Annotated in this window: 121 protein-coding genes, 3 tRNA genes and 1 riboswitch (2 of these 125 running past the window's edge); of the genes, 74 read left to right on the forward strand and 50 right to left on the reverse strand. The window is 56.5% G+C overall.

Features of this window, described 5'->3' with window-relative positions; translation table 11 throughout:
• The 3 genes in view from yidC to rpmH are tightly spaced (at most 30 nt apart) and all read right to left on the reverse strand, a layout consistent with a single transcriptional unit that may run on beyond the window.
• Positions 1–89: the start of a membrane protein insertase YidC gene (gene yidC / locus CPJ18_RS01450; protein WP_103656931.1), read on the reverse strand. 1717 nt of this gene lie to the left of the window's left edge; the window shows 89 of its 1806 coding nt (coding positions 1–89); its start codon is at positions 87–89; the stop codon falls past the left edge of the window.
• Complete coding sequence (rnpA, locus tag CPJ18_RS01455; RefSeq protein ID WP_077105346.1) at positions 89–472, reverse strand: ribonuclease P protein component; 384 nt, start codon at positions 470–472, stop codon at positions 89–91. The genes yidC and rnpA overlap by 1 nt, the downstream gene beginning before the upstream one ends.
• A 30-nt stretch (positions 473–502) precedes the next feature.
• The gene (gene rpmH, locus CPJ18_RS01460; protein WP_042616368.1) at positions 503–640 is read right to left on the reverse strand and encodes a 50S ribosomal protein L34; all 138 of its coding nucleotides are present in this window, start codon (positions 638–640) and stop codon (positions 503–505) included.
• 370 nt (positions 641–1010) lie between these two features.
• Here rpmH and CPJ18_RS01465 point away from each other — a divergent pair, with 370 nt between their 5' ends.
• On the forward strand, positions 1011–3029 hold the full coding sequence (locus tag CPJ18_RS01465; RefSeq protein ID WP_103656932.1) for a methyl-accepting chemotaxis protein: 2019 nt from the start codon (positions 1011–1013) through the stop codon (positions 3027–3029).
• Positions 3030–3124: 95 nt separating this feature from the next.
• On the opposite strand, the gene CPJ18_RS01470 is transcribed toward CPJ18_RS01465, so the two are convergent.
• Positions 3125–4477 (reverse strand): dicarboxylate/amino acid:cation symporter, encoded by a 1353-nt coding sequence (locus CPJ18_RS01470; RefSeq protein ID WP_103656707.1) that lies wholly within the window; start codon positions 4475–4477, stop codon positions 3125–3127.
• A 272-nt stretch (positions 4478–4749) separates the two neighbouring features.
• Here CPJ18_RS01470 and CPJ18_RS01475 point away from each other — a divergent pair, with 272 nt between their 5' ends.
• The gene (locus tag CPJ18_RS01475; RefSeq protein ID WP_103656708.1) at positions 4750–5385 is read left to right on the forward strand and encodes a CatB-related O-acetyltransferase; all 636 of its coding nucleotides are present in this window, start codon (positions 4750–4752) and stop codon (positions 5383–5385) included.
• Positions 5386–5425: 40 nt separating this feature from the next.
• On the opposite strand, the gene CPJ18_RS01480 is transcribed toward CPJ18_RS01475, so the two are convergent.
• The 13 genes from CPJ18_RS01480 to CPJ18_RS01545 all read right to left on the reverse strand — a co-directional run bounded on the left by CPJ18_RS01480 (position 5426) and on the right by CPJ18_RS01545 (position 20241).
• Positions 5426–5665: a hypothetical protein gene (locus CPJ18_RS01480; RefSeq protein WP_146258627.1), complete on the reverse strand. Its 240-nt coding sequence runs from the start codon at positions 5663–5665 to the stop codon at positions 5426–5428.
• A gap of 142 nt (positions 5666–5807) precedes the next feature.
• Positions 5808–6215, reverse strand: coding sequence for a hypothetical protein (locus CPJ18_RS01485; RefSeq protein ID WP_146258628.1), 408 nt, complete (start codon positions 6213–6215; stop codon positions 5808–5810).
• 17 nt (positions 6216–6232) lie between these two features.
• Entirely contained in the window at positions 6233–7183 is a 951-nt protein-coding gene (locus CPJ18_RS01490) for a carbohydrate kinase family protein (RefSeq protein WP_103656711.1), read from the reverse strand.
• Between the two features lie 95 nt (positions 7184–7278).
• A complete protein-coding gene (locus CPJ18_RS01495; protein WP_103656933.1) occupies positions 7279–7977 on the reverse strand; it encodes an orotate phosphoribosyltransferase in 699 nt (232 codons plus the stop codon).
• Positions 7978–8047: 70 nt separating this feature from the next.
• Positions 8048–9085, reverse strand: coding sequence for a dihydroorotase (gene pyrC / locus CPJ18_RS01500; protein ID WP_103656934.1), 1038 nt, complete (start codon positions 9083–9085; stop codon positions 8048–8050).
• 97 nt (positions 9086–9182) lie between these two features.
• A complete protein-coding gene (locus tag CPJ18_RS01505; RefSeq protein ID WP_103656712.1) occupies positions 9183–10220 on the reverse strand; it encodes a 4-hydroxyproline epimerase in 1038 nt (345 codons plus the stop codon).
• A gap of 71 nt (positions 10221–10291) precedes the next feature.
• Complete coding sequence (locus tag CPJ18_RS01510) at positions 10292–11623, reverse strand: alpha/beta hydrolase (protein WP_103585119.1); 1332 nt, start codon at positions 11621–11623, stop codon at positions 10292–10294.
• A gap of 348 nt (positions 11624–11971) precedes the next feature.
• The gene (locus CPJ18_RS01520; RefSeq protein ID WP_103656714.1) at positions 11972–12751 is read right to left on the reverse strand and encodes a class I SAM-dependent methyltransferase; all 780 of its coding nucleotides are present in this window, start codon (positions 12749–12751) and stop codon (positions 11972–11974) included.
• Between the two features lie 42 nt (positions 12752–12793).
• Entirely contained in the window at positions 12794–14557 is a 1764-nt protein-coding gene (locus CPJ18_RS01525) for a hypothetical protein (RefSeq protein ID WP_103656715.1), read from the reverse strand.
• 323 nt (positions 14558–14880) lie between these two features.
• A tRNA-Arg gene (locus CPJ18_RS01530) sits at positions 14881–14957 on the reverse strand.
• 169 nt (positions 14958–15126) lie between these two features.
• A complete protein-coding gene (locus tag CPJ18_RS01535) occupies positions 15127–16491 on the reverse strand; it encodes a sensor histidine kinase (RefSeq protein ID WP_245445299.1) in 1365 nt (454 codons plus the stop codon).
• A gap of 308 nt (positions 16492–16799) precedes the next feature.
• Positions 16800–18431, reverse strand: a complete 1632-nt coding sequence (gene pgi / locus CPJ18_RS01540) for a glucose-6-phosphate isomerase (RefSeq protein WP_103656717.1) — start codon at positions 18429–18431, stop codon at positions 16800–16802.
• A 106-nt stretch (positions 18432–18537) separates the two neighbouring features.
• Positions 18538–20241 (reverse strand): long-chain-fatty-acid--CoA ligase, encoded by a 1704-nt coding sequence (locus tag CPJ18_RS01545; RefSeq protein WP_421423567.1) that lies wholly within the window; start codon positions 20239–20241, stop codon positions 18538–18540.
• 290 nt (positions 20242–20531) lie between these two features.
• Here CPJ18_RS01545 and CPJ18_RS01550 point away from each other — a divergent pair, with 290 nt between their 5' ends.
• The 5 genes from CPJ18_RS01550 (at position 20532) to CPJ18_RS01570 (ending at position 25569) form a co-directional block, all read left to right on the forward strand.
• Positions 20532–21584 (forward strand): ABC transporter ATP-binding protein, encoded by a 1053-nt coding sequence (locus CPJ18_RS01550; RefSeq protein WP_103656719.1) that lies wholly within the window; start codon positions 20532–20534, stop codon positions 21582–21584.
• 149 nt (positions 21585–21733) lie between these two features.
• Entirely contained in the window at positions 21734–22741 is a 1008-nt protein-coding gene (locus CPJ18_RS01555; RefSeq protein ID WP_103656720.1) for a Fe(3+) ABC transporter substrate-binding protein, read from the forward strand.
• Positions 22742–22998: 257 nt separating this feature from the next.
• Positions 22999–24675 carry an ABC transporter permease gene (locus CPJ18_RS01560; RefSeq protein ID WP_103656935.1) on the forward strand — a complete coding sequence of 559 codons (1677 nt, stop codon included), beginning with the start codon at positions 22999–23001 and terminating at the stop codon, positions 24673–24675.
• Between the two features lie 96 nt (positions 24676–24771).
• Positions 24772–25053, forward strand: coding sequence for a DUF2218 domain-containing protein (locus tag CPJ18_RS01565; protein ID WP_103656936.1), 282 nt, complete (start codon positions 24772–24774; stop codon positions 25051–25053).
• Between the two features lie 123 nt (positions 25054–25176).
• The gene (locus tag CPJ18_RS01570; RefSeq protein ID WP_103656721.1) at positions 25177–25569 is read left to right on the forward strand and encodes a PRC-barrel domain-containing protein; all 393 of its coding nucleotides are present in this window, start codon (positions 25177–25179) and stop codon (positions 25567–25569) included.
• Between the two features lie 162 nt (positions 25570–25731).
• Here the strand turns inward: CPJ18_RS01570 and CPJ18_RS01575 are convergent, their stop codons facing one another.
• From CPJ18_RS01575 to CPJ18_RS01590, 5 genes are all read right to left on the reverse strand, one after another.
• Positions 25732–25977 carry a DUF982 domain-containing protein gene (locus CPJ18_RS01575; RefSeq protein WP_077105326.1) on the reverse strand — a complete coding sequence of 82 codons (246 nt, stop codon included), beginning with the start codon at positions 25975–25977 and terminating at the stop codon, positions 25732–25734.
• Positions 25978–26079: 102 nt separating this feature from the next.
• Complete coding sequence (locus CPJ18_RS26525; protein WP_077119475.1) at positions 26080–26262, reverse strand: hypothetical protein; 183 nt, start codon at positions 26260–26262, stop codon at positions 26080–26082.
• 58 nt (positions 26263–26320) lie between these two features.
• Entirely contained in the window at positions 26321–27538 is a 1218-nt protein-coding gene (locus tag CPJ18_RS01580) for an SAM-dependent methyltransferase (RefSeq protein WP_103656722.1), read from the reverse strand.
• Positions 27525–28343 carry a DUF1365 domain-containing protein gene (locus tag CPJ18_RS01585; RefSeq protein WP_103656723.1) on the reverse strand — a complete coding sequence of 273 codons (819 nt, stop codon included), beginning with the start codon at positions 28341–28343 and terminating at the stop codon, positions 27525–27527. Before CPJ18_RS01585 ends, CPJ18_RS01580 begins: the two co-directional genes overlap by 14 nt.
• Positions 28340–29701 carry an NAD(P)/FAD-dependent oxidoreductase gene (locus CPJ18_RS01590; protein WP_103656724.1) on the reverse strand — a complete coding sequence of 454 codons (1362 nt, stop codon included), beginning with the start codon at positions 29699–29701 and terminating at the stop codon, positions 28340–28342. The genes CPJ18_RS01585 and CPJ18_RS01590 overlap by 4 nt, the downstream gene beginning before the upstream one ends.
• A 119-nt stretch (positions 29702–29820) precedes the next feature.
• Between CPJ18_RS01590 and CPJ18_RS01595 the strand changes: the two genes are divergently transcribed.
• From CPJ18_RS01595 to CPJ18_RS01605, 3 genes are read left to right on the forward strand one after another with little or no spacing between them, the layout of a single operon-like run.
• A complete protein-coding gene (locus tag CPJ18_RS01595) occupies positions 29821–30498 on the forward strand; it encodes a sigma-70 family RNA polymerase sigma factor (protein WP_083716450.1) in 678 nt (225 codons plus the stop codon).
• Positions 30495–31154: a ChrR family anti-sigma-E factor gene (locus CPJ18_RS01600; protein ID WP_103656725.1), complete on the forward strand. Its 660-nt coding sequence runs from the start codon at positions 30495–30497 to the stop codon at positions 31152–31154. Before CPJ18_RS01595 ends, CPJ18_RS01600 begins: the two co-directional genes overlap by 4 nt.
• 13 nt (positions 31155–31167) lie before the next feature.
• Positions 31168–31563 carry a DUF2177 family protein gene (locus tag CPJ18_RS01605; protein WP_103656726.1) on the forward strand — a complete coding sequence of 132 codons (396 nt, stop codon included), beginning with the start codon at positions 31168–31170 and terminating at the stop codon, positions 31561–31563.
• Here CPJ18_RS01605 and CPJ18_RS01610 read toward each other — a convergent pair.
• From CPJ18_RS01610 to CPJ18_RS01645, 7 genes are all read right to left on the reverse strand, one after another.
• Entirely contained in the window at positions 31548–32933 is a 1386-nt protein-coding gene (locus CPJ18_RS01610) for an FGGY-family carbohydrate kinase (RefSeq protein WP_153366843.1), read from the reverse strand. The genes CPJ18_RS01605 and CPJ18_RS01610 overlap by 16 nt on opposite strands.
• A complete protein-coding gene (gene rhaM / locus CPJ18_RS01615) occupies positions 32930–33253 on the reverse strand; it encodes an L-rhamnose mutarotase (RefSeq protein ID WP_103656727.1) in 324 nt (107 codons plus the stop codon). Before rhaM ends, CPJ18_RS01610 begins: the two co-directional genes overlap by 4 nt.
• 3 nt (positions 33254–33256) lie before the next feature.
• The gene (locus CPJ18_RS01620) at positions 33257–34264 is read right to left on the reverse strand and encodes an ABC transporter permease (protein WP_103656728.1); all 1008 of its coding nucleotides are present in this window, start codon (positions 34262–34264) and stop codon (positions 33257–33259) included.
• Entirely contained in the window at positions 34261–35262 is a 1002-nt protein-coding gene (locus CPJ18_RS01625) for an ABC transporter permease (protein WP_103656939.1), read from the reverse strand. The genes CPJ18_RS01620 and CPJ18_RS01625 overlap by 4 nt, the downstream gene beginning before the upstream one ends.
• A 13-nt stretch (positions 35263–35275) precedes the next feature.
• Positions 35276–36811, reverse strand: a complete 1536-nt coding sequence (locus tag CPJ18_RS01630) for a sugar ABC transporter ATP-binding protein (RefSeq protein WP_167397806.1) — start codon at positions 36809–36811, stop codon at positions 35276–35278.
• Between the two features lie 210 nt (positions 36812–37021).
• Positions 37022–38032 (reverse strand): rhamnose ABC transporter substrate-binding protein, encoded by a 1011-nt coding sequence (rhaS, locus tag CPJ18_RS01640; protein WP_103656729.1) that lies wholly within the window; start codon positions 38030–38032, stop codon positions 37022–37024.
• A gap of 45 nt (positions 38033–38077) precedes the next feature.
• On the reverse strand, positions 38078–38908 hold the full coding sequence (locus CPJ18_RS01645) for a DeoR/GlpR family DNA-binding transcription regulator (RefSeq protein WP_103656730.1): 831 nt from the start codon (positions 38906–38908) through the stop codon (positions 38078–38080).
• Positions 38909–39111: 203 nt separating this feature from the next.
• Between CPJ18_RS01645 and CPJ18_RS01650 the strand changes: the two genes are divergently transcribed.
• Complete coding sequence (locus CPJ18_RS01650; RefSeq protein WP_103656731.1) at positions 39112–41205, forward strand: bifunctional rhamnulose-1-phosphate aldolase/short-chain dehydrogenase; 2094 nt, start codon at positions 39112–39114, stop codon at positions 41203–41205.
• A gap of 18 nt (positions 41206–41223) precedes the next feature.
• Here the strand turns inward: CPJ18_RS01650 and CPJ18_RS01655 are convergent, their stop codons facing one another.
• Positions 41224–41382, reverse strand: a complete 159-nt coding sequence (locus CPJ18_RS01655; protein WP_082453484.1) for a YqaE/Pmp3 family membrane protein — start codon at positions 41380–41382, stop codon at positions 41224–41226.
• Positions 41383–41473: 91 nt separating this feature from the next.
• On the opposite strand from CPJ18_RS01655, the gene rhaI reads away from it, so the two are divergent.
• On the forward strand, positions 41474–42766 hold the full coding sequence (gene rhaI / locus CPJ18_RS01660) for an L-rhamnose catabolism isomerase (RefSeq protein WP_103656732.1): 1293 nt from the start codon (positions 41474–41476) through the stop codon (positions 42764–42766).
• A gap of 144 nt (positions 42767–42910) precedes the next feature.
• Positions 42911–43075, forward strand: coding sequence for a hypothetical protein (locus CPJ18_RS26715; RefSeq protein ID WP_167397807.1), 165 nt, complete (start codon positions 42911–42913; stop codon positions 43073–43075).
• Between the two features lie 396 nt (positions 43076–43471).
• Here the strand turns inward: CPJ18_RS26715 and CPJ18_RS01665 are convergent, their stop codons facing one another.
• The 3 genes from CPJ18_RS01665 to CPJ18_RS01675 form a co-directional block, all read right to left on the reverse strand.
• On the reverse strand, positions 43472–43753 hold the full coding sequence (locus tag CPJ18_RS01665; RefSeq protein WP_103656733.1) for a hypothetical protein: 282 nt from the start codon (positions 43751–43753) through the stop codon (positions 43472–43474).
• Positions 43754–43970: 217 nt separating this feature from the next.
• Positions 43971–44046, reverse strand: a tRNA-Thr gene (locus CPJ18_RS01670).
• A gap of 119 nt (positions 44047–44165) precedes the next feature.
• Positions 44166–45122: an NAD(P)H-dependent flavin oxidoreductase gene (locus CPJ18_RS01675; RefSeq protein ID WP_103656734.1), complete on the reverse strand. Its 957-nt coding sequence runs from the start codon at positions 45120–45122 to the stop codon at positions 44166–44168.
• A gap of 289 nt (positions 45123–45411) precedes the next feature.
• Between CPJ18_RS01675 and CPJ18_RS01680 the strand changes: the two genes are divergently transcribed.
• Positions 45412–46575, forward strand: a complete 1164-nt coding sequence (locus tag CPJ18_RS01680) for a hypothetical protein (protein WP_103656940.1) — start codon at positions 45412–45414, stop codon at positions 46573–46575.
• A gap of 106 nt (positions 46576–46681) precedes the next feature.
• Here CPJ18_RS01680 and ppk2 read toward each other — a convergent pair whose 3' ends face one another.
• Positions 46682–47563 (reverse strand): polyphosphate kinase 2, encoded by an 882-nt coding sequence (gene ppk2 / locus CPJ18_RS01685; RefSeq protein ID WP_103656941.1) that lies wholly within the window; start codon positions 47561–47563, stop codon positions 46682–46684.
• A gap of 151 nt (positions 47564–47714) precedes the next feature.
• Here ppk2 and phoR point away from each other — a divergent pair, with 151 nt between their 5' ends.
• From phoR to CPJ18_RS01735, 10 genes are all read left to right on the forward strand, one after another.
• Positions 47715–48986, forward strand: a complete 1272-nt coding sequence (gene phoR / locus CPJ18_RS01690; RefSeq protein WP_103656735.1) for a phosphate regulon sensor histidine kinase PhoR — start codon at positions 47715–47717, stop codon at positions 48984–48986.
• A gap of 212 nt (positions 48987–49198) precedes the next feature.
• Positions 49199–50233 (forward strand): substrate-binding domain-containing protein, encoded by a 1035-nt coding sequence (locus CPJ18_RS01695; protein WP_077119438.1) that lies wholly within the window; start codon positions 49199–49201, stop codon positions 50231–50233.
• A 271-nt stretch (positions 50234–50504) separates the two neighbouring features.
• Positions 50505–51989 (forward strand): phosphate ABC transporter permease subunit PstC, encoded by a 1485-nt coding sequence (gene pstC / locus CPJ18_RS01700; protein WP_103585094.1) that lies wholly within the window; start codon positions 50505–50507, stop codon positions 51987–51989.
• Positions 51986–53308, forward strand: coding sequence for a phosphate ABC transporter permease PstA (gene pstA / locus CPJ18_RS01705; RefSeq protein ID WP_103585093.1), 1323 nt, complete (start codon positions 51986–51988; stop codon positions 53306–53308). Before pstC ends, pstA begins: the two co-directional genes overlap by 4 nt.
• Before the next feature lie 14 nt (positions 53309–53322).
• Complete coding sequence (pstB, locus tag CPJ18_RS01710; RefSeq protein WP_077105303.1) at positions 53323–54138, forward strand: phosphate ABC transporter ATP-binding protein PstB; 816 nt, start codon at positions 53323–53325, stop codon at positions 54136–54138.
• Between the two features lie 94 nt (positions 54139–54232).
• Positions 54233–54949, forward strand: coding sequence for a phosphate signaling complex protein PhoU (gene phoU, locus CPJ18_RS01715; RefSeq protein WP_077105302.1), 717 nt, complete (start codon positions 54233–54235; stop codon positions 54947–54949).
• Positions 54950–54980: 31 nt separating this feature from the next.
• Positions 54981–55664 carry a phosphate regulon transcriptional regulator PhoB gene (phoB, locus tag CPJ18_RS01720; RefSeq protein ID WP_045229896.1) on the forward strand — a complete coding sequence of 228 codons (684 nt, stop codon included), beginning with the start codon at positions 54981–54983 and terminating at the stop codon, positions 55662–55664.
• 380 nt (positions 55665–56044) lie between these two features.
• A complete protein-coding gene (locus CPJ18_RS01725; RefSeq protein ID WP_067648892.1) occupies positions 56045–56254 on the forward strand; it encodes a cold-shock protein in 210 nt (69 codons plus the stop codon).
• Between the two features lie 230 nt (positions 56255–56484).
• Positions 56485–56706: a hypothetical protein gene (locus CPJ18_RS01730; RefSeq protein ID WP_077105301.1), complete on the forward strand. Its 222-nt coding sequence runs from the start codon at positions 56485–56487 to the stop codon at positions 56704–56706.
• Between the two features lie 37 nt (positions 56707–56743).
• Positions 56744–57133 (forward strand): DUF6481 family protein, encoded by a 390-nt coding sequence (locus CPJ18_RS01735; protein ID WP_077119434.1) that lies wholly within the window; start codon positions 56744–56746, stop codon positions 57131–57133.
• 27 nt (positions 57134–57160) lie between these two features.
• On the opposite strand, the gene CPJ18_RS26720 is transcribed toward CPJ18_RS01735, so the two are convergent.
• Positions 57161–57316 carry a hypothetical protein gene (locus CPJ18_RS26720; RefSeq protein ID WP_153366839.1) on the reverse strand — a complete coding sequence of 52 codons (156 nt, stop codon included), beginning with the start codon at positions 57314–57316 and terminating at the stop codon, positions 57161–57163.
• Positions 57317–57373: 57 nt separating this feature from the next.
• Here CPJ18_RS26720 and CPJ18_RS01740 point away from each other — a divergent pair, with 57 nt between their 5' ends.
• Positions 57374–57772, forward strand: coding sequence for a DUF7674 family protein (locus tag CPJ18_RS01740; RefSeq protein ID WP_103656736.1), 399 nt, complete (start codon positions 57374–57376; stop codon positions 57770–57772).
• A 45-nt stretch (positions 57773–57817) separates the two neighbouring features.
• Here the strand turns inward: CPJ18_RS01740 and CPJ18_RS01745 are convergent, their stop codons facing one another.
• The gene (locus CPJ18_RS01745) at positions 57818–58351 is read right to left on the reverse strand and encodes a GcrA family cell cycle regulator (RefSeq protein WP_077119430.1); all 534 of its coding nucleotides are present in this window, start codon (positions 58349–58351) and stop codon (positions 57818–57820) included.
• Between the two features lie 433 nt (positions 58352–58784).
• On the opposite strand from CPJ18_RS01745, the gene CPJ18_RS01755 reads away from it, so the two are divergent.
• The 3 genes from CPJ18_RS01755 to CPJ18_RS01765 all read left to right on the forward strand — a co-directional run bounded on the left by CPJ18_RS01755 (position 58785) and on the right by CPJ18_RS01765 (position 62222).
• Entirely contained in the window at positions 58785–59981 is a 1197-nt protein-coding gene (locus CPJ18_RS01755) for an aspartate aminotransferase family protein (RefSeq protein WP_103656737.1), read from the forward strand.
• 58 nt (positions 59982–60039) lie between these two features.
• A complete protein-coding gene (argF, locus tag CPJ18_RS01760; protein WP_077105296.1) occupies positions 60040–60957 on the forward strand; it encodes an ornithine carbamoyltransferase in 918 nt (305 codons plus the stop codon).
• A 272-nt stretch (positions 60958–61229) separates the two neighbouring features.
• A complete protein-coding gene (locus CPJ18_RS01765; protein WP_103656942.1) occupies positions 61230–62222 on the forward strand; it encodes an Hsp33 family molecular chaperone in 993 nt (330 codons plus the stop codon).
• 30 nt (positions 62223–62252) lie between these two features.
• Here CPJ18_RS01765 and apaG read toward each other — a convergent pair whose 3' ends face one another.
• Complete coding sequence (gene apaG / locus CPJ18_RS01770) at positions 62253–62645, reverse strand: Co2+/Mg2+ efflux protein ApaG (protein ID WP_077119424.1); 393 nt, start codon at positions 62643–62645, stop codon at positions 62253–62255.
• A gap of 207 nt (positions 62646–62852) precedes the next feature.
• Positions 62853–64037: an O-succinylhomoserine sulfhydrylase gene (locus CPJ18_RS01775; protein WP_077105294.1), complete on the reverse strand. Its 1185-nt coding sequence runs from the start codon at positions 64035–64037 to the stop codon at positions 62853–62855.
• A 45-nt stretch (positions 64038–64082) separates the two neighbouring features.
• Positions 64083–64161: riboswitch (SAM riboswitch) on the reverse strand.
• A 75-nt stretch (positions 64162–64236) separates the two neighbouring features.
• Between CPJ18_RS01775 and CPJ18_RS01780 the strand changes: the two genes are divergently transcribed.
• The 3 genes from CPJ18_RS01780 (at position 64237) to CPJ18_RS01790 (ending at position 67328) form a co-directional block, all read left to right on the forward strand.
• Positions 64237–65334: a 2'-deoxycytidine 5'-triphosphate deaminase gene (locus CPJ18_RS01780; protein WP_103656943.1), complete on the forward strand. Its 1098-nt coding sequence runs from the start codon at positions 64237–64239 to the stop codon at positions 65332–65334.
• Positions 65335–65387: 53 nt separating this feature from the next.
• Positions 65388–65458 (forward strand) — tRNA-Gly (locus CPJ18_RS01785).
• A 148-nt stretch (positions 65459–65606) separates the two neighbouring features.
• Positions 65607–67328: a hypothetical protein gene (locus tag CPJ18_RS01790; RefSeq protein ID WP_146258629.1), complete on the forward strand. Its 1722-nt coding sequence runs from the start codon at positions 65607–65609 to the stop codon at positions 67326–67328.
• A 4-nt stretch (positions 67329–67332) separates the two neighbouring features.
• Here CPJ18_RS01790 and CPJ18_RS01795 read toward each other — a convergent pair whose 3' ends face one another.
• The 6 genes from CPJ18_RS01795 to CPJ18_RS01820 form a co-directional block, all read right to left on the reverse strand.
• Positions 67333–68352 carry a tyrosine-type recombinase/integrase gene (locus tag CPJ18_RS01795; protein WP_103656739.1) on the reverse strand — a complete coding sequence of 340 codons (1020 nt, stop codon included), beginning with the start codon at positions 68350–68352 and terminating at the stop codon, positions 67333–67335.
• Positions 68339–68566 carry a hypothetical protein gene (locus CPJ18_RS01800; RefSeq protein WP_103656740.1) on the reverse strand — a complete coding sequence of 76 codons (228 nt, stop codon included), beginning with the start codon at positions 68564–68566 and terminating at the stop codon, positions 68339–68341. The genes CPJ18_RS01795 and CPJ18_RS01800 overlap by 14 nt, the downstream gene beginning before the upstream one ends.
• Complete coding sequence (locus CPJ18_RS01805) at positions 68563–68868, reverse strand: HNH endonuclease signature motif containing protein (protein ID WP_103656741.1); 306 nt, start codon at positions 68866–68868, stop codon at positions 68563–68565. Before CPJ18_RS01805 ends, CPJ18_RS01800 begins: the two co-directional genes overlap by 4 nt.
• A 436-nt stretch (positions 68869–69304) precedes the next feature.
• Complete coding sequence (locus CPJ18_RS01815) at positions 69305–69586, reverse strand: hypothetical protein (protein WP_146258630.1); 282 nt, start codon at positions 69584–69586, stop codon at positions 69305–69307.
• A complete protein-coding gene (locus tag CPJ18_RS27420) occupies positions 69586–69711 on the reverse strand; it encodes a hypothetical protein (RefSeq protein WP_281063032.1) in 126 nt (41 codons plus the stop codon). Before CPJ18_RS27420 ends, CPJ18_RS01815 begins: the two co-directional genes overlap by 1 nt.
• Positions 69712–69778: 67 nt before the next feature.
• Positions 69779–69961: a hypothetical protein gene (locus tag CPJ18_RS01820; RefSeq protein ID WP_245445278.1), complete on the reverse strand. Its 183-nt coding sequence runs from the start codon at positions 69959–69961 to the stop codon at positions 69779–69781.
• Between the two features lie 437 nt (positions 69962–70398).
• Between CPJ18_RS01820 and CPJ18_RS01830 the strand changes: the two genes are divergently transcribed.
• Positions 70399–70704 carry a hypothetical protein gene (locus CPJ18_RS01830; RefSeq protein WP_103656745.1) on the forward strand — a complete coding sequence of 102 codons (306 nt, stop codon included), beginning with the start codon at positions 70399–70401 and terminating at the stop codon, positions 70702–70704.
• On the opposite strand, the gene CPJ18_RS01835 is transcribed toward CPJ18_RS01830, so the two are convergent.
• Positions 70701–71408: a LexA family transcriptional regulator gene (locus CPJ18_RS01835; RefSeq protein WP_103656945.1), complete on the reverse strand. Its 708-nt coding sequence runs from the start codon at positions 71406–71408 to the stop codon at positions 70701–70703. The genes CPJ18_RS01830 and CPJ18_RS01835 overlap by 4 nt on opposite strands.
• Positions 71409–71494: 86 nt before the next feature.
• Between CPJ18_RS01835 and CPJ18_RS01840 the strand changes: the two genes are divergently transcribed.
• The 27 genes from CPJ18_RS01840 (at position 71495) to CPJ18_RS01970 (ending at position 95246) form a co-directional block, all read left to right on the forward strand.
• The gene (locus tag CPJ18_RS01840; RefSeq protein ID WP_103656946.1) at positions 71495–71755 is read left to right on the forward strand and encodes a carph-isopro domain-containing protein; all 261 of its coding nucleotides are present in this window, start codon (positions 71495–71497) and stop codon (positions 71753–71755) included.
• 213 nt (positions 71756–71968) lie between these two features.
• Positions 71969–72445 (forward strand): phage regulatory CII family protein, encoded by a 477-nt coding sequence (locus CPJ18_RS01845; RefSeq protein WP_103656746.1) that lies wholly within the window; start codon positions 71969–71971, stop codon positions 72443–72445.
• Positions 72442–72663, forward strand: coding sequence for a hypothetical protein (locus CPJ18_RS01850; protein ID WP_103656747.1), 222 nt, complete (start codon positions 72442–72444; stop codon positions 72661–72663). Before CPJ18_RS01845 ends, CPJ18_RS01850 begins: the two co-directional genes overlap by 4 nt.
• On the forward strand, positions 72660–74246 hold the full coding sequence (locus CPJ18_RS01855) for an MT-A70 family methyltransferase (protein ID WP_103656748.1): 1587 nt from the start codon (positions 72660–72662) through the stop codon (positions 74244–74246). Before CPJ18_RS01850 ends, CPJ18_RS01855 begins: the two co-directional genes overlap by 4 nt.
• The gene (locus CPJ18_RS01860; protein ID WP_103656749.1) at positions 74243–75307 is read left to right on the forward strand and encodes a phosphoadenosine phosphosulfate reductase domain-containing protein; all 1065 of its coding nucleotides are present in this window, start codon (positions 74243–74245) and stop codon (positions 75305–75307) included. Before CPJ18_RS01855 ends, CPJ18_RS01860 begins: the two co-directional genes overlap by 4 nt.
• The gene (locus CPJ18_RS01865; protein ID WP_103656750.1) at positions 75304–75858 is read left to right on the forward strand and encodes a hypothetical protein; all 555 of its coding nucleotides are present in this window, start codon (positions 75304–75306) and stop codon (positions 75856–75858) included. Before CPJ18_RS01860 ends, CPJ18_RS01865 begins: the two co-directional genes overlap by 4 nt.
• Entirely contained in the window at positions 75855–76148 is a 294-nt protein-coding gene (locus CPJ18_RS01870; RefSeq protein ID WP_103656947.1) for a hypothetical protein, read from the forward strand. Before CPJ18_RS01865 ends, CPJ18_RS01870 begins: the two co-directional genes overlap by 4 nt.
• A complete protein-coding gene (locus CPJ18_RS01875) occupies positions 76145–77362 on the forward strand; it encodes a helix-turn-helix domain-containing protein (RefSeq protein ID WP_103656751.1) in 1218 nt (405 codons plus the stop codon). The genes CPJ18_RS01870 and CPJ18_RS01875 overlap by 4 nt, the downstream gene beginning before the upstream one ends.
• The gene (nusG, locus tag CPJ18_RS01880; RefSeq protein WP_103656752.1) at positions 77349–78002 is read left to right on the forward strand and encodes a transcription termination/antitermination protein NusG; all 654 of its coding nucleotides are present in this window, start codon (positions 77349–77351) and stop codon (positions 78000–78002) included. The genes CPJ18_RS01875 and nusG overlap by 14 nt, the downstream gene beginning before the upstream one ends.
• Positions 78003–78190: 188 nt before the next feature.
• Positions 78191–78763, forward strand: coding sequence for a hypothetical protein (locus tag CPJ18_RS01885; protein WP_103656753.1), 573 nt, complete (start codon positions 78191–78193; stop codon positions 78761–78763).
• Between the two features lie 262 nt (positions 78764–79025).
• Positions 79026–79730, forward strand: a complete 705-nt coding sequence (locus tag CPJ18_RS01890; protein WP_245445280.1) for a MerR family transcriptional regulator — start codon at positions 79026–79028, stop codon at positions 79728–79730.
• Positions 79645–81423, forward strand: a complete 1779-nt coding sequence (locus tag CPJ18_RS01895; protein ID WP_103656754.1) for a phage terminase large subunit family protein — start codon at positions 79645–79647, stop codon at positions 81421–81423. The genes CPJ18_RS01890 and CPJ18_RS01895 overlap by 86 nt, the downstream gene beginning before the upstream one ends.
• A 2-nt stretch (positions 81424–81425) precedes the next feature.
• A complete protein-coding gene (locus tag CPJ18_RS01900) occupies positions 81426–81620 on the forward strand; it encodes a phage head-tail joining protein (RefSeq protein WP_103656755.1) in 195 nt (64 codons plus the stop codon).
• On the forward strand, positions 81620–83152 hold the full coding sequence (locus tag CPJ18_RS01905) for a phage portal protein (RefSeq protein WP_103656756.1): 1533 nt from the start codon (positions 81620–81622) through the stop codon (positions 83150–83152). The genes CPJ18_RS01900 and CPJ18_RS01905 overlap by 1 nt, the downstream gene beginning before the upstream one ends.
• Complete coding sequence (locus CPJ18_RS01910) at positions 83139–83789, forward strand: HK97 family phage prohead protease (protein ID WP_103656757.1); 651 nt, start codon at positions 83139–83141, stop codon at positions 83787–83789. Before CPJ18_RS01905 ends, CPJ18_RS01910 begins: the two co-directional genes overlap by 14 nt.
• Positions 83790–83891: 102 nt before the next feature.
• Positions 83892–85553 carry a phage major capsid protein gene (locus CPJ18_RS01915; protein WP_103656758.1) on the forward strand — a complete coding sequence of 554 codons (1662 nt, stop codon included), beginning with the start codon at positions 83892–83894 and terminating at the stop codon, positions 85551–85553.
• 69 nt (positions 85554–85622) lie between these two features.
• Positions 85623–85943, forward strand: coding sequence for a DUF2190 family protein (locus CPJ18_RS01920; protein WP_103656759.1), 321 nt, complete (start codon positions 85623–85625; stop codon positions 85941–85943).
• A 1-nt stretch (position 85944) separates the two neighbouring features.
• The gene (locus tag CPJ18_RS01925) at positions 85945–86322 is read left to right on the forward strand and encodes a hypothetical protein (protein ID WP_103656760.1); all 378 of its coding nucleotides are present in this window, start codon (positions 85945–85947) and stop codon (positions 86320–86322) included.
• A gap of 2 nt (positions 86323–86324) precedes the next feature.
• The gene (locus tag CPJ18_RS01930) at positions 86325–87077 is read left to right on the forward strand and encodes a hypothetical protein (RefSeq protein ID WP_103656761.1); all 753 of its coding nucleotides are present in this window, start codon (positions 86325–86327) and stop codon (positions 87075–87077) included.
• Positions 87074–87646, forward strand: coding sequence for a phage baseplate assembly protein V (locus tag CPJ18_RS01935; protein WP_103656762.1), 573 nt, complete (start codon positions 87074–87076; stop codon positions 87644–87646). The genes CPJ18_RS01930 and CPJ18_RS01935 overlap by 4 nt, the downstream gene beginning before the upstream one ends.
• A gap of 8 nt (positions 87647–87654) precedes the next feature.
• Complete coding sequence (locus tag CPJ18_RS01940) at positions 87655–87855, forward strand: hypothetical protein (protein ID WP_103656763.1); 201 nt, start codon at positions 87655–87657, stop codon at positions 87853–87855.
• A complete protein-coding gene (locus CPJ18_RS01945) occupies positions 87806–88180 on the forward strand; it encodes a GPW/gp25 family protein (RefSeq protein ID WP_103656764.1) in 375 nt (124 codons plus the stop codon). Before CPJ18_RS01940 ends, CPJ18_RS01945 begins: the two co-directional genes overlap by 50 nt.
• 12 nt (positions 88181–88192) lie before the next feature.
• The gene (locus CPJ18_RS01950) at positions 88193–89077 is read left to right on the forward strand and encodes a baseplate J/gp47 family protein (RefSeq protein ID WP_146258631.1); all 885 of its coding nucleotides are present in this window, start codon (positions 88193–88195) and stop codon (positions 89075–89077) included.
• The gene (locus tag CPJ18_RS01955; RefSeq protein WP_103656766.1) at positions 89077–90192 is read left to right on the forward strand and encodes a phage tail protein; all 1116 of its coding nucleotides are present in this window, start codon (positions 89077–89079) and stop codon (positions 90190–90192) included. The genes CPJ18_RS01950 and CPJ18_RS01955 overlap by 1 nt, the downstream gene beginning before the upstream one ends.
• Positions 90193–93405 carry a DUF4815 domain-containing protein gene (locus CPJ18_RS01960; protein ID WP_103656767.1) on the forward strand — a complete coding sequence of 1071 codons (3213 nt, stop codon included), beginning with the start codon at positions 90193–90195 and terminating at the stop codon, positions 93403–93405. It begins immediately after the preceding gene.
• A 9-nt stretch (positions 93406–93414) separates the two neighbouring features.
• Positions 93415–94719, forward strand: coding sequence for a phage tail fiber repeat family protein (locus CPJ18_RS01965; RefSeq protein WP_103656768.1), 1305 nt, complete (start codon positions 93415–93417; stop codon positions 94717–94719).
• Entirely contained in the window at positions 94716–95246 is a 531-nt protein-coding gene (locus CPJ18_RS01970; protein ID WP_103656769.1) for a hypothetical protein, read from the forward strand. The genes CPJ18_RS01965 and CPJ18_RS01970 overlap by 4 nt, the downstream gene beginning before the upstream one ends.
• Before the next feature lie 3 nt (positions 95247–95249).
• Here the strand turns inward: CPJ18_RS01970 and CPJ18_RS01975 are convergent, their stop codons facing one another.
• On the reverse strand, positions 95250–96128 hold the full coding sequence (locus CPJ18_RS01975; protein WP_103656770.1) for a DUF1796 family putative cysteine peptidase: 879 nt from the start codon (positions 96126–96128) through the stop codon (positions 95250–95252).
• Positions 96129–96224: 96 nt separating this feature from the next.
• Between CPJ18_RS01975 and CPJ18_RS01980 the strand changes: the two genes are divergently transcribed.
• The 12 genes from CPJ18_RS01980 (at position 96225) to CPJ18_RS02035 (ending at position 105011) form a co-directional block, all read left to right on the forward strand.
• Complete coding sequence (locus tag CPJ18_RS01980; RefSeq protein WP_103656771.1) at positions 96225–97688, forward strand: phage tail sheath C-terminal domain-containing protein; 1464 nt, start codon at positions 96225–96227, stop codon at positions 97686–97688.
• 13 nt (positions 97689–97701) lie between these two features.
• Entirely contained in the window at positions 97702–98214 is a 513-nt protein-coding gene (locus tag CPJ18_RS01985; protein WP_103656772.1) for a phage major tail tube protein, read from the forward strand.
• 223 nt (positions 98215–98437) lie between these two features.
• Entirely contained in the window at positions 98438–98719 is a 282-nt protein-coding gene (locus tag CPJ18_RS01990; RefSeq protein WP_103656773.1) for a phage tail assembly protein, read from the forward strand.
• Positions 98716–98841: a hypothetical protein gene (locus tag CPJ18_RS27425; RefSeq protein WP_281063033.1), complete on the forward strand. Its 126-nt coding sequence runs from the start codon at positions 98716–98718 to the stop codon at positions 98839–98841. Before CPJ18_RS01990 ends, CPJ18_RS27425 begins: the two co-directional genes overlap by 4 nt.
• Positions 98842–100983, forward strand: coding sequence for a phage tail tape measure protein (locus tag CPJ18_RS01995; protein WP_103656774.1), 2142 nt, complete (start codon positions 98842–98844; stop codon positions 100981–100983).
• An 8-nt stretch (positions 100984–100991) separates the two neighbouring features.
• Positions 100992–101456 carry a phage tail protein gene (locus CPJ18_RS02000; protein ID WP_103656775.1) on the forward strand — a complete coding sequence of 155 codons (465 nt, stop codon included), beginning with the start codon at positions 100992–100994 and terminating at the stop codon, positions 101454–101456.
• Between the two features lie 5 nt (positions 101457–101461).
• The gene (locus tag CPJ18_RS02005) at positions 101462–101674 is read left to right on the forward strand and encodes a tail protein X (protein WP_103656949.1); all 213 of its coding nucleotides are present in this window, start codon (positions 101462–101464) and stop codon (positions 101672–101674) included.
• 2 nt (positions 101675–101676) lie between these two features.
• On the forward strand, positions 101677–102852 hold the full coding sequence (locus CPJ18_RS02010; protein ID WP_103656776.1) for a phage late control D family protein: 1176 nt from the start codon (positions 101677–101679) through the stop codon (positions 102850–102852).
• A 32-nt stretch (positions 102853–102884) separates the two neighbouring features.
• Positions 102885–103121 (forward strand): DUF7940 domain-containing protein, encoded by a 237-nt coding sequence (locus CPJ18_RS27070; protein WP_103656951.1) that lies wholly within the window; start codon positions 102885–102887, stop codon positions 103119–103121.
• Positions 103093–103680, forward strand: coding sequence for a lysozyme (locus CPJ18_RS02020; protein WP_245445282.1), 588 nt, complete (start codon positions 103093–103095; stop codon positions 103678–103680). Before CPJ18_RS27070 ends, CPJ18_RS02020 begins: the two co-directional genes overlap by 29 nt.
• Positions 103677–104060, forward strand: coding sequence for a hypothetical protein (locus CPJ18_RS02025; protein WP_103656777.1), 384 nt, complete (start codon positions 103677–103679; stop codon positions 104058–104060). Before CPJ18_RS02020 ends, CPJ18_RS02025 begins: the two co-directional genes overlap by 4 nt.
• Positions 104061–104279: 219 nt before the next feature.
• The gene (locus CPJ18_RS02035; RefSeq protein ID WP_146258632.1) at positions 104280–105011 is read left to right on the forward strand and encodes an AcaB family transcriptional regulator; all 732 of its coding nucleotides are present in this window, start codon (positions 104280–104282) and stop codon (positions 105009–105011) included.
• 109 nt (positions 105012–105120) lie between these two features.
• Here CPJ18_RS02035 and CPJ18_RS02040 read toward each other — a convergent pair whose 3' ends face one another.
• The 3 genes from CPJ18_RS02040 to CPJ18_RS02050 are packed head-to-tail and all read right to left on the reverse strand — an operon-like array spanning position 105121 to position 107493.
• Complete coding sequence (locus CPJ18_RS02040) at positions 105121–105705, reverse strand: hypothetical protein (protein ID WP_146258633.1); 585 nt, start codon at positions 105703–105705, stop codon at positions 105121–105123.
• A 31-nt stretch (positions 105706–105736) separates the two neighbouring features.
• Positions 105737–106399: a DUF3226 domain-containing protein gene (locus tag CPJ18_RS02045; RefSeq protein ID WP_103656779.1), complete on the reverse strand. Its 663-nt coding sequence runs from the start codon at positions 106397–106399 to the stop codon at positions 105737–105739.
• The gene (locus tag CPJ18_RS02050) at positions 106399–107493 is read right to left on the reverse strand and encodes an AAA family ATPase (RefSeq protein ID WP_103656780.1); all 1095 of its coding nucleotides are present in this window, start codon (positions 107491–107493) and stop codon (positions 106399–106401) included. The genes CPJ18_RS02045 and CPJ18_RS02050 overlap by 1 nt, the downstream gene beginning before the upstream one ends.
• A 497-nt stretch (positions 107494–107990) precedes the next feature.
• On the opposite strand from CPJ18_RS02050, the gene CPJ18_RS27570 reads away from it, so the two are divergent.
• Positions 107991–108140, forward strand: a complete 150-nt coding sequence (locus CPJ18_RS27570; RefSeq protein WP_425353143.1) for a helix-turn-helix domain-containing protein — start codon at positions 107991–107993, stop codon at positions 108138–108140.
• An 80-nt stretch (positions 108141–108220) separates the two neighbouring features.
• On the opposite strand, the gene CPJ18_RS02065 is transcribed toward CPJ18_RS27570, so the two are convergent.
• Complete coding sequence (locus tag CPJ18_RS02065) at positions 108221–108568, reverse strand: helix-turn-helix domain-containing protein (protein ID WP_245445283.1); 348 nt, start codon at positions 108566–108568, stop codon at positions 108221–108223.
• Positions 108569–109018: 450 nt separating this feature from the next.
• Between CPJ18_RS02065 and CPJ18_RS02070 the strand changes: the two genes are divergently transcribed.
• On the forward strand, positions 109019–109345 hold the full coding sequence (locus CPJ18_RS02070; protein WP_103656783.1) for a DUF6634 family protein: 327 nt from the start codon (positions 109019–109021) through the stop codon (positions 109343–109345).
• Positions 109346–109599: 254 nt separating this feature from the next.
• Positions 109600–110704, forward strand: partial view of an AAA family ATPase gene (locus tag CPJ18_RS02075; protein WP_167397809.1) — the 5' portion only. Its footprint extends 668 nt past the window's final position; the window shows 1105 of its 1773 coding nt (coding positions 1–1105); the start codon lies at positions 109600–109602; its stop codon lies off the right edge, out of view.

Raw genomic sequence — 110704 nt, forward strand, 5'->3', positions numbered from 1 at the left:
ATGCGCGGATTCATGTAGAGGAACTGCCAGGCAAGCACGATGACAACCGAAAGGCCTATCGCGATAAAGTAGTTGCGGTTTTTTTCCATCATTCTTTCCTGGAGCGGGTCTCCCGGGAGCGTCCGGATTTCGCTCGTCCCTTGATCCGCTCTATGAGCAAGTGTTCCAGTACGGCAAATTCGGTATTCAGTACGTCCCTACGGGCGACAATCACATAGTCATGTCCGGGTTTCATTGCCAACCCTGCCGAAAGCCTGACGGCCTCCTTCAGACGGCGGCGCATTCGGTTGCGTTCAACCGCATTTCCTTGGCGTTTGGTAACCGTGAAGCCGACCCTTGGTTCGGTTTCAGGTTTTTGACGATCCAGGACTTCCATCAGGAAAGTACTGCCTCGCCTTTTTTCTCCTGCCTGGACAGCAAGAAACTCCGGTCGGTTTTTCAACCGACCGGGTATTTTCTTCTCATGCGTCATGTGCCACGACTTTCATCGGGCTATGGCCAATTAGGCCGAGAGACGGGCGCGGCCGCGTGTGCGGCGAGCGGCCAGAACCTTGCGACCGCCGGCAGTCGCCATGCGGGAGCGGAAACCATGACGACGCTTGCGAACAAGCTTAGATGGCTGGAAAGTACGCTTAGACATTTATTTAATACCGCGGGGTGCGGCCCTTCTTGACTTTGCCCCTTTTGGGACAAGAGCGTTTCGTTTTGGCGTTCAGGCGCATGCGCGAGCACAAGTGCGCGAACGTGCGGGCTTATAAGGGCTTCCGGCCTGCAAAGTCAATCGCTGCCGCTCAATCCCCTCGCACACACTTAAGAGTGGATGCAGACGCCCGCGCAGGCTGCCGACGTACAAGCAACCCGTAAGTTCTTCATTTAAGAAGCAAAGTATCGAGTCGCTAAAATCCGAAATTCTTTATTAAGAGTGCGTATATAAAGTTATGCCCACGAACGATTATTTCGATTTCGGTCTCACATACGTGTGGGAGGAGCGTTTTGAGGGGAATACGCAGTTGAGAATACGGGGCAGGATAAATCTTCTGGTGGGGCTCTTAAGCCTTGTGGCATGTACCATCGGCGGCTTGTCGATTTTCGCCGTCAATGAATACCACAAACAGACACTGACACTGGATGCAGTGGCAGACCGCGCACGCCGCGGCGAAACACTGAACCGCCTCGTTACCGCTGTGGTGATGGAAGCGCGCGGTATCTATGCGGCCAAGGACACCGCTGCTGCGTCCAAATTCGGCGACGGCTTGATGAAGAACCTGGCGGATATGGACACCCTGCTCAAGCAGTGGAAACCGCAGGTTCCCGCCAGCCAGACAGCACAATTCGCCAATCTCGAAAAGCGCTTTGAAGAGTTTCGCACGTTCCGCACAGAGACCGCGCGCCTTGGACGCGACGTAAGCCCGCAGGACGCCAATGCGCAGGGCAATAACGAAGCGAACCGCGAAAACCGCAAGGCCTATCAGGGCGAAATCGATGCCGTGGTCAAATCCGACCTTGCGGAACTCGAGGCGATCAAGACCGACATCGAAAGCTTCGGCCAAATGATCTTCCTCGTCGTGGCCCTCGTGACTGTGGGTGGCGTCGTTGTCGGTGCCGCGTTCGGTCTTTATGTCGGATCCAAGCAGCTCAGCGGTCCTATTCTGAAAGTATCCGAAGCCATGAATTCCGTGGCTGAGGGTAACCTAGAAACGGACGTTCCATGCCTCGACCGCAAGGACGAAATCGGCGAGATGGCCGCAGCCGTCGAGGTTTTCAAGCGCAACGGTCTGGAAGTCCGACGCATGAATGCTCAGGAAGCTTCCATGCGCGCCAGGAGCGACGACTTGCAGGCCGGCATGGCAGACGTTGTCAGCGCCGCTGCTGCTGGTGATTTCAGCCACCGTATCACCAAGGATTACGGTGATGAGAACCTCAACCGCTTTGCCCAGAACATCAACGCCCTGCTGGTCAGCGTCGATAGCGGCGTGACGGAGACGGGTCGCGTTATCGAAAGCCTCGCCCATGGCGACCTGACGCAGACGATGAACGGCAATTTCCACGGCGTTTTCGCCCAGCTTCAATCTGATGTGAACGAGACATTTGCCAAGCTCAAAGGCACCATGAGCGAAGTTCGTGGCAGCACGGAAAGCATCAACGGCAATGCCAATGAGCTGCGCTCTGCCGCAGATGACCTGTCCAAGCGTACCGAGCAGCAGGCTGCGGCGCTGGAAGAAACCTCTGCCGCTTTGGACGAGATCACGGCTGTTGTGCGCAATTCCACAGAACGGGCGCAGGAAGCCAGCACGATGGTGTCAGAAACCAAGGAAAAGACTGCGCAGTCTGCCAAGGTGGTGCGTGACGCCGTATCGGCCATGGGCCGGATCGAGCAAGCTTCGCGTGAGATCAGCCAGATCATCAACGTCATCGATGAAATTGCCTTCCAGACGAACCTGCTGGCGCTGAATGCCGGTGTGGAAGCGGCGCGTGCCGGTGAAGCCGGCAAGGGCTTTGCCGTGGTGGCACAGGAAGTGCGCGAGCTTGCTCAGCGCTCCGCCAATGCGGCCAAGGACATCAAGGCGCTGATCACCAAATCCGGCGATGAAGTTGGCAACGGCGTGAAGCTGGTGCAGCGCACCGGTGAAGCTTTGGATGAGATCGAGACCCGCGTTCTCGGCATCAACGACCACATCCACTCCATCGCAACCGCTGCAAAGGAACAGTCGACCGGTCTGCAGGAAGTCAACACCGCCATCAACCAGATGGATCAGGTCACGCAGCGCAATGCGGCCATGGTGGAGGAAACCTCTGCCGCAACCCATAAGCTGAGCGCCGAAGCCGAAAATCTGGTCTCGCTCGTGGGCCGGTTCCGGTTGGGCAACGACAAGAGTGCTTACGCCTCTGCCTCAGTCAGACCTGCCGCCGCATCATCGCGCTCGGCTCCCGTCGCATCACCTGCACGCAAGATGATGGGCAACGTGGCCCGTGCCTTCAACGGTAACGCCGCCGTCGCCCAGACCCGTGACGAATGGCAGGAGTTCTGAGGCCTGGACCTCCAAGCCTGAGTTTGAAGATGTCGAAACTGAAAACCCCTCGCCACTGCGAGGGGTTTTCTTTTGGTGAGGAAGGTCTCGCCAGCTTATTCGGCCGGAGCCATCGCGGGGTCGAGAGCATCGATGCCCTCCTGGCGGTCATAGGCGGCCTGATCGAGAATACCCTGACGTTTTGCGACGATGGTGGGGATCAGCGCCTGTCCGGCGACGTTAACCGCCGTGCGGCCCATATCGAGGATCGGATCGACCGCCAGCAACAGGCCGACGCCTTGTAGCGGAAGACCGAGCGTGGACAGTGTCAGGGTGAGCATGACTGTCGCCCCCGTCAGACCCGCGGTTGCCGCCGAGCCCAGAACCGAGACGAAGGCGATCAGCACATATTCCTGAATGCCGAGCGGCAGGCCGTAAAACTGCGCAACGAAGATGGCGGAGATCGCGGGATAGATGGCCGCACATCCGTCCATCTTGGTGGTGGCACCCAGCGGCACGGCGAAGGCAGCGTACTCACGCGGCACACCGAGATTGCGCTCCGTGACCTGTTCTGTCACCGGCAGCGTGCCTATGGAGGAACGGGAGACGAAAGCCAACTGAATGGCTGGCCATGCTCCGGAAAAGAAGCGGATCGGGTTCAAGCCGTTGGCTGCAAGGATGATGGGGTAAACGACGAAAAGCACGATGGCGAGGCCGATATAGATCGCAGCCGAATACCAGCCAAGCGACGCCAGCGCCTCCCACCCATAAACGGCAACGGCATTGCCCAGAAGACCAATCGTGCCGATCGGCGTCAGGCGGATGACCCACCACAAAATCTTACGCGTAATAGCCAGCAGCGAGCGGTTGAAGGCAAGAAACGGCTCTGCCTTCTCACCCACCTGCAAAGCGGCAATGCCAACAGCAATCGAAATCACCAATATCTGCAAGACGTTGAAGTTGAGCGCGGTCGTCGCACCACCCGGTGTAACCTTGGTCGACGCCTGAAGACCGAGCAGGTTTGCGGGGATCAGCCCTTTGAGAAAATCAAGCCACGAACCTGTGCTGGAGGGTGCAGCCGCAGCCGTCGCCGCAACGCCGGAATTGATACCAGGCTGGATCAGCAAACCCAGCGCGATGCCGATGAGAACGGCAATCAGAGCCGTGATCGCAAACCACAACAGCGTCTGCCACACCAGCCGCGCCGCATTGTTCAGCTCCCGCAGATTGGCGATGGAAGCCACGATGGCGGTGAAGATCAGCAGCGGCACCAGTGCGCGCAACAACTGGACGAAGATCGAGCCGATGGTCGACAGCGCCTGAACCAACCAATTCGGCCCTGCCTCGGACGCTCCCATCTGCCGGGCGACATAGCCAAGCACGAGGCCAACAACCATGGCGGCGAAGACCTGGAAACCGAAGGACGCATAAAAGGGCTTTGACGCCCGTGTGGTGGATGAAGCAGACATTTTGTATTCCGTGAGAACGAGAAGAAGGCGTGTACCATCTAACGTGAAAATGAGGAGATGGTTCTATTCTCTGCGTCTTGTCCACAATATCAACGAACAGAATTGCCCACCCGCCTGATTCATTAGAAATTTCGTTTATCAAATCCAGCAGCTTGGACCGGTCTTCTCATGGATCAAAACAATTCATGAGACCAATCCATCTCGGCAGATGGATAAGGCGGATAGAAGCGCATAGCCTTGGCAAACTCTCTCTCCATCAAGGCTTTTGCCAAATGCCGCTTCTCGATGCGACCGCCATTCACCCCATTACCCTGCCCGATGGGCGGGTCTATGAGGAAACCGTCTATCTCAGGAATGTCATCGATCATCCCCGCATGGATGTCGGTGATTTCAGCTATTACACGCATTCTGGGAAGCCGGAGGACACGGCCGCCATTCTGGCGCCCTTCCTTGGCCACGAAGTCCGCGAAAGGTTGGTCATCGGCAAATTCGTGCAGATAGCCAGAGGCAGCTATTTCATCACAAGCTCGGCCAACCACCCGATGACTGGCTTCTCTACCTATCCGTTTCGCATCTTCAAGCCGGAAACATTCGGCTACAAGGATCTGCCTGTCAAAGACACGATTGTGGATCACGATGTGTGGATCGGCCAGAACGCAGCCATCATGCCCGGGGTCTATATCGGCAGCGGTGCCATCGTCGCGGCAGCGTCGGTCGTGACGCGCAATGTTCCACCTTATGCGGTTGTCGGAGGTAATCCCGCAAGGCTTATCCGTATGCGTTATTCTGAAGATGTGATCGAACAGCTACTGCGTCTCGCTTGGTGGGACTGGCCTCTCGAAAAGATCGAAGCGAAGCTTGAAGCACTCAACAGCGGAGACATCGTTGATCTGAAGACCGATTTCTAGACGTGCTTTGGTTGTTCTTTCGCTTAAGCGGTCACAGGCTTTACCAGCGTTGCTGGTCTCCGTTGGCAACACCACCATCGTGCCACTGTTCGTAATAGCGCGCGGCGGTATCTTGCGCATGCAGCAGCATTGCAGGATTTTGCCAGACCATAAGCCCGCCAATGATCACAGCCGCCACCAGCGCAATCCCGATCAGCTTGCGCACCACAAACATCACCAGCCAGATTCCGATGACCGCAAAAATGGCCATCATCAGAATCGAACCGATACCTTCAGGCATATAGGTCTCAAGGGTTTCCATGTGAGCTTATAGAGCGAGCGTTTTGGCCGAAGAAAGGCAGATCCAAGTTTTTGTCACGTCGTTTTTACGCGAACGAAATGCATGAGCATTCATTGGCTTGCGAAAATGAGTCCTCTTGGGTTCAAAACATTTGCCCACAATAGTCGAAGTCGTAGCTTCCTATCCGCTGGTTGGAATCGTCGTATGTGTGAATGGTAATGTGACCGGTATCGTAGACCTTGAAAGAAAGCATGTCGGGTAAGCGAATGCCATGATATTCAAATCTTTCAAGAACAACTTTTTCCATAGCCAGACTGACGGGATAAACAACTGAAGAGAAATTTGATCGCAAAAATCGTGTGCTGGGCTGGCTGGTACCGTCCCCATCAGAAGCTTTCCTGAGTTCTGCAAAACGCGCGTCACAAGTCTCGGAAGTCATCCTCTTTAGCAGGATGGGGTCGCTGATTAAGGCCCAAGCGCTCATCATAGAAAATGATGCGAGCAAGATTAAGAAGGTCGTGCCTAGATTTCGCCCGATGAATTCACTCACCGCTTGTACCAGTATGCCTAGTATCGGAGAACTTTCTCTATATAAAGCCCGATCTCATTCGCCCAAGGTGGGTTCGCCCCAGCGCGCGACACGGTGATCGCCGCAGCCTTTGCGCCCAGTGCCAGTGCCTTGGCGATCTGCTCCTCCGTCAGCGACGCAACCTGTGGCTTGGTCAGCAGGCCCTGAAGTTTCAGCGAGGCGAGGATGCCGGCGTCGAAGGTGTCACCGGCACCGACTGTGTCGACCACCTCAACCCGTTCACTGGGCACTTCCACGCGAAGGTTCGACGTATAGCCAACTGCGCCTTCGGCACCGCGGGTGACGACGACGAGTTTGGCACCGTGGTGCAGCCAGTGGCGAGCGAGCGTGTCTTCGTCGCCTTCCAGACCGAACCAAGCCAGATCCTCATCCGAGAATTTGACGATATCCGACTTGGCGGCCATGCGGTTGATGCGTTCCAGATGCTTCTGCTTGTCCTTGATGAAGCCGGGGCGAATGTTGGGGTCGAGCGAGATGACGCGTTTTTCATGTTCGCGCATCAGAAGCGCTTCGTAAGTGCCGCCGCAGGGTTCAGGGATGAGGCTGATCGCACCGAAATGCATGGCTTCGCAATCGGCACCAATGTTGGGAAGATCGGCTTCGGACAGCATACGCAACGCTGTGCCTTCATCGTAAAAGGCATAGGTGGCGTGGCCATCTACCAGCTTCACGAAAGCGATGGTCGAAGGGCGATGCGAGAAGGCGCAGAGGCTGTAATCGACATTGCTAGCCTTCAGCGTGTCTTTCAGGATTTCGCCCATCATGTCATCGGCGATGCCGGAGAAGAAGGCGGAGGGAACGCCCAGACGCCCCAGCGCAATGGCCGTGTTGAAGACCGCCCCGCCTGCATAGGGCGCAAAACCCGGCTCGCCTTTCGTGGTTTCACGCGGCAGCATGTCGATCAGGGCTTCACCACAACACAGGATCATCCGGTCCTCCTCCGTATCAAAAACTAAATCGATTTAAACAACTTCACCCGAAATGGCCAGATGTCTGCCAATCGAAACATCCAAACCAAACAAGATCAGGATTGCGGCAATTCGCTGACCCCGCCCTGGGCGGCAGACCATGGCAGCGGATTGTCAAGGAAGGCTTCGACTTCCGACAAGGTCTTGTCATCGAAGAGCTTTTCAGCGCGGGCGACGGCCAAAACATTGCGCCATGTGCTGAGGTGATGCAGCTTCACGTTTCTGTTAGCAAAGCGTGCTTCAGCCTCCGGGAAGATGCCGTAATAGAACAAAGCAATGCCGTGATCGACAATGCCGCCAGCGGCGCGGATGGCATCGATGAAGGTGAACATGGAGCCGCCAGCGGTCGTCAGATCCTCGATAACCAGCACGCGCGCACCATCGGGCATATGGCCTTCGATCTGCGCATTGCGGCCATGGCCCTTGGGCTTCTTGCGGCAATAGATCATTGGCAAGCCCAAACGTTCCGCCAGAAAGGCGGCGAAGGGAATGCCGGCCGTTTCGCCACCGGCCACGCAATCGAACTCTTCAAAGCCCGCGTCGGCAACGATCTTTGCTGCTGCAAAATCCATAACGGCGGAGCGGATGCGCGGGTAGGAAATCAGCTTGCGCATGTCGATATAGACAGGGCTCTTCATGCCGGATGCGAAAGTGTATGGGCTTTCCGAGTTGAAATGCACCGCCTTGATTTCCCATAACATCTTCGCAACAAGTTCAGCCACAAGGGCGCGATCCGTGAATGTGAACTGGGACATCGGCATTTTCCTCTTTTGATCATCGAGTGCATAAAAAAACTGCCGGATAAACCGGCAGCGATTGAAAAATTCAGTCAACGTCCCAATGCAGCGGGAACATCGGGTCGAACACCGTGACCGGGCCTGCGCCGGTATCGATCTTGGCGGGGAAGCTCACCGGCTCACCGCGCTTGACCATCGTGATCGTGTCTTCGTTGGGTGCCAGACCATACCACGCCGGGCCGTTGAGCGAAGCGAAGGCTTCGAGCTTGTCCAGCGCATTGTCCTGCTCGAAGACATGGGCAAGGCAGCTCATGGTGTTGATGGAGGTGTAGACGCCCGCGCAACCGCAGGCGCATTCCTTCAGCGGGTCCACATGCGGGGCGGAATCCGTGCCGAGGAAGAAGCGCTTGTCGCCGGAGGTTGCGGCAGCGCGCAGCGCCAGACGATGCTCTTCGCGCTTGGCAACCGGCAGGCAGTAATAATGCGGCTTGATACCGCCGACCAGAATGGCGTTGCGGTTGATGATGAGGTGGTGCGTGGTAATCGAGCCAGCGAGATTGGCCTTGGATGCCTTGATGTAATCGACACCGTCCTGCGTCGTCACATGCTCCATCGTGATCTTCAGTTCCGGCAGGCGCTGGCGCAGCGGGTCCAGAACCGTATCGATGAAGACTTTTTCGCGGTCGAAAATATCGACTTCTGGCGTCGTTACTTCGCCATGGACGCAGAGCGGCAGGCCGATCTTCGCCATGCGCTCCAGCACCGGCATCGCCTTGTCCATATCCCGCACACCGCCGTGAGAATTGGTGGTAGCACCGGCGGGATAGAGCTTGACGGCGGTGATGAGGCCGCTGGTCTTGCCCTCTTCCACGTCGTCGGGGCTTGTGTGTTCGGTGAGGTACAGCGTCATCAGCGGTTCGAAACGATCACCCGCTGGAATGGCTTTAACGATGCGGTCCTTATAAGCAATCGCATCTGCGGTCGTCACGACAGGCGGCACGAGGTTGGGCATGATGATGGCGCGCGCGAAATGGCGGCTGGTATCACCGATCACGCCTTCGAGCATCGCACCATCGCGCAGATGCAGGTGCCAGTCATCAGGGCGGCGAAGGGTGATCGACTTCATCGTGGGGCCTCGGAGCTTGCTGGAATTGCGCCCGTTTAACACCATTTTGCGCGAGAAGACAGCGCCAAAAACCATTTTTTCAGCGCAAAAGCTGGCGTTAAATCGCGCCTGCCTGCGGTCCCCAGACATCGGTCATGGCAAAACCATCTGCCAGCGGATCGTTCGGGTCGAGCCAGACCTGATGCAGGCCGAAGGTGAACCCGCGCCCGGTGATGGTGGGAATGACTGCCGCCTTACCCGCAACTTCCGTGACTGCCGAGAGGCCGACCTCGAACTGCGTGCCTATGATGGAGCGGGATGTATAGGTATCACCCACCTGCACCTTGCCGCGTGCATGCAGCGTGGCCAGATTGGCGGAATTGCCGGTGCCGCAAGGGGAGCGATCCGCCCGGCCCGGCCACATGGTGGTACAGGTGCGGATGGTGCCATCTGCTTCCGTATCGCGGAACATGACATAGGCCACGCCCGAGATCGCGGGGATTTCGGGGTGTACCACGGGTATCTCGCGGTTGACGATATCCTTCAGCACCATGCCCGCCGCCACCAGGTTGGCCGCATTGGCCTTGTCGATGGTGAGCCCGATTTGTGCGACATCCACCAGCGCATAAAAAATGCCGCCATAGGCAATGTCCATGCGGATGCGGCCCCAATCCGGCGTGTCGATTTCGACATCCAGTTCGTGAACGAAGGACGGCACCATGGTGAGCTTCACCTTCTCGCAGCGGCCATCGCGGCAGGTGGCGGTGGCTTTCACCAGACCGGCCGCGGTTTCCAGTATGACGATGGTTTCCGGCTCCTTCATCTCCACCACGCCGCTTTCCAGCAGCGCGGTCGTCGCGCAAATGGAGTTAGAACCGGAACTGGCATGCGCCTGATCCGGCTGGAGAATGACGAAAGCGGCATCCGCATCCGGGTGTTTGGGCGGCAGCAGCAAATTGACGGAGCCGATGGGCGCACCGCGCGGCTCCAGCGTTAGGAAGCGGCGAAGCTCTTCGCCTTTCGGATCGGTATTGAGCCAGTGAAGCTGTTCGGCGACCGTATCGCCCGGAATTTTCGGCACGCCACCGGTCGCCACACGCCCGATTTCACCTTCGCAATGAACATCGAGAAGCTGAATTGTGCGTCTGAAGCGCATGGGAACCACTCTGGTGTAAAATCAGGACAGGCAGGTCATAACGCATAAAATACTGTTTGTATATTACGCTTTTAGCGATCCCGGCATTCGGAATTTCCACGATTGACGGACAGGTTACAATCGCTAGACCGCCGCGTGCCGTTGTTCAACGCCTGTGGATCGACCACGCTGGTTGCCGTGTCTCCGACCGAACCGACCGTGTTGCCCACGGAGCGACCGAGACGCTCGACCTGCCGTCCGTAATTTTCACGCGTCCGTGGATCGAACACCGCAATGGGTGCGCTGACGACGACGCTTGCCGCCGTGCCAACCGTCTGCGCGGCACCAATGCCGACGGCACCGATGGCTTCGCCCAGACCCACATCGGAATCCGTTACAGTCTGCCCGTCGATCAACCGCCCGCCGATGAGACGCACGACCTCGGGGCTTTCGGCGAACTTTCCGTGGTTGAGGCTATCGCCGGATTTCAGCTTGGTGAGGTCTAGAACGGTAATGCCAGCACTTTCGAGTTGGCTGCGATAGGGCTCCGCGCCGGGGTCTATCTGGCCGAGGCGGTCGACATTGCCGGAAATGCGCCGGGAAAGGCTGAGCGCCCTGTCATCCTGCGACACGAACAGCGTAAATTTCGGCTTTTCCTTGCCCAGACTTGCATATTGGCGCGCAAACACATCCACATCGAGATCCGGTGCAGCCAGAATGACATTGTTGATCTTGGGATAGACACGCCCGTGTCGGATTGCCATCTGGCGCAGGGCTTCGACCGCAAGCCATGTCCCCATGGAATGCGCCATGACGGTGACATCACTGACCGCATTGTCCTTGGCCAGTCGCGTCAGCATCTCTTCCAGCGCATCGCGGGAATAATTGGTGCTTTCCTTGTCGTAGTTGTAATCGAACACGCTGGCGCGCGATGGCCAGGTAAACACCACCGGCAGCACATCGGACCCGGAATCGTGGACGATCTGCGCAAAGCGATAGACCGATTCCTCATAGCGGTTGTTGAAGCCGTGCACGAAGACCAGCACACGCTTGTTTTTCAGGCTGTTGCGTTTGATCCAGCTCTGGCTATCGGCGTCGCTTTTCAGCGATTCCACGGAAACGGTGGTGAAGCTCTTCAACGGGTCTGCCGGCAGCTTTTTCGGCCACTGTACCTGACCGACCTTACGATTGGCCTCGGGTGGAATGGAAACGGAGATGGCATCGACCTTCAGCCCCGTACCGCGCTCGCCCCCGAACAGAATGGCCTTGTCATCCGACGGTGCCCGCGTGGTGGCAACCAGAAGATTGACCGCAGACGTTCCCTGCACCCTTTGCCCGGTCGGCGTCATGACACCAATGGGCCGCCCGCCGCAGCTGGCAAGGACGGCAAGCAGGGTGACGAAAGCGACGAGCCTTGCGGCCATTCAAATACTCCGGGGACATGGCGGAGGCTTTTTCGTCAGAATGACGATCTGGAGCCTTTAGCTGTCAACGTCCCCGTTATTACAGAACAACTCGGCATAGACCAGCCACCGGGCGATCATCGGGAATTGCTTTTCGTGTAAGGTGTGGCGCAAGCGCCTCAAAAGTTGTCGTACAGGCCTTCGGAACCCAAAGCACAGATCGCAGGTACGCATCACTGAATACCTGACGATCATTTGCATCGATCGCCCGAGACCTGAAACAGGGCTTGGAAAACCCATCAGTTGACAATTACAGATCAGTGGTCTGACGCTGGCCCCCGAATGTGGAGCGTTGTGCCAATCGCGAGATTATAAATGGAATGTCAGTGGGGGAATTTGTGGAGCCTTTTCCACAAGCACTAGTCCACGGCCAAATTTTATGCTCGCAATAGATTTCGCCAGCGCGATGACTTCGTACTCATCTCGTGCACCTGGTAGATGGATAGCAAAATCGTTATACTTATAGTCTTCGAAAATGCTGTTTTGAACATCAATCAGCATCTTGAAAAACTCCACAGTCGTTACCGGGGCGTCACGGAAGGCATCGGTATGCCCCCAGTACATGCATTCCAAATCTTCAACAAAGTAAATTCCCGTGTCCTTAAGCCCGTTGCTAAATAGGCCGTTAAAGGATGCGATCTGATTCGATGCAACATGGCTTCCGTCATCAATGATGATGTCGAACGGGCCGTATTTTTCGACAATAGACTGTAGGAAGGCAGGGTCGCTCTGATCGCCGATCTCAACATGAACATTATGTTCAGGCGCGTTGAAAACAGAGCAGCCCTCATCTATATCAATGCCGACGATGACGGCACCATCGCCGAAGAAACGCCTCCATAGTTGCAGAGACGCTCCTCTGTAAACGCCGATTTCTAGTACGCGCGGACTTTTGCCGTGATATCGTCCGAACTCGCGGTCGTATGTCTGAAAATAACCAAGCCACTTATGACCACCAGGAATAGTGGACCATACCTGACCGGATACCGTGTTTTCGAGACTCGGAAAAGGAGGAACCTTGCTTCCTTCCCACGCAACTCTCTTACGCATTTCCTCGGGCAGCAGGTTATAAATACTTTTGGATGGCATGGTTTTCCTACGTTCTCGGTTGTTGTCCGGTAATCAGGGGCGTTAGGCGATTTTGACCGCGTTGAATGGATTGCCCAGCGACAGATTATCTTTCTGCTCTCGTTCCAAAGCAGTGAGTTTCCTACCCCATCCAGGGATTAGCTCCGCGATTTCATCCGCTGCATTCCTCAAGGCTTCGAGCGTGGGAATGTTCTGTGGGGGATTGAAGCGATCCAGCCCGGACATAAAGTGTCCGAACGTCTCGCGCATCGCGACAATGATGGTCCTGTTAAACTCGCTGAATTCGTTATCCTGCATCAAAATCTTTAGGCGATGGTTATCAAGAATTGTTAGAACGGCGGATCCGTCCAGAGCTGCGTTCAGGGCTTCGAAAAAAATCCGGTATTTGTGGAAGTCCTTCAAGATAAGTGTTTCGGGGGCGAATTCAGTGTGGGCGACTTTCGGTTCGCCGACGAGAACGCAAGGCGTTATGGCGTTTCTGCGTCCCATCCTGTCGACGATCAACCCAAGTGACTTCCCGGTTCCAACAAAATCGACAAGCAGAGTATTGCGACCAAGCTTGCTCTGCAGATACGCCTCGTATTCAGCCGATTCAATGTAGCAAACCGCTCTGGAAATTCGCAGATATTCCGAAGAGGGCATCCTTGTCATTGCGAAATGGCGTGACGACAGCATTTCATGCCAGAGGTTGCAGTCGCGGGCAGCCATGAGGATTTTGTCCGCACCATATTTCTCGGCGCACAACCTGATCCAAAAAGAACCGAGAATCATAAGTGGAATGTTGATCGAAGCCTGAGCATTCTGGGCATTGCGGACATGAATATTCGGGTGAAACGTGTGCAAGCGCGTTTCCCGTATGGCGTGAGCATAAGCCCCAAGACCAATAGCGTGAAGGATTTCCTCGCTCCGGTCCCACTTGGAAATCGTGACCAGATTGACGGCAATTCCGAAACTCGAAGGACTAATGATATCAGCCTGTATATTATCACCGAAATGGCTGCGCAGTTTGTATGTGCCTAGAATTTCGGGCCAAATTTTCCTGTGATGCTTGCCGTAATTACTCAGATAAAGCTTGTTTGTCAGTCCACATTTTTCTGTCAGTACGCGCTCGATAAACGCACGCGGCAAATACATGTCGGAAATGATAATGTCGTTCGAGTTGACTCGAGCGACCACATCACCAATCGGGAAAAGATGATCCCACTCTTCCTCCAGTTCCATCCACTTCAGCACATTTGCCTGCTTTTCTGTCAGAAAAGCTTCTGCCACCATAATGTTATAGATGTCATCGATCCCATAAGGCAGACGCCCGAATATGCTCATTTCTGTTTTATGACGCTTGTCTGCAAAATTTGCCAACCCCGCTTTGCGTTCAACAATGCGGAATATTTCCAAAGGGTTGTAGCAGCGCCGGGCAACCAGCGTATCGAAAAGATCGAAGCTCTGGACTTTGGTATGACTGTCTGAAGAGTTCTCTTCCAGTACGTGGAAATTGCGAGTTTGTTCGTATCCAGAAGCAGGATCGCGAAAATACCCACCAAGCCGAATGAGATCATCCGGTCCCTGCTGGCTGGAAAACTGGCACGTAATCCTTCCATTTTGGTCCAAAATATTCACACACTCACCATCGATCTCCCAAAACATTTCGTTTGGATGACTATAGCCGATCAGAAAACCATTTTTTTGGAATACAAAGTCTTCACTGAGGACTGTATTGGACGATTGGACCCTGAACGTAAATGTTCTTGACAGTAATTGTTCTGCAGTAATGAAAATCGAGCCTTTAGCTTCCGAAATATCGAGCATTTGTTGTTCCGCCTCTGGAATATAGAACAACCATTAGTGTCATAAGCTTGCCTCAACCTAACCAGACGATTGACTGACGGAAGTCTAAATCCGGCCGAGCGCAGTTGCGATGGCCGTGGAGGTGATTGCAAATACGATGGGATGGGCAACGACTTCGATGACGTAAGCAATTATGTAACAGCTGGAGACGACTAAGTGCGATCAAAATTACTGCCGATCAGCTTCCTACGCCAAATAGCAATACATGACATCATCATTCGGCGCATCGCGATTCAGCTGCTGCAAATGCTCGATAAAAGATAGAAATTTTAGGAAGAAAAAAATGGCGCACCCGAAGAGATTCGAACTCCTGACCCCCAGATTCGTAGTCTGGTGCTCTATCCAGCTGAGCTACGGGTGCGTGCCGCAGAAACATGTTCCATTGGCGTGGCGATCCTCTAAAACGTCCTCATGTTGAATGCAAGCGATTTCGCTGAGAATTTGTCATTTTCCTGCAATGAATTTTCTATGTGATTGAAATAATTGGGTTTTTGATGAGGTCGGAACATGCGCTCATATTTGAGCAATGTTCACGCGCCGTTTTGCTGACGAGGTTCGTTGGCTGGGCGGTCTGAGATTTCGATGCGGAATTGGGTCCCCTGGCCGGACTTTTCCACCAGCGCAATGGTGCCCTTGTGGGAAAGCACGAGTTCGCGCGCGATAACGAGGCCAAGGCCGGTGCCGCCGGAGCGTGCTGAGCCTTTGAAGGCTGAGAACAGGTTCTCTCTGGCCCGCTGGGGCATGCCGGGGCCGTTATCATCGATGACGATGCTGACGACGTCTGCATTTCGCTGTGCGGCGATCGTCAGCCGTTTGTGCACGTGGTCATCACCGCTGGCCTGCTGCAGTGCCTGCACGGCATTTCGACAGAGATTGTAGAGGACGCGAAACAGCTGTTCGCCGTCGGCATCGATGCGCAGATCGGTCGGGACGTTGTCAACGAATTCGATGCCGCTTACGGGATCGATCGCCAGCACGTCCTTGACGTCCTGCACAAGCTCGTCAAGATCGATCAAACGTCGCTTCGGTGCGCCTTCGGTTGCCTGGCCGTAGGCCAGAACCTCGCTGGTGTAGCCAACGGCACGATCTATTGTGCGAAGCAGTTTTGGCGCGAAACTGCGCACCATCGGGTCTTCGACATCCACAAGGCGGTCCGACATCAATTGTGCTGAAGACAGAATGTTGCGCATGTCATGGTTGATCTTGGAAACGGCCAGGCCCAGATCGGCGAGGTTCTTTTGCTGCTTCAACGTTTTTTGCAGTTGCGTCTGCATGTCGGCCAGATGGCGTCCGGCCACGGCGAGTTCGTCGCTACCCTCTTCCGGTTTGAACACGCGTGATGGGTCGTCCGGCTGTTCGGAAAAGCCCTGCATGCCCAGCGTCAGGCGGCGGATGGGGCGGATGAGGATGCGGTTGATCGATACGAAAATCAGGCTTGCGGTGATGAGCGACAGCGCCACCGAAATCATCAGGACATTGCCGGCATAGGCAATCATCGCTGCGCGGAGTTTGTGTTCTCCAATGACGATTTCGATGATCATGTTGCTGTCGCCGATGACATCGAACACGCGAATGACGCGGTTGCCGCCGAACAGAAGAACCGAAAAGGCATCGCGCACCGCGGCCAGTTGCGACACGTCCGACAGGTCATATTGCTCATCGACGCTGGGCGGCACTTCGGTGGCGGCGAGAAGGGTGGAGGTTCCGTCCTTCTTCAGGGCGATCAGCTTGGCACCTGTCGCCAGCAGCGTGTCGTTCTGTACGGTTCGGGGCAATTCGGTCTGCAGGCCATCGATCACGACGCCAGCGGCGGCAGCCGTGTTCAGCCTGTCACGCAGCCACGACAGGCGCATATTGGCGACGGAGGGCACGAAAATCAGAACTTCGGCGATCATGACGAAAATGACCGTTAGCAACAGCAGACGACCAGACAGGCCTTGTGTCAGGCCGGGCGCTTCGCTCTGCGCATCCGCATCCTGACGGTCTGTCCTGTTTATGACGGTCGAAAACACCAGGCCTGTTCCTGTCGATGCGAGGGCCTCTGATTCCATATCGGTGCGAAGCCGCAATTCCAAGCGATAATAGGGTTTTCCGCTCGATTTTCAAACGCAGGATCAATGAAACAATGGACCAAAACAAAACCCGCCGGAAAGATTGGCGGGTTTGTCTGGTGTCTCAAGCTGTCATCGTTGAATAAGGAAAGTCAGCCTTTTTTCGCCAGTCCGGCCAATGTTTTCACTAGGCCCTGCGTCGAGCTGTCGTGACCTTCAGCACTTTCCTTGCCTTCCACCACTGGCAGCAGGCCGGTTGCCAGTTCCTTACCCAGTTCCACGCCCCATTGGTCGAAGGAGTTGATGCGGAACAGAACGCCTTCGACGAACACACGATGTTCGTAAAGCGCGATCAGGCGGCCGAGCGCAAATGGCGTCAGCGTGTCGTAGACGAAGGTGATCGACGGGCGGTTGCCGGTGAAGACGCGGTGAGGGGCGATGAAATCGGCCTTCTTGTCGTCCATGCCCTTTGACGTCAGCTGTTCTTTTGCCTCGGCCAGCGTGCGGCCCTTCATCAGCGCTTCCGATTGCGCAAGGCAATTGGCGATGAGCAATTGGTGCTGGTGGCGCAGTTCCGGCTCGAAGCCATTGGCTGCAATCATGAATTCGGCGGGAATGACGCTCGTGCCCTGATGGATGAGCTGGTAGAAAGCGTGCTGACCGTTGGTGCCGGGCTCTCCCCACACGACCGGGCCGGACTGGCCTTCGACGGGCGTGCCGTCGATGGTGACGCCCTTGCCATTCGATTCCATGTCGAGCTGTTGCAAGTAGGCAGGAAAGCGCGACAGCCGCTGATCGTAAGGCAGAATGGCGCGGGTCGAATAATCCAGAACGTTGCGGTGATAAAAGCCGATCAGGCCGAGCAGCATCGGCAGGTTCTGGCGCACCGGTGCCTGACGGAAATGCGTGTCCATGGCATGGGCACCATCCAGGAACTTGCCGAAATTATCGGGGCCGATGGCGATCATCAGCGGCAGGCCGATGGCCGACCAGATGGAATAGCGACCACCCACCCAATCCCAGAAACCGAAGACGCGGTCGCTATCGATGCCGAAGTTGGCGACCTTGTCGAGGGCTGTGGAAACAGCGCAGAAGTGATGCTTGACGGCGTCTTCGCCCAGCGTGTCGGCGATGAATTTGCGGGCCGTCGCCGCATTGGTCATCGTCTCGATGGTGGTGAAGGTTTTCGATGCGATGATGAAAAGCGTTGTTTCCGCATCGACCAGCTTCAGCGTATCGGCAATATGTGCGCCATCGATGTTGGAAACGAAATGCGCGCGCGGACCATCATGAAACGGTGCCAGCGCCAGCGTTGCCATGACCGGGCCGAGGTCGGAGCCGCCGATACCGATATTGACGATATCGGTGATTCTTTTGCCCGTCGCACCCTTGAGCGCGCCGGAGCGGATGGCATCGGCAAATTTGCCCATGGCGGCAAGGACGCCGTTCACGTCAGGCATCACATCCTTGCCATCAACGAGGACAGGCGTGTTTGAACGATTGCGCAGCGCGGTGTGCAGAACGGCGCGGCCTTCGGTGAAGTTGATTTCTTCGCCCGAGAACATCTCGTCACGCTTCTTCTCGACGCCGCCTTCAATAGCTAGCTTTTCGAGAAGGGCCAGAACGTCGTCGTTCACGGCGCATTTGGAGAAGTCCATCAACAGATCGTCGAAGCGGGCGCTGAACCGTTCGAAACGTTTATCGTCGGCGGCGAAAGCGGCGCGAAGATCGGTGGCCTTGGTCTTCGCGGCGGTGGATTTCAAGTTTTCGACGATGGCCTGCATGGAATGCTCCTCATGCTCCGGGAAAGGATGAGGAAACTATTCTTTTTCATCGGGCTAAATCAAGGCGCGATCACCAAATCGATTGAAATATCGCAAAGCACACCAATCAGTTAGCCAGCTTTCGAAGTTCGCGGCGCAGAATCTTGCCGACATTGGTCTTGGGCAATTCCGCAATGAACTCGATATGCTTGGGGCGCTTGTAGTTGGTCAGGCTGATCGCGCAAAAGGCTTTAAGGTCTTCGGCGGTCAAAGCAGGGTCCTTTTTGACTACGTAAAGCTTCACCGCTTCGCCGGAGTGCTCATCGGTCACGCCAACGGCTGCACATTCCTGTACGCCGGGGTGGCCAGCCGCCACTTCTTCGATTTCATTGGGGTAGACGTTGAAACCGGACACCAAAATCATGTCCTTCTTGCGGTCCACGATCTTGGTGTAACCGGCTTCATCCATGAAGCCCATGTCGCCGGAGCGGAAGAAGCCATCCGGTGTCATGACCTTGGCGGTTTCATCCGGGCGCTGCCAGTAACCGGCCATGACCTGCGGGCCGCGAATGCAGATTTCGCCGACTTCGCCGAGCGCCAGGCTATTGCCGTCATCGTCGCGAATGTCGATGTCGGTCGATGGCACAGGCAAACCAATGGTGCCGCTGAAGTCGCTTCGGCCCAGAGGGTTGACCGTGGCGACGGGCGAGGTTTCAGAAAGACCGTAGCCTTCGCAGATATGGGTGCCTGTGACGGAGGCCCAACGTTCTGCGACAGGCCGCTGCACGGACATGCCGCCGCCCATGACCAGAACCAGCGAGGAGAGGTCGAGTTTGCGGAAATCCTCATTGTTCAACAGGGCGTTGAACAGCGTATTGATGGCTGGAAACACATGTGGCGTGTAGCCGGAAAGCTCCTTGACGAAGCCGGGAATGTCACGCGGGTTGGCGATGAGCAGATTGTGCCCGCCAAGTGCTACGCCCATCAGCGAATTCACGGTCAGCGCAAAGATGTGGTAGAGCGGCAGAGCGCAGATGAAATTCAGCACCTCGGGCCGTTTTTTGTGCAGGAAGACGGCGTCCATCCAGAGCGAGATTTGCTGCTTATTGGCCAACAGGTTGGCGTGGGTCAGAACCGCGCCTTTGGAGATGCCCGTCGTGCCGCCGGTATATTGCAGAAAGGCCACATCTTCCCGGCCGATCTGCGCAGGTTTTAGCTGAAGATTGCGGGATTGGTTGAGCACGTCTTTGAAGCTGACGGCCTGCGGCAGGGAGTATGCCGGAACCATCTTCTTGACCTTGCGCACCACGAGGTTGACGATATGGCCCTTCAAGCCGAGCAGATCGCCCATCGTGGCGACCACGACGTGTTTGACATCGGTATGCGGCAGCGTTTGCTGAACCACATTTGCGAAATTTTCCAGCACGAACAGCGCCTTGGCACCGGAATCCTTGAGCTGATGGGCAAGCTCTCGCGGCGTGTAAAGCGGATTGACGTTCACCACCGTCAAGCCCGCACGAAGGATCGCATAAGTCGCAACGGGGTTCTGGAGAATGTTCGGCATCATCACCGCAACGCGGTCGCCTTTTACCAGGCCGATCTGTTGAAGCCAGGCACCGACCTTGCGTGTCTGCTCCTCAAGCTGGCGGTAGGTCAGAGACTTGCCCATGCTGGAAAATGCCTTGCGATCCGCATAAAGCGTGCAGCTTTTTTCCAGAAGTTCTGCAAGGGAAGAATAGCCGGGGTCGGGAAGCTCCGCAGGCACGCCTTGCGGATATGAGGCAAGCCAGGGGCGCGGTATGATACGCGTTTCCTCGAATCCCAAATTCATGTCGCTCATTCTGTCCTCCCATGCCGGCATTTGCAAAATCTGCAATCCTATCTGCCAGCTCCTCAGCCAAACAGTCATGCATTCGCTCATTTTGCAATCGTAGATGAAGCCTCCAAAACCATCCACTCACATCAGCGTATTTAACTTTGACGTAAACGTCAACTATCGCTCCTTCAAATCCAAAGGCTGATGTGAAGGCATCGCTTGCGGTGCGGAAAAGGATTGGCTTTTGACTTTAATCCTGATTTGCGCAATCAACAAACCACACGGAAAGCATATGGAAATGGCACATGTCGGACATCGCCGCACTACAGCTCAACAGCATCGGAAAGCGTTTTAGCAACGTCGACGTGCTCGAGGATATCGATCTGACAGTCATGCCCGGTGAGATCATATGTCTGGTCGGTCGGTCCGGTTGCGGCAAATCCACACTGCTGCGCATCATTGCCGGTGTCGAGACGCCGGATGCCGGTGCGGTCTTTATGAACGGGCGGGAAATCGCGGGGCCGACGACCTTCATGGAGCCGGAAAAGCGCCGCATCGGTTTCGTGTTTCAGGATTACGCGCTGTTTCCGCATCTGACGGTCGAACAGAACGTGCTGTTCGGCTTGAAGGGTCTGCCGAAGCCGCAAGCCCGGGCAAGAGCCGCCGATATGATCGAGCATGTGCGCTTGACGGAGCTGGCCAAGCGTTACCCGCACACATTGTCCGGTGGCGAACAGCAGCGTGTCGCCTTGGCCCGGGCCTTGGCTCCCAAGCCGGACATCCTGCTCATGGATGAGCCATTCTCCAATCTCGACCGTGGGCTCCGCGACAGTGTGCGCGAGGAAACACTTGGTCTGCTGCGAGACCTGAAAACCACCGCCATCATGGTGACGCATGACCCGGAAGAAGCGCTTTCGGCAGGCGACCGTGTGGTCCTCATGCAAAATGGCCGGATCGTGCAGAGCGGCACGGGCTATGAGCTGCACGACAATCCCGTCAGCCGTTATGCTGCCGATTTCTTCTGCGCCTTCAACAAGGTGGAAGGCACGGTCAGAAACGGACATCTCAACACGCCGATCGGTGACTTTCCTCATAAGGGCGATTTGCGTGAGGGTGCCAAAGCCTTCGCCTATATCCGCCCCAGTTCGATCACCATTTCGACCCCTAACACCGGCGCAGATATTTCCGGGCGGATCACCAACCGGGTGTTTATGGGTGAGATCGAGCAGGTGTCGGTCAGCGTCGGTGGTCTTGCGCAGGATTTGCGGGTTCGCAGCATGCGCCGAAGCCCTGTGGACGTGCAAGATGTCGGCATTTCGATCGCGAAGGACAGTGTTCTGATGTTTACTTCCGATTGAATTTCATTTTTTCTATCCTTTAAAAGGCATCATATTCAACTCATAGTGATGATATCCCCCTAAAAATCCATTGGTTATAACTTGATTTAATCGATCAGGTATGATGCATGCATCTCCGACATCATTTTCACGTCACGAGGGGGATAAACATGAGATCATTGACCGTTACCACGATCGCGCTTCTGGCAAGCACGGTTGCCGCAAATGCTGCGGAGCTGAACATCTATACGACGCGCGAACCAGCGCTGATCCAGCCGCTGCTCGAAGCCTTTACCAAGGAAAGCGGCGTCAAGGTCAACACCGTGTTTCTGAAGGACGGTCTCGCCGAACGCGTTCTCAGCGAAGGCGCAAGCTCACCCGCGGACGTTCTGATGACGGTGGATGCCGGTAATCTGGTGGATCTGGTTGACAAGGGTGTGACGCAGCCGGTGGAATCCGAAGTGCTGACCAAGGCTATCCCAGCCGAATTACGCGACGCCAAGGGTAACTGGTTTGCGCTTTCCATGCGCGCCCGCGTTCTCTACGCCGCCAAGGATGTCGATGTCTCATCGTTCAACTACGAAGACCTCGCTGACGCCAAGTGGAAGGGCAAGGTTTGCATTCGCGCCGGCCAGCATCCTTACAACACGGCACTCTTTGCGGATTACATTGCTCACCACGGCGCTGAAGCGACCGAAAAGTGGTTGGCAGGCGTGAAGGACAATCTGGCCCGCAAGGCTGGCGGCGGCGACCGTGATGTTGCCAAGGACATCCTCGGCGGCATTTGCGACATCGGCATTGCAAATTCCTACTATGTCGGCCTGATGCGCTCCGGCAAGGGTGGTGAAGATCAGGTCAAGTGGGGCGAGGCCATCAAGGTCGTTCTACCAACCTTCAAGGATGGCGGTACGCAGGTGAATGTCTCTGGTGCAGCGGTTGCCAAGAACGCACCGAACAAGGCCGAAGCCGTGAAGCTTCTCGAATATCTGGTGTCCGATGAAGCCCAGAAGATCTATGCCGAAGCCAACTACGAATATCCGGTCAAAAAGGGCGCTGGCCTCGACAAGATCGTCGCATCCTTCGGTGACCTGAAGATCGACAGCAAGCCCCTGACGGAAATCGTGTCCCACCGCAAGGAAGCCAGCCAGCTGGTGGATAAGGTCGGCTTCGACAATTAAGGGCCAAGAGGCATGACGCGCGTGGACCGGATGCGTTGAGTTCTTTGCGCTCACCACGCACTCCTCCGTCATCCTCGGGCTTGTCCCGAGGATCTGCAACGTAGCGGGTTTGGTGACGTGAGTGGATCCTCGGCACAAGGCCGAGGATGACGTGGAGCCAAGTGCAACCGTCTGCAAAATCAGGCACCCGTTTCACGCGGGTGCCTTGCTCGTTTCCAGCAACCTCGTTTTCGCGCAGCAAAAACCTCAAGATCAGCATGCACTCCACAACCAGCACAGCCATCCCTTCAAAACCCAGACTGCGGCTTAACTCTGCATTCTGTTGGCTGTTGGCATCCTGCATCATCGCGGCACTCGCCATGCTGCCGGTTCTGGCGCTGCTGTCCGAAGCTATCAAGGGCTCGACAGGATTGTGGCAGCATCTGACCGACACTGTTCTGGCAACCGCGCTTCCTGAAACGCTGATCCTTCTGCTGGGCGTTGGCCTGCTGGCGGGCATTCTCGGCACGACAAGTGCCTGGCTGGTCAGCGCCTATCGGTTTCCCGGACGCAGGCTGTTGGAATGGGCGTTGCTGCTGCCACTGGCCATGCCCACCTACATCATTGCCTATGCATATCTCGATATTCTGCATCCGCTTGGGCCGGTACAGGGAGCGGTGCGCTTTTTGCTTGGATATTCCAGCCCACGCGAATTTCGGCTGCCGGATATCCGCTCGATGACGGGCTGCATTATTCTGCTCGGTTTCGTACTTTACCCTTACGTCTATATCCCTGTCAGGGCGATGTTTTTGACGCAGGCAGGAAATCTTCTGGACGCTGCGCGTATGCTTGGCACCTCAAGACATGCCCTGTTTCTCAAGGTCGCAGTACCACTTGCCCGGCCTGCCATCGCCGTTGGTGTGAGCCTAGCGTTGATGGAAGCGCTGAACGATATCGGCGCATCGGAATTTTTGGGCGTGCGCACGCTGACCGTGTCGATCTACACCACCTGGGTGACCAAGTCGGATCTGCCCGGCGCGTCACAGATTGCCCTGTTCATGCTGCTTTTGGTCGTGGCCTTGGTTGCGATGGAACGATGGGCGCGCCGCAGGCAACGCTACTCCACATCGGCCCAGAAAAGCGCAGTTCTCGCCCCGCTTCAACTCCAAGGCCTGCGCGGCTGGCTGGCCTTCGGGCTTGGAACCGTTCCGATCCTGATCGGCTTTGCCGCGCCGGCTGCCTACCTTGTGGTCGAGGCCTGGAAGCGTTTCCAGTTCAGCGGTCTCTCGTCACGCTTTGCAGATGAGGCGGTGAATACCATCGTCGTTGCCGGAATTGCCACCGTTGTAACCGTCGGCGCGGGGCTGGTGGTTGCCTATGCGATGCGCTTGTCACCCGGCAAGGTGTCGCTCTGGTCCTTCCGCCTGGCGACGGTCGGCTATGCCGCACCCGGAACCGTCATCGCTATTGGCGTGCTGATCGTGCTGGGTGGTTTCGACCGGGTTGTCGATCAAACAATGCAGCAATGGTTCGGCGTCTCGACCAGTCTCTTGCTGATCGGTAGCGGATCAGCTTTGATCTTTGCCTATGTGACACGTTTTCTGACGATTGCAGGCGGCGGTATCGATGCTGGGCTGAGCCGCATTCCGCTCTCTTTCGATCAGGCGTCCCGCACCCTTGGCCGAACCGCGACCGCCACTTTCCGCAGCGTTCACCTGCCCTTGTCGAAAGCGGCAATGGCCGCTGCCGCCTTGCTGGTGTTCGTGGACTGCGTAAAGGAACTTCCAGCCACGCTGCTTCTTCGCCCGCTGAATTTTGAAACCTTCGCCACCCATCTCTATGGGGAAGCGGCGCGTGGCACCTATGAAGAAGCCTCCATTGCGGCACTGGCCATCGTGCTGATTGGCATTCTGCCCGTGGTGTTGCTTGCCCGTGTTGGCCGTGTGCGGACGTAAACGATCCGCGCTTTGTTACCCTCTTTTCATTTGCCAAATCTTTTCGCTGCGAATATTCATGACAAATATAATCATGTTTATATGGAAGGAAGCGATATGCTGGAAGCAAAATCTGAACTGGTAACGGAAAGCGGCGGCAAGTATCTCGTCCAGCTTTTCAAACATTTTGCGCATAAGATCGAGGTCAACTACTCCGATAGTCACGGGGAATGCACCTTTGATTTCGGCACCGCCAGCCTCGATGCGGAACCGACAGGCCTGAAAATTGCAGTGACTGCACCGGACGAAGAGAAACTCGAGCGGGCTAAATCGGTTGTCGAAAGTCACCTGCTGCGCTTTGCGTTTCGTGAAAACGTAGACAAACTCGACTGGCACTGAGGTGAATTCCAAACGCTCGATGCAACGCTCGAAAACCACGTTGTGTACACTTTAACGGAACGATTTCGGCGTCGCTTGGTTTACAAACCATAACGAATACAAAACCTAAGGAGGAAATACGTTATGATACATCATGAACCTCGCGCCGGTCAGGACCCTTACGTCAAGGATACACCAAGCTTTATCGCCAGCGATAAAGTCGAGGGTACAAGCGTATACGGTGCCGATAGCAAGAAGATTGGTTCCATCCAGCGCATTATTCTCGAAAAGCGCGGCGGCCGCGTTGCCTATGCCGTTCTCAGCTTCGGCGGCTTCTTAGGAATTGGCGACGACTACTACCCACTGCCATGGGAAAAGTTGCACTATGACGAAGAGCTTGATGGCTACCGCATTGATCTTACGAAAGAGCAGATCGAGAACGGTCCGAAATATGCCAATCGCGATGATGACAGCATGTTCGGCAATGACGACCGGAAGGTCTACGATTATTACGGCGTACCGCCGTACTGGATGTAATATCCAAAGACGAGATGATGGCCCCGATTGGGGCCATCACGACGTCTAGGCGTCGTGTTGTCCACCATAAAATTTCAGCTGTGACGACCGTTTAAAAAACAAATTTCCGACAACACGAATGGCCCCATAAGGGGCCACTTGCTCATCGGCTTTGATGTATACTCAATGAGGCTTTTTGCTTCTCGCTTCCGAGACGGCATCCTCAAAGCACTTGCGTGCCTCTTCGGGTGTCTTGCGTCCGTCGAGTGCCGCGCGGCAGGCGCTACGGGCTCGTACGAACGTCAGGCCACGCGTGTGCGGCCAATCTTCGGTGAGAAGTGCCAGAGCGTCGAACGGCCCGGCAATAATGTTCTTGTTCGTCGTGTCGAAATTCACTTCGACAGGCTCTGTCCATCTTGTCAGTTTCATCGGACGCCTCCCTAACAGCCCATGTCAACGTACTGAGCGTCAACATGGTTCCCGTTAGGGAGGATATTTCACTTTTTCAAATTTACAATCTTAAAGTTGTTATTAGCGAAATCCGAAGAAAGACAGAATGGCGAGAACGATAACGACGAGGCCGACGATGTAGATGATCTGGTTCATGGAACATACTCCGCGTTGAGAACCGGACGAGCCGGAAAGTCTGTTCCGAAACGTTCGATGCTGAATAAAGACACTCATCGTAACGTGAGTGTCTTTGCGAAGTTCCATGAAGCTTCTATTTTTCGTTGTGCACGAGCATATTGTGCCCTGCAGCGTGATGCAGAAATCAGGACGCTTTCAGCTGAAACTGAACGACATCGATCGTACCGGCCCGGAAACCGGCTGCGCAGTAGTGAAGGTAATATTGCCACATCCTGCGGAAGCGCTCGTCAAAACCGAGCGGCTCTATGCGTTGCCAATTGTTGACGAAGGCTCGGTCCCACAGCATCAGCGTGTGATCGTAATCCTTACCGAAACGCAGCATATCGGGAACGGTAAAGCCCTCGACTGCGGCAGCTTCGCGGAAGGCAGTGATGGTCGGCAGCATTCCACCCGGGAAAATGTAGGTCTGGATGAAGTCCGCGTTACGGCGGTAGTCATCGAAGCGGGTTTCATCGATGGTGATGACCTGCACCATGGCCTCGCCGCCGGGAGCCAGCAATTCCCGCACACGGCGGAAATAGGTCGGCCAGTTTTCTTCGCCCACCGCTTCGAACATCTCGATCGAGACGATCTTGGAATAGCGGCCCTGGCAATCGCGGTAATCCTCAAGCCGGATATCGGTGCGATCAGACATGCCAGCCTTTGCGAGACGGTTTCTCGCAAAATCGGCCTGTTCTCGCGAAAGGGTAAGACCGGTGACGCGGCACCCCGTCTTGCCGACGGCATATTCGGCGAAACCGCCCCAGCCGCAGCCGATTTCCAGAACGTGATCGTCAGGACCAATCTTCAACTGCTCGACAATGCGGTCGTATTTGGCGTTCTGCGCATCTGCCAGACTTTGTCCCGGCGTCTGAAACAGAGCCGAGGAATAGGTCATCGTTTCATCCAGCCAAGTCGAATAAAAACGATTGCCGAGATCATAGTGGAAAGAAATGTTGCGGCGGCTGCCGGACTTCGAATTGCGGCGCAGGCGGTGGCGAAGATAGGCGAAGGCGGAGAAGATCTTCGATGGCTCCGACACTGAAGACCAGTTCTTCTCGTTGGCGATGGCGACTTCCAGAAGCGCCGCTATGTCGGGCGTATCCCAATCTCCATCGATGTAGGCCTGAGCAAATCCGAGGCTGCCGCCCATCAACAACCGGCGCACGACGCGGCCGCGGTTGAGCGATATCACGCCATGTGCGCCAGGCTCACTGCCCTTGACGACGTATTCATAGCCGCCCGGAAAAATGACAGTCAGGCGGCCTTGGGTCATGTTGTTCAAACGGCGGCAGATCATTCGCTGCCAAAGAGGTGCGTCTTCCATGAGAAACGGTACAGTCTCCTGCTCAGCGTGGCTCATTTTTCAGGTCTCCCATGGTTCCCGCATGTTGCGCGACGATAGAGCTGGCAACGCGGTTTTTTGCAGCCTTGTGGCGATAGATCGGATTGCCTTTTGCCCACAGCAAAAGGGCCTCCCAGTGGATTGCGCCCATGATCTTCAAGGTCATCAGCGGGTATGACAGCAAAGCGCGCAGCAGCGCACCGCTGGTTAACGGACGACGCTCACCGGCAAAGGAGGCGAACAGCAGATCACCCTGTTGATCGCGCTCGTTGATGGCGACCATAACCTTTTCAGAGGGCGGCAGAATGCGGAAATCATAGGTGCATTCCATCGGCACGAAGGGCGAAACATACATTTCCTTGGCGCAGGAATGCCGCACCACATCGTTTTGGTTGGCACCGGTTGGAATGATGTAGGTGTGGCGCTCGTGAAAGGTGTTTCTGACTTCGTAGAGAATGGCCACGAGGCGGTCTTCGTCATGGCAAAAATACACGGTCAGCGGATTAAAGACGTAACCGAAGATGCGCGGGTAGCACAGCATGTCCACACGCAGTTTGCCCTGCGGAACGTCGATATCTGCCTCCGCCAAATGGTGCGCAACCCAGCGCTTCAGGCCATTTTTTTCGCCAACCCCATGATCGCTGTCGTGAAAGCTGAAAACTGACCATCTGTTGTAGCCGAAGAAGCGCAAGCCCTTGTCCAGCAGCGGCAGCTCATCCAGATCCAGCAACAGCGAAAACACGCGGTAGCGCATCTTATGCGCGTGCGGGCGGTGGCGCGCATGCACGACATGTCCGGCATAAATGGCGGAGCGCAACGTCATGATGCCAGCGCCTTTTCCGGCGCGAGGAAGATACGACCGGATTCGTTTTCGACGGTCCAGGGACGTTTGACGCCGCCCAGCGCTTCGGCCACGGCAAGGCCCGATTGCAGACCGTCTTCATGGAAGCCGCTGCCGAAATGGGCACCGCAGAACCACGTATTGCGTCGACCCTGCAGGCTCCACAATTGCTTTTGCGCGTCGAGTGCTTTGGTGTCGAACAGCGGATGCGTATAATCGAAGGCGCGGATCAGCTTGGCCGGATCAATCGGGCGAGACGGATTGAGTGTGACGAACAACGGTGTTTTCTCATCGATGTTCTGAAGCCGGTTCATCCAGTAGGTCACGCACAGCTGTTCGGTGCCCGTGGAGTTCGGCTCGCTGAGGTAGTTCCAGCTGGACCAGACATTGCGACGTTTCGGCATCAGGCTTTCGTCTGAATGCAGCACGGCGGCGTTGCGGGTATAGTCGAAAGAACCCAGCAACGAACGCTCCTGCTCATCTGCATCCGGCAACAGGGCCAGAGCCTGATCGGCATGGATGGCGATGACCACATCGTCAAATGTCAGAAGCTGACCCGCGCGGTCCAGGACCTTCACGCCATCGCCACTGCGCTGCACGCCGGAAATCTGGCTGTCGACAACAACCGTTCCTTTGAACTGAGACATCAGGCGCGAGACATATTCGCGACTTCCGCCTTTGACGGTGCGCCATTGCGGGCGATCCGCAAGCTGCACAAGTCCGTGGTTGACGAAAAAGCGGATGAAGGCCTGCAAAGGGTAGCTGCGCATATCGGCTGCCGTCGTCGACCAGATCGCAGCGCCCATCGGCAGCAGGTGGTCGTCAACGAAGCTTAGGGAATAACCGTTCGCGTCGAGATAGTCGCCAAGGCTGATCGTCTGCAACGACGGGTCCTTAAGAAGATCGGGGGCCCGTTTGTAAAAGCGCATCACATCGCGCACCATCGACCAGAAGCGCGGGCGCAGCAGGTTGGATCGCTGTCCGAAAAGGCCGTTGATATCAGTGCCCGAATATTCCATCTGCCCGCCGCGCAGTGAGGCGGCAAAGGACATGTCGGAGGCAGACGTCTCGACGCCCAGATGGTCGAGCAAAGCCACAAGATTTGGATAGTTGCGCTCGTTATAGACGATAAAGCCGGTGTCGACGGCAATCGCTGCCTTGCCGGGCTGGTCTACGGAAACCGTGTTGGCATGGCCACCAAGCCTCCCTTCGGCTTCGAACAATGTCACATCTGCGGACTTATCCAGCAACCAAGCAGCGGAAAGGCCTGATACGCCCGAGCCGATGACGGCGATGCGGCGTCTGGCAGGCTTGTTGCTGGTGGCTGTCGTGAAGTCCATGATGTCGGTTCCGCATTTATTATGTCAGTCAATACGAGCGAGGCGAGCCAGTGGATTGCCGAACGCGCATTTTTTTGTTTGGGGTGATCCGCTGATGATCTGCCGGCGTAATCCGTTTCATGACAATAAACGTTTCCATAGCTGCCCCTGCATGGCAATATATGACGCGCGAGCGGAACAGTCCGGTTGCGGGCAAGCTGTTTGGAAGCGGAGTGAAGCCGATCCGCATGAATGATATCGCCAAGAACAATATCGAAAGCGAATGTCCGGCCCTGATAAGGGCAGTTGCTTCCGAGCGAAGCGTCGAGGCTTTCGAGACGCTTTTCCGGTATTACGGACCACGCGTGCGGACATATATGTTACGGCAGGTGCGCGATGCACAGGCCGCTGAGGAACTGATGCAGGAAACCATGATAACGGTCTGGAACAAGGCTGCCTTGTTCGACCCCGCCCGCGGCAATGTCTCCGCGTGGATATTCAGAATTGCCAGAAATCTGCGCATAGATGCACACCGCAAGAACAAGCGTCCGGAATTTGATTTCAACGATCCGGCCTTCGTGAAGGACGATGCGCCTGCTGCCGATACGCAGCTTGAAGAGGTGCAGGATGCACAACGTCTGCACCGAGCGCTGGCGCAGTTGCCGCAGGAACAGCTCGATCTGTTGAAACGCTCGTTTTTCGATGAAGTATCCCACAGTGCGATCGCCGAACAACTCGGCCTTCCCGTGGGCACCGTCAAATCACGCATTCGGCTGGCCTTCGCCAAGCTGCGAACTGCACTGGAGTCACGCACATGAGTGTACGGCACCACGTTAGCGATGAGTTGCTGCTGGATTACGCTTCGGGAAGCCTCGGTGAGAGCTGGAGCCTTGCTATCTCGACCCATCTGGCCCTGTGTCCCGAGAGCCGCCAACGACTTTCCGAGATGGAAATGACCGGCGGCGCGCTTCTGGATGATATTGGCCCCACGCGGGACGCTTCCGATGCCGATTGGGACAAGATACGCACACTGTTGCAGCCCAACACGAAGCCCGTGGCTTCTGATTTGCCAGCGAAGCAGTCCGTCAAGGCCGTTTTGCCGGAACCGTTGCGCTCCTATGCCGGTGGCGATGTGGACGTGCTCAAGTGGAAACAGCTTGGCCCCGGCGCTTACCACTTTCCTATTCCCACCAGCGATGGTGAGGCAATCGTTCGCTTGTTGCGCATACCGGCGGGCAAGCCCGTACCGGAACACAGCCACGGTGGACGGGAACTGACGGTGGTTCTGGCCGGAAGCTTCATGGATGGCAAGGACGTGTTTCGCCGCGGCGACTTCGAAGAAGCGGATGAAGACCTGACGCATCAGCCTGTGGCGGGTGAGGGTGAAGACTGCATCTGCCTTGCGGTGACGGACGCACCACTGAAATTCAAGAGCTGGCTGGTTCGCCTGTTGCAGCCGGTTCTCGGCATTTAAGGAAAATAAGACGATGGAATTGATAATCGCCTATATCGGCACGGCCGTCGTCTTTTTTGGCCTGGATTTCGTCTGGCTGTCGAAGTCATCGAGCTTTTACAAGCGCGAGATCGGTCCGCTTCTGCTGCCAAAACCCAATTTCGCTGCCGCCGGTATCTTCTACCTGTTTTACATCGCCGGCATCGTCTATTTCGCCGTTGTCCCGGCCATCAATGGCGGCGGGTGGAGCAAGGCTCTTATTGCGGGCGCACTCCTTGGCGGCTTCGCCTATGGCACCTATGACATGACCAATCTTTCCACTCTGAAGGGTTGGTCGTGGCGTTTGTGCGTGGCCGATATCCTTTGGGGAACGTTCCTGACAGGCCTCGCAGCCACCGGCGGTTTCTGGCTGGTTCAGGCCATCGCGTAGTCGGCTTTCACCATCTCACGCCATCTGTCGTAGTAGCTCAAGAGGCCGTGTAGCGGCTGCACCGCGTGATAGGACTGGCGTGGTGCATGGCGGGTGGCAAGCAGTGCCGCACCCAGCGCCGTGCCTGACGGGCTGTTGCTATCCGTCACCAGCACATCCGATCCGGTCATTGCTGCCAGCGCCTGCGTATAAACGCTATTGCTGCCGAAAGGACCTTCCACGATGGTCGTTTGCGCATCGCCAATCAGCGAAAGGCAGGACGCCGTCATCATTGCGGCATAGAGGCTGGCCGCAACATGGCGTTCCGTGTCGCTGCGCGGTTCGTTCAACCACTGGCCTTTGCGACCGGGGTACGGACCCGACCCCTCCACGGCATTTGGCAGATAGAGAATCTCATCAGCCAGCACAGCGTCCAGCGCCGCCCCAAGCTCAGCCTCGCTCGGCGGTTTTATACCCGCCGTCAGCATCTCGAATTCCCGCCCGCCCATGAAGCGTGCCGAGGGAACCGGCTTTCCGAACGCATCGACATTGACCAGCGTATCGCGGGCCGGATCCAGCTTTTCAAGCGATGCACCGACACCGAAACAGATGACCCATGTCCCCGTGGACACCACCGAAAACGGGCCTTTGCGCACCATCAGATGCGGCAGCAGCGACGCATTGGAATCATGCAGCCCGCAATAAACAGGCATGTCGTGATCGATGCCGATTTTCACTGCGATATCAGGCAAAACCGTTCCTAGTGCATCGAATGCCGAGCGCACAGGTGCGAACAGAGTGGCGATGCCGAGTGTTTCCGGCAGGCTCGAAAACGCGGCCTTGCCCGGTTGCCAAAGATCGGTGTGGCAGCCCAGCGACGTCGCCTCATTGGCCTTCACTCCGGTCAACCGATAGGCCCAATATTGCGGATAGGTCAGGATGTCGGTGACAACAGCGAAGGCGTCCGGAAATGCAGTCTTCTGATAATGCAGCTGCGCCCCGACATTCAGCCCCATGGGCAGAGCAGGCGAGAAGGTCTCTTCAAAAGGCGGGCGCAGAGCCGCGTAGGCTTTTTGGATGTCGTCGGGATAGCTGTGTTCGTAATCCAGCACCGGCAGCACCAGATCGCCTTGGCCATTCAGAAGAGCAGCACTCGCCCCATGGGTGGTGATGGAGATGGCCTGATATCCCGGCTCCGCTCGAAACGCCGCCAGCCCCTCGATGATAAAACTCCACAGCGCCTCGATATCGTAATGCGGGTAGGGTGGGGCGCTCAGAACCCTGTTGGCGATCTTGCGAGAGGCGATTTCCTCACCCCTCTCGCCATCGACCACGATCAGCTTGGCGTGCGTCTTGCCGATATCGATGACGGCGACATTCTTGATGGTCATGGCAGGCAAAACAACGTCACGAGGTCGGTCGCAACCGGGGAGTTATCCGGGTTGCTGTCCATGATATTGGCCATATGCGCCCACCAGCGTTTCATCACCGGATGGTCGGGTAGTACGGCCATGCCGTGATTTTTTGGGCGGGTCAGAACGCCGAAGAGAATATTGGTTTCCGGGTCGAGATGGATGGAATAATCGCTCACGCCCGCCTCGTGCAGCAGCGTTACCAGTTCCGGCCATATCTCATCATGGCGTTTCCGGTATTCGGCTTCCATGCCCGGAAAGAGCTTCATCTTGAAGGCGTGTTTTTCGAATTCTGGCATGGTCTACCTCATGGCCCGCAAACGGCGCACGACGATGGGAATGGCGATGGTAATGATCAGCAGCAGGCCGACGAAAATCGACATGACGATGCCGGGGACGTTCAAGAGGCCAAGCCCGAAGGTGACGAGACCCATGACGAAAGCCGCAATTACCACGCCGCCAATGGTGCCGGAGCCGCCGAGAATGGAGACGCCGCCCAGCACCACCATGGTCACCACTTCCAACTCCCAGCCTTGCGCGATGGATGGGCGGGTGGAGCCGAGGCGTGAGGTGAGGCAGACGGCGGCGATGCCACTCATCAAACCTGTCAGCAGGAACAGGATGAACTTCACCCGCTCCACCGGAATGCCGGAAAAGCGCGCGGCAAAGGGATTGGTGCCGATAACGAAGACCTGACGCCCAAAATTCGTGGCATGCAGCAGAATGGCGAAGATGACAGCCATGACCACGAACAGCACAAACTCAAACGAGATGACCCAGAACACATAGCCCTGCCCGAAATAGGCAAAGCTCTCAGGATATTTGCCAAAGGCCTGATCGCCCAGCACCAGATAGGAAATGCCGCGAAACAGGCTCATCGTGCCGATGGTGACGACGATGGAGGGCAACTTCAGCCCCGCCACCAGAAAGCCGTTGAAGGCACCACAGGCAAGACCGGTGCCGATGCCGATGGCCACCAGCCCGGGCGTGCCGACCCCCATCTGCACCGCATACCCCATGGCGGTGGAGGCCAGCGCGATGATGGCGGCGACCGAAAGATCGATTTCACCAGCGACGATGAGCAGCGCCATGGCGAATGCGATCAGCGCCTTTTCGGTAAAGTTGAAGGTTGCGTCGGAGAGGTTATAGGCATCGAGGAAATAGGGCGACGCGAAGGAATTGACGATGAAGATCAGGATCGCCACGCCTAAAAGCAGCACTTCCCAGCTGGCCATGATGCGCTTGAACGGCGTGCCGAGCTTGTCTGGAATGACGCGGGGCGTCGAGGTTTCGGGTGCAGCCGTGCTCATGCCGATGCCTCCTTGGCGATTTCGGTCTTGGCCCTGTCACGCAGGACGATGCGGCCCTTCTTGGCTTCGGCACGCGCGTTGAAGACCACGGCCAGCACGATAACGACGCCTGAGATCGCCATCTGTGCGAAGGGCGAAATGCCAATGACCGGCAGCGCATTCTTGATGACACCGAGAAACAGCGCCCCCAGCACAGCACCGGCCACCGAGCCGATGCCACCGGCAATCGATATGCCGCCGATCACATTGGCCGCAACGCTGTCCAGTTCGAAACCCGAGGCGATGTCGACATAGGCGACGGCATAACGCGACACCCAGAGGTAACTTGCCAGCCCCGCCAGCGCGCCCGAAAGAACAAAGGCCAGAAAGCGCGTGCGACCGACATCGATGCCCGCATAGACCGCAGCCCCAGAATTGCCGCCCGAGGCATAGGCCGAGCGTCCGAAGGACGTGCGTGTCAAGACCAGCCACGCGCCTGCAATGATCAGGATCGCGACCCAGGACAAAACCGGCATTCCCAGGATTGGCGTGCGTGGAACGTTGAGAAACGTCGGCGACATCTGATGTGCATTGACCCAAGCGCCACCTGAGAGAACAAAGGCCATGCCGCGATAAATCGTCAGCGTTCCCAAGGTGACCACGATGGAGGGCAGCCCCAGCCACCATACGAGAATGCCGTTGATAGAGCCCAGAAACGCGCCGATGACGATTGCCATGGCAATAAGGAAGGGCAGGGGTATCGAGGGAAAAGCCGCATTGGTCATAGCCACCGCCATGCCTGTGAAGGCGAGGTTGGCGGCGACCGAGAGATCAATGGATTTCGTCAGGATAATGCCCATCTGGCCCAGCGCCAGAATGATGAGGATCGAAGTGTCGTTGAAGATATTGACGAGATTGGCCGGGCGCTCGAAGCCGGGGGAGCGCAGCGAGAAGCCTGCGATCAACAGGATGATGATGCCTGCCAGCAGCCATTCGCGATTTTTGAGCAGTCTTTTCATGATTTTGCTCCTCTCACGCATTGCCCGTGGCGGCGCGCACCAGCTTCTCGGCTGAAAAATCGGCTCGTTCGAACATGCCCGCCATCAGCCCCTCGCGCATCACGATGGCGCGGTCGGACATGCCAAGAATTTCCGGCAGTTCGGATGAAATCATGACGATCGACAGTCCCTCGGCGGCCAGTTCGCTGATGAAACCGTGCACGGCAGCTTTGGAGCCGATATCGATGCCCTTGGTCGGCTCATCCAGAATGATGACCTTGGGCTGTGTCGCCAGCCATTTGCCGATAACCACCTTCTGCTGGTTGCCGCCCGAGAGCGTTCCGACGGGCACGGAAAGGGCCGCCGCCCGCAAATCCAGCCGCGACGCATATTTACGCGCCAGCGCAAATTCATTGGCCGCCGTCAGAAAGCCCTTGCGCGATGTGCGAGCAAGGGACGGCAGTGACATATTCTGATAAATCGGTAAATCCAGCGCCAGCCCATGCCTTCCGCGCTCTTCCGGCACATAAACGATGCCAGCGCGGATCGCATCTTCCGGTGAACGAATGGAAAGCGGCTCGCCATTCAGCGTGAGCGTGCCGGAGGCGGGGCGGGTGATGCCGAACAGGGACTGGCAAAGCTCCGAGCGCCCCGCGCCGATCAACCCGTAAAGGCCGAGAATCTCGCCCTTGCGCAGATCGAAGGAAATGTCGCGAAACTCGGTATCGTGGCAGTAACGTTGCACCGAAAGCGTGGTCGCGCCGATATTGACCGCCTGTTTCGGAAAGGCGTCCTTCACATCGCGCCCCACCATCAGCCGGACGATCTCGTCCTGCGGTGTCTGCACTAGGTCGCCAGAACCGACCATCTTGCCATCGCGGAAAACCGCATAGCTTTCGGCGATTTCATAGACCTCATCGAATTTGTGGCTGATGAAAAGGATGGCCTTGCCCTGCCGCTTCAGATTTTCCACAATGCGGAAGAGGTCGTCGATTTCCTTGCGCGACAGTGCCGCCGTCGGCTCATCCATGATGACAATGCGGGCTTCGACGGACAGTGCGCGGGCAATCGCCACCAGATGCCGCTGCGCAATCGACAGGTCTTTTAACCGAATGGTTGGATCGATCTTGCTTTCCAGCCGCTCCAGCAGCGCGCGGGATTTCTCGTTGATCGTCCTCCAGTCGATCAGCCCGAAACGGGCTTTCGGCGCATGGCCGAGGAATATGTTTTCACCCACCGACAGTTCATCGAACAGCACGGTTTCCTGATGAATGGCGGTAACGCCGGCATCGATGGCATCCTGCGCGCTGTGAAATGTAACGGGCTGCCCATCCAGCAGGATTTCGCCTTCATTGGGGCGGTAGATACCGGTCAGGATTTTGACGAGTGTGGATTTGCCTGCGCCGTTCTCGCCGATGAGGGCAGTGACCTTACCAGGGTAGAGCGCAATGTTGACGCCATCCAGCGCTTTGACGCCGGGGAATATCTGGCTGATGCCGCGCATTTCGAGAATGGGCGAGGTGTTTGAGGCCTCGTGCGCTTCTGCAATTTTTGTTTCAACACGCATCATCTAATTTCTTTGATTTGTGGGTGGGGCGACCCCCCTCTGTCCTGCCGGACATCTCCCCCACAAGGGGGGAGATCGACCTGCGGCAGCCTCTCGGCTATCTCGAACGCTTGCGAAAAAAGTATTGGGTGAGCGCCCAGCCGATCTCCCCCCTTGAGGGGGAGATGCCCGGCAGGGCAGAGGGGGGTAAGCCCCACCCTCAACGCCATCACCTCAGAAAATCTTCGAGAACTGATCGATGTTCTTCGCGTCGTACACAAACGGATCGGCCATCGCAGCTTCGCTGTTTTCACCGACCTTGATCTTGCCCATGCGTCCGGCTTCGATCTCGCTGCCCGGCTTGCCATCCGCATCACCCTTCACAAGGTGGTAGGCGATCTGGGTGGCGGAATAGCCGAGGTCGATGGGGTTCCAGATGGCGAATTCCTTGGTGGCACCCGACTTGATGGCACCGGCCATTTCGGAGGGAAGACCGAGGCCGGTCACGAAGACTTGGCCGATCTTGCCCGCATCCTTCACCGCCTGCGATGCAGCCAGCACGCCGACCGTGGTCGGTGCCACGATGACCTTCACATTCGGCTGAGATGTGAGCAGGCCCTGTGCTTCGCGGTAGCTCTTGTCGGCCAGGTCATCACCATAGACGGTGGTCACGAGGTTGAGGCCGGGGAAGTCCTTCAGCTGCTTCTTCATCTCGTCGATCCAGATATTCTGGTTCGTGGAGGTGGTGGTGGCAGAGAGAATAGCAAAGTCACCCTTGCCGCCTTCCAGATGCGCGGCTGCGAGCTGCAGGCACATCTTGCCAATCAGCGCGTTGGAAGATGGGTTGAGCTGTAGAATGCGACCTGCCGGTGCAACACCGCTATCCCAGGAAATAACCTTGATGCCGCGCTGTGCAGCCTTCTTCAGTGCTGGCACCACCGCATCCGGGTCGTTGGCCGAAATCGCAATGGCATCCACGCCCTGCGCGATCAGCGAGTTTATGACTTCGATCTGGCCTTCGGCTGTCGTCGTCGTCGGGCCGGTATAGATGATTTCGACGCCACCCAAATCCTTGGCAGCTTCCTGCGCGCCCTTGTTTGCCGCTTCAAAGAAGCCGTTGCCGAGCGATTTGACCACAAGCGCGATCTTGATGTCTTTGGCCTGCGCCATGCCGCCAAATCCGGCAACGCCGATGGCGACGCTGAGCGCCAGTGCCTGGCTCAGTTTTCTGCGTGTCAGTTTCATGTTGGTTCTCCTCCCGATTAAACCTTATTCCCGCTGCGGTGCTCCTCAAGCGACCGAAGCGGAATCCTCTTCGTCCGGCGGTCGCGATACTTGCGCACCCGCAACCGCTCCGGCCACGATCAACGTCACGCCCGCCGCCTCCACCATCCGTGCCGCCTCGTCGGAAATGCCCTCATCGGTGATGATGGTTGAGACATTTTCCAGCGGGCAGAGAATGAGGCTCGAGCGTTTGCGGAACTTGGAAGAGTCGATCATCACGATCAGCTCTTCCGCCTGCCGCATCAATTTCTGTTCGCTCTGAATGACGAGCGCATCGGATTCCATGATGCCGAGCGAGCCAACACCCTGCGCGCCGATGAAGATGCGCCGCGCATAAAAATTGCGGATCGCGTCATTTTCGAATGGCGACAATATCAGGCTCTGGTCGCGGTAAATCGCGCCGCCGGGCACGCTGACATTGCATTTGGAGTGCTTGACCAGATGCTCTGCAATCGCAAAAGAATTGGTCATGACCTGCAAACGGCGGGCCGAGAGATAATGCACCATCTGGAACGTTGTGGTGCCACCATTGATGATGATGGCGTCGCCCTCTTCGCAGAGATCGACGGCCTTGCGTGCAATTGCGCGTTTCTTATCGATATTGACCGATTCAGACACGCGGAATGGTCGTGCGGCGAGGTTTCCAAGCTGGGGCGGATGCACCGCTTCGGCCCCGCCACGTACGCGCCGCAATTTGCCCTGCACATGCAAAGACGCAATATCCCGGCGGATCGTCGCTTCGGAAGCGTCCGTCAACTCGGCAATATCCTGCACCGTCACCACAGGCTTTTCCTGTATGGCGCTTAGGATAATGCGATGTCGTTCGCTCTCGTGCATGGGGTCCTCCTGAACATCAGTTATTCGTAAAGTTTTTACGTTGTCAATCAAGTTCGATCAAAATAAACAATGCTGCATCGCACAATGAAAATATATGATCGTTTATGATTGACATTGCGCTTTTGATTGCGCGATATCTCCCGTCAATGGGAGGCGGGCTGCTTCGATGAGTCCGCGAATAACCGATATGGGAGGATATTGCGATGGGACAGACCCGTCTTCTCGACAACCGCTGGGATGATGCCTACGCCGCGACACTCGATGAGCCGGGCAAGCTGCTCTATCGCTCCAACCTGTTGGGCGCAGACAAGCGCATCACCAATTACGGCGGCGGCAACACCTCGGCCAAGGTTCTGGAAACCGACCCGCTGACGGGCGAAAAAGTCCGCGTCATGTGGGTCAAGGGCTCCGGCGGCGATGTCGGCACCATCAAGCTGGATGGCTTTGCCACGCTCTATCTCGACAAGCTGGAAGCGCTCAAGGGCATCTACAAGGGTGTGGAAGACGAAGACCGCATGGTCGGTTTTCTGCCTCACTGCACCTACAATCTCAACCCACGCGCGGCCTCCATCGACACGCCGCTACACGGCTTCGTACCGTTCGATCATGTCGATCACATGCACCCCGATGCGATCATCGCCATTGCCGCCTCGAAGAATTCAAAAGAACTCACTCAGCAGATTTTCGGCGATGACATCGGCTGGCTGCCATGGCGTCGCCCCGGCTTCCAGCTGGGTCTCGACCTCGAAGCCTTCGTCAAGGCGAACCCCACGGCCAAGGGCGTGGTGCTGGAAAGCCATGGGCTGTTTACGTGGGATAATGACGCAAAGAAATGCTACGAACTGACGCTTGAGATCATCAACAAGGCCATCGAGTGGTTTGCTAGGGAAACCGAGGGCAAGACCATTTTTGGTGGCGCGGTGGTGAAGAGCCTGTCACCGGAACAGCGCCGCGACATCGCAGCCCGCCTGATGCCGGAGATTCGTGGTCGCATCGGTCGTGAGGAGCGCAAGCTCGGTCATTTCGATGATCAGGATGCGGTGCTGGAGTTTGTCAATTCCAGGGATTTGAAGCCGCTCGGTGCGCTCGGCACATCCTGCCCGGACCATTTCCTGCGCACCAAAATCCGCCCGCTGATCCTCGATCTCGATACGGCAAAGCCGGATGTGGACGTGCTTCTGGCAGGTCTCGATCAGGCGCTGGAGGATTACCGCGCCGATTACGTCAGATATTACGAAAGCTGCAAACACGATAATTCGCCTGGAATGCGTGACCCGAACCCGGTGATCTTCCTCATCCCCGGCGTTGGCTTGCTGTCCTTCGCCAAGGACAAGGCGACGGCGCGCATCGCGGGTGAGTTTTACGTCAACGCCATCAATGTCATGCGCGGTGCGTCCACGGTTTCCGAATATCAGGGCCTGCCGGAGCAGGAAGCTTTCGACATCGAATACTGGCTGCTGGAAGAGGCAAAGCTTCAGCGCATGCCGAAACCCAAGAGCCTGGCAGGGCGCGTGGCCTTCATCACCGGCGGTGCCGGTGGCATTGGCCGTGCGACCGCGGAGCGCCTTGCAAATGAAGGTGCCTGCGTGGTGTTGGCGGATATCGATGAAGGCACCTTGGAAGCCACCAAGGGCGATTTCGAGAAGCGTTTTAGCACTGATGCGGTGCGTAGCGTTAAGCTGGATGTGACGAAGGAAGACGCCGTTCTCTCCGCCTTCACCCAGGCCAGCGTCGAATTCGGCGGCGTCGATATTCTGATATCCAACGCGGGCATTGCGTCCTCGGCACCGGTCGAGGAGACGACGCTTGCCATGTGGAACAAGAATATCGATATTCTCGCCACTGGCTATTTTCTGGTTTCGCGGGAAGCCTTCCGCCTGTTCCGCCGCCAGAACCTCGGCGGCAACATTGTCTTCGTCGCCTCCAAGAACGGCTTGGCTTCGTCGCCGAATGCATCGGCCTATTGCACGGCAAAGGCTGCGGAAATCCATCTGGCCCGCTGCCTTGCACTGGAAGGGGCCGATGCCGGCATCCGCGTCAATACGGTCAATCCTGATGCGGTTCTACGCGGCTCTAAAATCTGGAACGGGGAGTGGCGTGAACAGCGTGCGGCATCTTCCAAGATCGAAGTAACCGATTTGGAGGAACATTACCGCAAGCGCTCATTGTTGAAGCTGAATGTCTTGCCTGAAGACATTGCCGAAGCGATTTACTTCCTCGCTTCGGATGCCTCAGCAAAATCCACCGGCAACATCATCAATGTCGATGCTGGCAATGCGCAGAGCTTCACCCGCTAATCGCGGGTGAAAGACCTTTTATCGGCGCAGGATGACCCAAATGGCATGAATGATGCCGGGGATATATCCGCACAGCGTCAGGAGAATGTTGAGCCAGAACTGTAGGCCAAGGCCGACCTGAAGAAATACGCCGACCGGCGGCAGGAAAATGGCAAGTAGAATGCGAATAACGTCCACGATTGAATATCCCGTCTGTTTGTTTCCAGACACATAACGTGGGGAGCGCGGAATTGGTTCAATCGCGGGAGGAGAGGAACGGGAGGACAGCATGACCGAATTGAAAATAGCGGCAGATATCGTTGATCGCGAAAATGAAAAGCGCGCGAGCGCCCATCAGGCAGATTACGAGGCGCTGGGCGCGCATCTGGCGCGCCGCAACATTGATATCGAGGCGATCATCGCGCAGGTGTCAAAATTCTTCGTCGCCGTTCCCTCCTGGGGCGTCGGCACCGGCGGCACGCGCTTTGCCCGCTTCCCTGGCAAGGGAGAGCCACGCGGCATTTTCGACAAGCTGGACGATTGCGCCGTCATCAACCAGTTGACGGCGGCTACCCCTAATGTCTCCCTGCACATTCCCTGGGACAAGCAAGACCCGAAGAGGCTGAAAGCCCACGCAGATGCGCTCGGCCTTGGCTTCGATGCGATGAACTCCAACACGTTTTCGGACGCGGAGGGGCAGCAGCACTCTTACAAATACGGCTCGCTGAGCCACGCAGATGCGGCAACGCGCCAACAGGCGGTCGATCACAACATCGAATGTATCGAGATCGGTAACGCTCTCGGCTCAAAGGCGCTGACGGTGTGGGTGGGCGATGGCTCCAACTTCCCCGGCCAGAACAATTTCACCAAGAGCTTTGAGCGTTATCTCTCAGGAATGGCGAAGATTTATAAGGCGCTGCCGGATGACTGGCGCATCTTTTCCGAACACAAGATGTATGAGCCAGCCTTTTATTCGACGGTGGTGCAGGACTGGGGCACGAACTACCTCATCGCCAACACGCTGGGTGAAAAGGCCTTCTGCCTTGTCGATCTCGGCCATCACGCGCCCAACACCAATATCGAAATGATCGTCGCCCGCCTCATCCAGTTCGGCAAACTCGGCGGCTTCCATTTCAACGACAGCAAATATGGCGATGACGATCTGGATGCGGGCTCGATCGACCCCTACCGCCTGTTCCTCGTCTTCAACGAACTTGTCGATGCCGACCACCGCGGCGTCGAAGGTTTTCATCCAGCGCACATGATCGACCAGTCGCACAATGTGACCGACCCCATAGAAAGCCTCATCTCCAGCGCCAACGAAATCCGCCGCGCCCATGCGCAGGCGCTTCTGGTGGACCGCACGGCCCTCGATGGCTTCCAGCAGGAAAACGATGCTCTTATGGCATCTGACACGCTGAAGCGCGCCTACCGCACCGACGTCGAGCCTATTCTTGCTGAAGCGCGCAGAAGATCACGCGGTGCCCTAGACCCTGTCGCCACCTACCGCGCCAGCGGTTACCGCGCCAAGGTCGCAGCCGAACGCCCGGAATCCAAAAGCGGCAGCGGCGGCATCATCTGATCCCATTCAGGTAACGCAGTAAACCTTAACAAACGAAGGCACGCCAAAGCGTGCCTTCACGCTTTCATAACCAAATATGTCCGTCGTTAAAGAAATGTGTTTTTCGCCCCATCATCTTCACATTCACGTTTATGTTAGGGACGCATGAAACAACAAATAGACAGATCAGGCCTGATATTCGTAGCGCTGCTGTGCGTGCTCGTAGGCATCGTGGTGAGCATCGCATTCCTGAACGGCGACAGGCAGCTTTCGCCACAAAGTCAGGACGGGACGTTGATACCGAGAACGACGACCCAGCCGCAGCAGTGATTAGCCTTCCCTTTGTCCGGTGATGCGCTCCAAATTCGCGAAGTCGATGACGGTTAAATGCTTGTCCTGTGTCGTGATGACAACAACGCCATCAATGACTGACCGAAACTGACCGTACGCTATTACACACTGATCACTGATCGCGGATATCTACTTACCGGATTCTTTATCCTTCTTCGCCTGATCGTGGTGCCACTTAATGGCGTAAAACATTCCCACACCCAAAACGATAATTTTGAGCGGCAACAGAACTACAGGGAACCAATCGACCCAATCCCCATCCATCATCTTTATCACTTCCAGACGGTATCGAAGGAATAATGCTATCTCTAGACTCTCGCTTTAACAATTTGTCTTCTTGCCGCAGCCCAGCGCCCGCTAACCCGCCGCCACTATCTAATGCCGGTTTATTCGGTCTTGAAGTGCGGCAATAACGGCATGCAAGAACTCGTTATGCCGGAGGCTTGAAGTTGCCATCACACTCTTTTCCAGCCGGTCGTGAATCTTGTTCATGAACCCGACATGGTCGAAACTATGGGCGGCAATGTTTACCTCGACCTCTTCCATATAGTGAGAAAGGTGCGGGCCCAGTTCCAGGTTTGCATCTGTCTGGTAGTGGGCCGCCATTCGCTCTGCAAGTGTCCCCATCTGGACGTAAGGGCCATAGTTCTCGCTCATTCGCTCTCCTTTTCTAACGTGAGCAAAGTACATAGGCGCGGTTGCTTGTGAGAACGAGGTGTTTCCTCTGTCCGTCGCGCAAACGTTATCTGATCGTTTCGGCTTTGCTGTGTGGGTATCGCTGCTTTGGCAGTTGCCAACGAAAAAGGCTCCGTTGTAGCGAACAAGAATGTTCCACTGTGGAAGCCGGAAGCAAGTCTTTGATTTTCAAGGAAACTGGTGCCGCTTGCAGGACTCGAACCTGCGACCCCATCATTACGAATGATGTGCTCTACCACCTGAGCTAAAGCGGCGTACCAAGCGCCGGAAAGCTGTCGGCGCTGTATAATATGGCGGGCTGATACAGGCATTGGGCCCGGATTTCAAGTCTTGAATATCGCTTGGCTCAAAAATCAGCCGTCTCTGTTCGATATCAGTTGCAAAGGCGTGATTTGGCCGTGGTGTACTCGGACGCGAGGCGGTCGACCAGAGCGGAGACGGGTTCGACGGCTTTTACGGCACCCACGCCTTGGCCTGCGCCCCAGATGTCTTTCCACGCTTTCGCGCCGCTGGTTGGTGCTCCGAAATCCATCTTGGAGGGGTCGGCCACCGGCAGATTATCGGGGTCCATGCCCGCGGCGAGGATGGAGGCTTTCATGTAATTGCCGTGAATTCCGGTGAAGTAGTTGGAGTAGACGATGTCGCTGGCCTGCGCTTCCACGATGGCCTGTTTGTAGGCATCACTTGCCCTTGCCTCTGTCGTGGCGATGAAGGGAGAGCCTATATAGGCCATGTCCGCACCCATGGCTTGGGCCGCGAGAATGGCACCGCCATTGGAGATGGCACCTGCTAGAAGTAAGGGGCCGTCGAACCATTCACGGATTTCCTGGACCAGCGCGAATGGTGATAGCGTGCCGGCATGGCCGCCAGCGCCGGTGGCGACCGCAATCAGCCCGTCTGCACCCTTGCGGATGGCGGAGCTGGCATGGCGGTTGTTGATGACATCATGCAGCACGATCCCGCCATAGGAGTGGATGGCGGCGTTGACTTCCGGCACGGCACCCAGCGACGAGATGACGATCGGCACCTTGTATTTGACGCACAGGCCAAGATCGTGCTCCAGCCGTTTGTTGGACGTATGGACGATCTGGTTGACCGCAAAGGGTGCCGCCGGTCTTTCCGGGTTTGCCGCATTATGAGCAGCCAAATCCTCGGTCATCATCGCCAGCCATTCGTCCAGCTGGCTTTCCGGGCGGGCGTTCAAAGCGGGAAACGAACCAACGATGCCTGCCTTGCATTGCGCCAGTGTCAATTCGGGATGAGAGATGATGAACAGGGGCGAGGCGACAACCGGCAGTCGAAGATTGTCCCTGAGTACGGACGGCAGCATGTTTCCTCCCATGAATGACGTTTACGCGCACGTAAGATGTAGCGAAGCCGATGTGGTATGAAAAGAGAAAAAGAATACGACCGCCGCCACGTGCATCGCCCCCGGCCCCTTCCAGAGGGCGAGTCGGGGAAATCGCTGGATTTCGAGCGCTCTTCAATGCTTTTCCCCAAGCCATTCCGCTGTTTGTGAAATACATCGCTTGCGATTGGCCAAGCGAGTCGTTACCGAATCGTAAACAACATGGCGCAATGCCGCAGACGCTTTTTGCATGGCAAGAAAAGGACGGGTCGTGAGCGGACTGGAAACGGCAATCAGGAATGCCCTGGAAAAATCGGACAGATCGAGCGCCGAGGTGCGCGCGCGGATCTACCAATCGTCGCGGCAGGCGCTGGAAGCGGGTTTGCGCAAGCAGGGCATAGAAGACCCCGAGGTGGTGGCGCAGCAGCGCCAGCGGCTCGAGACGCTCGTCCATGCTATCGAAAGCGAAGAGCGAAATCGTCTGCTCAATGTGGTTGAAGATCACGTTCGGCGTGAAGCAGCCCGTGCACCGGCTGCTCCGTCTCCTGTCCGCCAGGTTCCGCCAACCATCTCTTCCGCACAGAGTGAGGACGATGTGCTGCCAGTCGAGGCGGAGTTGAGGGGAGACGTTTCCGAGGAGACGACGACCGATCACGACACCGGAGATTTTCGTGCCGACCGTGGCGTGGTCGCGCCGGATGCCCGATCCGCGTCGGACGCGAATATGGGGTCTCTTGCCTTCACGCCACAGCGCGCAGCCAAAGCGCGGCGCAAAAAGCGGCTGGTCGCCCGGCTGTTCATTTATTTTACCCTGTTGGCGTTTCTAGGTTTCGGCGCGTGGTGGGTCTATAGTTCCGGCCTGCTGCTCAGCCCTGCCGAGCGCGATACCGGCGTTCCCAATCCGCCGCCTGAAGTGCAGTCGGAAGATTTCACCGGCGCGGAAGCCAAGCCGGAGCCGAGCCTTGAAGCCGGGCGCGGCTTTTCCGATGCCTGGAACGAGATTTTCAATGCTGACAGAGGCAATAGCGGCCTGCAAGCAGGCTCTCTGGCCGCGATCGAGGGTATTTCCACACCTGCGGGCAAGGCCGTGCGGCTGACGTCGCGTGTGGCGGAGGCAGACGGCAACGTCAGCATTGCGGTGCCGACAGAAGTGCTGCGCGAGATGGCCGGGAAATCCTCGACCATCGCCATTACGTTGCAATCTTCCAGCGACCGGCAGACGCAGCTGTCCATCAGCTGTGATTTCGGCAGCCTTGGAGATTGCGCCCGCCACCGGTTCACGGCAACGCCCGAGCGCGCCGATATGCTGATCAACGTCTCATTCGACCGGACGCTGGCCCCCAATAGTCCCGGTCGCATCGTCATCAACAGCGATATCGATGGCAACGGCCGCCCGGTCAATCTCTACTCCGTGCGGATTCTACCTGGGGAGTAATGCAGCTCCCAATGTCTTTCCCTCATTCCTGTGACAAGCACAGGAATGAGACGGCGGGCGGCGATCGCAACGCCAAGACAGTGAATGTCTTTCCCCGCCGGTTAGACTACTTCAAGAAATCCGGACCAAACCCCAGAATCTTGCCATCGATATCGCCAATCACCTTCTTGTCCTTGCCGTCATAATCCAGTGACGTCAGAATGTGTTTGATGAGGTTGATGCGGGCGCGACGTTTGTCGTTGGCGTGAATCACGGTCCAGGGAGCGTCTTCAATGTGGGTCTTCTCCAGCATCAGGTCACGCATGGCGGTGTAATCGTCCCACTTGGTCAGTGCGGCGATGTCCATGTCGGAAAGCTTCCAGGATTTCAGCGGGCTATGACGGCGGTCATGAAAACGGTCGAGCTGGGTTTCGCGACCCGTATCCAGCCAGAACTTGAACAGATAGGTGCCCTCGTGGACCACCATTTTTTCAAGCCGGGGCGTTTCCTTGAGGAAGCGCTTGTGCTCCTCCGGGGTACAGAAGCCCATGATCGGCTCGACGCCTGCCCGATTATACCACGAGCGGTCGAACATCACGAATTCGCCAGCGGTTGGAAAATGCGAGATATAGCGCTGGAAATACCACTGACCGCGTTCGGTTTCCGTTGGTTTGGTCAGCGCAACGACGCGCGCATTACGGGGGTTGAGATATTCCTTGATGACCGAGATGACCCCGCCCTTTCCGGCGGCATCACGTCCTTCGAACACTGACATCACACGCTTGCCGGTTGCCTGCAACCAGTTTTGCACTTTCACGAGCTCGATCTGTAGCGCCTCAAGCGTCTCGTCATACTCGTCGCGGTTCATCTTCTTGTCGTAGGGATAGCCGCCGGCGGAGAGCTTTTTGTCTTCAACCCAGTCCGGCAGAACCGGATCGTCAATATTGAAAATGCGGGTTTTGCCCCCGATTTGAAGTTCAACCGAACGGTCCTTGGCGTTTTCGCTCATCATGGCTCCCTGGGGTGTGGTGTTTCAGATCGGCGTCGTGGCATTGCGTTGATACAGGCTGTGGAAAAGACATAGTGATGAATCTTTGTCATGAAAGAGGGATAAAAGGTTTTGATGCGTTGATTTCGGCGTAGAAGAAAAGTGGACGACGATGGCAATCATGGAAGGTGGAGACTCATTGGGGCGATATTTGCATAGGCTTCGCAGAAGCTGGCTGCCCATTCTGGTCGTCACCATGCTCGCCGCCGTGACGCTTTCGGAATTGCGCTCGCCCTATGTTCCTCTGTTTCTCTGGTTGGGTGCGGTGCTCGCCATTCTGGCAATCAGCTCTGGCGCTGTGGTGAGATTGCCCCGGCAACATACTGCTGATGTTGTGGCTGAGGAGGAGCCGACCGTCAGTGAAAGCCAGATCGCCGGTGTGCGTTCCGGCCTTGCGGTCCTCGATACGCCGGTTTTCATTCTGGATCGCAACGCCAGCGTCCTGTTTGAAAACAATGCCGCGGACCGGGCCTTCGGAACGCTAGCGGTCGGCTCGCACATTTCCGGACGACTACGCTCTCCGGGTCTGCTGGATGTCATTCGCGAAACCATTGCCACGGGGCAACCCAATCAGGTCGAGCATTCCGAGAGATTACCTTCCGAGCGCGTCTTCATCGTCAGCATCGCGCTGGCTGAAATGCAAGGGCAGGCCAGCGCGCCGCTCTATATCCTCTCTTTCCGTGATGTCTCCGAGCTTCGCCGGATCGACCGCATGCGCAGCGACTTCGTTGCCAATGCCAGCCATGAGCTGCGCACGCCTTTGGCTTCGCTGCGAGGCTTTATCGAAACCATGCAGGGTCCAGCCCGTGATGATCCAAAGGCACGCGAGCGGTTTCTGGGCATCATGCTGGATCAGGCAACCCGCATGAGCCGCCTGGTCGATGATCTGATGTCGTTGTCTCGGCTGGAGTTGCGTGCGAATATCGCGCCGGATCAAAAGGTCGATCTGGTGCCGTTGCTGGGGCATGTGCGGGACTCGCTTCTGCCTCTGGCGCAGGACCTCGACATCACCATCAATCTGCATGTGCCGGAACAAAAGGTCGAAGTGACCGGTGATCGTGACGAGTTGGTGCAGGTGTTCCAGAACCTTGTCGAAAATGCCTGCAAATACGGCCAGGACGGCAAGGTGGTAGACGTGTTTTTGCGCGTCGATGCCGGAAAACCTGTCGAAGTCAGCGTGGTGGACAAGGGGCCTGGCATTCCCGCAGAGCATGTTCCGCGCCTGACCGAGAGATTTTACCGCGTCAGCGTTGCGGACAGCCGCTCTAAAAAAGGCACCGGTTTGGGCCTTGCAATCGTCAAGCATATCCTCACCCGCCACCGCGCCCGGCTGATTATCCGCTCGGAGCTTGAGGTCGGAACGGACTTTACCGTCAGATTTTGACATATAACGCTTTCGTCATACGTACACTTTAAAAATAATAATTTAAAATCAATGATTTAGACTGTCACAAATACTTCACTGAAGTGACATAAAAGGGTGTTGCAAGACTGATTAAGAAGAGGCGCCGGGGCAGCCCAAGTTGGGTGAGAGGGTAACACTCCTGCCGGCAGCGTCCACAAATGCCCACCGCGGGCACCCTACGGGAGATTCACATGAATATCGTTAAATTGTCCGCAGCTGCCTTGGTGGCTTCTGTCGCTTTTGCCGGCGCCGCCGCTGCTCGCGACCAGATCCAGGTTGCCGGTTCCTCCACCGTTCTGCCTTACGCAAAGATCGTTGCTGAAACGTTTGCTGAAACCTTCCCTGACTTCAAGGCTCCAGTTGTCGAGTCCGGCGGTACAGGCGGTGGTCTGAAGGCATTCTGCTCCGGCGTTGGTGAAGGCACCATCGACATCGCAAACGCTTCGCGTCCAATCAAGGCTGACGAACTTGCAGCCTGCAAGACGGCTGGCGTGACTGACGTTCAGGAAGTCAAGATCGGTTACGACGGTATCGTCTTCGCCATGGACAAGTCCAACAAGGACGTCAAGCTTGAGCCAAAGGACCTGTATCTCGGTCTCGCTGCTGAAGTCGTCAAGGACGGCAAGCTTGTTGCCAACCCTTACAAGAAGTGGTCGGAAATCAACAAGGAACTGCCAGACGTAGCGATCGCTGCTTACATTCCTGGTTCCAAGCACGGCACACGCGAAGTCTTCGAAGAGAAGATCATGGCTGATGGCTGCAAGGAAGCGAAAGCAACCGACGCTCTCAAGACCCTCGTTCCTGACGCCAAGCAGGCTGCTGCAAAGTGCATCGCAGTTCGTAAGGACGGCGCTGCTGTCGACATCGACGGCGACTACACAGAAACGCTCGCTCGTATCGACGCCAACAAGACCGGCCTCGGTGTATTTGGCCTCGCATTCTACGAAAACAACAAGGACAAGCTGAAGGTTGCGACCGTCAGCGGCGTTGTTCCTTCCACTGAAACCGTTGCAAGCGGCAAGTACCCTGTTTCCCGCCCACTGTTCTTCTACGTCAAGAAGGCACATGTCGGCGTTATCCCGGGCCTCAAGGAATATGTAGAGTTCTTCACCTCTGACGAGATGATCGGCCCTGACTCTCCACTGGCCAACTACGGCCTGGTTGCTGCACCGGAAGCTGAGCGCAAGGAAATCCGCGCGCAGTTCGAAGCTGGCAAGATCATGTAATCTTCTCGGAGGGCGCGGCATCCGTCGCGCTCTCCACCCCATCTCCGCCGGCAAGGTCTGCGTGGGTTGATAGGTCCTATTTATCGTATGGCGAAGATGTCGATAAATACGACGTATCTACCCGGAATGCCGAAGCCAAAAGGAAATACGGCACCTGTCGCGAAACCACTGGGCCCATAAGGTCCAAGACGGTTTTCGGATGATCCGATGTTCAAATAACAAAGCTGCCTGATACCGCATCCCCGCTCATGATGCGCCGAGGAAAGTCTCCATGAACACATCCATACTTTTGCTTATATTGGTGCTGATCGGCATTGCCAGTTATGTGCTTGGCTCGCGCCGTGCCATTGCGCTGGCGGGTGCTCGTCCGTCAGCCATGCATTCCCGACCGGGCTATCATGGCTCCTACGTTCTGGTCTGGGCCGTTCTTCCATCTGCGTTTATTCTGGCGCTCTGGTTGGCCGTTAGCCCGCTTGTCATCACATCGGCCGTACGCGGTGCCTTTCCAGATGACATCAAGGCGCAATCCGAAGCGCAACAGAGCCTCAGCTATGGTATGGTCGGCTCGATTGCGCGCGGCCTGCAGCGTCTGACACCGGAAGAATTTGCACAGGCGAAAGCCGATCCTGCCACGCTTCGCCCTCTGCTGGGTGCAAAGGGTGTGGCGATTGCGGGCGATCCTCAGCCTTACATGGTCGAGGCGGCTGAAACGCTCAACACGATGACGGCAGCCAGCCGCATCGGAATGGTCGTGATCGTACTGGGTGCTGCGATCGCTGGTGCGTTCTACGCCATGCGCGGCATCGCGCCACGGTTCCGGGCGCGTAACAATGTCGAGAAGGTCATTCTCGCCGCATTGCTGCTGGCATCGTCCATTGCCATCCTCACCACCGTCGGCATCGTGTTGTCGATGCTGACAGAAGCCATTCAGTTCTTCAATATGGTCCCGGCCCATGAGTTCTTCTTCGGCACGGTTTGGGACCCACGCTTTGCGGCTGCCGGTTCCTCCGATAGTGCTGGCCAGTTCGGCCTTATACCGCTGCTCGCAGGCACTCTCTATATCGGTTTCGTGGCCATGCTCGTTGCCGTTCCCGTCGGGCTTTTCTCGGCCATCTATATGGCGGAATATGCCAGCCCTCGCTTCCGTTCGGTCGCAAAACCGCTTCTAGAAGTTCTGGCCGGCATTCCAACCATTGTCTACGGCTTCTTCGCGCTCACGACCGTTGGTCCGTTCCTTCGCGATATTTCCTCGCAGATCAGCGGCCTGACGACCGGCGACTACACCAACTTCATCCAGGCACAGAGCGTCATCACCGCCGGCTTCGTCATGGGCATCATGCTGATCCCCTATGTCTCGTCGCTGTCGGACGACATCATCACCGCCGTTCCTCGCACGCTTCGCGATGGTTCGCTGGGGCTTGGTGCCACGCGCTCGGAAACCGTCAAGAAGGTCATCCTTCCTGCGGCTCTTCCCGGCATCGTCGGTGCCATCCTGATGACGGCCTCGCGCGCCATCGGCGAAACCATGATCGTGGTGCTGGCTGCCGGTGTTGCCGCCCGCCTGCAACTCAATCCGTTCGAGCCGATGACCACGGTCACCGTCAAGATCGTCAGCCAGTTGACGGGCGACCTTGAGTTCACCTCGCCGCAGACACTGGTTGCCTTTGCGCTTGGCATCACTCTCTTTGCCATCACGCTATGCCTCAATATCTACGCGCTCTACATTGTGCGCAAATACCGGGAGCAGTACGAATGACCGACGTCGTTACTCCGGGCGCCATCGCCCCAGCCGCAACGAAGAAGGTCCGGCGCGATATCGGCATCAAACGCCGCTATGCCTCCGAGCGCCGCTTCCGCACCTACGGTCTTGCCGCCATCACCTTCGGCCTGCTGTTTCTGTTTCTTCTGCTTTGGTCGGTTGTCGGCAAGGGCTATACGGCGTTCCAGCAGACCATGATCACGGTTCCGGTCGAGTTCTCTGAACAGATCATCGATCCTGACAATGTCCGCGCCCAGAACCCGGCAAAGCTGGCGACGGCCAACTATCCCGTCATCGCTCGCAATGCGGTTGCAAAGGCACTCGGCGTATCGCTGGATGACCGCACGGCCCTGCGCTCCGTCAACGCCCTGATCTCGGATAGCATCCGCGCTCAGCTGCGCGACGTCGTGGTCAAGGATCCGAGCATTATCGGCACCACGCGCACGGTTTCTCTTCTGGCGTCGGGTGATCTCGACAGCGCCGTCAAGGGCCAGATCGATCTGTCCGTCAACGAAGCCAACCGCCGCATTTCGGATCAGCAACTCGGCTGGGTCAAGCAACTGACCGATGCTGGCCAGCTTGCCAAGCAGTTCAACACCGGCATCTTCTTCAACGGCGCATCCAGCCGTCCGGAAGCATCGGGCGTCGGCGTCGCATTGATCGGCTCCTTCTATATGATGATGATCGTGCTGGTGCTGTCGCTGCCCATCGGTGTCGCCGCGTCCATCTATCTGGAAGAATTCGCGCCGAAGAACCGTCTGACGGATCTCATCGAGGTCAATATCAACAACCTCGCTGCCGTTCCTTCGATCGTTTACGGTCTGCTCGGTCTGTCTGTCTTCATCAACTTTCTGGGTTTCCCGCGTTCAGCCTCGCTGGTCGGCGGTCTGGTGCTGACATTGATGACGCTGCCGACCATCATCATCGCCACCCGCGCGGCGTTGAAAGCCGTGCCACCATCCATCCGTGCTGCGGCTCTTGGCCTTGGCGCGTCGAAAATGCAGACGATTTTCCACCATGTCCTGCCGCTTGCCATGCCCGGTATTCTCACCGGTACCATCATCGGCCTGGCGCATGCTCTTGGCGAAACCGCTCCCCTGCTGCTCATCGGCATGGTCGCCTTCGTCGCGAATTATCCGACAACACCCATGGACCCATCTACGGCCCTGCCGGTGCAGATTTACATGTGGGCGAACGAAGCAGAACGTGCCTTTGTTGAGCGAACATCTGGCGCTATCATCATCCTGCTCATGTTCCTCATCGTCATGAATGTTGGCGCAATTCTGTTGCGTCGCCGCTTTGAACGGCGCTGGTAGAGGGAGCTAAGGCTATGAACATGTTGTCGGAAGCAGCAGTTGAAAAGGCGCTGGACAAGAAAATGAATGAAGTTTCGTATAAGATGATCGGCAAGGACGTTTCCGTCTATTACAGCGAGAAACGTGCTCTCTACGATGTGAACCTCAACGTTCGCGAAAACACCGTTACAGCTCTGATCGGTCCGTCCGGTTGCGGCAAGTCGACGTTCCTGCGCACCTTGAACCGCATGAACGACACGATCGATGGTTGCCGCGTTGCCGGCAAGATCACGCTCGATGAAGAAGATATTTACGATCCGATCATCGATGTGGTGGAACTGCGTGCCCGCGTCGGCATGGTGTTCCAGAAGCCGAACCCGTTCCCGAAGACGATCTATGAAAACATCGCCTATGGTCCGCGCATCCACGGTCTCGCCCGCAACAAGGCCGACATGGACCAAATCGTAGAAGCCAGCCTGCAGAAGGCCGGTCTTTGGAACGAAGCGAAGGATCGCCTGCACGAATCCGGTACCGGTCTGTCCGGCGGTCAGCAGCAGCGTCTTTGCATCGCCCGCGCCATTGCCGTTTCGCCTGAAGTCATCCTCATGGATGAGCCCTGCTCGGCGCTGGACCCGATTGCGACTGCCAAGGTCGAGGAGCTGATCCACGAGCTGCGCGCAAACTACACCATCGTCATCGTGACCCACTCCATGCAGCAGGCGGCCCGCGTGTCTCAGCGTACCGCCATGTTCCACCTCGGCCATCTGGTCGAAGAGAACGATACCGACAAGATGTTCACGAACCCGGATGATCAGCGCACGCAGGACTACATCATGGGTCGCTTCGGCTGATCCCGTCGTCTGTTGTGTGATGAGACATCCACGCCAACCCGCTTGAGCCTGGTCAGGCTTGCGGGGCGGCGTCACGAAACTGGAGAATTCGACCATGCCGACACATTCCCACATCATGTCCGCCTATGATGACGAGTTGAAGTTCCTCACCCGCCGGATCGCCGAAATGGGTGGCCTTGCCGAACAGATGTGCGCCGACGCCGTGCGTGCGCTCGTCAATTCGGACTCTGCACTGGCGCAGAAGGTGATCTCGGACGACACAATTCTGGACCACGCCGAACGCGAAATCGGCGACAAGGCGATTGTTACCATCGCCAAGCGGCAGCCAATGGCCGCAGACTTGCGCGAAGTCATCGGGACGCTGCGCATCGCAGCCGATCTCGAGCGCGTGGGCGATCTTGGCAAGAACACCGCCAAGCGTGTTCTGGCCGTTTCCGGCACCGGCGTTCCGCGCAAGCTGGCGCGTGGCATCGAGCATCTTTCAGAGCTGGCTCTGGTTCAGCTCAAGGAAGTCCTCGACGTTTACTCGACCCGCTCCGTGGAAAAGGCCCAGGCCATCCGTGAACGCGACGAAGAAATCGACGCGATGTACACATCGCTGTTTCGCGAATTGCTGACCTATATGATGGAAGATCCGCGCAACATAACCACCTGCACGCATCTTCTCTTCTGCGCCAAGAACATTGAGCGCATCGGTGACCACGCCACCAACATCGCCGAAACCATCTACTACATGGCCACCGGCAGCCAGCCGGAAGGCGAACGTCCGAAGGACGATAGTTCCAACACGCTCGGCGCAGTCACCGAGTGAATTCCTTATAAGACTGGCGGAGTCCCTAGCCATGGTGCCGAAAATCGCAGTTGTCGAAGATGAAGAGGCGTTGAGCGTTCTTCTTCGATACAATCTGGAATCCGAAGGTTACGACGTGGATACGATTCCGCGTGGTGACGAGGCGGAAATCCGCTTGCAGGAACGCACACCGGATCTTTTGATCCTGGATTGGATGCTGCCGGGCGTTTCCGGCATCGAGCTTTGCCGCCGTCTGAGAATGCGCCCTGAAACCGAACGGCTGCCGATCATCATGTTGACGGCACGCGGTGAGGAGAGCGAGCGGGTGCGCGGTCTGGCCACCGGTGCCGACGACTACGTGGTCAAGCCCTTCTCCACGCCAGAACTGATGGCGCGGGTCAAGGCAATGTTGCGCCGTGCCCGTCCGGAGGTTCTGTCTTCGGTTCTGAAATGCGGCGATATCGAGCTGGATCGCGAAACCCACCGCGTTCACCGCAAGACCCGTGAAGTGCGCCTCGGGCCAACCGAATTCCGCCTGCTGGAATTCCTGATGGTGTCTCCCGGTCGGGTTTTCTCGCGCTCCCAACTGCTCGATGGCGTCTGGGGTCACGATATCTATGTGGATGAACGCACTGTAGACGTTCATGTCGGCCGCCTGCGCAAGGCGCTCAACTTCTCCAACATGCAGGATGTCATCCGCACCGTGCGCGGTGCGGGTTATTCCATGGAAGCCTGATATGGGGCAGGGAGCATTGGTTTGCTCCCACTAAAAACCGAGATGCGTCACGCTAAGCTAAATATAACACCGCTCCGAAAGGGGCGGTGTCTTGCGTTATCTTGCCCCTTGAAAGTACCATCAAAGCCCTTTCGGGCCGGGCTTTTGGGATCGATATGAAAATCCCGTCAAACCCTAAATTGAAAATTTCGGAATTATAAGTTTGACTATAGGGCGATAACCGTCTATCAATGGCTCATCGATCTTTTGCTTGCTGAGCTTTGGTTACCGCGCGATTAGCACCGCGCTTTGAACTAACCCTTCCTTTCAAAAAAATCGCTGTACTCGCACGTAGGGCTTCTGTCCTGCGATCTATAACATATGCTTTGAAAGGGTTCATTATGACCACAGGCACAGTAAAATGGTTTAACTCCACCAAGGGCTTCGGCTTCATTCAGCCTGACAACGGCGGCACAGACGCATTCGTACACATCTCCGCTGTAGAGCGTGCAGGTATGCGCGAAATCGTTGAAGGCCAGAAGCTGAGCTACGACCTTGAGCGCGACAACAAGTCGGGCAAAATGTCTGCTTGCAACCTGCAGGCTGTATAATACGGAATCTGCTTTCCATTGACCACGGATGTACTGGCACTGTTGAAAGCATGAGACCAATCGAGGTCAGGCAGGTTGCCTGGCCTTTTTTTGTGCCGCTCGGCGGCCAAGCGCTTGAAGGTATTGCATCGTCGAGATGCACGAATACGCTTCAGGGACTAAATCTGCGTATCGTTCTTTTTAAAAAATCGATTCCGATTTTCAGTGCGATGCGGTAAGAAGGGAAATCCATGTCTGACGCTCACAGCAAATCTCGCAAGCAGGCTGAAATCGCCTTCGGTGCCACGCAATCGCAGTTTTTTGCGCGCGGCCGTGCCGTTGATGAACTCAACTCCATTGCCCAGGCTCGCGACGAAAAGACCATCCGGTTGCGCGAAGCGCGCCTTGCGAAAGAACTGGACGACAGCATGAAGCCCGCAATCATCCCAACGAAACGCGCCAAAAAATCCTGACCCCCGGTCGGCGTGACGCATCAACTGGAATAGAGATTTGAGAAACACTAGAAATATCAAGAACAACGAAGTTTCCGAACGTCGCGGCGCTGCCGCGGAAGCCAAGGCCGCCATGTTGAAGGCCTATCGCGAAGCCAAGGAAGCTGCCGCACCGACACTCGAAGCGAAGCAGGCGGAGCAGATTGCTGTTGCCGAAGCACGCAGAGCGCGTCAGGCTGAACGAGACGCGCAGAAGCGCGAAGAAAAACTTCGCCTTGAGGCAGAGGCCGCGGAACGCGAAGCCGAGCTTGCAGCTGCTGCAAATGCTGAAGAAGACGCCCGCAAGGCGGCTGAAAAAAATCGTATCGCCCGCGTCGTTGAAGACGAAGCGGCCCGCAAGGCAGAACGCGACCGTCGTTACGCCAACCGCAAGGCCCGCCAGGGCTGAAGCATTCACCCGGGATCCAGCAGCCGTTCATGCGAAGGGCTGCGATCCGGCGGGCTGGATCATCTCATCGCCGTGCTGCCGAAGCACGTTGCGCCCTGCGGCTGACTCCGCAGGCAGGCCTTGCGCCTTGCAGGAGCCGTCGAGGACGTTTCCACCAAAATGCCCCTCCATCTGTCGTGACATTCTCTCTCAAAATATAATAGCTTATGTGGCTGTGAGACACAGTGCTGGACGGATGACATGAGCACATGGCGTCGGAAGGCTATCGAGGCCGCACCGGATATTCGCAAACAAATCGAGCAGGCCTGGTCGCCAGTGGCGGCGTGGATAGAGCTGCGCGTGTTGTTTGAAGACTCCATGAAAAGCGGCGACATCGAAAAGCCCCGCCTTATCCTGGATTACGCACGCTATTGTCTCACAGCACCGCATAACGAGATCAAAACCGCCGTCGCCGTCGGCTTTATCGAACATTTGGCTGAAGACGACGAGGTACGAAACCGCCTCCCGGAGCTTATCACTGCGCAAGACGTGCACGAGTGGCGCGACATCTTGGCTTATCACAGCGATCGCGGGGTGATCTATGCGCTGAGTAAAGCTTGCCTGCGCCAGCGGAAGCACGCGGAAATTTCCAGGCATTAAAAAAGCGGGCCAATGGCCCGCTTTCCTCTTAAAGTTCTGTAGCCTTTAGGCTCTGCGGCGTTCGCTGACAGGCTGGTAGGCCATCTTCGCGTGGAACTTGCAGTAGGGCGACGACTCGTGGGATTCGCAGCCGCAGAAGTGGAAATCGTCCTTCAGCGGGTCGCCGACAGGCCATTTGCAGGTGCGTTCGGTCAACTCGGTCAATGTCAGGCGAAGAGATGTCGGCAGCGATGCGTTGCTGACGGGAACATATTCCAAAACCTGCGCGGTATCGACGCCCATCTCGTCCTTCAGCGCCGTTGCGCCCGCGGTACGGATGGTCGGACGGGCAGTGGCGGGGCGTGCCTGGAAGTTTGTTGCGCGAGGTGCGGCAGCAGCGGCTGCGGGACGCTTGGCGGCAGGACGTGTCGTTGCAACCGTGCCACCAGCTTTCGCCCGGCCCGGAAGGTTCAAGCGGTGCACTTTACCGATGACGGCGTTGCGGCTGACGCCGCCGAGCTGCGCTGCGATTTGGCTGGCGCTCAGTCCCTCGGACCACAGGCGCTTCAGTCTTTCGACTCGTTCATCAGTCCAGTTCATACCGCTTCTCCGCTCGTCGCGCAGGCAGAATCTTGCTCTATGCCATGGAGCAAACCACGCGCAGAGCATCCGCCAGATTTTAGGTGACTAGTTCCGCCGCTTGCGTTCTAGTAATTGAGAGTTAACCTAATCGTCGGCAGACTCCGTGACAAGAGTCGGGAGAATCATCTGGAATCGATTTTCCGGTTTTCCCCAACTTGCTTCATCCGTGAGTCAGAAAAGCAACACCTTGTGGGCGCCAAATTCAGCTCTACCATGGCTTGAGAAGGCCGCAACAGGCGGACATTTGTTGACATCGGCAGGGGAAGTGACAATAGTGCGCGCGACGTACAAGAATACCCCAAGCCGCCGCGAGGCGGCATTTTTGATTTTCAGGCACGGGATGACCGATAAGCCCTATTGATAGCGCTTTTGCGCAGGGAGTGCTGCAGCCATGGCCGACACCACGCCATTGTTCGATACGTTTTCCAGAGCCCCTTTGCGCTTCGAGCGCGGCGAGGGTGTATGGCTCGTGACCGAGAGCGGCGAGCGATATCTGGATTTCGGCGCGGGCGTCGCGGTCACGTCGGTCGGTCACAGCCATCCGCATATGGTGGATGCTCTGAAGGGGCAGGCCGAGAAGGTCTGGCACCTGTCCAATCTCTATGAGGTTCCGGGCCAGGAAACATTGGCCAAGCGGCTGACGGATGCAACTTTTGCGGACAAGGTCTTCTTCACCAATTCGGGTGCAGAAGCACTGGAATGCGCAATCAAGACCGCGCGTCGTTACCATTATACCCACGGCAATCCCGAGAAGTTCCGCATCATCACCTTCGAAGGTGCGTTCCACGGGCGCACATTGGCGACCATCGCCGCTGGCGGTCAGCCGAAATACATCGAAGGTTTCGGCCCGAAGGTCGAAGGCTTCGATCAGGTGCCGTTCAACGATCTGGAAGTACTGAAAGCAGCGATCGTTCCGGAAACGGCGGCGTTGCTCATCGAGCCTATTCAGGGTGAGGGCGGCGTTCGTCCGGTTGCGCCGGAGTTTCTGCGGGAGTTGCGCGCACTGTGCGAAGAGCACGGCCTGTTGCTGATCTTTGACGAAGTGCAGACGGGCGTTGGCCGCACAGGCAAGTTCTTTGCCTATGAGTGGTCGGGCGTAACGCCGGATATCATGGCTATTGCCAAGGGAATCGGCGGCGGCTTCCCGTTCGGTGCCTGCCTTGCCACAGCAGAGGCCGCATCCGGCATGACGGCTGGCGTTCACGGCACGACCTATGGCGGCAATCCGCTGGCCATGGCCTGCGGTAACGCCGTGCTGGATATCGTTCTGGCTGAGGGCTTTCTCCAGCACGTGCGCGATGTCACGCTGGTGTTCCGTCAGGGGCTTGCCTCGCTAAAGGATCGTTATCCCGATGTGATCGAGGAAATTCGCGGCGAGGGGCTGCTGATCGGCGTCAAGGCGAAGGTTCCGTCGTCTGATCTGCTGCATGCCATTCGTGCCGAGCACCTTCTGGGTGTTCCAGCTGGCGATAACGTCATCCGTTTGCTGCCGCCACTGGTCGTGACGGTGGAAGAGGCGCGCGAAGGCTTGGCACGCCTTGAACGCGCTGCGGAAGCACTCACCACGAAAATGGCAAAAAGCGCTTGAAAAGCGCACTGTTCAGGCAAGCGCGTGGCGCGGCCTGCATTGATGGGACTTTATTGAAATGGCATCAGCAAAGCATTTTCTAGACCTTTCGGCCGTCGGTTCGGAAGACCTGCGGGTTATTATGGATGACGCCCGCACGCGCAAAATCGCGACCAAGAACGGAACGGCGGAAAAGCCTCTGGCTGGCAAGATGCTGGCCATGATTTTCGAAAAGCCCTCCACGCGCACTCGTGTCTCCTTCGATGTCGGCATGCGCCAGCTCGGTGGCGAGACGCTATTTCTGTCCGGTACGGAAATGCAGCTCGGCCGCGCCGAAACCATCGGCGATACGGCAAAGGTTCTGTCGCGTTACGTGGATGCCATCATGATCCGCACCACCGACCATTCGCGTCTGCTGGAGCTTGCCGAACATGCGACCGTGCCCGTGATCAATGGTCTGACGGATGATACCCATCCCTGCCAGATCATGGCCGATATTCTGACCTTCGAAGAGCATCGCGGCCCGATCAAGGGCAAGACGATTGCCTGGACCGGTGATGGCAACAACGTGCTGCATTCGCTGGTCGAGGGCTCGGCGCGCTTCGGTTACCGCATGAACATGGCGGTGCCGATGGGGTCTGAGCCGCATGATCGGTTCATGAACTGGGCGCGCAACAATGGCGGCGAAGTCATGCTGTATCACGATGCGGAACGTGCCGTCGAAGGTGCCGATTGTGTCGTAACGGACACTTGGGTATCCATGAACCAGGAGCACAAGGCGCGTGGCCACAACGTCTTTCAGCCCTACCAGGTTAATGCCGGCCTGATGGGCAAGGCGAACAAGGACGCGCTGTTCATGCACTGCCTGCCGGCGCATCGCGGAGAAGAGGTGACGGATGAGGTCATCGATGGCCCGCAATCCGTTGTCTTTGACGAAGCGGAAAACCGCCTGCATGCGCAAAAGGCCATCATCGCCTGGTGCATGGGCGTCATCTGATCTGACAAACGCTGTCGAGGCGATGCGCCGTGCCGGGATGCTTGAATTTCCGGCATGGCTTCCCATCTTTAGCCCAAGTCGATGCTGCCAGATTTTGTGACGGCGGCTTTTCATCAATTGTTCACCGCAATACCCGCCCGGACGTGGTTCCGTTTTCCCCTCCGCCGGTTTATCTATGCGAGAACGAATATCAGGCCCGTTGATCGATGCTGCTTGCGGTGTCGATTGTCTGGCGCGGCTGCGCGCCAGACGGGCATCAAGGAGTTTATGACATGGCAGATGTGACGGTAGATCTGGACACTCTCGATTTTGCAGGCGACGACAAGGTCATTCCCTTTCAGGTGGAAGGGCTAGATGTGCGCGGCCGCGCCGTGCAGGTCGGACCGCTTCTAAACTCCATTCTGGAACGGCATGAATATCCGCCCGTCGTCGCCCGTCTTCTGGCTGAAGCTGTGGTCCTGACAGCGTTGATCGGCACGTCGCTGAAATTCTCCGGTAAGTTGACCGTTCAGACCAAGAGCGATGGCCCTGTGGATCTGCTGGTCGCGGATTTTACCGCGCCTGAAAACATGCGTGCCTATGCCCGCTTCGATGAAGAGCGTCTTGCGGAAGCGACAGTTGCCGGCAATACCTCACCAGAGCAGCTTCTCGGTGCCGGTATCCTCGCCTTCACCATCGATCAGGGCGTCGGAATGCAGCCCTATCAGGGCATCGTGCCGCTGGACGGTTCTACGCTGGAAGACATCGCAGGCGTCTATTTCCGCCAGTCGGAACAGTTGCCGACGCGGGTAAGGCTTGGCGTTGCCGAACTGTTTGATCGGGACGAGGAGGGCAAGCCACGTCATGGCTGGCGTGCCGGTGGTCTCATCGCGCAGTTTCTGCCACAGGCACCGGAACGGCTTCGTCAACGGGATTTGCATGGCGGCGACGGTGACGAGAGTGGTGTCGACGTTGCGGAAGACGACGCCTGGAACGAAGCCGTCGCCTTGATCGATACTGTTGATACGGATGAATTGACGGACCCACAGGTCCCGGCAGAGAAGCTGTTGTATCGTCTGTTCCACGAACAAGGCGTGCGCGTCTACGAACCACAATTGATCTTGGATCGCTGCAATTGCTCACGTGATAAGATCAAGGGCGTATTATCGGGCTTTTCCGCCGAGGAAATCCGCGACAGCCAGGAGGACGGCGTCATTTCCGTCACCTGCGAATTCTGCTCGACGACCTATCACTATCAGGTGGAAGAACTACCAGTCGAAGGTTGATGCCAAGGGCGGGGTAAGACCCCGCCTTTTTTAGTTCAAAACCCGTAGCAGCCCCGGACTATCGAGCGAAAACGCTGGAATTGCCACGGTGAAGACTTCGCCTGTTTCAGCCTGCATTTCATAATGGCCGAACATCAAGCCTGAGGGCGTGTCCAGCGGGCAGCCGGAGGAATATTCGTAAGTGTCGCCGGGCTTGAGATGCGGCTGTTCGCCAATCACGCCGGGGCCTGAGACTTCGTCCACCTGGCCGTTTTCATCGGTGATATGCCAGTAGCGATTGACAAGTGTTACGGCCAGATCGGAATTGTTGGAAATCACAACCGTATAGCCCCAGACGTACCGGCTATCGTCCGGGTCGGACTGCTCGTCAAGATAATAGGGGTCGACTGTGACCTCGATATCTCTTGTCAGTGCACGGTACATTCACGGGACCCTAAGTAATTGCTTCTCTTGGCACTCTACACCAAAGGCGCGGTAGATCGTCAATAAAATGCGGGCATATTAGAGGCCGTTCACAGAACTTTGCGCATTTCGCAAAGGGAACGGTAACTCTGGTTTCATGAACCCGGAATTAACATTGCGGCGGGACGTTCAATGTGGCCCGCGATTGACCGGGCCACATTACGTTCATCAGGCTGAGACCTTTGCCAGCGCGGCAGCAAAATCTTCCAGCAGGTCGTCGGTATCTTCGATACCGCAGGACAGTCGAAGCGTGCCGCCGGAAATGCCCAGCTCCGCACGCGCCTCATCTGTCAGGTTCTTGTGCGTCGTCGTGCCTGGATGCGTGATCAGGCTCTTCGCGTCGCCGAGATTGTTGGAAATCTTGACGATCTCCAGCGCGTTCTGCAGCTTGAATGCCGCTTCCTTGCCGCCCTTCAGTTCAAAGCACACCAGCGTCGAGCCACCGGTCATCTGCTTGGCGATGATATCGGCCTGCGGATGGTCGGCACGGCCGGGATAGATCACCTTGGCAATCTTGCTCTGATCCGCCAGGAAATCGGCGATCTTGGCGGCATTGGCCGTCTGCTGGCGCACGCGCAGCGGCAACGTCTCGATGCCTTTCAGCAAGGTCCATGCGTTGAACGGCGACATGGCCGGGCCTGTGTGGCGGAAATAGTCCTGAAGTTCTTCCTCGATCCACTTTTTGTCGGAGAGAACGACGCCGCCCAGGCAACGACCCTGGCCATCGATATGCTTGGTTGCGGAGTAGACGACGATATGTGCTCCCAGCTCCAGCGGCTTCTGGAAAAGCGGCGTGGCAAACACGTTATCCACGACGACCTTGGCACCGATCTGGTTGGCGAGCTTCGCAACGCCAGCAATATCGACCACTTCCAGCGTTGGGTTTGTCGGGCTTTCGAGGAAAAACAGCTTGGTGTTGGGCTGAATGGCTTTTTCCCAGTTGGCCAGATCACGGCCATCGACCAGCGTGCATTCGATGCCGTATTTCGGAGCCAGCGTCTCGACAACCCAGCGGCAGGAGCCGAACAGGGCGCGGGCGGCAACGATGTGGTCACCTGCCTTCAACTGGCAAAGAATAGCGGCGCTGACAGCTGCCATGCCGGAGGCCGTCGCACGGGCGTCTTCGGCGCCTTCCAGCAGGCACATGCGTTTCTCGAACATGTCATTGGTCGGGCTTGCGTAACGGGCGTAGATAAAGCCTTCCGTCTCACCCTTGAAGCGCGCCTCGGCGGCCTCGGACGTGTCGTAGACGAAACCCTGTGTGAGATAGATCGCCTCAGACGTTTCGCCATAAGCGGAACGCAGTGTGCCGCCGTGTACCAGCTGTGTTGCCGGGCGCCATTTCTTGCTCATGTCATCACCTTACAAACAAAAAAACCGGTCGCAAAAGCAGACCGGTTACAAGCGCACCCGGTCTTTTTAGCCACTTATTTAACGTGGCTGCAAGCCGACCGGCCAAATCACCACGGGATAAGAGTGCCTTAACTCCGTTAACGACTTGCGTCAATGCCCTGCTTTTGGTTTTGTCGCCGTGAAAAGGGATGATGAAAAGATGACGAGAACGACAGGCATATTGGCGGATGGCGCTATCCGGGAACTGTTTCGCTCTGGACAGCTGAAGAGCGAGCGGGCGCTGGATGCCGACCAAATCCAGCCCGCCAGCCTCGATCTGCGTCTGGGTGTCAAAGCCTACCGCGTGCGCGCCAGCTTCATGCCCGGCCCCTCCACCAAAGTCATCGAAAAGCTGACGCGCCTCAGCCTGCACGAAATCGACCTCAGCGAAGGTGCGGTTCTCGAAACCGGCTGCGTTTATATCGTACCGTTGATGGAAGCGCTCGCCCTCCCAGCCGATATGTCGGCCTCCGCCAACCCGAAAAGCTCAACGGGCCGCCTCGACATTTTCACCCGTGTCATTACCGACAATGCGCAGGAATTCGACAAGATACCGGCAGGCTATAACGGCCCGCTCTACCTCGAAATCAGCCCACGCACATTCCCGATCGTCGTGCGCCAGGGTTCTCGCCTGTCTCAGATCCGCTTTCGTATCGGCCATTCCGTGCTTGCCGATGCGGAGTTGCTGGCTTTGCACGAAGCCGAAACCCTGGTTGCCAGCGAAACGCCCAACGTCTCCGGTGGCGGCATCGCGCTATCGATCGACCTTCAGGGGTTCGGCGAGAAGGGCCTGATCGGCTATCGCGGCAAGCATCACACGGCAGTGGTTGACGTCGACCAGAAAGCCGCTCACGACGTGCTGGATTTCTGGGAGCCGATCTACGCCCGTGGTCGAGCCGAACTCATCCTCGACCCGGACGAGTTCTACATCCTCGTCTCTCAGGAAGCCGTCCACGTTCCCCCGCTCTATGCCGCTGAAATGACCCCTTTTGATCCGCTGGTCGGCGAATTCCGCGTCCACTACGCCGGCTTCTTCGACCCCGGCTTCGGCCACGCCAGCGCCGGCGGCACCGGCAGCCGCGCCGTCCTGGAAGTCAGAAGTCACGAAGTCCCCTTCATCCTGGAGCACGGCCAGATCGTCGGCCGCCTGGTCTACGAACACATGCTGACCAAGCCCGAAGGCCTCTACGGAAGCGGGCTAGGCTCCAACTATCAAGCGCAGGGTCTGAAACTCTCCAAACACTTCCGCAGCGAATAATCCCGCCCACCAAGCTTGACAGCCTATCGGAACTATCAGACCTTCAACCCCGCGCGGGTGTAGCTCAATGGCAGAGCAGCAGCTTCCCAAGCTGAATACGAGGGTTCGATTCCCTTCACCCGCTCGGCCCTATTTTGCAGGGCTTCTAGAGCTATTCTGTCCGATATTTTCTGGTGAGTTTTACAGGCTGTTTTACAGCTCCGGTTCCTAGTTTGTTTGCGCTAGACTTTGTTAGAAGCTTCTTAGAAGGATCGTTGATGGACGTGAGCTGCTTGACAAAGTTGCTGGGGATATGTGTTGAACCTGCGTCAACCAATGGTAACGCGCAGATTTTTGGCATTGCGGATTTCTTGGCGACGGTCGCGATCTTCGTCGTCGCCTACAGTCTATCTGATGCAAAATATAAGTTTCGAAGTGCGGTGTCGTCTGTTCCGTATCGGCTAGTTTTATTTTATGCGACGGTTGCTGGCGGCATAGGCCTCCTGCTTTCAAATTTGTGGTTTGCTGTAGAGCTTCCAATTCCAAGAGCCATCAACGACCCATTTATTTTTCAGATAACTATTGCGGCTCTTTTGATAAGCGTTTTGTGTATCTGGATGTCTCGGAGTTTCGTTTACCCACCGCGATTTAGTAAGCGAAATGCGATACCGTTTGCCACAGAAGTCTTCCACGGGATCGCAGATGGTGACGAAGCTCAACTTCACGCATGCGCTTATGAAGTCGGGCGTTCGGTTGAAACACTGGTGCGAGAGGCGTCTCGGCGAGAAGTGCGTAGAGCATTAATGAAAGGTGGGTTTGAGCACCATATCCCCGAAACCGCCCACGTCGCCTCAGACATCTTGTCTTTAATTGGTGATCGTCGTTTCTGCCGCCTGGTGGCACGTCGAATGCCTTGGGTTGCGGCGGAAATATTTCGAACTGCTGCGCAGGACGCGATTGATGTGAGGCCCTTAGCGCAATTCTCCCGAAACGTATCCGCCGAATTTTTTGCCGATGTTGAGTCTGCCATTCACCACGAAGATGACGAGTTCTACTCGGGCCTGATCGGGCACTTGAAACCCGTTTCATCAGCAATGTTTGGGAACTCGGTGCTTATTGAAAAGCTCTCACACGTTGGTGGCTCGCCGCTTCAACTTCTTTTTATGGGTCACGGGGAATGGACCTTAACCAGCTGGAAAACATATCATAAGGCAGTTTTACTTTACCTCGGTGACAGACTGAAAAGAGATAGAAGTACTTACGTTAGCACTGCTATGTATCAAATATTTTCAGGGTACCGACATTTAGGAAATGACATTCGTTCAGTGAACGATATGAGCGACGCGGCCTACGTTCAGTCGTTGCCATATCGCAAATTTAACGAACTCGTCAGCTTCGTCAGAGACGCCGTCGAACTGTTGAATCAGCATCAGGTGGTCGCGGATCGTTTTCCATCAAAGCATAATGGTAGATTCTCACCCGTAGACATTTACGACCACCTCTCAAAAATTGCCCTTGATCTTTTTGCATGCGCGGGGGCTGTCAATGCACCAGATTTCCGCAGCTGGACCATTCATTACAATACACTGTGGTATGAGTTGTTATCCGAATTCAACCACACTAATGCTCAAAATATTTTTCGGAAGCGGCTGCAACGCGTTATCTGGGACAAGGTGAGCGACATGTCTCGTATTCCAGATTATCAAGGCGCTCAGATCCTTTGTGTTTGCCTGAATGTGCTCGGCTTTCGTATGGATCACAAAGTCTACTCGCCGGATGGCACAATGGCGTTGAAAAGGCTCATCACGAGATGGGCGCGCGAGAATTTCCTTACATTGTATGCGGACTATCCTGTCGTGGCGGAATCCTGCATCGGGGGCACGATTACGTTTGATAAAGTGGAAAATCGGCTCGTGAAGACCTACAGTGCCATGTTTGGCACGGAACCAGCTCGCGAGTACTTGGATTTGGACCCGCCCCGTGTAAAGTCGCCATCAAACAGGCGTGACGCCTAACTAATCAGAGTTTTCGGTGTTCATTTATTTTTCTGATCATCTCTCTTGTCGCCGAATTCCGGCCTACGTAGCGGCGGATAATCCGCTCAACCGCGTCCTCTTCCCAAGCCATAATTTCAGCGATGACACGAACGGATAGTCCGGCATTGTAGAACTTGGTTGCGGCTGTCCCGCGCAGGTCATGAAAGTGCAGATCGCGCTCGAGCATGCTGTTGCGCTCTTTGGCGCGCCAGAACATCGTGTTGAGGCCGTTCTGCTTCCACGGCTTTTTTTTGGTGCTGGTGAGGATGACAGGCGACCGCTTCGGAATTCGCGCAAGTACCTCATTCAAGGCGTCGTAGCGGGGAATGATCGCTTCGCGCTTTTGTTTGCTCTTGCCGGTCGAAATGATGATGGCGTCCTCGCCAACATGGGACCATGAGAGTTTAAGCAGGTCGCCAACGCGCAGGCCCGTATGCGCCGCGAGGTCTATCACCCACATCACCTCTTGCGAACAACCCGCCTTGACCTGGGCAATATCGCTGTCGGTCCAGATGATCTCGGATCGGTCGCTGGTGTAAAGGTGCTTGATGCCCTCGGCAGGGTTTGAATTGAGTTTACCCATGGGATCAACGCCATGTGACAGGATGCGGGAAAGAACCTGCATTCCGGTATCAGCTGCGCGCGGCGTGTCGCTGTACTGCCCGCGCCACTGGCGAATGCGCGGCCTGATCTTCTCGGCCCTGTTGAACTGAGAGATACTTAAATCCCCAAAATGCGTTGAAATCCGATCTATCCAAGGCGTCCAGACGCGCTTGGTGGAATCGGCAATCTTTTTGAATTCTGTTGCTTTGTAGTGGGTTATGATAGAGCGGAATTTCCCGCTTTCTGGTTCGGTACGGCTGGCAACGGCCTCGTTATAGGATGCCATGAACGCTGGTGTACCGGGTTCGCCTATGAGCCTTGGGCCGCCGCGCCAAGCATAGTAGTACATACTGCCCTTGGCCTTTACGGTGTGGATGCCTTTAAGCTCAACTGTAACCATGCTTTTTATCAAACTCTGCCAGTTCGCGGTCTAGATCGGTCTCGTCGCTCTGCGGCGCTGGTGTAAAATGCCACCGAAACGTGCCATCTGGCAATGTGTCTAATGCAGTCGGTGTCATGCCGCTCTTTTTGAGCGCTTCAAGCGTAGCGTTCACGTCTCTGACGCGGAGTGTAGGGCGGCGGTTCTTTCTGGTTTGCGGGTTTGCGGCTGTCATGGTGTAACCTCTTCGCAGCGCATGCGCCTTGCTTCCTCGCGCCGCATCGCATTGCGTTTGCGCGTCACCATTTCCAAATGATCAGGGTTGGGGTTAACGCAAAGTCGATTGCGGCATTTGTGATCAAGTTCTTTTTTGCCGGGAATGTAGCCGTGCTCATTGGTCCACATGGCGATATGGACGGCGACTGTTTGCCCGCCCAACGACATTCGCGGATAGCCAGCGCCACGCCCTTCCTTGCCGGAATTAGGTCCGGTCCAAATCCAGCAACCTGTTTTCGGGTCGATCTGAACGCGGCTCATGATTTTATCAAAGATGGACTGGCGGCGGGTCAAGGTTCTGGTCTTTTCCGGATTGAACGTCACGTGGGGTGAAAAAGCGGCAAGCTGGCGCGTGAGGCGGCACCTTGCGGTTTGATTTATTCATCATGGGCTTGTTGCAGAGCGCGTCCTTGCGCCCGGCTGGGTTCTCTTTGTGCCGGGCGCTATATCGCCCTGGCTCAATCGGCGTTTGCTGAACTTCGCCATTGATCTTGACGCGCTTCCATAGGTGCCAGAATGCGCATTGCGAGCACGTTGCATCGGTCGGGCCGGTGCCAGCGATATGAGCCTGTCCAAGATGCGTTGCAGCAATCGCAGAATGCGATCCGTCATCCGTGAGGCGCGGCGAAACCTTGAGCGTGACCATGCCAAGCCTCTCAAACCGCTATATCGAGCGTGTTGGGGGGGGGCTTGCCGGTCATGCGTATTTCTCCATGTCGGTAAGCATCGAGACACGCGGCAAGGATATTGGGCCGTGCTGTCCGTGAAGCTGCATAACCCTACGGGCGCTTCTCGGGCGTGGCTGGCTGTCCTTCGGCGGTGTGAGGCCCAAATCTTTCAGGCGCTTGCGGGTGTGGTCGCCAGTCACGCCAAAGCGCTCGGCAATCTGGTTGCTGCCGTGACCTTCACGAACAAGGTTCGCAAGCTCTTCGGCGCTTGGCAGCTTTCCGGGATGAACCGGGATTGAGCGGCCAACCATCATAGGCCACCCATGGCAATGAGCGCAGACAGCAGCGCAGCGATGCAGACGCCGACAATGGTTTGCAGCATGCGGATTTGATGGATGGTCGGTGGTATTTCAATCATAGGGGAAATGCGGAACATGGTTCGTTCTCCGTTCAACCGTTCGGGAAGCCGCCTCGGTTGAGGCGGAAACCGGAGCGGATGAAGGTCAGGCCGCTATGGGGTCGGCCTTGCGATAAGCGACCGTGCGGGCCTCTTCGCTGTAGGTTTTGATTTCTGCGCGGGTAAAGCGGTTGGCTAGCTGCTCTTCTGTGCAGCCTTCGCCAAGGTCCAGCATGGTATCTGCCATGCTGCTGATGATCTTTAATTCGTCCTGTGTGCGTTCCTGCATGCCTGTCTCCATCGCGTTTGAGGGAGCCGGACGGGTGTGGACCTTTTGCTGGAGGATGCCGCCCGGCTGATCCCACGCCGCTTTTTGGCCTGGGACGAATTGGAAATTAAATCCAATTAACTGCGCGGTCAAGATCGTTATGGAAATAAAATCCAGCTCAATAAAACGACTCGACTCTCACGGTCTTTTCGACAAAATGAGAACTAAAGGAGAACAAAATGGGATGCCCGCAAGTTCGATATCGCGCTTTCACCCTGTTTTTAAGGTGTGAAAACTGCCTTAGGGATAGTTCCAAGGTAGTGGAAGTGCCACCCGGCGATGACTCTCCGACATGCGCGGATGAGCTTCTTGAGAGCGGGTTTCTGGCTAATACTACATTTAACTGCGGCCCGTGTGGGGCCACGATAGCGCAGCTTATCGGCATTAAGGAGTGAGTTATGAAGCAAAGTGAGGTGTTGGAATTTGTGGTCGTGCCGCCGTATCACAAGAGACACGAGATTGCCGCGTCTGAGGCATCATTCACGGACTTTTTGCGGAGACGGTTTAGAGGGTACACCTTCAAGATCGCTGGCATTGCGCCAGTGGGTGACGAAGACGCGTTCCACGCAATCCCAATAATGAACTTTACCGACGATGAAGGGACGATGAGGATGTGCGAGCCTGTTCAGCCGTGGGTGCTGAGAGAAATCGAAGATGCCTGCGCGGAGTTTGCAGGTAACAAAAAACTCCACCTGGCCTCTTAGAGGGCAATGTCGTTTATCACCCTACGTGTGATGCCAATGATCTCCACTTGTGTGCCGTCATCCGCATCGTGATCGCGCGTAATAACAATTGGTTTATGGCGGGCGTTGGAAGAGCGCGGGTGAAACTCGGTTCTGTCTTGGTATATTTCAAGCTGCTTCACAGACCATTCGCGCGTTTGTCCCCCATCTCGTGACCGCTCGACGACAACAACCATGCCATCCCGCAGCACGATTTCATGGGCTATGTCTTCGAAAGAAACCGCAACTATCCTGTCACCCTCAAGGATGGGTCTGGGCTTTAGTTCGTTCATTGAGTCGCCAGACACGTCGAATATCATCTGTCTAGCATTAGGGAAGCGCTCATCTCGCGGTAAAGAAACCAGCTCCATCTGGCTCTGGTCGAATGCATCTACCTCGCGGAATGTTCCGGCTTCAACTTTCCCTACAACTGCCACCGACATCAGGGGGCTGGATGTGACTCTCAGATTTTGTTCGGAAGAATCTGTTATGCCATCTCTTAGCCAGAACAGAGACACGCCTAGTGTCTTGGCAAGGGTCGGAAGCGTATTGCCGCGCGGCTGTTCGATATCGCCCCGCATGTATTTGTTAATGTTATCGTAAGGGATGCCGGATCGGTCGGAGAGCTGCTTTTTCGACCAGCCCTTTTCATCTACCGCCTGCTGTAGTCTCTGCCACCATTTCATGTATGCCATCATAAAGCCGGAGTTATTTTCCGTTTTGGATTTTCGCTGCCTTGAAAATGGATTTTAAATCCATTACAGCTTCAGTCATGGAAGCAACTTCGACTCTCACTGTTTCGGAAATCATTGGTCGCGCAGGCGGGCCAAGAGCGATTGCTGACGCCAGTCAGCAAAGTCGAGAGCCGTTTTCTAAAGACGCTGTCTATAAGTGGGCGAAGGGTGGCATCCCAGATCGACATTGGCCGATCATAATTGCTCTGACGGGTTTGAAGGTCGCGCAGATTTATGAGGCTAATGTCGCCGCACGGGGCGTCACATTTCCGATGCCTGTTCTGGAGGCCGTAGAATGAGCGGCCTCTTTTTCGTATCGCGCGGGGACTCCTCCCAGCCCGCTGCGACCCGCGCCGGATCGGTTGCGATGCCATATTCCGGCGCGGGTAACTCTCGTTTTGCATGCGGGCCTCCTGTTTCGCGTTGATGGTCCTTTCTACGGCTGACTGATCTGCCGTTCACCGAATCCTTTTCCGATTTTCTTTCCTTGACTCACTTTCAGGGGTGTTTCCGTGCGCACTATTTCCGATGAAGAACGACGCGAACTGAAAAGCGCGACAGAGACAAGCTACAAGTTGGGTGGGGGCGTCACCGACTTCCCGCATCTTACGCGCGTCAATGTTTCGACGCTCTCGAAGTACGCCAGCTTCAACGACGAAAATCAGGAAAACTTTATTCCGATTGATATCGCAATCGAGGCAGACCGCCGCGCGAAAAGCCCGATTGTCGTGAGCGCCATGGCACGGAAGCTTGGCTACCGGCTGGTTGTCGATGATGAATTGCAGCAAGAGCGCCGCGCCATCAATGATGCCGACATGATGGACCTGATGTCGGAATTTGCCGATGTCATCAAGGTTGTGCAGGACGCCAAGGCCAACAATACGCTTGGCACCGCCGCCGTCGCAAAGCGCATCACCAAAGAGGTTCACGAGCTTATCAGGGAACTGAAAGAGCTTGTCGTTAACGCCAAGGAGGGTGGCGCGCGATGAACGTAGCAACCTCTCAAGTTGAAAGCTTCGATGTCCGCATGTCCCGGTTTGATGCGTTGCCGCCAGTCGTTCGCGAAGTCATCAACTCGGCTTCATTTGAATTTCACCCTGGCCTGGCGGAACGACTTTTGCGGCGCGGCGCATCGGCTACCCGGTGTGCGGAACGTATTATCACCACTGATCGCGGGCTTTCCGTTCGGAAAGGTGGTGCGCAATGACCTCCCAAACCCTGCCGCTGCCAAAAGAACAAGGTCTTTCCATTGTTGCCGCCGCTGTTCGCGATGGTGAGTACCGCTGTGCCACTCCAAATGAAGTGATTGCCGCCTGCAAGGCCATGGCTCAACGCTATCTGACACGCGATGCAAAAGACGGAAACCTGTTTCGGCCCGGCGTCAACGCCATCGACATGATGGACCGGGCGCGCGCGCTCGGAAAGCTGCCGGAAGCAGACGCAGCAAGTCTGCCGGAACGCAAGGTGGCGACGGTTCGTGATCCGCAGACTGTCGATGCCGGAAACCGCTTGCGCAATTTGGATGAAGGCACCGTTCTGGCGCTGATGGAATCTTTCAAGGCTTACAGCCAGCAACAGCCCATCGTCGTGTACGGCAAAGAGACTGATGCAGTTGTTCGCCTCGGCGCAGGTGGTCACCGACTGGAAGCCTGCCGTCGCCTCGGCATCAAGGTTCTTTGCTTCCATGCAGGCGGCGATGAGCTGGACCGTCAGCTTTGCGAGATTGACGAAAACCTAATTCGTGCCGACCTGACACCGTCCGACAAGGCGCTGTTTCTGGCGCGGCGCAAGGAAATCTATCTGATCAAGCACCCGGAAACGGCGAGGGGTGCTGCGCAAGCGAACGCATCGAATGCGGCGCAAGGACGTGGCGGACAAATTGTCCGTGACGTCAAAACCTTTACGGCGGCGACGGCGCAAGCAACGGGGCAGGACGAACGCACCATTCGTCGTGATGTCGAGCGGGGCGAGAAGATTTCTGTCGCTGCCATTCAAATGCTGCGCGGGACTATCCACGACAAGGGTGTGACGCTCGACAAGCTCAAGAAGTTGGAAACGCCAGAATCGCAATTGATTTTCGCGCGTGAACTCATCGCTTCAGACAGGGCAAGGCGAGCAGAAACGAAGGAAATGCGCACGGCGCAACAGGCCAGCAACCGCGAATCGCGATTGCGGATGGTGAACCTCATTTCAGAACATGGCCGCAAAGCTGGAGGTGACATGCCGCGCGCGGCCTATCCTATCGGCTATGCAGACCCGGCATGGCCACAAGAAGCGTGGAGCGAGGAAACCGGGCAGGACAAGGGTCTGCGATATCCGTCGATGACGGTTGAGGACATCAAGGCACTATGCGCAGGCGATAATTCGCCCTTCACGCGCGATGCGGTTCTTCTGCTTTGGGTGACCGCCAATCGCCTGCCGGATGGCATCGCAGTGCTTGAAGCCTGGGGCTTCGAATTTGTTACATCTTGGGTCTGGGACAAGGTCAACATCGGCATGGGTCGTTGGTCGCGCGACCGGCACGAAATTTTGCTGATAGGAAAGCGCGGCAAAATCTCTCTGGCTCCTCTGCCTGGGACGCAGCCGCCAAGCCTCTATGCCGAAGCGAAGACGGAACACAGCCGCAAGCCTGTCTGGTATGCAGAACAGATTGACCGGCTGTGGCCGGGGCTGCGCAAGATAGAACTTTTTCAGCGGAAGGAAAGTCTAGCTGAAGGCGATGTCCGCCTGAATGGCCTGTGGGATTTTTGGGGCAATCAGGCCGGATCACCGGAAAGCGAGGCGACATGATGTATGTCTCTCGCGCTCCCGAGATTGATGCGTTGATTGCCCATGATTGCCCTGTCGCCATCGGCGTTTCAGGCGGCAAGGACAGCCAAGCGGCGGCTTTGGCGACTTTCCAGTATCTTGACGCCATCGGCCATGCTGGCCCTCGCATTCTTATCCATGCCGATCTCGGATTGGTTGAGTGGAACGACAGTCTTCCGATTTGCGAAGAACTCGCAGACCATCTGCGGTGTGATCTCATCGTAGTGCGGCGCAAGGCCGGTGGGCTGATGGAACGCTGGGAAAGCCGTTGGGTATCCAGCAAAGTTCGTTATGAACTGCTTTCAACGGTTACGCTTGTGCCGTGCTGGTCAACGCCGGACATGCGGTTCTGCACTTCGGAACTTAAAACGCATGTCATCATAGCTGATCTTAAAAAGCGTTATCCAGATCAGGAAATCATCAACGTAACAGGCATTCGCCGCGCCGAAAGTCGCAACCGTTCGCGGATGGCGATTTGCGACGGTGATGCGAAAAGCAGGGTCTGGAACTGGCGTCCTATTCTCGACTGGAGCGAAGAGGAAGTCTTTGCCGCCATCGATGCCAGCGGTTTACGTCCGCATCCTGCGTATCGTGAGTTTGGCATGGGGCGCGTGTCCTGCCGCTACTGCATCATGTCGAATGTATCGGATTTTGCGGCAGCTTCCGCTCAACCTGAAAGCCACGATCTGTATCGCCGTATGGTGGCGCTTGAGGCAGATAGCGGTTTCGCATTCCAGGGTGCGCGCTGGCTTGGCGATGTCGCACCCCAGCTGCTCGACGGTGATCTTTCTAAACGGCTGGCGTCCGCCAAGCGGCTCGCTGTGATCCGGCGCGAACTTGAGGCGCATATCACGCCCGAAATGAAATACGTCAAAGGCTGGCCCTTACGCATGCTGACGAATGATGAGGCCGAACGGCTTTCATTCATCCGGCGCAACGTGGCTGGCCTCTACGGCTTTGAAAGCTCGGTTCTCTACCCCGACGAAATTCACGCTCGCTACGCCGATCTTCTGGACGAGAAATCTAGGAAGGTCGCCGCATGACGACAGGGGCGCAGGGGGCGCGGGACCGGGAAAAAGCGCGGGTTTCCAGATTGATCGATATTGCCAACCGTTGCCATGGCGACCGTTGGGAAATCGATTTCGATGGACAGCAGACGAATATCATCGCCAAGCGGTCATCTGGTGAGCAAGACGTGATCTGCACCATATCAGGGACAGCATTGCCGGAAGAAATCGAGATGATCAGCGGCGCGTTGCAAAACGTGGTGATGTTCCTCGATATTCGCCGTCGCGCCATCATGGCTTTGAAACAGAACCAGCCAACGCAGGGCGCGCAACAGGCGAGCCGCATGCGGGACGGTGACTTTGCCGCCAACGCGGCGATCTTGTGCGCAGAGCCTCTGTTTCAGCGGTTCCTTGAGCGGCGGGATCGCGACGGCTCTGCCATCCACAACAAGGAACAAGCCGACGCCGTTTTAAAGCGGCTGATCGGCATGACCTCCAAGAAACAACTTAACACTCAAGAGCCGGCGCAGACGGCGTTTATCGATCTGCGGGCCGACTTCGACATATGGAAAAGGGGGCAGGCATGACGGGGATGCTGCCAATTATCGAGTTATTGGAAGACTGTGAGACGGACGCGAAGCGGGCGCAATGGTTGTTGCAGGTGCCAAGCTTCGTCTTCTATCGCAGCCAGATGGATATTCGTCGCGTGTTGCGCGCGGCGGGCTTCCTCAAGGGTGTCGAGCTTCTGGAGATGGAGTTTACGCTGCTCGTCGCTACGCGTGGCGCGGACGGACAGCCACCTGCGGAAGTGGTCACAAATTTGAATGCGATGCGCGCCTTCATGCGAACGCTGGTGCGGAAAGGCGGTTTGGTATGAGCGAACCTACCATTCGGCGTGGGGTGCGCAATGCGCGCTATACCACCCTTCCCAACCATGTGTTCGAGGACACACGTCTGTCGATGGATGCGCGCTGGCTGCTGGGCTATCTTCTTTCGAAGCCAGACAACTGGACCGTTGTCGTCGGCGACATCATCAAAAAGGGCAATTGCGGGCGGGACAAGGCCCGCAAAATGATCGCGGAACTGGTTGATATTGGTTACGCGGAACGCGAACAGACGCGCGAAGATGGCCGTTTCAGCGCCACTGCCTTGGTTATTTTCGATGAGCCTCGCAGCGAAGGTGCAGCCTCCGAAACGGTAGGTGTTGCATCTTTACCGCAGACTGAAATGCCGTCGCCGGTAAAGCCGTCGCCGGATTCACCGTCGCCGGTAAAATCGGCACCTAGTAATAACTCACACTTAGAAAATACTGATTATCAGCAAGAGGGAGATGCGCCCGAAGCTGATTTGAAAAGCGATGAAGACCCGAAGGCCGTGGCGCGGTCGTTCAAGCGTTGGTACGGCGATTGGCCCACCCGCAAGGTGGACAGCGCCTATGCTGCCGAAAAGGCGTGGTTTGCTCTGACGGCGGAGCAACGGGCCGAATGCATCGCGAAATCTCCGACCTACATCGAACGTGCCAACGCAGCGAAGGGCGTGAAGGTGCCGTATGCCGGGCCGTACCTGACCGGCAGGGATTGGGAAAAGCTCGAAGACCCGAAATCCGATATTGCTGTGCCGCAGGTGCATAACCCCTACACGCGGCCATGGCATGCCGGACGCTGCGCTGAACTGCTGCGGCCCATTGCGCAGACCATGCCGCAGCTTACGCCGTTCCAGCGCCAGATTGTTGAGAAAGGCGGCGCTGCGGCGGAAGCAGAGCTTGCAGACCGTCGCCGCAAGTACGGATGGCCGAAGGTCAACACGATGGATGAGCGGGCAGGGGATCGGAAAGGCGTCACTGTCAGCCCGCAGCTTCTCCGGGTTTCCGAAGCCTTTGACACGGTTCGCCGGGACAGCGAGCTGGCTTCGGCATGGAAGCGTTTCTTCGACAAGGCTGGGCTGCCACTGCCAGCGATGCCTACGGGCCTTGACTGGCTGTTCTTCCCGCCAGTGCCAGTAGACGTGACGGATTTGGATTTGGCGGTTTCCGAAGCTTGGGACGCCTTCGGACAGCAGATTAACGAGGGGCGCGAAAATGATGCAGCATAAGTTCGAGGATATCTCCCAGCATGTATCTTTGCGCGGTCTGCTAAAGCTGGATCGTATCGCTACAGAAGCCGCTCAAGTGGCAAGGGAACGCGAATCAGCCCGGATGGAAGTGGCGCTGGCGCATACTGATTCTAGTTGGATCATCGTGCAGGTTGCCTTCGGGCACGAAACCGCTGTGGAAAAAGAGATGCAGGACGCTGGTATTGAGGCGTGTGTTCCAATGCGTATGGGGCCGGAAAGGAAGCGCAACCGGAAGCGCATTCCACCGTCTTTGATGCCGGTCTTTAATGGGCTGGTGTTCGTATGGTGCCGCCGTATAGGGGAGGCAATGCGCGGTATTCTTAGCTTTGAACACGTTAGAAAGATCGTCATGAATGGCGAGAAAGCGGTAGCGTTCTCGACCGACGCTGTGAACAATTTCAAGAAGATGGCTGCGGACGGTGAGTATGACTGGGATCGAAATGCAGGAGTTTTCAACAAGGGCGATAAGGTTCGTCTGACGAGTGGGCCGTTCATTGGCTACGAGGTTCGCATTGAAGCTTTTGCGGGCGCTGGCAATGGTGACGCAGTCGTGAGCATCCCCATTTTTGGAAAGCCGGAGGTGTTTAACATGCCTCTTGTCATGCTCGAAAAAGTGTGAGTAAAAGATGCGCATGGTCGATCCGGTTCTTAGTGGCGGTTACGCTCGCGCCCGGACCCAACCCTGACAGTCTCACTTGAATGAGACACCGATTCAGGGCCGAAGCTACCGCTATGGAATTTTGAAAGGCGACCCTAATCCGGTCGCCTTTTTGCATTCTATAGGTTGGTCAACTGCGGGGTTCGGCTATGGCAGGCATCATCACCATAAAGTGGGCCGACCGAAACCTTGCTATGTACGGCAAGCGGCTGGAAAAGCTGAACCGGCAATTCCCGACCGTACTGCCACGCATCGTCAATCAGGTCGGCAATCGCTCGAAGACGATTGTCATTCGTGAACTGACGCAGCAGACAGGCTTGCCAAGGGCCGTCATCGTTCGTGCCATCGGCAATCCACTGGCAGCACGTCCCGGTCGCTACGCCTATGACATGATCACGCGGGGCGGTAACATTCGCCTCAAGTATCTACGGCCACGGGAAACGCCATCGGGTGTTGTCGCAAGACCATTCGGCAAGGCCACGCTCTATCCGGGTGCATTCCTTCGCGGCGGTCTGTTTCCAGACCGTAAGGACGTGCCGGACTTCAACGGTCATGCCTACTACCGTCTGAACAAGTCCGGCACGAAGATCACCTTTGCTCGGTCTGGTGTCTTCATCCCGGTAGAGATGACGAGTGGCGCGACGGTTGCTGCCTTCCAGCGCGTTGCCGCGCCGCTTCTGGATCAACGCGTCAGTGCTGTCTTGGACAAGCTGGTCCCGTAGCTTCGCAAACGGTCAAAAGTTATGCGGTCTAACCTGCTGTCCTGCTTCGAAAAACCGGGACGGTGGCTTGTCTGATGCCGGTTTGTGTCAAAATCGCAACACTCCCGTACCCCCCTCGGTTGGGTCCTTCCCCAAAAGAGGTCAACTAGCGGGTAAGCGCGACTGCGGGATTTCTCGCTTTGCAAAAAATTATAGGGGGATTCCCCCGCCTTTTCAGTGGAATCGGAATCAGATGGCAAAGAGCTATCCTGACGATCTTCGCATGCAGGTCATCGCCTACATTGACGAAGGCCATACAGTCCGCGAAGCCGCAGAGAAATTCGGCGTAAGCCCAAGCTTTGCAGCGAAATCGCACAAGAAACACGTCGATGCGGGCGAAACCGGCCCGATTGATGAGGCTGATACACCAGATGAGTTACCAGCGCCTGCCGACGATGGGGAAATATCGGGGCTTGAACTGGCCGACCTTCTTGGGGTTTCGAAGCGGGCTGTCTCTGATTTTGTCGAGCGTGGAATCGTGGTGAAGACAGAACGGAATCGCTACGACATGCGCCGTTCAATCCAGTTGTACTGCGAGCATCTTAGAACGATGGCGGCGGGCCGCAGCGGTGATGGTGCCGATGCTTTGACGACAGAGCGCGCACGTTTGGCTCGTGAGCAAGCTGACCAAACAGCGATGAAGAATGCGGCCATGCGTCGTGAGATGATTCCAATAACGGACGTGCGGCATGAATGGACTTCGATTGGTCGGCGTATTCGAAACGGCATCATGTCCGTTCCTTCGCGGTGTCGCCAGATGCTTCCGCACCTCACGACTTTTGATGTTGACGTGATCGACCGAGAACTCCGGTCGGCGCTTTCCGATCTGGGTGAACAGGACGATGACAGAAGCGTTGACGCTGCTGCGGAAAGCGTTGTGGGAGAGCCTGCAACCGCCGCCGAAATTGAGGCTATCGAAATGGATTGAAGAACACATCCACTTGCCTGAAGGCGTGTCATCGCTCACAGGCAAGGTTAGGCTCTGGCCTCCGCAGGTCGAAATTGCCGACGCGATTGGTAACTCTGCGATTGAGCGCGTGACGTTGGTCAAGCCGGTTCGCGTAGGCTTCACGACACTGCTGACCAGCGCCATGGCAAGCTTTTGCAGCAATGACCCAGCGCCGATCTTGTCACTGTTGCCAACCGAGTCTGACTGTCGGGATTATATGGTTTCCGATGTCGAGCCGGTTTTTGATGCCTCGCCGACATTGCAAGGCATCCTGTCGAGTGACGATAAGAAGGGTGGACGAAACACGCTGCTGTCCCGGCGCTTTCCGGGCGGCTTTCTGAAAGTCATCGCCGCCAAGTCACCGCGCAACCTTCGTCGCCATAACGTGCGCATCCTGTTTATGGATGAGGTCGATGGCATGACCAACACCAAGGAAGGTTCTGCACCCATTCTGGCAGAGCGCCGTACGCTTTCGTTCTCCGACCGCAAGATTGTGATGGGATCGACGCCAGTCTACGAGGCCACAAGTCATGTGCTGCGCGCCTATGAGCATTCGGACAAGCGCATCTATGAGGTGCCTTGCCCGGAGTGCGGACACTTCCACGAGATACAGTGGGCCGACATTCAGTGGCCGGAAGGCGAGCCGGAAAAAGCTTACTACGTCTGTGTAGAATGCGGCTCGGTCGTTGATGAGCGGCACAAGCCGGAGATGGTGACGAACGGTCGGTGGCGAGCGCTCAAGCCGGAAGTCAAAGACCATGCGGGCTTCCGTATGAATGCTCTGATTTCCCTGTTGCCGAATGCGTCCTGGGGGCGACTGGCAAAGGAATTTGTGTCGGTCAAAAACGATCCATCCACTTTGCAGACCTTCGTCAACACCATCCTTGCTCAAGGGTGGAAAGACGAGTCCGACGAGCTGGACGATATCGAGATCAGCGAGCGCGCCGAAGACTTCGGCTTCGAAGCAATCCCTGTCGAGGTTCTGATCATCACTGCTGGCGTGGATGTGCAGGATGACCGGCTGGAGGTGACATTCATCGGCTGGGATAAAGAGGGTGTTCCCTATGTCCTCGGCCATGAAGTCATCTGGGGTCGCTACGATGACACCGTGACGTGGGGCGAGCTGGACATTCTGCTGTCAACGCAATGGGATCATCCGTTGGGCGGTCGCATCAAGGTCGATGCGACATGCGTTGACAGCTCCGATGGCGAAACCATGGAAACGGTCTACCGCTTCGCCTTCCCTCGCTTTAACCGCAAGGTGTACGCGATCAAGGGCGCTGCGGGCAACCGGCCTTGGATCGAGCGCTCGAAAAGCACCGTAAAGGGCGGTCGCCTCTTCATCGTCGGTGTCGATGGCATCAAGAGCAACATCATGGGCAGGCTCACACGTCCAAGGTCCATGCGGTTCTCCAAAGACCTCGCCCCTGTCTGGTATGAACAGGTTGCGGGCGAGCGCATGGAAATCACCTACAAGCGCGGCCAGACGGTCCGGCAGTTCGTGCCGGTTCCCGGTCGCCGCCATGAAGCCCTTGACTGCACCGTTTACGCCTTCGCAGCCCGCCAGATGGTCAATGCCAACTGGGCGCACCGTGAAGGCGAACTATCAACGCCACCGGAAATGGTGCCGCCACCTTCCAAACCTCAAATCGCAACATCGGATTGGTTATAGCCATGGCCCTTATCGACGATCAAATCTCCGCGCTTGAAGAGGCTGTTGCCATGGGTGCGAAGAAAGTCACATTCCATTCCGGCGGAACACGCCGCGAAGTGGAATATCACTCCCTCAAGGATATGCGGGAAGCTTTGGCGAACCTGAAATCGCGTCAGTCCGGTGGCTCCCGTATGATCTTGGCGGCGCTCGATTGATGGGTATCGGGAACGTTCTTGACCGGACTATTGGTTACTTTGCCCCCGAAGCCGGGCTTCGACGGATTAAGAACCGCGCCGCAATCGACATCATGTCGCGCGGCTATGCAGGTGCCGAAACCAGCCGACTGAAAACCGGCAGGCGCGCGCCTTCGACATCAGCTGATGCGGAACTTGTCCGCGCCGGTCGCGATCTGCGCAACAGCATGCGTGATCTGGTTCGCAACAATCCGCATGCTGCCAAGGCCATTTCCGAATTGGTCAGCCACACTATCGGTGACGGGATTATCCCACGATCCAAAAACAAGAAGGCCATCGAGCTTTTCAAAAAGTGGCAGAAGGTCTGTGATGCTGACGGCGATCTTGATTTCTACGGCATGCAGACGCTGCTTGCTCGCGAAATGTTCGAAAGCGGCAATGGCATGGTTCGCCGTCGCCGTCGCCTGCTGGAAGACGGGCTACCAGTGCCGCTGCAATTGCAGGTACTGGAGGACGATCTTATCGACAGCAGCAAAGAAGGTGTGCTTTCGGGTGGCGGAAAAGTCATTCAGGGTATCGAATTCGATGCCCTTGGACGTAAGCGGTCTTACTGGATGTTTGGTTCTCATCCCGGCAACAGCTTCTTTGATCCGCAATCGTCTATCGTTTCCAAGCCGGTTCCTGCGTCCGATATCGCCCATATGTTCGAGAAGCAGAGAACGCAGGTTCGCGGCGCGCCTTGGGGCGTTCCCGCGATGGACGATATGTATGGCCTCGCCGTGTACGAAGAGTCCGAACAAATCCGCAAGCGTCTGGAGTCGTGCATTGTCGGCGTCATGACGGGCGGCGAAGATAATGACGTTCTGGGTACGCCGGTTGCCACGGACGAGGGCGGCAAGCCTCTTCCAGCCGGTATCTACGATGTTCACGGCCAGCGCGTCGAAAAGTTCTCGCCTGGCTCTTTCTATAACGCGGTCGGCGGGCGCGGGTTGACGTTCTCGCAACCTGCTGTGACTGACAGCTACGATCCCTACAAGGTTTCGCAGTTGCACACCATCGCGGCAGGCTGGCGCATGCCGTATTCCGTCCTGACGGGCCGATTGGACAAGGTGAATTATTCGTCCAGTAAGATCGGCCTTGAGCCTTTCCGTCGGTTAATCTCGGCCCTGCAATGGCAAGTCATCATTCCCATGATGTTGCAGCCGATATGGGATTGGTTCTGCGAGGCGGCATATTTTGCGGGCGAACTCGATACGCCGACCGTGGAAGTGGAATGGTCGCCGCCTCGCTTCTATTCCGCCGACCCACTGAAGGACGTTCTCGCACGTCGCGCAGAAGTTCGTTCCGGCTTCCGGTCGCTTTCGAGCGCCATCGCGGAAACGGGCGAAAACCCGGATGACGTGCTGGATGAAATCCAGTCCGACGCCAAGAAGCTCGATGATCGGAAACTGATCCTCGACAGTGACCCCCGGCGCATGTCGCAAGCTGGGCAGGTCCAGCAATCCGACGACAAGCCCGACGACGACAAGGACACCGACGATGACGAAACTTGAGGTTCGGAAAGCGCCCGCTAATCTGCCGATGCAGGTTCGCGGGCAGGGGCTTTCGGAAAGCAGGATTGATGAGGAAGCCCGCACCGTGACGCTGGTGTTTACCACCGGCGCTGCGGTGCGCAGGCTTCGTTATACCGGCTGGGACACCGCCAAGCCCTTTGATGAAATCCTAGTGGTTTCTGATCGGGCGCTCGACCTGTCTCGCATGAACCTTGGCGCGCCTGTCCTCGACAGCCATTCCAAGTGGTCAACGTTCTCGCAGATCGCGGTTGTCGAACGGGCTTGGATCGAAAAGGGCGAGGGGTGGGCAACCATCCGTTTTCCGAAAGTCGGGATCGACCAAAGCGCAGACCGCATGTTCGGCCTGGTGTCTGACAAGATCATCAAGAATGTTTCGGTTGGCTATTCCATCGATAAAATCCGGGTGGAAGAGCCACAGAAGAAAGGCGAGGTCGAAAAGATTTACGTCGAGCGCTGGACGCCAAACGAGATTTCTTTCGTGACCGTGCCAGCCGATCCGGGTGCGCAGGTTCGCGCCAATGAGGCGACCTTTCCACTGTCCATCATGGGTGCGTCTGATGCCTCCATCCGCGCTGCCCGCATGCGCATGGCCGAGGCTGCTCTAAGCCTCGCCTAAAACCATCCATCTACCATTTCAAAGTTCGCCACCTGCTTGCCACCGGGACGCAGGGCGACGGCGCTTGTCTGCCCGGTAATCTTAAAAAAGGAACTGCACACCATGAAAAAGGGTGCTTACTTTATTCTCGCCGCCGTCGCACTTGTTTGCTTCGGCCTTGCCTTCTCCATTCTCTCTGCTGACGTTTCCCATGCAGCTACGTTGATCGGTCCCGATAGCTTCATGCACCATGGCGGAAGCTATGTCTTCGAAGCCAATCTCGCGCTGTTGGCTGCTCGCAAGAAACTCGAAGACCTGACAACCCGCGCAAGCGCCAAGCGTGGCGAGCTGGTTGACGGCCTCTCCGAAGATGCGGCGCGCGCCATTGAAACGGATCACGCCTCGATCCTGAAAGACGTTGAGGAAACACGGGCCGAAGTGGCGCGGCTGGAAGCCGAAGAGCGCGCAAACCCATCTAATACACCAGTGGAAACTGACCCCCGCGCAGCCGCTCGTGAGGCCGTCAACGAAGAGCGCAACCGCGTCCGTAGCATCGAAGAGCTTTCAGCAAGAGCGGGCTTCGTTGATTTCGGTCGCCAGCACGCATTGTCTGGCACGGCGCTGGAATCCTTCCGCTCGCAGCTGCTCGAACACATGGTGACCAATGAGCGCCAGACGCCCACCGATAGCCGGGTGCGGGTGCAGGTTGGTCAGGATGAGCGTGACACGCAACGTTCTGCACAGATCGAAGCATTGGCCTACGGCCTCGGCGCTCCGGTTCCACAGGCTGGCCCTTCCGCCGCTGCACGTTCGCACATGGGTAAAGGTTTGATCGACCTTGCCGCTGAAAGTGTGAACTTCGCGGGCCGTCGCATGCTCAACGCCCGTGACATCGACGACATCTTCACGCGCGCTTCGCACACGACTTCGGATTTCTCCACGATCTTCGAAGGTGCCGTAAACCGCACCCTTGAACAGCGTTATGCGCTGGCGCAACCAACCTTCAAGCGGTTTGCCCGCAAGAAGAACTTCCGCGACTTCCGTCCTGATACGACCGTCAAGGTTGGTGACTTCCCGATGCTGAAAAAGGTTCTGGAAGGTGGCGAAATCAAATACGGCACCTTCGGCGAAGGCAAAGAGGCAGTGCGCGCTTTCAGCTACGCCATCGCGCTCACGATCAGCCGTCAGATGTTGATCAACGATGACCTGGGAGCGATCTCCGAACTGCTCACCAGCTATGGCGCTTCGGTTGCTCTGTTCGAAGAAGTGACCTTCTACACGGACGCGTACAACGGTAAGCTTGCAGACGGAAAAACTGTCTTCCACGCGGATCACAACAACATCGGCGTTGCTGCTGGCCTGACTGTTGATTCTGTAGGTGCTGGCCGCAGATCGATGGGCTTGCAAAAGTCTGTTGATGACAAACCATTGTTGGCTAACCCGGCTCGCATCATGCTCGTTGGCCCGAACCAGCTGACCGATGCGGAGAAGCTGTTGGCCTCCATCACACCAGCGACTATCTCCACCGTCAACATCTTCTCCGGTAAGTTCGAGCTAGTCGAAACTTCGCAGATCCCGGACAACTCTTGGAGCCTCCATGCCGACCCGGCTGCTGGCTCCAATTATCGCTGGGGTTACCTTGAAGGCTACGAAGCTCCGCGCGTCCGTATGGACGAGCCATTCGGGCGTCAGGGCTTCAGCATGTCCGTCGAACACGACTTCGGTTGCGGCGCGACGGACTTCCGTTTTGGCTTCCGTAACCCCGGCCCGGCGCAGCAGCAGTAACGGCGAGCCGCATCAACGGGTGGGCCTCGTGTCCATCTCTCTCTCACTTCGTTCATAAGGGACAAGATCATGGCGAAGAATTTCAAGCAGCCGGGCAAGATACTGGACATTCCAGCACCGGCAGATGTCAAATCCGGCGATGGCGTTCTTATCGGAAAGCTGTTCGGTGTAGCGCAGACCACTGTAAAGCAGGGTGAAATGGTGGCAATCGACCGTGAAGGCGTTTGGGACCTGCCAAAGACTGAAGCGCAGGCTTGGGCCATTGGCGATATCGTCTACTGGACCGGCACGGAAGTTTCCACGACCGCGAGCGGCAACACGAAGATTGGTTACGCTACTGCGGTCGCTGCCAATCCGACGAAGCGCGGCGACGTGGTTCTTAGCCCGTAACATGGTGGATTGGCGCAAACTGGAAGCTGCCGTTGACCGGAAGGTTGGCGGCGCTTTTGGCGAGCGTGTCCGTCTGTCGTTTATGAAAAGCGGCAAGGCCGACCCGGATCGCCCGCAGACCATCGTTCGATGCGAAGCCCTTTGCGTTGGCGGTGATGAAATCTCGAATTTGGGCGGCGGACGTTCCGGCCAGTTTCAAACCCGGCTTGCCTCTGGTGAGGCTGAACTGTTCTTGGATCGTGCGACCTATGACGGTCCACCGCTGCAATCGGGCGACTCCGTCCGTGCAATGGATCGTACCGGCGAGCCGGTCTGGGAAGTCGCCAACGTGACCGACCGGCACAGCAACCTCATTGCCATTAGATTGAGAGAGAAATAGCCATGTCGCTTGTTCGTATCGCCTTGCGCATTTGCGCCGTGGAAGCCCTGAAAGGGAATACGCTTGTCGGTGCCAACGTGCTGGATAGCGAAATCGGCGCGCTCGATGCCGCAAGTGATGGCACGTTGCGGACGGCAAAAGACAAGCCATTCATCTCGATCTACGCCGACGATGGCAAGGTGTTGACCGGGCTTGAACTTCGGTCGCTGACAAGAAGCGGGCTTGTCGATCTTGTGTTCGAAGCCGGGATTGCCACGCCGCATACAATCACCGATCCGAACACAGATGAGACAGTGATTTACGAGGGCGTCCCGGCAACCGACGCTAACTTTGAATTTCACCTCGATCTGACCATGCGGCAAATTGCCGATGTGCTGGCCGACCCCGAAAACGAGTGGGCCGAAATATTCAGGCGGCTTGTCCTGAAATATGAAAAGTCCCAGCGCGCACGGGTGAGCGGCGACACGCAGGGCGTTCGCCTTGCTGCCCACCAACTGAAACTGACTGTCGAGGCGGTGGCCGATCCGGTCAGGGGTGACGATCTGAAAGAGGGTTCCGCCATGGCGGCATTCTTCGCCAAGTGCGAAAGCGACCTCGTGTCCACCTCCCCGGATATAGCGAAAAAGATCGAACTTATGCGGGCGCAGATTTCCGGCTCTGACCAAGAGTTGACAGCGGCCATGCGCCGGTTTGGCATGATCTACAGTGAGGCAGATGCCATGCTGTTGACGCCTGCGGATGGGATGGCACCATGAGGGGCATCGTTGATCATATTGAGCAAATGGGCTTTCGGATTGCCGAACTGGAACGGCGCGACCGCAACCGTCGCCGCAAGGGCAAGATTGCCGAGATCAGCGACGACAAGAGCAAGTACCGTGTCGAGTTGTCGCGCCAAGGTGAAAAGCCCTACGTGACGCCATGGATCAAGGCGCGGACGCTGTCTGCCGGTGGCGTGAAGGTCGATGTCCTCTACAGCGTCGGCGAACAGGTGGATGTGGTTTCCGAAAGCGGCGACCTCGCAGACGCCCAAATCGATTTCTCGACCTACAGCGACGACAACGCCCGCGAAAACAGCGACACGCCGTTTCACATCAAGATTGGAGATACCGTGATTGAGGCCAGCGGCGGGCTTGTGAAAGTGACCGCTGCCAATGTCACTGTCGAGTCTGAAAAGGTCATCGTTCAAGCTGGCAACGTGCAGCTGGGCGGCGAGGGCGGCAAGAAGGTGGCGCGGATCGGCGACCTCGTCCACGTTCAAAGCGGCTCTTCTTCCGGCAAGTGGCCGATTGTCGAAGGCTCCGACACTGTCTTTGCCATAGATTAGAGGCTCCCATGAAAATCTATTCTGTTCGCACCGGCTGCGAGATTGCCGGGCGCTGGCGTGTGGCTGGCGAAAAAATCCCATTGTCTGCCGATGAGGCGCGCGAACTTGCGCCGCCCTTTGGCGAGGTCGTTTCTGAATTCAAGGAAGAGGGCGTAGGCCATGCCAAGCTCAACAGGCGTCAACGCCGTAACCGGCGCGCCTCTGACTGATTGGGAGCACACGCAACAGTCTATCCGCAAGATACTGTTGACGCCCATCGGGACACGCGTCATGCGCCGCGACTTTGGTTCTGAAATCCCTGATCTGATCGACGCCAAGATGAACCGGCGCAATGTGCTTGCGCTCTACTCTGCGGCGGCAACTGCCATTGCAAAATGGGAGCCGCGCTACCGAATGCGGTTTGGACAGGTCAGCCGGGCAGAAGCGACCGGCCAAATCGAACTTGCCATTCACGGCACATATTTCCCCCTCGGCCATCGCGGCGATTACTCGGTTTCGGAAACGCAATCTGTCCGGGTCGTGGTCGCTCCATAAGAGGTAACTCCCTTGATCACTGACAGCGTTTTAAACCAGCTTCCACCGCCACAAGTGGTGGAACAGCTGGATTACGAAATCCTGCTTGCCCGCCAGAGCGACAAGTTCAAAGCGCTCTGGTCTGCCGTGCGGGCTGCAAACCCTGACGCGAACCTGCCTGACTATGATGTGGCGATGCTGGAAACGGACCCGCCCGTTATCGTCAATGAGGCCGAAAGCTACCGCGAACTTTTGATGCGCCAGCGCGTCAACGAAGCGGCGGTCGCAAGGCTTCTTGCTTTCGCAACGTTTGGAAACCTCGATCACCTTGCCGCCTTCTATGACGTGGTGCGCATGGCAGGCGAAAAAGATGACCGCCTGAAGCGGCGCGTCATCCTCGCCATTCAGGGCCGCTCTCCGGGCGGTACGGAAGCCCGCTACGCATCCATCGCCATGGATGCCGATATCCGGGTGCGTGACGCCATTGTTTACACGGTCGGGCGAAGCCCGGTCATCAACGTGGCGATCTTCTCCGATGCTGCGGATGGGGTGGCGGATGCGGCATTGATATCTGCGGTCAACGCTGCTTTGCAGGCCGGTGACAAGCGCATGGTCAATGACACGATCATTGTCAGAACGGCTGTGCGCCGGGTTATCGATCTGGTCGCGAATGTCTGGCTTTTGCCTGACACATCGACCGGCCTGCTTTCCACGATGGAAACGACGTTGCGCGATGCCTGGGCGAAAACGCAATCCCTTGGCCGCGACTTCACCGAAAGATGGTGGACGGCACGGCTGATGCTGGAAGGCGTCCACAAGGTCGAACCTGTCACGCCTGTTGGTGACGTGATTGTCCCTCCTGATGAGGCGTTGGCAATCGGCGCTGTAACTCTCAACTTCAAGGGCCGGGCCTTCTGATGACCAATAGCTTGCTTCCTGCCAGTTCCGACCTGTTTGAAAAGGCTCTGGAAGCATCACTTGCGGACAGGTGGCCTTTCTTCTCTGATGCTGTGGCCGCGATAAACTATGACAAGCTTTCGCCGCCATCATCATTCCTGCCGTTTGTCATTTGGGAATTCGGGCTCGGCGAGCTGACGCCCTACGTGCCAAACCTGTACGACCTTCTGCAAGAGGGCATTCAGTGGCAACGGGTGCGCGGCACATTTCTGGCCGTCCAGCGCGGTCTGGCGTGGATCGGTTACACTGCGACGGTTGAGCAGGCATGGCACGGTCGCACCTGGTGGAATAGCTACCAGCTGCGCTTTGACCGACTGCCCGATAATGACGATCCCGATCTTGAGCGGATCGAAGGTATCACCACGCTGTCAGTGCCGAAGCGGTCGCAACTTCGCCGCGGGGTTTTCCAGTACGATATCCCCGCGGCTGTTTGTGACTGGACACGTCTCGACGCCTGTCACCTTGATCGGGAAAGCGGCATCACGGCCACGCCTGCGAACACGCTTTGGTCGTTCGGTCGAACAACCGAAATCCCGCACTTGCTGACAAAGGCCGAAGGCGAGGCACTTGGCATCTGGATTGATCCACCCGCAGAAGAGGCCTTGAAGTGGGCGGACATGCATTTCCTTTGGGTAACGGCTTCGTTCCCATGGGCCGCAAGCGCTACGGTGCAGCGCCAAAATCTGATGGCCGCATCCTTTCTTGGTCGTTCCGCCTACGCTGTCCTGAAGGATGATGCTGGGGCAATTATCGGCTACCGGCGATGCAGGGCAATTCGCCCGGTCGAAGCTGCTTTCGATGGCACCTATCGTTTTGGCGCTGAAACCTACTCCCCATCGCCAGCCCCTCGCATGGTCTACATCGAGGCGATGACCAATTTCAACGACGCCGAAATGGTCACTGCCAAATCGGTTTCATTGCTGGTTGATCCTGTCCGCTCGGCGGGTGTTGCGCCGGGCAAGCTCTGGCTCAATCCCGGCGATTTGTCCGGCGGCGTTACGGTTAGCGCCACCGACATCTCCCTTCCGCTGCGCGCCACCGTGCGCGAGCAATTCAAGTTTCTTGTGAGGTTCTAAATGGCTTTTGAGCACGAAAGCGGCCTGCCGCATGCCTATGACCGGTCTGTTGGGAAATCCGAACAGCAAGGCTTGGTTTTCTACGGCGAACAGCATTTTCTGCAAGGGCCGGAATTGAATGAGGTGCAGACGATTGCCCGCGCCCGTCACAACCGGCTTGGCCGTCTGGTCGCAAAAGACGGCGACCGCATCGAGCGGGCTGAGGCCGTTGTTGATATCGAGGCAAAGACTGTCACCCTGACGGCGGGCAGTATCTATGTGGCCGGTGATGTCTTCCCGGTTGGCGAGGCGGTATTGACAAATGTTGCCATGGTTGGCCGCGTCGATATCGGTGTGCGCCTGCGCAAGTCCTACATCACGCATGAGCAGGATGCGTCCCTGCTTGGTATCGTTCCCGGCTCGGAAGCCGAAGGCGAGCCGGGTGCAGCGCGTGAGATTGCTTCGATAGCGTGGGCCAAGGCTAATGATAACGGCCAAGGTGACTTCTATGCCGTATACACGTTGCAGGACGGCACCATCATCGACCAGCGCGGACCATCACTTCTGGAACCGGCCATGCAGGCTCTCGCCGAATATGACCGCGCTCACGGCCATTATGTCGTTTCCGGTTGCCGAGTAACTGCCCTCGGCGCGAATGCCGGTGCGCAGGCGTTTACCATCGAACAGGGCGAAGCCAATATTTCCGGCTTCAAGCGCACTCGTTACGCCGCTCTTCGTTTGACGGAAACGCAGGAATGGGATGAATTCGCCATTCCCGGTGAAACCGATACCTATCCGGGCGGCGCGTCCTACACCTTCGAGGTCGATCAATTCCCGATTGGCGTCATCAACTCGATCCTGCTGACCAAGGAGCGCACCGTCAATGTCACGCGCGGGGCTGTTGCCAACGGGCAGGACGCATTACCGGATAGCTCGATTACCGAAATCAAATCGGTTTCGCAGAGCGGTACGACCTTCACGACCTACCTTCGCACCGGCAATAACGTGGACTGGGGACCGGCTGGCGCGGAACCGGCTGCTGGCTCAACCTATTCCGTGACCTACCGGTATCGTGCTGCCGTGCAGGCTACGGCCTACACCGATAAAACGATCACGGTATCTGGCGGTGCAGCTGGCGGCGATATCATCACGGCCTATACAGCCAAGATGCCGCGCATTGATCGCATCGGACTGCGCAGGGATGGTTCGCCCGTCTATATCAGGGGCGTATCGGCGCGCTCCAATCCAGTGCCGCCAATCGTACCTGGTGACGTGTTGCCGCTCGCAACCGTCGCCAACGACTGGATGACGAAACCTATTGTCGAAAACGATGCGGTACGCTCGATCCCCTACTCGGAAATCTGGCGCTACTTTAATCGCATCGTTGACCATGAGCGGCTTATCCAGCTTGAGCGTCTGAAAAGCGGGATTGATTCCCGTGAGCCTGTCGCCAAGAAGGGTGTCTTCGTTGATCCCTTCACTGACGACAGCTACCGCGATGCAGGGACGGCGCAGACTGCTGCCATTGGCCTTGGTGTATTCCAGCTGGCGATTACGCCAACGTTCTTCTACGCCAACCTGACGGCACCCGTCATGCTTGACTACGTAGAAGAGGTTATCGCCTCGCAGGAATTGAAAACAGCCTGCGAGCTGATCAATCCTTATGCCAACTTCTCGCCGCTTCCGGGCAGCATGAAGCTGACGCCTGCGGTTGATTTCTGGACCGTACAGCAAACCGAATGGCTGTCGGCGCAGACGATCAACATGAATATGGGGATGACATTCGGTGGGCCGCTGCAAACTACGTCTGTGGCAGAACAGCTTGTAGACCAACGCTCCGAACAGGCAGAGTTTCTGCGCGTCATCCCGGTGGCGTTTGAAATCGACGGCTTCGGTGCTGGCGAAATCCTCGACAGCCTGACCTTTGACGGCATCAACGTGAAGCCTGCGGGCCAGCAGCAAGCGAACGCCAACGGCAAGATCACTGGCACGTTCAATATCCCGGCCAATGTCACGGCGGGAACGAAGCCAGTCTTTGCAAAGGGCAGAGGCACGACCGAAGCCAACGCCATGTTCACTGGTGAGGGTAAAATCGAAACCGATGTCATGCGGCGCGTCACGACCATTCAGACGTGGACGCAAATGCAGATCGTTAACAACTGGAATAACAGTGGTGGCGGCGGAGGCGGGAGCGACAGCGGTGGCCACGGTGGTAGCGACCCAGACCCACAAGCGCAAATGTTCGGCGTTTCGGAACCCCGGCAGATTGTCGGCGTCGATTTTCATCTCTGCAAAATCGGCGACCGCGCCCATGGTTTGCTGGTCGAACAGGTCACGACCGATAACGGCTATCCGACTGTGGACGTGCAGGCCCAAACCTACATTCCTATGGTCGGCGCTGTCGTTGGTTGGAAGCCTGCGCGGTATCGTTTGCCCGTCACCACGCTGCCCGACCGCCGCTCGGCTTTCGTTATCAAGACAGATGATAATGAGCATTCGGTCAGTTTGGCGAAACTCGGTGGTTTTGATGCGGACCTGCAAAAGCATGTGTCGTCACATCCTTACGTGATTGGCCCGCGCTTTTCATCGGTCAATGCCATCACATGGACTGCGCATCAGGACGAGGCTTTGTCCTTCCGACTGGTCGCAGCCAAATACACGGCAACCACCAAGACGGTAAACCTCGGCACGATCAACCTGGTCCAATGCTCGGACCTGCAAATCCGTGCGGCGGTCGATCTGCCAAGTGCGGAATGCTCGGTTGTGTTCGAGATACAGCGTCCCAACGGCACGATCTACCGCCTATCGCCCTTCCAAGTCTTGCAGCTGACGGAATACCTCACGGAAACCGTCACGCTTCGGGCCGTGCTGAAGGGAACGGAAAAGCTATCGCCGATCCTGTTTTCGCCGGTGGAAATCATCGCCGGAAAAATCGCGACGGAAGCCACCTACATCACACGAGCCATGTCACTCGGCGCAGCCGTGCGTCTGACCTCGTACCTGAAAACCTACATGCCTTCCGGTTCAACCTTTGCCATGGCTTTCTCCATTGCAGGGCAGGCATGGACCAACCTTCCCTTGAAGGCGACTGCCGCCCTGGCATTCCCGCTCTGGACGGAGAAGACCTACGAGGCCACCAACCTGACGGGTGACAACGTGCGTCTGAAAATAACGGCGACGGGCGGTCCTGCTGCCCGCGTCATGGCTGGTGACTTTGGCGCTGGCATTTTTTGAGGATAGAAAATGAGCAATACGCCAAATCTTAACATCCCGATGCCTGACCCAAGTGCTGATGTGGACGATGAGTTCTATCGTCTGCAACAGGCTTGGATGCTTGTCGATGCAGCCCTGTACCAGCTAATAGTTGCTGTGGCCGGTAAATCCAATGCCGGTCACACACACGCTATCGACCAGATCAACGGCCTTGTTTCGGCGCTCCAAAACAAGATGGACGCCAGCAAGACATTCAAGATCGGCGATCTAACCGATGTTGTTGGCGCTGCTGATGCACAGCTGAATTACGTTCTGTCGAAAAACATCGACGGCAAGTTCACCTTTGCGTCTGCGCTCAGTTTGCTCGGCAACCATGAGCATACGATTGCGCAGGTGCAGGGTCTGACGGATGCGCTGAATGCGCGCCTCTCCAAGTCGGGTGGGATCATGTCCAACTACCCCGTACTTGGTTTCGATTATGCGCAGCTTTGGTTCGGCTATGGCGCGACGGGTACAGGCTGGCGCGTAATCAAAGACACTGCGGAAGGTTCCGTGGGTAATCTGGTCTTTCAGTGGTCCAACGACCGGTGGAATAATTCGTACAATACGGTCATGTATATGGCTCCCGATGGTCAGGTGCGTTTCAATAATAAACTGCAGGCTTTAGGCGGTATGGACGCGCTCGGGCCTGTGAATGTAGCCTCTGAGCTTTACGTAAAAGGGGCGGTAGAGGTTGGGGGTATGACCGGCCAAGCGGGTTTCGCGGTCGTGGATTTCCACACGTCTGCGGCAGTGAGAGACTATAACTGCCGAATAATCTGCGACAGCAATGCCAACGATGGTAACGGCCTCGGGACCATGAATATCCTTGCTGGGAACTTCATGTGGAACGGCAACCGCCTTATCAGCATGTGGGACAAAGCCACCGCCGGAGATATCAAGAACGGTGTCGCTGACAAGTTCCCGGATGCTGCGGCTGTTAAAGCCGCTCTGGCTCCATTCACCAGCGGACAGCAGACGATCACCATGGGATCGACGGTATCGGTTGCGCATGGATTAGGTGTAATCCCAAGCATCGTCCAATTTGATTTGATCTGTGTCACGGCTGAGCTTGGCTGGGCAGCTGGACAAGTGACACAAGTCCCGTCTGGTATCATAGGCGTATCGAGCGTGACCCCCGGAGGATACGGCGTGGGAATGGAGAAAACGTCCACAAACATTATCGCTCGTTTCCCGTACAGCGCTATTCAGGTGCCGGACAAAGCGCAAAACAGCGGTGCCAGCGGAAACATTACACCTGCCAACTGGCGGCTAATCGTGAGGGCTTCACCATGACGCAGAGATTTTACGTAGACCAAGATGGAGAATACCTCGGTAGTTACGATGACGCGGATGGCGATATGCCGGAAGAGTTCGTCGGCGCTACCGAAGTTGCCCAAAAGCCGCTCCCGCCTTCTGCACCACGCTTCTTTGTGGACCAAGCCGGAAAATATCTCGGCAGTTATGACGGGCCGGACGAGAGTATTCCTGATTTCCTCGCCCAGGGAATTCAGGTCGCCACTGCACCGGAAGATGCGCGGCAGGTCTGGAAGGATGGGGCTTGGTTGCCATTTGATCTTCCTGAGCCAATCAGCGTGGTTTATGCGGTCGATCTGTGGAGCCGCCTAACTGATGATGAAGCCTTGCAGGTTGGGGCGGCAATGGAAGGGCAGTCTTTTCGGATGCAGAACATTTTCCGGGCCGCGAACTCATATCGCAGCGACCATGAACTTTGGTCCCTGCTTTTCTATATCGCGAGCAGTCTCTTCGGAGAGGACCGGGCGAAAGCTATTCTCGCACCTTCAGAGACGGCGCGAGAATAGCCTTCAACCACGCGAAAGAGCGCTCTTTATAGAGCGCTTTATAGACCGTGTCGCGCGTTTCAGCTGGCACTGAATAACAAGTCGAAGGGGCATATCGGTTTGCTTAATGATGAGATTGATCCAATCTCGCTGCCACTGTTCAAGCAACTGATTGTCCCCGTCATATCTGGACAGCGCGCTCCCAAATGCCACTCGGTTGTCGGAGGAAAAGGCTGATCGAGCGGCGTCATCCGCCTCGCGCCTGTCGTTGACAGAGCTTTCTAGGACTAGGAGTATTTTAGTTCTGCCGCGTCTGGTTTTATCGATGACGGAGAGGAACTGGGTGGCTTCCTTTTCCATGAGTTCGAAAACTGCTTTGGCCGTTATGCCGGGGGTTCGTGCCCTGCTTTGGGACAGCTCCCGGTAATATACAAAATGTAGAAAATCCTCCGTGCGAAGTGCTTCGCGCAGCCTGTCAAAGCGTCTCACCATTTCCGTGTGGGTTCTAGGGTCTGATGCTGGGTCTGAGTGTACGTGGAACGTGCGAGGATAAAGTTTGTATGCTGGCACCGAGCGCCCCACGGGAGGGTGGTAGACTATTTCGTAGCTCCCACTCTCGGAAACAGTGCTGAAGTCTTCCACGACAATCTGTGTAACTGCTGATAGCCCATCATCAACGTTTAGCAGCCAGTCGAACGGATAAGACGCGCGCCTGAGGCCAGCCACCTTCATCATGGTCGCAGCATTACATGCCGAACCTAGAGATATGTACTGATGCTGCATGCTCTGTCTCAACCTCCAAAAAATTGAGGCGGACATAACCACAAGCTGTAGTTCTGCACAATTCAAAAGTCGGAAATACACCCCGGCGACTGTTCCCGGAAACTGGGTAAAGTCGATCATTCAAGAAATCGCCTCGCAGTTGATGCGCGGTTCGATGCCTACCCGGCGTTAGCGCCACTTCCTTCCATCGTTGTCTATTTCAAAGGAGTCCATTCAATGGCCGACCTAGCCTATGCTCATGGCGTGTCACTTAACGAAAGCGCGGTAACCCCGTCGCTTCTTCGCATCCAACGTCAGGGCATCACGTTCGTCAATGGCACTGCGCCTGACGCGGACCCAGCCACATTCTCGCTCAACATGCCCAAACTCGTTACGTCTGTGTCGCAGGCCGCGCTGCTGGGTGCTGCCGGTACGTTGCTCGACGATGTGACGACTGTTTTCAATGAAGGCGGTTCGTGGTGCATCATTAACCGCGTTGAGACCAGCGCCGACGCTGCAATCCAGCAAGCCAACCTGATCGGCGATCCTGTTGCCCGTACCGGCCTCTACGCCGCTTTGCGCGCCAAGGCCCTGACCAGCTATCAGCCGCGTGTCATCATCACTGCTGGCAATACCGGCGCATGGGTAGAGAACGGCGTTGTATCGATCTCGCTGTCTGCTGAAGGTTCGAAGCTGACCGAAGCGCCAGTCGTGACTGCGACGGGCGGCGGCGCTGATGCAGGCAAAGTTCTGCCGACGCTTGAAGCCGTCATGGGAACCGGCGTCGATGCCGATAAGGTTGTTTCCGTCCGCGTCGTGACGCCCGGCAAGAAGATGTCTCAACCGCCGGTCATCACGTTCACAGGTGGCGGCGCAGATGCAGCCAAGGTTCTGCCCGCTGCGACCGCGAATGTCGGAGATGTGGCAAACCCGTTTGTGTCGGCGCTGAATGCCATAACCCCAAAAATTCGCGCCCGCGCCTATATCAGCGGTCCGAACACCACCAGTGAAGAGGCCTTGCGCTTCCGTCGCACGATCAGCGGTGGCCGCATCCTGATCATCGATCCGAAGGTGCTGAAGAACGTCAACGGAGTTCCGGTCACAAGGCCGGTTGCGCCGGTGTTTGCTGGGGTACGGTCGCGTGTTGTGGCTTCTGACGAGGGTGTGTCCGGCTCGGTTTCGAACAAGCCCATTCGCACCATTGACGGTGTGGCGCGCACCATCATGTACCCGGATGACGGCAATTACCTGAACGAAAATCAGGTATCGACCATCATCAATGAACGTGGTGGCTTCCGTACCTGGGGTAGCCGTCTGGCTATCGATGATCCGCTTTGGCAGTTCGACAGCGTTCGCGCCACTGCCGACATGATCAACGAAGCGCTGGAAGACGTTTACTTCCAGTATGTGGATCGCAAGTTCACAAAGGCCAACATGAAGATGATGATCGAGGACGGCAACGCTGCTCTTCGCGTCTTCAAGAACAACGACGACATCCTTGGTGGCCGCTGCTGGTTCCCGGTTCTCAATGATCCGACGCTGATGGCAAACGGCAAACTCTTCCTGGAAGTCGAGTTTGAGCCGGTCGGCATCATGGAGCAAATCCACATCACCACTCACCGCAACATTCTCTATTACCGGCTTCTGCTGGACGAGGTGAATGGTGCCATTGAAACCGGCCCGCTTTCGGTTGCCGCATAAGGAGTAGCCAGACATGGCAGAGAAGTCTTTACCGCGTGGTATTCTGCGCGATTGCATGCTTTGGGCCGACCGTGAAAGCAAGCTCGGCCAGATTGCCGACATCACGTTGCCTGTACCGGAGTCCAAGCGCGAGACGATGCGCAACGCCGGTATGATCAAAGAGCGTAACGTCCACATGGGCTATAACGCTCTGGAAATGGGCTTCAAGATGCCGGGCCTTGACCCGCAAATCCTTAAGCTGTTCGGTCTGAAGCCCGGTGTTGATACGCCGTTCCTGATTACCGGCGCGACGGTTGATGAAGATGGCACCACTCACAGTGCTGTCGTTTCCATTCGTGGCAAGATGTACAAGCCCGACCCCGGCACATGGAAGGGCGGCGACCTCGCTGAAAACGACTACGCGGTAGACGTGAATTACTACAAGCTCGAAATCGACGGTGAAGAAATCTACGAAATGGATGACTTCGATTTCAAGGTTGGGGGTGTTTCGCAGTACGGCGACATCCGCAACGCGCTGCTGCTGTAATCGACAGCCTCAAGAAGCGGGGTTGCTCTCTGGTGAGATTAGCCCCGCCATCTTTTTCGTTTGCGTGGCGACAACCTCTCCTTCAGGCGACCCCGCCTATGCCTTGCAAACTTTCCTGACGAGTTGACCACAGCGCGCAATCGCCCGGTCGCGTCTGTTCCTAAAAATGATCCAATCACAGCGCTGACGCCCCGCGCGCGCTTTTCACCCATTGAGGTTTTCCATGTCTGAAACTGTAACTGTTAGTCTCGCCAAGCCCGTAACCCACGATGACAAGACGATCACGGAATTGACTTTCCGCGAGCCGACCGTGGGCGATCTTATCATCGGTGACAGCTTCACCGGCCAGCTGTCCAAGATGACAGCCATTCTTGCCTCGATCTCTGACACGACGCTTCCGACGTTCAAGAAGATCGGCGCGAAGGACTTCCAGAACATCGTCTCGGCAACTGCTGGCCTCTTGGGAAACGACAAGAAGGACAAGAAGCCAACGACTGGCGCTTGATCGCGCTTTTCGTTTCGAACCTTCACTCCACATCGCTCGATGCAATAGAGCGCTGGTCGCCTGACAAGCTGCTGGCCTATTTCCATAAGGCCTGCGAGCTTCGAAAAATCATGGGGCAATAAATGTCTGTCGTGCAAAGCACCCTGCGCATCTCCCTTCTGGAAGATGTCGTCGCCAAATCAGCACCGATTTTCCGCACTCTGGACCGTCTACAAAACCAGCAGATGAAAGCCTTTGCGCCGATGCGCGGGCTGATCGGGCAGGCTGTCGCGCTGGGAGCCGGCTACCTCGGCGCGACCGAAGGTATCTCGGCCACGGCTGGCGCTGCCATCGAATTCGAAACCGCTTTCGCCGATGTGAAAAAGGTTGTCGAGGCGTCGGACGAACAGTTCGAAAACATGCGCCGCAGCATTCGGCGCATGTCTGGCGAAATCCCGCTGGCTGCAACCGATATCGCTGCCCTGTTTGCGGCGGCTGGCGAGTCCGGTATCGCGACACAGGATCTACAAAGTTTCGCAGAGATGGCCGCGCGCGTCGGTGTTGCCTTCGACATGACGGCTGCTGATGCCGGTGAAAGCCTTGCCAAGCTGAAAACGCAGCTGGGTTTGACGGTTGCCGAAACCGGCGACATGACAGACGCCATCAACCACCTTTCGAACAATATGGCTTCGAAGGCGAAGGATGTTACCGAATTCATGCTGCGCGTCGGCGCTATCGGTGAAATGAGCGGCTTTGCCAAAGAAGACGTTGCGGCCATGGGTAGCGCCATGATCTCGGCAGGTTCGGACGCCAGCACCGCTGGAACGGCAATGAAGAACGTCATCCGCGCTCTGGCAAGGGGTGACTTTGCCAAGAAATCGCAGAAAGACGCCGCCAAGGCGCTCGGCCTGCATCTGCCGTCCATCGCCAAGGATATGCAGAAAGACGCCAAAGGAACCATGCGCAAGGTGCTGACGGCCATTGCCAAGGCACCGAAGCATCAACAGACCTCGCTCTTGTCGGAATTCTTCGGTGACGAGGCCAGCGCCTTCATGCCGTTGGTGGGCAATATCAAGCTGCTCGATGACGCGCTTGCCAGTGTGTCCGACCGAACGAAGTATTCCGGCTCTGCCTTCAATGAATATGTCCAGCGCGCCGCTACAACGGGCAACGTTCTCGAACTGCTGGGAAACAAGATATCCAACGTCTTTTCGGAAATGGGTGACGACATGTTGCCCGCCATCCGTGAGGGCGCAGCGGGTATCGGTTACGTCATCGATACGCTGGGCAACCGCGTGACGATCTTCGATCAGATTTCAGCGTCCATGAAAGGCTTCATGCAGGGGTTTGGCTATGATGGTGGCGTTCGTGAGTTGACGGAAGATATCGGCGATCTGTTGTTCGGAAAAATCGACCCGAACGCCGCAGACCGTATCGGCAGTATCTTCATGCAAGCCAAGGAATGGGGCGCATCGATCCGCGAACTAAGCGATGCGGTTGAGAATAACCCTATTGCGAAATTCCTGGGGGAAATGTCCGGCTTTGGCTTCAAGCTGTTTGCTTACGGTATGGGGATCGCGTTTCTCGCTGGAACGGTTCGTAAGCTGGCCGGGGCGATGATGTTGCTTTCCGGGGCGAGTACCGCTGTATCGGTGATTAAAGCGCTTGGGGCTTTGAGTGATTTTCCCGGCCTCGGTGGCGACGGAGGGAAGGGTAATTCCAAATCCTCGAAGGGTGGCACGAACGTTCCTGAAGTGTTGCCATGGTTGGCTGGCGCTGCGCAGTGGCTTAAGGGTTTCGGCTCGCAGGCGGCACTTGGTTTGTCCGTCCAAAGTTTGGGCGACACTCCCGGCGACACGTTTGAGGAACAGGTCGCAAACCAAAAGAAATACCGTGAGGGATTGCTACGCTTTCTCGGTATGGATGATCCGCTTACAGCGGCTGATCCGCAGGCGGGCTTGCCTTCAAGGGTTGCAGCGCAAACAGCAATGGATGGCGCAAGGCAGGCCCGAGCAAACGGGTTTGGCGGCACGACAGACACCCTGCCGGGTAAGACAGCAGACGATATCGTTACGGCGCGTATCGATGCTGGGTCTATCTCTGAAATGATCCGGCCAAGCGGGACGCAAGATGTCCGTGTCACCAACACTCAACCCGTGAGTGTGACTGTCCACGCGCCGATCAGCATTACCGGCGTGTCCGACCCGGCCGCTGCTGGAAGTGCAGCAGCTGCGCAGCTTGGGCAGGAAGTCCAAAGAGCAACTGAAAGCTCGTTTAGCGATTAGGAAAAATCATGTCCGGTAACACGTCAATGATGCTCGGCGGCTTTGCCTTCGAGGCGCATGGCTTTGGCTATCAAGGTGTCAAGCGAACTGTGAACACGCCGTGGACCGAAGTGGCCGTGGCGCAAACCCTCAATCCGCAGCAATGGACAGGGCCGACCTCGGATGAAGTCAACATTCAGGGCGTCTTGTTTCCTGAAGAATTTGGCGGGCAAGCGCAACTGGATGGCCTGATTGCCGCCTCGCTTGCGGGTACGCCAATGATGTTGGTAACGGGCGATGCGGCTGAAGGCGTGATCCACGGCACGTTCACGGTGCAGGGGGTCGATGAAGATCGATCTTTTATCAATGCGCGCGGAGCTGCGGCGCGGAACGCCTATTCGATCAAGCTGAAACGGCAGGCCGATACCGCTGGTCTTTCCAGCGGCAGCATCATCGACCGCGCTACCAGCTTCCTTTCTGACCTGTTCCGGTGATTGCCATGTCCAATACCTACGTCACCCGGCAGGGTGAAACCGTCGATCTCGCATGTCTTGCGCATTATGGCCGCACGGCGAAAGTCGTCGAGGCTGTGATTGAATCCAATCCCGGCCTTGCCGCGCTGGGTGTGGTGCTGCCGATCGGCACCACAATCATCATGCCCATCATCGCGTCCACATCAACCGAGCGCCGTCTTGTGAGCCTTTGGGATTAGTCATGCACCCACGCGTCGAAATTACCATTGATGGAACGCCGGTCGCCGGTGGGTTCTATGAGCGTCTTAAATCCGTGACCGTGACCGACAAGGAAGGTCTGAAATCGGACACGGTCGATCTGGAATTGAACGATGGCCCGCCAAACTTCCTAGCGTTGCCACGAACCGGGGCCATTATCGAAGTCCGCATGGGCTATGGCTCCAACCTTTCTTCTCTCGGCACCTTCACAGCCGACAAGATCAGCGGCGCTTGCCTGCCCTTCGGCCTGTCGATTTCCGGCAAGGCCGTGGACTTCCGAAGCGGCAAGCTGAAGGAACGGCAGGAACGGGCATGGGACAAAACCTCGCTCGGCGATATCGTCTCACAGATCGCCAGCGAAAGCGACCTGACGCCCGCTGTGGATTCCGACCTGGCTAAGTTCGTTTATGAGTGGGTCGGGCAGCAAGATGAAAGCAATCTGCATTTTCTGCGGCGGTTGGCGCAGCGTCACAACGGGCTGTTTTCCATCAAGCACGGTCGCTTGCTGTTTTCCAAGTTGGGTTCCGGCAAGGCGTCCAGTGGGGCCAACATCGGCAGTGTGATCGTGACGCCCGAAATGGTGCAGCTGGGTTCGCTGAAATTCGATCACGGCGACCGGACGAAATATAACAAGGTCGTTGCCTACTATCAGGACAGCGACAAGGCGCAGCGGGTTGAGATTGAGGCGGATGGCGATGCGGACGGCGATAGCGTCTACCGCATTCCAGAACCGTTCTCGTCGCCGGATGAAGCGGACAAAGCTGCACAATCAAAAGCCAAAAGCCTGAAGCGCGGCGAGGCAACCACTTTCGTCACGGTTCTAGGCGATACCAGCATTTGTGCCGGTGCACCGTTGCTTTACGCGGGCATCCGTCCCGGCCTCGATGGTGTCCCTTACGTGATCGATACAGCGGCGCATAAGTATGTCGCGAAAGGAACCTTCACCACGGACATTTCAGCCAAGTTGTATGACGGCAAGTCATCGTCTGAAGGTGACGGCGATGGCGAAAGCGGTTCTGGAAGTGGCAGCGGTTCCGGTTCGGGTTCCGGCAATGGATCGAATGGCGGTGGCAAGGTCGCGCCCAACAGTGCACCTGGTACACCGGCGACCCCTGCGCATTTCCTGACGCCTCGGCTTGGCCGGACAGACGAAAACTAGACTGAAATAACCCCTCAAAATCAGGAGTGAAAATGCTCGTCCAGAATTGGCGGCAAGTGCTGAAACGCGCTTGGTCTGTCCGCCTCATGATTATTGCCGCCATCCTGTCAGGCCTGGAAGTTGCGCTTCCGCTGATCGATGGCGTTGTCGAAATCCCTCCCGGCGTGTTCGCTGCTCTCTCTGGCCTCACGGTGGCCGGAGCTTTCACCGCGCGCCTTCTTGTCCAGAAAGGTGTCTCCAGTGCCGATAAACAAAATCACGTCGAGTAAGCGCGGCAAGGCCGCTATTGTAGCGGTGCTGGCTGGTATCTCTGCCGGTGCTTATTCCACCTATGACCGGTATGCGACAGCAGCCAAAATGGACGCTGCGGTTATTCTTTCGGTTGAGAAGGCAATTATCCCATGGGAAGGGTTGATGCTGAAATCGCATTGGGACCCCTTCGCCAAAATATGGGACATTTGCTACGGCGAAACAAAGGGCATCGGCCCCGGCATGACAAAGACGCGCGCTGAATGCAAAGACATGCTCTTGCGGCGCGTCCATGACGATTACTATCAGTCGATCATCGTCTGCTCTCCCAACCTCCTGAAGTCGCCAGTTAGCGTCCGCGCCTCCATGATTTCCGGTTCCTACAATTTCGGGGTCGGGGCATGGTGCCGATCCACTGCCAAAGCCCGGATTGAAGCGGGTCAGTGGCGCGCGGCATGCGAAGCGCAGACCGCATTCAATCGGGCCGGTGGGCAGATCGTGCGCGGTCTGGTCAATCGTCGTGAGATGGGAGACGCGCAACGCGTTGGCGAGGCCGAACTGTGTGTGAGCGGCCTATGAGCTTCCTTCTCCCCACCTCCATCATCGGGCGCGCCATAACCATCGTCCTCATCGTCTTGTCGGCCTACGGCGGCTTTCGCTGGTGGCTTTCATCGCACGATGCGGCGTTGCTCGAAGGTTACGTTCTCAAGCAGGAACGCGACACGCTTCAATCCCTACTCGACGAGAAAGAGCGACAGCGAAATGCTGCCGCTCAATCGCTGGAAGAATACCGCAAGCGCTCGATAGCCGACGCGCTCACGCAGCAAACGCTCGAAGCCCAACTTGAACAGGCAATCAAAGATGACAACCAAAACATGGATGACGGTGATTACCGTTGGGGTGATGCTGATCGCCTCTGGCTGTGCAAGCAAAGAGGCGCGCCTGATTGCGGCGGCTGACACACGTGGCCGGACGCAGGCGGGCGTAAGCCTTCCCGATCTTCCCGACGAATGCCGTCAGAAGATGGCGCGGGTCGTCCCGCAATACGGAACCGAGAAACCAAGAAACACGCAGCTGCGATGGGAATTCGCTGCGGATTTCGTGGATCGGCGCACAGGTCGATGTGCGGGATTTTATGACGGCGTCAAGACGCGCTTCGGCGCAAAGGGTTAGCGGGTATGGGCAAGGTCAAGGCAATGGCGCAGGGAACTGATGACATGGGAAATGGCACTCAGGTAGATAGGAGTTACGCCGATGCCGTCACGGCGCAGCTGGGCGAGCGGGTTACGAACCTCAATCGCCGTCAGAGTGATCTGGAGACTGAGATGCGCGCCGGTTTCAAGCAGGTTGAGAACGGCATGGCGTCCATCGCCAACGAGATGCGGGCGTCCAATGCAACTCTATCTTCCAGCCTTGCCGAACGAAGTCGAACGCAGTGGCCCGTTGTTTGGTCTGCTGCTGGCGTGTCGTTCACCATCTTGGCGGCACTAGGTGCGTTTGTTTACGGGACGCTTAGCAAAGACCAGTCGCGTCTTGATGTTGCCATTTTGAAAAATGGCGAGGTTATGCAGGCATCCATTTCGAAACTCGCCGATACCACGCAGCAAAGCATCGTGACGATGACTGAGCGCATGGTGACCCGGCAGGAAATGGAATATCGGCAGGCGCGGGGTGCTGAAGATCGGACGCGGATGGAAGCCACCATTAAGGAAATCCGTGACGCACAAGTGCCTCGCGCCGAACTGGATCGGGTATTCGCAAATTACGATCAACGCTTCATTGATTTGCAACGCCAGACCGATGAGCAGAAGCGACAGTCTGGTGAGGTTTACGGAGCGCGCGACGTGATCTTGGATATGCGCCAACGGCTGGACAGGGTTGAGCGGGAAGGCGGAGGCCCTAAGGAATAATTCGTCACTAAACCGAGTTGGTACTTGTAACGCGAAAGGCCGCTTGGAGAGATCCGAACGGCCTTTTCAGCCTTGAGATTAAGGCACCATCACTTCGGTTACGCAGCTTTCATCGCGAAAGGAGGTCGTATGCTTCCCATGTCTCGTACCGAACTTGAGAGACCCCATCTTTTTCCCCATTCCCCATTGGCCCAGCAAGTTCCTTGAACTTGGGGAGCCCGATAAGATGAGGCAGAAGGTGCGTTTGATCTTCGGTGCCGATATGAGTTATCCCAAGCCCAGCAGACGCCGCGATGAGCTCTTCGGCATTATCGAAGCTTGGTGTTTGACCCTGCAGTCCAACGATTGTAATTTTCAAGCTATGTGTCTCCATGTTGTTGATCGACAATTTTGGGGGATTTGGCCCCGCATCCTTTAGTCTTAGATTTGGGGTTCTGCCGTGGGAAGCTTTCATGGCGTCGTGATATTCTTCGATTAGTTTAGCCGCCTCTCTGGCGGTATCAATGTAGCCGGTATGCGGCACTACGCGCTTAAGTATCCAACTTGCGTGGCCCGCAGCCCAAAGCCACTTGCCACCCATCACGATTTGCAGCCTACCGATTATGTCAGGGCCATCCCATCCACTATAATCTTCATGGCCTTCGCCCGGCCACGTCTCTTTCCATTTATACCGAGGCTTGTATTGGTCTGTCATGGCAGTGGACTGGTGCATCGAATGCTTGCATTCAGACTTGCTGCAATGTGGTGAGAAAATTCTTCAGCTCAAGTAGGGAGGGCGATCCAATATCAAACAGACCCCTTCGTGTTGCCCAGCCTACCCCGTTACAAAGCGGGGCTGAAATGGAAGCTAATAGCGCTTGGGCGCGTCGTTTGTCGAGATGGTCAACCGATCCTCCCTTCTCGCCAGACGAAACAAGATACTCGTGGGCAGCGTTGAGGACGGGATGATCTTGAAGTGTGCCGAGCGCGAGCGTCTCTAAGCTTCCAGTTTCAGCGCCGCTCGGCATTAGAAACAGTCCGTTATGTCGGCCATCGTTTCGGGACGCGAATGCAGCTGGCTCTGGCACCGGCTCGCCCGCACCATTGAAAAGCTTTGCACACTCAGCTTTACATTTTGCTAGATTGTCATCGACATCGCGGATGACAGCATAACGTCTGATTTTTCCATTTGTAAAAGTAGGAGCTTTCAGCATCGCTTGTAACAAACTGGCGAAGTTGTCTTTGCCCTCTGCAACACACACTCCAACATTCTCGGGCAGGGCACCTATCGAGGTGAGAACCTCGTCTAGAAAAAAGCCGTCATCGCTTCCCTCAACAAGAATAACTGTTTCGACGTCGAGCCGAGATTTTCCAACTGACCGTGTAAAAAACTTCCCCGCTACCGCCATTATCTTATCTCGATGTCATAATTTTCGGCAGATGATAGCTCGTCGATATCGTAGTGCACTACCGCGTGTCGTTCCGACGATTTTTCTAACCTGATGTATTGAAAGTCCTTAGAGCGTCCGGCCTGTTTCACCCCAAGCGCAGCACTGTGTATGCACTCACGAGAGTGGGTGGTTGCAAATATCTGGCAGTTTTCATCAGCGGCAGCGCGGGAGATGATCTTCCAGGCTTCGGTGACTACTGAGTAGTGAATTGCCGCATCTATCTCATCCAAAAAAACGACGCCATTTGCACAACGAACAATGGCACAAAGCGTGTGAAGAAGATTTTGAAAGCCGTCACCCATGTACTGAACTGGTAGCATTTTACCATCCAGCATTTGGGCATAAACTTGCACCTCTTCTCCATCCTGCAATGTCATAAACGTTTCTAGGTCCGAGTGAAGCAGCCGCATGTATCCTACTACTTCCCTCAGCCGCTTAGACTTAACCAAGGTAGAGATCATTTGAGCCAATTGCTTGGCGTCGGCGCGTGTGGACGTACTCACGTACTCTCCTAGAGGCACCTCCGAATTGTCTGTCTGCTTCATTATGCCAGTCAGACCTGCGGGTGCGGCCATCGTAAAGAAGCGCTCGATTGGCGTGGTCCCACCGTCTGCGGTAACGGATATATGGAGGCCTTTCTGCGTCGAAAAAATACTATCGGTTCCAAACTGACCTGCGAGGCCAAGCCCTAGTGAGTTGCTTTCCACCGGAACGGAAATGTCGTCAGGCTTGAGTTCGTAGGCCATGTCCATTCTTAACCGGCTATGTGGTGTGTTCCACTCTACACAAGCGTGCGGCAGCTTTTCTTCGTGCAGAAATTGGAGCGGATCGATTGGGGACGAAGTTGCGAACCGACGAAACATCAACGGCTTGATCAGCGAAGCTGGGTTGCGACGATCTAAAAGGAAAAAGAGTATCTCAAGCATGGCAGTCTTACCCACGCCGTTGAAGCCGCCGAAAATATTTATTCGTTTAAATTTTGGAATTGTAATTTCGCGGAAACTACGGAAGTTTTCGACTTTGACAGATTGGAAATAGAATTTAGTTGACATAGAATTGCGCTCGCCTGTTTTGCAAATGCGTATCACGTTGCGTGCAATTTGCAACTGAGGTTAGAAGAATGCCTCCGGTAAAAGAGTGTTTTAGATGAATGCGGTGGAGCAGCTTGTCAGAGCGATAATTCAGGCTAATAGCCCAGCTCACACAATAGCAGAAGACGAGTTCCTTGCGATTGTACGCAGTCATGGGTTTCAGCTTTGTGGTGCGCAGCCAGTTGGATGGGCGGCACAGACCAATGTCGAAGCTGTCTGCCGAGGTTGCGGGGTGATAGGAATCGGCTCTACCCAAGGTGAGGTCGTGTATGACGGTGAAACGTGGCTCAACGCCGATAAGCCGTTGTACTGCTCAATCTGAACAGAAAACACTCGGCGCTTCCTATATGCTTCCTTTAGGAAATATCCTCAGAGCTAGATAACGCTGGAACCCCTGCGAAATATGGCGCACCATTAATGACATAAAAGCGAACCCCGAGCAATTCTGGAGTTTTTCTATTAATAAACAATCGCTTAACGAGGACGCACGAATACGAAAAGCCGTTACACTCAAAGCTGCCGGTCACACACATGCGTCGATAGCCGAGGCCCTGGATGTGTCTTTATCGACCGTGAAACGGTATACCCGAACGGTCAGAGGATCGTAGTGATGATGTAGATGCGTCTTCTACTGGAGCCAAATACAGCATTGAGGCGTTAAATCATTCGTTTATCTGTAATTTAGCTGCTACGGAAGCACGTTATTGATCCAGCGTGCCCCTGCGCCGTGGGAAGACGTTCCCTTCGTTACTTCGATATTTAGATCGCGAAGACAAAGCTCGATTTTTGCTAGTGTCTCCAAGTTAATCGACTTCAATTCTCCCCGCTCAAACAACGCAATAAATTTTCGGCCGACCTGAGCTTGCTCGGCCAATTTGTCCTGGGAAAGGTCGGCCAGCCCCCGCGCAGCGCGAAAGGCTTGTCCTTCAAACGGGTCTGTCGTCAGTGGTGACCTCCATCTAATTCCAGCACCGTGACCCTCTCCCGGATCAACAAATTCAACTCCGTGTACCTCGTAATAAGCCTTTACTGCCAAGGCCGCGCTCGGCAGTCGTTGCCGCGTGCCGTTCTCCAAAGTGATCAGAAATCGGCTAGATAGCTTGCACGACGTCTCCACGTGGCTTTGGCTATAACCAAGCAAAAAGCGAGCAGCTCGCAAAAGGGCCGGAAGTGATTGCATTCCTTCAGAAAATCGCTGGAGCTTGAAATGTCAACATAGTCTCATTCTCGATCCTTTTTATGAGTTTTCGATCTTTTTCTTTGCATTTCGACCGCGAATCGGTGCTCTTGGTCGCATGGAAGGCGAATCGTGAGGACATTCAATGATCGAAACACTCTTCAAGTCTGAACCAAAAACTCCTTGGAACGCTCCGTTGGATGGTAAAGGCAAGCAATCGGCTTTGGCTTTCGCGTCCCGTTGGGCTGACTCAATAGGCCAAGTACCGGCTAGAGTTTCTTCGCTGCCGTTTGCGTGGGGAGAAATGCAATGACAGCACCCGACAAAGCGGCTGATCGAACCGAATTGACTGATCTGGCCACTAAATTGCGAGACCTAGCATTTGCGCTTGATGAACTGAATTCTGTCGGAGCCGAGGGAATCGAGGCTAGTGTCTCTATTTCCGAATGGACGTATGCGAAGCGGGTGGTGCCTGTCCTCGTAGGTAAGATGATGGGCCACCCTTTGATCAAAAACGGCAATATCGGCGCAACGACAGAGATTTTTTATATTGATCCGGTCGCTGGTTTGGCACGTTCTTTCAATAGGTGGTACCGACTGGGGCCCGCCTTGTCCGATCAATCGGTGCTGCAATGAGCGAGAGGCATGGTTATCGGGTCGACGAGTTCGTCGATGCTTTGCGATCAGTGGCAGAAGCCCAGCGAGAACTCAATCGTTTGCTTAGAAAAAGTCCTCAACGTCTGCGTAGCAGACGAGGCAGGGAATTGTTGGATAAAAGCCCACATGAATTCCTTGCATATTGTGCTCTAGTCCGCATTTTAAAGCGGCAATATGAGTTTCTCTCGAAGGCTGGCGGTGTCCTTATTGTACGAGTGCCGAGGCATTGGCCATTGGACGATTTCGAAGCCTTGGCAGACATCTGTTTCGGGACAGTGAAAAATAGGGACACACTTGATTTCAGCGTATGCTGTCACGGCCCCAAGAACCGAAAGGGAAAATGGGAATTCCAGCCGCAACGATACCTCTCCGCACCAAGAACGGTCGTATTCGTCCCGAACGGGACCGAGCTGCATCCGGAATTCGAGACGGCGGCGGACTGGACAGTCGACCTGGAGGTTTTCGATGGCCGATGTGTTGCTAGTCTTTGTAGGTTTCTGGGAAATGGAGAGCTTTCTGACGATGACAGGGAATTCCTTCAGCATCAGGACGTCGGCCTGATCGACAGTACATTCCGTCGCGGTAGGTTAGCAGAACGGGCTATCGGGCGGCTTAGGAAACTCGCATCGCAAGCGGCTAACAACAAACAAATCGTTCCTTTGTCGTCATTTGGTGCTGCGGGCGAATGGGCACAGCGCCTGAAGCGCGATCTTGCGCTTTGGAGGGAAGGAGTTCTCCACTGGAGCGAGGTCGACAAAGGAATTCTGCTCTATGGACCTCCTGGAACCGGCAAGACGACATTTGCGAAATCGTTAGCCGTCGAGTGCGATGCCCACTTTATCGCGTCCTCACTCGGTCAATGGCAGAGTTCAGGGCACATGGGCGACCTGCTCAAAGCGATGTACGCGACTTTTGCGGAGGCAAAGGCGTCTGCTCCCTCGATTTTGTTGGTGGACGAGTTCGATTCTTTTGGACATCGGGCAAAGCTTTCCGGTGACAATGCGCAGTACACGTTGGAAGTCATCAACGCGATGCTTGAAGCAGTGGACGGCGCTACCGGCCGTGAAGGTGTAATCATCGTGGCGGCGAGCAATCTTCCTGAGAGAATTGACCCGGCTTTCCTTCGTCCCGGGCGTCTGGAAAGACACATCGAGTTGTCGAAGCCGGATATCGCAGGGCGAGAGGCAATACTTACAAACTATTTGCCCGAATTCTCTGGGAACGGTGCCTTGAAAGAGGTCGCGAGGAACTTGAACGGCAAAAGCGGTGCCGATCTTGAGTACATCGCCCGTCAAGTCCGGCAGCGTGCACGAGACGAAAGCCGACCACTTAAGATCG

It is taken from the genome of Agrobacterium rosae, assembly GCF_002915175.1.
In the GTDB taxonomy this organism is placed as follows: Bacteria; Pseudomonadota; Alphaproteobacteria; order Rhizobiales; family Rhizobiaceae; genus Agrobacterium; species Agrobacterium rosae.

Excerpts from the sequence above, each read along its gene's own strand:
- rnpA (WP_077105346.1), bottom strand. The coding sequence starts at position 472 with ATGACGCATGAGAAGAAAATACCCGGTCGGTTGAAAAACCGACCGGAG.
- rpmH (WP_042616368.1), bottom strand. The coding sequence starts at position 640 with ATGTCTAAGCGTACTTTCCAGCCATCTAAGCTTGTTCGCAAGCGTCGT.
- CPJ18_RS01470 (WP_103656707.1), bottom strand. The coding sequence starts at position 4,477 with ATGTCTGCTTCATCCACCACACGGGCGTCAAAGCCCTTTTATGCGTCC.
- CPJ18_RS01475 (WP_103656708.1), top strand. The coding sequence starts at position 4,750 with ATGCCGCTTCTCGATGCGACCGCCATTCACCCCATTACCCTGCCCGAT.
- CPJ18_RS01480 (WP_146258627.1), bottom strand. The coding sequence starts at position 5,665 with ATGCCTGAAGGTATCGGTTCGATTCTGATGATGGCCATTTTTGCGGTC.
- CPJ18_RS01490 (WP_103656711.1), bottom strand. The coding sequence starts at position 7,183 with ATGATCCTGTGTTGTGGTGAAGCCCTGATCGACATGCTGCCGCGTGAA.
- CPJ18_RS01495 (WP_103656933.1), bottom strand. The coding sequence starts at position 7,977 with ATGTCCCAGTTCACATTCACGGATCGCGCCCTTGTGGCTGAACTTGTT.
- pyrC (WP_103656934.1), bottom strand. The coding sequence starts at position 9,085 with ATGAAGTCGATCACCCTTCGCCGCCCTGATGACTGGCACCTGCATCTG.
- CPJ18_RS01505 (WP_103656712.1), bottom strand. The coding sequence starts at position 10,220 with ATGCGCTTCAGACGCACAATTCAGCTTCTCGATGTTCATTGCGAAGGT.
- CPJ18_RS01510 (WP_103585119.1), bottom strand. The coding sequence starts at position 11,623 with ATGGCCGCAAGGCTCGTCGCTTTCGTCACCCTGCTTGCCGTCCTTGCC.
- CPJ18_RS01520 (WP_103656714.1), bottom strand. The coding sequence starts at position 12,751 with ATGCCATCCAAAAGTATTTATAACCTGCTGCCCGAGGAAATGCGTAAG.
- CPJ18_RS01525 (WP_103656715.1), bottom strand. The coding sequence starts at position 14,557 with ATGCTCGATATTTCGGAAGCTAAAGGCTCGATTTTCATTACTGCAGAA.
- CPJ18_RS01535 (WP_245445299.1), bottom strand. The coding sequence starts at position 16,491 with ATGATCGCCGAAGTTCTGATTTTCGTGCCCTCCGTCGCCAATATGCGC.
- pgi (WP_103656717.1), bottom strand. The coding sequence starts at position 18,431 with ATGCAGGCCATCGTCGAAAACTTGAAATCCACCGCCGCGAAGACCAAG.
- CPJ18_RS01545 (WP_421423567.1), bottom strand. The coding sequence starts at position 20,241 with ATGAATTTGGGATTCGAGGAAACGCGTATCATACCGCGCCCCTGGCTT.
- CPJ18_RS01550 (WP_103656719.1), top strand. The coding sequence starts at position 20,532 with ATGTCGGACATCGCCGCACTACAGCTCAACAGCATCGGAAAGCGTTTT.
- CPJ18_RS01555 (WP_103656720.1), top strand. The coding sequence starts at position 21,734 with ATGAGATCATTGACCGTTACCACGATCGCGCTTCTGGCAAGCACGGTT.
- CPJ18_RS01560 (WP_103656935.1), top strand. The coding sequence starts at position 22,999 with ATGCACTCCACAACCAGCACAGCCATCCCTTCAAAACCCAGACTGCGG.
- CPJ18_RS01565 (WP_103656936.1), top strand. The coding sequence starts at position 24,772 with ATGCTGGAAGCAAAATCTGAACTGGTAACGGAAAGCGGCGGCAAGTAT.
- CPJ18_RS01570 (WP_103656721.1), top strand. The coding sequence starts at position 25,177 with ATGATACATCATGAACCTCGCGCCGGTCAGGACCCTTACGTCAAGGAT.
- CPJ18_RS01575 (WP_077105326.1), bottom strand. The coding sequence starts at position 25,977 with ATGAAACTGACAAGATGGACAGAGCCTGTCGAAGTGAATTTCGACACG.
- CPJ18_RS26525 (WP_077119475.1), bottom strand. The coding sequence starts at position 26,262 with ATGGAACTTCGCAAAGACACTCACGTTACGATGAGTGTCTTTATTCAG.
- CPJ18_RS01580 (WP_103656722.1), bottom strand. The coding sequence starts at position 27,538 with ATGAGCCACGCTGAGCAGGAGACTGTACCGTTTCTCATGGAAGACGCA.
- CPJ18_RS01585 (WP_103656723.1), bottom strand. The coding sequence starts at position 28,343 with ATGACGTTGCGCTCCGCCATTTATGCCGGACATGTCGTGCATGCGCGC.
- CPJ18_RS01590 (WP_103656724.1), bottom strand. The coding sequence starts at position 29,701 with ATGGACTTCACGACAGCCACCAGCAACAAGCCTGCCAGACGCCGCATC.
- CPJ18_RS01595 (WP_083716450.1), top strand. The coding sequence starts at position 29,821 with ATGACAATAAACGTTTCCATAGCTGCCCCTGCATGGCAATATATGACG.
- CPJ18_RS01600 (WP_103656725.1), top strand. The coding sequence starts at position 30,495 with ATGAGTGTACGGCACCACGTTAGCGATGAGTTGCTGCTGGATTACGCT.
- CPJ18_RS01605 (WP_103656726.1), top strand. The coding sequence starts at position 31,168 with ATGGAATTGATAATCGCCTATATCGGCACGGCCGTCGTCTTTTTTGGC.
- CPJ18_RS01610 (WP_153366843.1), bottom strand. The coding sequence starts at position 32,933 with ATGACCATCAAGAATGTCGCCGTCATCGATATCGGCAAGACGCACGCC.
- rhaM (WP_103656727.1), bottom strand. The coding sequence starts at position 33,253 with ATGCCAGAATTCGAAAAACACGCCTTCAAGATGAAGCTCTTTCCGGGC.
- CPJ18_RS01620 (WP_103656728.1), bottom strand. The coding sequence starts at position 34,264 with ATGAGCACGGCTGCACCCGAAACCTCGACGCCCCGCGTCATTCCAGAC.
- CPJ18_RS01625 (WP_103656939.1), bottom strand. The coding sequence starts at position 35,262 with ATGAAAAGACTGCTCAAAAATCGCGAATGGCTGCTGGCAGGCATCATC.
- CPJ18_RS01630 (WP_167397806.1), bottom strand. The coding sequence starts at position 36,811 with ATGATGCGTGTTGAAACAAAAATTGCAGAAGCGCACGAGGCCTCAAAC.
- rhaS (WP_103656729.1), bottom strand. The coding sequence starts at position 38,032 with ATGAAACTGACACGCAGAAAACTGAGCCAGGCACTGGCGCTCAGCGTC.
- CPJ18_RS01645 (WP_103656730.1), bottom strand. The coding sequence starts at position 38,908 with ATGCACGAGAGCGAACGACATCGCATTATCCTAAGCGCCATACAGGAA.
- CPJ18_RS01650 (WP_103656731.1), top strand. The coding sequence starts at position 39,112 with ATGGGACAGACCCGTCTTCTCGACAACCGCTGGGATGATGCCTACGCC.
- rhaI (WP_103656732.1), top strand. The coding sequence starts at position 41,474 with ATGACCGAATTGAAAATAGCGGCAGATATCGTTGATCGCGAAAATGAA.
- CPJ18_RS26715 (WP_167397807.1), top strand. The coding sequence starts at position 42,911 with ATGAAACAACAAATAGACAGATCAGGCCTGATATTCGTAGCGCTGCTG.
- CPJ18_RS01665 (WP_103656733.1), bottom strand. The coding sequence starts at position 43,753 with ATGAGCGAGAACTATGGCCCTTACGTCCAGATGGGGACACTTGCAGAG.
- CPJ18_RS01675 (WP_103656734.1), bottom strand. The coding sequence starts at position 45,122 with ATGCTGCCGTCCGTACTCAGGGACAATCTTCGACTGCCGGTTGTCGCC.
- ppk2 (WP_103656941.1), bottom strand. The coding sequence starts at position 47,563 with ATGAGCGAAAACGCCAAGGACCGTTCGGTTGAACTTCAAATCGGGGGC.
- phoR (WP_103656735.1), top strand. The coding sequence starts at position 47,715 with ATGGCAATCATGGAAGGTGGAGACTCATTGGGGCGATATTTGCATAGG.
- CPJ18_RS01695 (WP_077119438.1), top strand. The coding sequence starts at position 49,199 with ATGAATATCGTTAAATTGTCCGCAGCTGCCTTGGTGGCTTCTGTCGCT.
- pstC (WP_103585094.1), top strand. The coding sequence starts at position 50,505 with ATGAACACATCCATACTTTTGCTTATATTGGTGCTGATCGGCATTGCC.
- pstA (WP_103585093.1), top strand. The coding sequence starts at position 51,986 with ATGACCGACGTCGTTACTCCGGGCGCCATCGCCCCAGCCGCAACGAAG.
- pstB (WP_077105303.1), top strand. The coding sequence starts at position 53,323 with ATGAACATGTTGTCGGAAGCAGCAGTTGAAAAGGCGCTGGACAAGAAA.
- phoU (WP_077105302.1), top strand. The coding sequence starts at position 54,233 with ATGCCGACACATTCCCACATCATGTCCGCCTATGATGACGAGTTGAAG.
- phoB (WP_045229896.1), top strand. The coding sequence starts at position 54,981 with ATGGTGCCGAAAATCGCAGTTGTCGAAGATGAAGAGGCGTTGAGCGTT.
- CPJ18_RS01725 (WP_067648892.1), top strand. The coding sequence starts at position 56,045 with ATGACCACAGGCACAGTAAAATGGTTTAACTCCACCAAGGGCTTCGGC.
- CPJ18_RS01730 (WP_077105301.1), top strand. The coding sequence starts at position 56,485 with ATGTCTGACGCTCACAGCAAATCTCGCAAGCAGGCTGAAATCGCCTTC.
- CPJ18_RS26720 (WP_153366839.1), bottom strand. The coding sequence starts at position 57,316 with ATGTCACGACAGATGGAGGGGCATTTTGGTGGAAACGTCCTCGACGGC.
- CPJ18_RS01740 (WP_103656736.1), top strand. The coding sequence starts at position 57,374 with ATGAGCACATGGCGTCGGAAGGCTATCGAGGCCGCACCGGATATTCGC.
- CPJ18_RS01745 (WP_077119430.1), bottom strand. The coding sequence starts at position 58,351 with ATGAACTGGACTGATGAACGAGTCGAAAGACTGAAGCGCCTGTGGTCC.
- CPJ18_RS01755 (WP_103656737.1), top strand. The coding sequence starts at position 58,785 with ATGGCCGACACCACGCCATTGTTCGATACGTTTTCCAGAGCCCCTTTG.
- argF (WP_077105296.1), top strand. The coding sequence starts at position 60,040 with ATGGCATCAGCAAAGCATTTTCTAGACCTTTCGGCCGTCGGTTCGGAA.
- CPJ18_RS01765 (WP_103656942.1), top strand. The coding sequence starts at position 61,230 with ATGGCAGATGTGACGGTAGATCTGGACACTCTCGATTTTGCAGGCGAC.
- apaG (WP_077119424.1), bottom strand. The coding sequence starts at position 62,645 with ATGTACCGTGCACTGACAAGAGATATCGAGGTCACAGTCGACCCCTAT.
- CPJ18_RS01775 (WP_077105294.1), bottom strand. The coding sequence starts at position 64,037 with ATGAGCAAGAAATGGCGCCCGGCAACACAGCTGGTACACGGCGGCACA.
- CPJ18_RS01780 (WP_103656943.1), top strand. The coding sequence starts at position 64,237 with ATGACGAGAACGACAGGCATATTGGCGGATGGCGCTATCCGGGAACTG.
- CPJ18_RS01795 (WP_103656739.1), bottom strand. The coding sequence starts at position 68,352 with ATGGTTACAGTTGAGCTTAAAGGCATCCACACCGTAAAGGCCAAGGGC.
- CPJ18_RS01800 (WP_103656740.1), bottom strand. The coding sequence starts at position 68,566 with ATGACAGCCGCAAACCCGCAAACCAGAAAGAACCGCCGCCCTACACTC.
- CPJ18_RS01805 (WP_103656741.1), bottom strand. The coding sequence starts at position 68,868 with ATGAGCCGCGTTCAGATCGACCCGAAAACAGGTTGCTGGATTTGGACC.
- CPJ18_RS01815 (WP_146258630.1), bottom strand. The coding sequence starts at position 69,586 with ATGGTTGGCCGCTCAATCCCGGTTCATCCCGGAAAGCTGCCAAGCGCC.
- CPJ18_RS27420 (WP_281063032.1), bottom strand. The coding sequence starts at position 69,711 with ATGTTCCGCATTTCCCCTATGATTGAAATACCACCGACCATCCATCAA.
- CPJ18_RS01820 (WP_245445278.1), bottom strand. The coding sequence starts at position 69,961 with ATGCAGGAACGCACACAGGACGAATTAAAGATCATCAGCAGCATGGCA.
- CPJ18_RS01830 (WP_103656745.1), top strand. The coding sequence starts at position 70,399 with ATGAAGCAAAGTGAGGTGTTGGAATTTGTGGTCGTGCCGCCGTATCAC.
- CPJ18_RS01835 (WP_103656945.1), bottom strand. The coding sequence starts at position 71,408 with ATGAAATGGTGGCAGAGACTACAGCAGGCGGTAGATGAAAAGGGCTGG.
- CPJ18_RS01840 (WP_103656946.1), top strand. The coding sequence starts at position 71,495 with ATGGAAGCAACTTCGACTCTCACTGTTTCGGAAATCATTGGTCGCGCA.
- CPJ18_RS01850 (WP_103656747.1), top strand. The coding sequence starts at position 72,442 with ATGAACGTAGCAACCTCTCAAGTTGAAAGCTTCGATGTCCGCATGTCC.
- CPJ18_RS01855 (WP_103656748.1), top strand. The coding sequence starts at position 72,660 with ATGACCTCCCAAACCCTGCCGCTGCCAAAAGAACAAGGTCTTTCCATT.
- CPJ18_RS01860 (WP_103656749.1), top strand. The coding sequence starts at position 74,243 with ATGATGTATGTCTCTCGCGCTCCCGAGATTGATGCGTTGATTGCCCAT.
- CPJ18_RS01865 (WP_103656750.1), top strand. The coding sequence starts at position 75,304 with ATGACGACAGGGGCGCAGGGGGCGCGGGACCGGGAAAAAGCGCGGGTT.
- CPJ18_RS01870 (WP_103656947.1), top strand. The coding sequence starts at position 75,855 with ATGACGGGGATGCTGCCAATTATCGAGTTATTGGAAGACTGTGAGACG.
- CPJ18_RS01875 (WP_103656751.1), top strand. The coding sequence starts at position 76,145 with ATGAGCGAACCTACCATTCGGCGTGGGGTGCGCAATGCGCGCTATACC.
- nusG (WP_103656752.1), top strand. The coding sequence starts at position 77,349 with ATGATGCAGCATAAGTTCGAGGATATCTCCCAGCATGTATCTTTGCGC.
- CPJ18_RS01885 (WP_103656753.1), top strand. The coding sequence starts at position 78,191 with ATGGCAGGCATCATCACCATAAAGTGGGCCGACCGAAACCTTGCTATG.
- CPJ18_RS01890 (WP_245445280.1), top strand. The coding sequence starts at position 79,026 with ATGCAGGTCATCGCCTACATTGACGAAGGCCATACAGTCCGCGAAGCC.
- CPJ18_RS01895 (WP_103656754.1), top strand. The coding sequence starts at position 79,645 with ATGACAGAAGCGTTGACGCTGCTGCGGAAAGCGTTGTGGGAGAGCCTG.
- CPJ18_RS01900 (WP_103656755.1), top strand. The coding sequence starts at position 81,426 with ATGGCCCTTATCGACGATCAAATCTCCGCGCTTGAAGAGGCTGTTGCC.
- CPJ18_RS01905 (WP_103656756.1), top strand. The coding sequence starts at position 81,620 with ATGGGTATCGGGAACGTTCTTGACCGGACTATTGGTTACTTTGCCCCC.
- CPJ18_RS01910 (WP_103656757.1), top strand. The coding sequence starts at position 83,139 with ATGACGAAACTTGAGGTTCGGAAAGCGCCCGCTAATCTGCCGATGCAG.
- CPJ18_RS01915 (WP_103656758.1), top strand. The coding sequence starts at position 83,892 with ATGAAAAAGGGTGCTTACTTTATTCTCGCCGCCGTCGCACTTGTTTGC.
- CPJ18_RS01920 (WP_103656759.1), top strand. The coding sequence starts at position 85,623 with ATGGCGAAGAATTTCAAGCAGCCGGGCAAGATACTGGACATTCCAGCA.
- CPJ18_RS01925 (WP_103656760.1), top strand. The coding sequence starts at position 85,945 with ATGGTGGATTGGCGCAAACTGGAAGCTGCCGTTGACCGGAAGGTTGGC.
- CPJ18_RS01930 (WP_103656761.1), top strand. The coding sequence starts at position 86,325 with ATGTCGCTTGTTCGTATCGCCTTGCGCATTTGCGCCGTGGAAGCCCTG.
- CPJ18_RS01935 (WP_103656762.1), top strand. The coding sequence starts at position 87,074 with ATGAGGGGCATCGTTGATCATATTGAGCAAATGGGCTTTCGGATTGCC.
- CPJ18_RS01940 (WP_103656763.1), top strand. The coding sequence starts at position 87,655 with ATGAAAATCTATTCTGTTCGCACCGGCTGCGAGATTGCCGGGCGCTGG.
- CPJ18_RS01945 (WP_103656764.1), top strand. The coding sequence starts at position 87,806 with ATGCCAAGCTCAACAGGCGTCAACGCCGTAACCGGCGCGCCTCTGACT.
- CPJ18_RS01955 (WP_103656766.1), top strand. The coding sequence starts at position 89,077 with ATGACCAATAGCTTGCTTCCTGCCAGTTCCGACCTGTTTGAAAAGGCT.
- CPJ18_RS01960 (WP_103656767.1), top strand. The coding sequence starts at position 90,193 with ATGGCTTTTGAGCACGAAAGCGGCCTGCCGCATGCCTATGACCGGTCT.
- CPJ18_RS01965 (WP_103656768.1), top strand. The coding sequence starts at position 93,415 with ATGAGCAATACGCCAAATCTTAACATCCCGATGCCTGACCCAAGTGCT.
- CPJ18_RS01970 (WP_103656769.1), top strand. The coding sequence starts at position 94,716 with ATGACGCAGAGATTTTACGTAGACCAAGATGGAGAATACCTCGGTAGT.
- CPJ18_RS01975 (WP_103656770.1), bottom strand. The coding sequence starts at position 96,128 with ATGATCGACTTTACCCAGTTTCCGGGAACAGTCGCCGGGGTGTATTTC.
- CPJ18_RS01980 (WP_103656771.1), top strand. The coding sequence starts at position 96,225 with ATGGCCGACCTAGCCTATGCTCATGGCGTGTCACTTAACGAAAGCGCG.
- CPJ18_RS01985 (WP_103656772.1), top strand. The coding sequence starts at position 97,702 with ATGGCAGAGAAGTCTTTACCGCGTGGTATTCTGCGCGATTGCATGCTT.
- CPJ18_RS01990 (WP_103656773.1), top strand. The coding sequence starts at position 98,438 with ATGTCTGAAACTGTAACTGTTAGTCTCGCCAAGCCCGTAACCCACGAT.
- CPJ18_RS01995 (WP_103656774.1), top strand. The coding sequence starts at position 98,842 with ATGTCTGTCGTGCAAAGCACCCTGCGCATCTCCCTTCTGGAAGATGTC.
- CPJ18_RS02000 (WP_103656775.1), top strand. The coding sequence starts at position 100,992 with ATGTCCGGTAACACGTCAATGATGCTCGGCGGCTTTGCCTTCGAGGCG.
- CPJ18_RS02005 (WP_103656949.1), top strand. The coding sequence starts at position 101,462 with ATGTCCAATACCTACGTCACCCGGCAGGGTGAAACCGTCGATCTCGCA.
- CPJ18_RS02010 (WP_103656776.1), top strand. The coding sequence starts at position 101,677 with ATGCACCCACGCGTCGAAATTACCATTGATGGAACGCCGGTCGCCGGT.
- CPJ18_RS27070 (WP_103656951.1), top strand. The coding sequence starts at position 102,885 with ATGCTCGTCCAGAATTGGCGGCAAGTGCTGAAACGCGCTTGGTCTGTC.
- CPJ18_RS02025 (WP_103656777.1), top strand. The coding sequence starts at position 103,677 with ATGAGCTTCCTTCTCCCCACCTCCATCATCGGGCGCGCCATAACCATC.
- CPJ18_RS02035 (WP_146258632.1), top strand. The coding sequence starts at position 104,280 with ATGGGCAAGGTCAAGGCAATGGCGCAGGGAACTGATGACATGGGAAAT.
- CPJ18_RS02040 (WP_146258633.1), bottom strand. The coding sequence starts at position 105,705 with ATGACAGACCAATACAAGCCTCGGTATAAATGGAAAGAGACGTGGCCG.
- CPJ18_RS02045 (WP_103656779.1), bottom strand. The coding sequence starts at position 106,399 with ATGGCGGTAGCGGGGAAGTTTTTTACACGGTCAGTTGGAAAATCTCGG.
- CPJ18_RS02050 (WP_103656780.1), bottom strand. The coding sequence starts at position 107,493 with ATGTCAACTAAATTCTATTTCCAATCTGTCAAAGTCGAAAACTTCCGT.
- CPJ18_RS02070 (WP_103656783.1), top strand. The coding sequence starts at position 109,019 with ATGACAGCACCCGACAAAGCGGCTGATCGAACCGAATTGACTGATCTG.